Below are 114,410 nucleotides of genomic sequence, written 5' to 3'. Positions count from 1 at the left end.
GACGTCCTCCGTGTACGGCGTGTCGGGGATATGCTGCTCGAACAGCGCGCCGATATCGCCGCGCGTCTTGTGGATCGCCGGCATCACGATATGCGAGGGCCCCTCGCCGGCCAGCTGGACGATGTATTCGCCCATATCGGATTCGAGGCTGCGGATGCCGCGATCGGCCAGGTAATGGTTCAGCGCGATTTCCTCGCTGGCCATCGACTTGCCCTTGATCACGCTGCGGGCCCCATGGCGCTGCGCAATGCCCGCGATGATGGCGTTGGCCTCGTCGGGCGTCTGCGCCCAGTGGACCTGCACGCCGGCTTCGGTCAGCTTCGCTTCCAGTTGCTCCAGCAGCTCGGGCAGATGCGCCAGCGCGTGCTGGCGCACCGCCTCGCCCAGATCGCGCAGCGCCTGCAGTTCGTCGCCGTCGGGAAACTGGATTGCGCGCTTGTTCTGCAGGAAGTCCATCGCGCCGCGAAAGCTGCTGCGCAGCTTGGCATCGTCGAGCGCGGCGCGTGCCCGCGCCTTGAAATCGGCCGCCGGCACGAAATGCATCGGGCTCGCGCTCATGCGGATTCTCCTGCTGCGCGGGGCGACGAGGCATTCGCCTCGCCGCCACGCTCGACGATGAACACCCACAGCCGGCGCGGTCCATGCGCGCCGTAGGCCAGCGTCTGCTGGATGTCGGAAGTCTTGGACGGACCGGAGATCAGCACGAGATTGGTCGGCATGCCGGCCTGCCAGCGTTCGGCGCGCATGGCGGCGTGCAGGTCGGCGTGCAACGTATCGGTGTAAACGAGCGCCACATGCAGCGGCGGGACCAGCGAGACGGTGCGCGGGGCGTGTGCATCCGGGACGATCACCAGCGTGCCGGTGCCGGCGATGCCTGAGCGCGCCACCGTGAAGCCGGCGTCGACGGTGTCGAACAGCTCTTGCTTCCAGTCCTCGATCGGACGCTGGTAGCCGACGGCTTCGACGGTCGAAGGCAGACAGCCGGCCAAGGCGGCGCCCTCGGCGCCTTCCGGATCGAACAGCAGACGGCGCACACCCGCGGCCGCCAGGCGTTCGGCGAGCAGCGCGGGCCAGGCCGCCTCGTCGGTGCGCCACACTTCGGCGTGCGCGGCCTGCAAGGCGTTGTGCATCTGCTCGGCGAGGGTGGTGGAGTCGGCTGCCGGCTGCATTGCCCGGCGACCGTCGAAATGCACATCGATGCGCCGGCTCAGCGTTGGCGCCGTCACGTGCTCGTTGGCAGCGGGGGCGGCGGCGCGCAGCCGTTCGAGAATGCGCGTGCGGGCGTTGTCGGCGATCATCGCTGCTTCTCCGTGGCGGCGAGACGGCGCCACAGGAACGTGGCCATGTGTTCGACCTTGAGTCCGAGCGCCTGCCGGCGCGCCGCGTGGCCGATATTGAGCAGGCAGCCGCAATCGGCCGAGACCAGCGTGTCGCAGCCGGTGGCACAGGCGGAGGCGACCTTGTCCTGCACCATTGCGCCGGAGATGTCCGGATGCTTGAGCGAGAAGGTGCCGCCGAACCCGCAGCACTCGGATTCGCGCTCGTGTTCCACCCTGGTAACACCGGGCAGCGCGTCGATCAGTTCGACGCCGTGAACGCGCGTGCCCATCTCGCGGCGGGCCGCGCACGAGGTATGCAGCACGACGGTTTCAGGCTTCGCGGACGCCGGCGCCGGGGCGTCGGGAAAACGAACCTTCAAGACGCGCAGCAGGAATTCGCTCAGTTCGAACACGCGCTCGGACAGCGCCTGCGCCTTGGCGGCAGCCTCGGCATCGTCCTCGAACAGCTTGGGCCAGTGATGGCGCATCATGCCGGCGCAGGAGCCGGACGGCACCACGATCGGCCAGGGCTCGGCGAACAGATCGAGCTGCGCGCGCGCGACGGCGCGGGCCTGCTCGGGGTTGCCGCTGCTGTAGGCCGGCTGGCCACAGCAGCTCTGCCCGCGCGGGAAATGCACGGTAAGCCCTTCGCGTTCCAGCAGGCGGACGGCGTCCAGGCCGGCTTGCGGCACGAACAGGTCGACCAGGCAGGTCGCGAACAGGTACACCTCGGCGGGCGCCGTGGGGTATTGCCTCGGATTCATGTCTCGCTCCGGAGTTGGCCCGCCTGCAATGGCGGACTCGGTGGCATGCGCGTGCTGTCGGCACTCGATTCGCGCTCGGTGGGCGCTCGGTGGGCGCTCGGTTGGCGGCATAATTCCCGCTCCGGCGGCAAGGTTCAAATTGGTTGGACCAGTTCGTGGGGCGGCATGGCGAAGGGAGAAGACGATGGCGGCAGGCATGCGCGAGCGCGGCCGGGTAGAAGAGGTGATGCGCAAGGTCGAGACCGCGCTGCTGGACGGCACCTGGCCGGCCGGCACGCGCCTGCCGGCCGAGCGCGTTCTGGCCGAGACCTACGGCGTGGCCCGCAATACGGTGCGGGAGGCGACCCAGCGGCTCGCCGCCCGCGGCCTGCTGCAGAGCCGGCGCGGCGCCGGCGTGTTCGTCACCGAGCAGCTGCGCAGCGGCATCGCGTCGCCGTGGCGCCAGCTGGTGGCCGATCATCCGGCCCTGCGCGAGGACATCCTGGAATTTCGCCGCGTGCTCGAGGGCGCCACCGCCTATTTCGCCGCGCTACGTGCGGACACGCAGGACCTGCGGCGGATCCGCGCCTTGTTGGACCAGTTGGAGCGCGCCCGGAGCCAGAACGACAAGCTCGCCGAAGCCGACGCCGACGCGCAACTGCACGAGGCGATCGCGCTGGCCTCGCACAACACGATGTTCCTGCACCTGCATACCAGCGTGATCGGCATGCTGCGCGAGCACATCACGACCAATGGCACCGGCCTGCGCGAGCAGGACATCGAGGCCTCCCAGCAATTGCTGCTGCAGCACCGGACGCTGTGCGCGGCGATCCTGGCGCGGCGTCCCGAAGAGGCCCGCACGGCGATGCAGGCGCATATCGACTACGTGCGTAGTCGGGCAGAGTAGCAGCTGCCCGGCCGGGATGATGTCCGGCTGCGCTGCGGTGCCGGCCCGCAGAAACGGGTACGCCCCCGCGATCCGCTGCCGAGACGCGCCGCGAAAAGCGAGGACAAAAGCCTGTTCAGCCGGGTATCCGCTGCCAACCAGCGCCTCGCCGCCGTGGCAGCGATGGTACGCAGAAACGGGTACGCCCCAACGTCCGAGCTGGCCCACAACGACCGCCTTTCCGCTTGTGCCAGGTTTGCGCGCTATATTCCGGACCAGAGGCCTGGCTGCCGTGCCGAGCCGCGCGGTAGCCAGGCCACCGCTCCATGCCGGAGGACTAGATGGCGTTTACTGAGACGATCGGCGCGCGGCGCTACACGTTCGCGGACCTGAAAACCCTGCTGGCCAAGGCCAGTCCGGCGCGCTCCGGCGACCAGCTGGCCGGTCTCGCAGCCGACACCGAGGAAGAACGGATGGCCGCGCGGATGGCGCTGGCCGACCTGCCGCTGTCGCGCTTCCTGAACGAGGCGCTGATTCCGTACGAAAGCGACGAGGTCACGCGCCTGATCGTCGATCGCCACGACGCCGACGCCTTCGCCGAGATCGCCGCGCTGACGGTCGGCGAATTCCGCAACTGGCTGCTGCTGCATGAAACCGACGGCGCGGTGCTGGCGCGCGTGGCGCCGGGCATCACCCCCGAGATGGCAGCCGCGGTCAGCAAGCTGATGCGCAATCAGGACCTGATCGCGGTGGCGCGCAAATGTCGGGTGGTCACGCGCTTTCGCGACACGATCGGGCTGCCGGGCCGGCTGTCGGTGCGTCTGCAGCCAAACCATCCCACCGACGACCCAAAGGGCATCGCTGCCTCGATCATCGATGGCCTGTTCTACGGCTGCGGCGATGCCACCATCGGCATCAATCCGGCCGGGGACAACCTCGCGTCGATCGTGGCCCTGCTGCGGCTGATCGACGAACTGCGCGAGCGGCACGACGTGCCGACGCAGTCGTGCGTGCTGACCCATGTCACCAATACGCTGCGCGCGATCGAGCAGGGCGCGCCGGTCGACCTGGTGTTCCAGTCGATCGCCGGCAGCGAGCAGGCCAACGCCAGTTTCGGCATCGATCTGGCGTTGCTGGCCGAAGCCCGCGCCGCGGCGCTGTCGCTGGGCCGCGGCGCGGTCGGCGACAACCTGATGTATTTCGAGACCGGGCAGGGCAGCGCGCTGTCGGCCAACGCCCACCACGGCGTCGACCAGCAGACGATGGAGGCGCGCGCCTATGCGGTCGCGCGCGCGTTCTCGCCGCTGCTGGTCAATACCGTGGTCGGCTTTATCGGGCCGGAGTACCTGTACGACGGCAAGCAGATCGTGCGCGCAGGACTCGAGGACCATTTCTGCGGCAAGCTGCTCGGCGTGCCGATGGGCTGCGACATCTGCTACACGAACCACGCCGAGGCGGATCAGGACGATATGGACACGCTGCTGACGCTGTTCGGCGTGGCCGGCGTCAATTTCATCATGGGCGTGCCGGGCGCGGACGACATCATGCTGAACTACCAGAGCACTGCGTTCCACGATGCGTTGTACCTGCGCGAGACGCTGGGTCTGAAGCCGGCGCCCGAGTTCGAGGCATGGCTGCAGCGCACCGGCATCTTCGGCGGTGACGGCAGGCTGGTCGAGCCGGCCGAGCGGCAGCCCTTGCTGCAGCTGGCGCACGATCTGTAAGCGATTCGGGCCCCTCCAGGCCCTTTCATGCCCTTTCAGGCCAAACCAGGCTGATTGAGGAGCGTTCGATGCCTTCGACCCTCGCGCCACCGAATCCGTGGCAACGGCTGCGCCAGTTCACCTCCGCCCGCATCGCGCTCGGACGCGCCGGGCATAGCCAACCCACCGATGCGGTGCTCGCCTTCGGCCTCGCCCATGCGCAGGCGCGCGACGCGGTGCACCAGCCGCTGTCGTGCGAGGCCGTCAAGGCAGCACTGGACCAGGCCGGTTTTGCGAACCTGCCGGTGCATAGCGCCGCGGCGGATCGCGCGCAGTATCTGCGCCGTCCCGATCTCGGCCGCCGTCTCGACGAGGACAGCCGCGAGCGACTGCGCCAGACCGCGGCGGATCCATGCGACGTCGCCTTCGTGATCGCCGATGGGCTGTCGGCGCAGGCAGCGCAGCGCCACGCCGTGCCGGTGCTGCTGGCGGTCCGCGACCGCTTGCGCGACTGGCGGATCGGCCCGGTGGCGATCGCACAGCAATCACGCGTGGCCCTCGGCGACGAGATCGGCGAGCTGCTGCGCGCGCGGCAGGTGGTGATGCTGATCGGCGAGCGCCCCGGCCTCAGTTCGCCCGACAGCCTCGGCATCTATCTGACCTACGACCCGCACCCCGGGCGCACCGACGCGCAGCGCAACTGCATCTCGAACGTGCGGCCCCAGGGGCTGTCGTACCGGCAGGCAGCGGATCGGCTGGCCTGGCTGCTGCGCGGCGCCGTCGCGCTTGGCTGCAGCGGCGTGCGATTGAAGGAGGACAGCGGCGAGCTCGGTCCAGGGGCGGCCGCCGCGCTCAAGTCACCGGCGCCGGATTGAACAGCACAAGGGAGTTCTGCAGCTTCCACTGCTCGGCATACGACTTCCGGCCGCTGGCCACGTCGAGCATCGTGTGGAACAGCTGCCAGCCCACCTCTTCGATGGTGGCTTCGCCAGTCGCGATCTTGCCGGCGTCGATGTCCATCAGGTCGTGCCAGCGGCGCGCGAGGTCGCTGCGCGTGGCGACCTTGATCACCGGGACTTCGGCCAGTCCGTACGGCGTGCCGCGGCCCGTGGTGAACACATGCAGGTTGATGCCGGCCGCCAGTTGCAGCGTGCCGCAGATAAAGTCGCTGGCCGGCGTCGCCGCGTAGAGCAGGCCCTTTTGCGTCGCCTTCTCGCCGGGGGCCACCACGCCGTGGATCGGGCCGGTGCCCGACTTGACGATCGAGCCCATCGCCTTCTCGACGATGTTCGACAGGCCGCCCATCTTGTTGCCCGGCGCAGTGTTGGCGCTGCGGTCGACACTGCCCTTGCGCAGGTAATTGTCGTACCACGCCATCTGCTCGATCATCGCCTGCGCGACCTCGGGCGTTGCCGCGCGCGCGGTCAGCTGGTCGATGCCGTCGCGCACCTCGGTGACCTCGGAGAACATCACGGTGGCGCCGGCGCGCACCAGCAGGTCGGTGGCAAAGCCCACGGCGGGGTTTGCCGTGACGCCCGAGAACGCATCGCTGCCGCCGCACTGCACGCCGACGACCAGTTCCGACGCCGGGCACGTCTCGCGCCGGCGCGCGTTCAGGCGTTGCAGATGACGCTCGGCCGTCTCCAGGATCGAATCGATCATCGAGCCGAAGCCGACATGGCGCTCGTCCTGCAGGCACACCACGTCGGGCGCACCGCCCTCGACCTGCAGCGGGATCGTGCCCGACTCGATCAGCCGCGTCGGCTGCAGCTTCTCGCAGCCCAGGCTGACGATCATCACTTCGCCGCCGAAGTTGGGATTGAGCGCGAGGTTGCGAATCGTGCGGATCGGAATGATGGCATCGGGGGCGTCGATGGCGACGCCGCAGCCATAGCCGTGTTCGAGCGCCACCACATCGTCGACGTTCGGATAGCGCGGCAGCAGCTCGGCCTTGATCCGGCGCACGGCGAAGTCCACCACGCCGGCCACGCACTGCACCGTGGTCGTGATCGCCAGGATGTTGCGCGTGCCGACCGAGCCATCGGCGTTGCGGTAGCCCTGAAAGGTGTAGCCCTCCAGCGGCGGCAGCGCGGGCGGCACGCGGTTGGCGATCGGCAACGCGTCGAGCTCCGGCGCGGAAGGCATCCGCAGCACGCGCTCGTGGATCCAGCTGCCGCGCGGCAGGGCCTTGAGCGTGTAGCCGATGACGACGTTGTAGCGCCGCACCGGCGCGCCCTCGTCGAGATCGACCAGCGCGACCTTGTGGCCCTGCGGCACCTTCTCGACCAGCTGCAGCCCGCACGGGAAGACAGTGCCGGCCGGCAGTCCGCCGTCGTTGGCGACGATGGCGACGTTGTCCGCGTCGTGCATGCGGATATAGAGCGGTTGGCCGGCGCTGCGGCTCGCCGTTTGCATCATGAGCGTTTCTCCTGTGCCGCCGTCAGTCGGCGGTGATCTTTCCGGTTTCGATGACGCGCTTCCATCGGGCCGACTCGGCGGCCTGGAAGCGGGTGAACTGTTCGGGCGTGTTGCCGACGATCTCGAAGCCGACCTCGAGCAGCTTGTTCTTGACCGCGGGGTCGTTCAGGCCGGCGACGATGCCCTTGTGCAGCCGATCGCGAATGTCTGCGGGCAGCCCCTTGGGCGCCGCCACGGCCTGCCAGGAATACACGACCAGGTTCTTGATGCCGGCCTCCTCCATGGTCGGCACCGCCGGCAGCACCGGCGAGCGCTGCGTGCTGGTGATCGCCAGCGCGCGGATCTTGCCGGCCTTGACGTGGGGCATCGCGGTGTTGATGTTCATGAAGGTCGCATCGATCTGGCCGCCGATCAGGTCGTTCAGCGCCGGTGCGCCGCCCTTGTACGGGACATGCGTGCCGCTGGTGCCGGTCTGCTGCCAGAACAGCTCGGCGGTCAGATGGTCGCTGGTGCCGTTGCCCGCCGAGGCGAACGTCAGCTTGCCGGGGTTGGCCTTCAGATAGGCCACCACCTCCTGCAGCGTCTGGAAGCGCGAGTTCGCCGGCACGGCCAGGATGTTGGGGGCTTGCACCGCCACCGAGATGTAGTCGAAATCGCGCCCGGGATCGTACGGCGTGTTCTTGATCAGATGCGGCGCGATGACCAGCGGGCCCAGCGACGACACCAGCAACGTATAGCCGTCCGCCGCCGCGCGCTTGACGAAGCTGGCGCCGATCGCGCCGGCCGCGCCAGGCTTGTTCTCCACGACGAAACTGGCGCCGGTCTGCTCCTGCAGCTTGGCGCCGACGATCCGGGCAATCACGTCGGTCGAACCGCCGGCGGGGAAAGGCACCACCATCGTGACCGGCTTGTCGGGCCAGGCGGCGTGGGCGGACAAGGTGGTGGCAAGGCCGAGGGCCAGCGTGGCGATCAGGCGTTTCATAGGGTCTCCTTGAGGTTTGGTCTTGGCTTGTCGTGCACGGCCGGTCTTGGCGCAGGCCTGTCTCTTGTCGTCGACGGCTGCCTACGGGCGCTCGCCGAATTCCATTTGCGCGCGGGTCCAGGCCCGCGCCTGCCCGCTGATCGATACGCCCAGGCCCGGCCGCGTCGGCACCACGATGCGGCCATCGCGGATCTCCAGCCGCTCGTTGAACAGCGGCTCGAGCCAGTCGAAATGCTCGACCCAGGGCTCGCGCGGATACGCCGCGGCCAAGTGGATATGCAGCTCCATCGCGAAATGCGGGGCCAACATCAGCCCGGCATGCTCGGCCAGCGCGGCGACCTTCAGGAAGGGCGTGATGCCGCCCACGCGCGGCGCGTCGGGCATCAGATAGTCGGCGGCGCGGTGCTGGATCAGGTCCCAATGCTCGGCAGCGCTCGTCAGCATCTCGCCGGTGGCGATCGGCGTATCGAACTGCGCGGCCAGCGCCGCGTGGCCCTCGTGGTCGTAGGCGTCCAGCGGTTCCTCGATCCAGACCAGGTTGAACGGCTCCAGCGTCCGGCACATGCGCTGCGCGGTCGGGCGGTCCCACTGCTGGTTGGCATCGACCATCAGCGGCACGGCGTCGCCAAGGTGCTTGCGCACGGCGCTGACGCGTTCGAGATCGCGTGTGCCGTCCGGCTGGCCGACCTTGAGCTTGATGCCGCCGATGCCGCGCTCGACCGAGGCTGCGGCGTTGATCAGCAGCTGGTCCAGCGGCGTATGCAGGAAGCCGCCCGAGGTGTTGTAGCAGCGCACGGCATCGCGCTGCGCGCCGAGCAGCTTGGCCAGCGACAGGCCCGCGCGGCGCGCCTTCAGATCCCATAGCGCGACGTCGAAGGCGCCGATCGCCTGCGTCGCGATGCCGCTGCGGCCGACCGACGCGCCGGCCCAGCACAGCCTGTCCCACAGCCGCGCGATATCGCTGGGGTCTTCGCCCAGCAGCGTCGGCGCGAGTTCGCAGGCGTGGGCGTACTGCCCCGGACCGCCGGCGCGCTTCGAATAGCTGAAACCCAGGCCCTCGCGCCCGTCCGCAGTGGCGATCTCGGCAAACAGGATCGCGACCTCGGTCATCGGCTTCTGCCGGCCGGTCAGCACCTTGGCGTCGCTGATCGGGGTGGCCAGCGGCAGATAGCAGCTGGACAGGCGGATCCACGCGATGCGGTCGGCGGCAAGGGGCATGGGGAGAGTCTCCGTTTTTATGTGGTCCCGGCCGCGCTCGGCGGCGTGGCTGCGTTTGCGGGCGGCGCGGTATGACAACGTTGTCATTTCAGCGCCAAAGGAAGCCCGTTACAATGTCGGATGCCTTGCGTCGGGCACTTTCGACGCGGCGTGACACGAACGGGCACGTATTGGCGAAATGCTAACGTTGTCATATTGTCGCTGTCAACGCGGTTCGGCACGCAGGCTGCTCATGATTTTCCCTGAGTCTCCTTTGCCAGGCCGCGTGCCCGTCGACCATTACCCGACGCCAATCCCGCAGTTCCGAAACTGAACCTCCAAACGTGGCCACCACCAAAGCGCAGAACAAGTCCGTCACCCTGCATGACGTCGCCCGCCAGGCGGGGGTATCGCTGATTACGGCTTCCCGTGCGCTGAGCAATCCGGGCATGGTGTCGGCCAAGACCATCGCGCGCGTGCAGCAGGCGGCCGAGGCGGTCGGCTATATCCCGAACCTGATCGCGGGAGGCCTGAAGTCGCGGCGCAGCCTGATGGTGGCCGCGGTCGTGCCCGACATCGGCGTGACGCAGTTCCTGCCGACGATCAAGGCGTTGACCGAGACGCTCGAGGCCGCCGGCTATCACCTGATCCTCGGTCAGAGCAGCTACGACGATTCGCGTGAAGAGGCGCTGCTCAACGCGATGATCGGACGGCGCCCGGACGGCATCGTGGTCACCGGGCTGATCCAGTCCGAGGCGGCGCGCGAGCGCCTGCGGCAGTCCGGCATTCCGGTGGTGGAGACGTGGGAACTCAGCGACCGGCCGGTCGACATGGCGGTCGGCTTCTCGCACATCAAGGTCGGCAGCGCAGTGGCCGGCTATTTCCTTGCCAAGGGCTGGCAGCGCGTGGGCATCGCCACCGGCGATGACCGCCGGGCGCGGATCCGCTCGGAGGCCTTCGTGTCGACTTTCGGCCGGGCGGTGCCGACCGCTGTCGTGCCGGCGCCCAGCAATCTTCCGTTGGGACGGCGCGCATTGGCCGAGCTGCTGGAGAAGGAACCGCGGCTGCAGGCGATCTGCTGCAGTTCGGATCAGCTGGCGCAGGGCGTGCTGGTCGAAGCGCAGGCGCGCGGGCTGCGTGTGCCCGAGGATCTGGCGGTCTGCGGCTTCGGCGATGCGGAGGCGTCCGCGCATATGGCGCCGTCGCTGACCACGGTCCAGGTCGATGCCGCCCATATCGGCGAGATCGCGGCGCGGCTGATCCTGGACAAGTGCAAGGGCTTGCCGGTGGAGCCGCGCATCGTCGATGTCGGCTTTCGCGTGATCGAGCGCGCGTCGACGGGCGGGCCGAACTGAGTTACGCCATCACGGCCAGACGCGGCCAGATGGCCTGCAATTCCCCCTTCAGGAACGTCAGCAGGCAGCGCGTGGCCATGGTCTGGTAGCGGTTCGGCAAGGTCAGCATAAACAGCCGGCTGCCGAACACGCTGATGCGGTAGTCGCGCAATACCGGACTCAACAGGCCGGCGGCGAGCTCCCGTCCGATCGCGTAGAGCGGAAAGATGCCGATGCCGAGGTCGCCCAGCACGGCCTCCTTCAGGAAGGCAAAGTTCTCGGAGCTCAGCGTCGGTTCCAGCGCGACCTGCTCGCGTTCGTCCTCGCCGGCGCGTGTGCCGAAGGCCTTCAGCTTCTGCCCCACCGGCGACGCGCAGACGATTGCATGGCGCTGCAGGTCCGCGAGCGATTGCGGGGCGCGATGCGCGGCCAGATAGGCCGGCGAAGCGCACACCACCCAGTCGACCACGCCGATTTCGGTGGCCACCACCGAATCGGGCGGCGTCGAGATGATCCGCAGCGCGACCTCGACGTCCTCCGAGACCAGGTTGTGGATGCGGTTGTCGAACACCACATCGAGCGTGATGTCCGGATAGCGGTGCTTGAACTGCACCAGCAGCGGCGACAGCAGCGCGTGGCCGAGCCCGGTCGGCACCGACAGCCGCACATGGCCCTGCAGCGTCTTGCCCATATTGCTGATCAGCGCGTCGGCGGCGGCGACCTCGGCCAGGATGTTGCGGCCATGTTCGTAGAGGCCGGCGCCGACCGGGGTCGGCTCGACATGCCGCGTGGTCCGGCGCAACAGTTGCACGCCCAGCTCCTCTTCCAGCGCCTTGAGCCGGTAGCTGACATTGGCCCGCGTCATCTTCAGCTTGCGTGCGGCGGCGGACAGGTTGCCGGCGTCGACGATATCGACGAACAGGCGCAGGGCGTTCAGGTCCATCATGGCGAAATGGGCGGGAAAGGCTCGGACGAGGCGCCGGGAAGGCGGTGGTGTCGGCGGATTGTCAAATATGGCTGCCCATTCTGTCCAAGCTGGCGTGGATTGTCAAAATTCGGCGGCGGCGTACCATGACGCCAATCCGCCCGCATTGCAGAGTCGGCCGGTCCCTGCCCAGGGCCGCTGCCGGCCAGGGCTGCCACCCTTCCTTCACGCATTCACCGCATTACCGCATTCCCACGGAGATCGCCATGACCCTGGACACCGAATCGTTTTCGCTGCTGCGCGCCTCGGTGCAGCGTTTCATCGAAGAGCGCCTGAAGCCCGCCGAGGACATCCTCGAGGAAACCGACGACGTGCCGGCCGACATCGTGGCCGACATGAAGGAGATGGGCCTGTTCGGCATCTCGATTCCGGAAAATTACGGCGGCATCGGTCTGTCGATGTCGCAGGAGTGCGATGTCGTCTACGACCTCGGCCATACCGCGCTGGCCTTCCGCTCGGTGTTCGGCACCAACGTCGGCATCGGCTCGCAGGGCATCCTGATGGATGGCACCGAGGAGCAGAAGCAGAACTATCTGCCGCGCATCGCCAGCGGCGAGCTGATCATCTCGTTCGCGCTGACCGAGCCGAACGCGGGCTCGGACGCGGCCTCGCTGCAGACCAAGGCCGAACTGGACGGCGATCACTATGTGATCAACGGCACCAAGCGCTTCATCACCAATGCGCCGCGCGCGGGCGCCTTCACGTTGATGGCGCGCACCGGCGGGCCGGGCGCGTCCGGCATTTCGGCCTTTATCGTGCCGGCCGATACGCCGGGGATCTCGCTGGGCAAGCCGGACAAGAAGATGGGCCAGCGCGGCACCAAGACCTGCGACGTGGTGCTCGAGAACGTGCGCGTGCCGGCTGCCAACATCATCGGCGGTGTGCCGGGCGTGGGTTTCAAGACCGCGATGAAGGTGCTCGACCGCGGCCGCCTGCATATCTCGGCGCTGGCCTGCGGCATGGCGCACCGCCTGCTGACCGATGCGGTGGCCTACGCCAAGGACCGCAAGCAGTTCGGCCGCCCGATCGGCGAATTCCAGCTGATCCAGGGCATGCTGGCCGACAGCCAGGCCGAACTCTACGCCGGCCTGTCGATGGTGCGCGATTGCGCGCAGCGCTACGACGCCAAGGAGCCGGGCAAGAGCGATCCCGAAGTCAGCATGCTGGCCTCGTGCGTCAAGATGTTCTGTACCGAGATGGTCGGCCGCGTCGCCGATCGCGCGGTGCAGATCCACGGCGGCGCCGGCTATATCGCCGAGTACAAGGCCGAACGCTTCTATCGCGACGTTCGCCTGCTGCGCCTGTACGAAGGCACCACGCAGATTCAGCAGATGATCATCGCCAAGCAGCTGCTGCGCGATTGAGGCGGTGTCGGGCGCGGAGGGTTCGAGCATGAAACAGCTTCAACGCGTCCGCCTTGCCGGCACGGCAGCCGGGGTCGCACACCCGGGTGCCGGCGCGCGCGGCTGGGCTCCGCATTTCGGATTGACGACGGACGAGCCGGCTCGTCCGCCATGCTTTCCCATCATCGCCGCATTGCGCGAGGCCTGCCCCGCGCCGCCGACTGCGCCGCTCGACGTGGGCGCGCTCGCGCTCCGCGCCGCGGCCATTCTGCGCCGGCGCGATCCGATCGTATCGGTCCAGGCGGCGGACCTCGGCGACATCGACGGCGTGTTGTACCGGACCGGCACCGGAGGCTGGTCGCTGCTGCACCAGGCCACGCTCGATCCGTGCGAGACGCGCTTCGTGCAGGCGTGGCTGCTGGCCTGCTACGCCATGGGGGAGCAGGCCGATACCGATGCCTTCGAATGCCGACGAGACAGTCTGTATTCGCTGGCCGATGACGACAGCCCGGCGGCGCTGGCCTACAGCTTCGCGGCCCGCCTGACGATGCCGGCGGCGGCCTGCGCTCTTGGCCTGACTCGCCATGTCGATGGCGACGTGCTGATCGCCTTCGCGGACCAACTGCAGGTTCCGCTGCTGCATGCCGCCCGGCGATGGCTGGCGCGTACCGCGCAGAAGGCCGTGCTGGTACTCGACGACGGCGGGACGGTGCGCGCCAGCTGGCTCAGTGAAACGGCGTGTTCCGCGGGCTGGCGGATCGATGCGGCAGCGGTTCCGGCCAGAGAGGGGCAGTGCGCGGTCGGATCGTCGAGCGATGTCATGCAGGCTGCCGTGGTACACGAACGCCGCGTGGCGATGTCGGACTGGTTTGCGCGGGCGCCGGCCGGCGGCCAGCTGATCGAAGCGTCGTTGGGAACGGTCGGTAGCGGACGGTGTCGATTCGGCCTGACCCTGTTGCAGTTGCCGCGCGATGCGGTCTGCCCGCAACCGCGTGCGATATGGCCGCAATATCGGGCCAGTGCCGGCGCGTAACGCGCAGACGCCCGTAGCTCGGCAACGCAGCGGATCACGGATCAGCGGATCAGCGCACCAGTACCCTGCGGTCCGAGGCGCCTCGGGTCACGCTGCTGCGGGCCGCCCCATTGCGCGGCGCCAGCCGCTCCAGCTGGCGTTGCATCCGGGTCAGATAGCTGATCATCATGCCGCGCTCTTCGAGGCTCAGCGGCGACACCCACACCGACTGCAGCGCCTTGATCGCCTGACCCAGCTTGTCCATGCGCTGGCTGGCGCTCGAGCGGATCACCGGAATCGGCCCGGCCGCATGGTGGCTCGGCTGCGCTTCCAGCCATCCCTGGTCCGACAGGCTGCGGACCATCGCCTCGAATTCTTCGGCCTGGAGCCACGGCAATGCACAAGCCGCCGTGATGCGATCCGGTTCGGCGTGCTGCCGGTGGGCCAGGTGTTGCAGCAGATGCCATTCCGTCGTCGATATGCCGGATTGCGACAGAACGTGGTCAAGGGCCGAATGCCAACCGGCCAGATTCTCTTGCAGACAGCGCAGCAGCGGTTCCTTGGCGTCGTACAGGTTGGCTGACATGGTGTCGCGAGTCTCCTGTTGTGTTCTTGCCTGATGTCTTCCGCTCGCTGGACTGGCGTGACGCGTGCGGCCAGCCCTGCCTTGCGATCGGGGGCACCATCGTGCGTTGCCCGGATACCGCCTTCTTTCGGAAATCTGACGAAAGTGTTTGGTGGATGTTCGGGTAAAGCGATGGTTTTGGGAGTTCCCCGCTACTGCGACACGGCGTCGCAGCGGCGCGCCTCACGGGCGCGCGCCTTGCTTGCCGGCCTCACTGCCAGAACGCATCGACCTCGCGCAGCAGATGGCCGGCCAGAATGTAGTCGCCCAGGCGACTGGCGCGCGCTTCCAGCTCATGCAGCTCCTGGTCGGGAATGGCGCCGAGATCGAACAGGCAATAAAGATTGCGCTGACGGAAGGTGGTCTTGGCTTTGGCGAGCCCTTCGACCAGGGCCTCGTGCGAGCGCACGGCGATGCTTTCCTGGCCGCGATACTGGACGCGGATGCCGCGTTTTTCCCCCAGCCGGCCCAGTTCGACGGCGTCCTGCCAACCCGTTTCGTAGTCCAGCTCCAGCGCCAGAACCTCACGGGCGGCCAGCAGACGCAGGGCCTCGTTTTTGCTGCCGGCTCGTGCGATTGACATGCTTACCTCTCGTGGCGATCAGAGACTGTACAAATATACAGTCCTTGGGGGCACCCGGCAAGCGGAAGGTGCCCCCAAATCGGTGCCGCGACGCGACGGGCGGGCGGCCCGACCGATCATCGCTCACGCCGCCTCGCGCCCGCTTCGGGCCATCTCCCGCACGAACGCCTGCATCGACCTCGGCGGACGTCCCAGGATCGCCTGCAGTACCAGCGTATTGGCGCGCAGCCCGTGGGCGGCGTAGTGTTCGTGGATCTTGCGCAGCAGGTCCCATTGCGCCGCGGTGTAGTTCAGCGGCAGCCGCGCCTTCCATCGATCGAAGTCCAGTTCGCCGGCGTCGATCGTGCGCCCCAGCGCGTCGCTCATCATCGCGGCGATCTGCCTGCGCGTGAGCCCGGCCTCGCCGGCCAGTTCGAAGCAGCCATATGCCAGCCGATCGGTAGTCAGCGCCATCGCCGCGACCTCGGCCACATCGCGATAGTCGACGCGGGCCACCGGCACTTCCGCCGGGTAGGGCTCGGCCAGGACGCCGTCGAGCAGCACGCGCACCCATCCCCCCAGCAGGTTCTGATAGAAGTTGGCTGGCTGCAGCACGGTGAATTGCAGGCCCGAATCGAACAGCGCCTGCTCGACCGGAATCTTGCTGGCATGGTTGGCCAGCGATATGTCGGTCGGCTGGATCACCGATGAAAAGACAAAGCGCCGCACGCCGGCCCGTCGCGCCGCATCGACCATGTTGATGCCCAGTTGCGACTCGTCCGGGGCGAATGCCGGCCCGATGTAGAAGACGCCGTCGACGCCGTCGAGCGCGGCGGCCAGCGTCTCCGGGGAGCGCAGGTCGGCGACCGCGACCTCGTCGGCGCCGTTGGCCAGCGCCAGCGCGGAGCGCTGCGCGTCGCGTACCAGTCCGCGTACGGTCACGCCTCTGTCGCGCAACGCCTGCGGCACCAGGCCGGCGAAGCGCCCGGCGGCGCCGACGACCAGCACCCGGCCCGCGGCCGCGCTGTCGGAAGATTGAGGGGAATGCGTAGTTGTGGCGATGGGTGTCACGATGCGGTTCCTCATTCGTGGTGGATGATCCGGACACGATAGAGAATCCCGAATTCGCTGAGAATACGAGCGGCCAATGATTCTCCATTCCACAAACTGAGAGAATGGAGCGCCGATCGATAGCGAACGACAGCGAACGACATCGAACGACATCGAACGACAGCGATGAACAACCCATGGACCGCCTACCCGACATCCTGACCTTCCTCGCCATCGCCGAGCAGGGCAGCCTGAGCAAGGCCGCCCGGCATCTGGGCCGCTCGCTGCAAGCGGTCAGCCGTTCGCTGGCGCTGCTCGAGCGCAGCCTGGGCGTGCAACTGGTGCAGCGAACCACCCGCACGTGCCAGCTGACCGAGGCCGGCGAGGCATTCCGGCAGCGCGTCGCGCCGGCAATGGCCGAACTGAACGAGGCCTGGGATACCGCCTCGAGCCTCAGCGCGTCGGCATCGGGCACGTTGCGGATCAGCGCGCCGGTGCTGTTCGCGCCGGCGTATATCGTGCCGGTGGTCGCGCGCTACATGGAGCGGCACCCGAACGTGGAAGTGGAACTGGTGGTCAGCGACGCCTTCATGGATCTGCGCGCGCAAGGACTGGACCTGGCAGTTCGGATCGGCGAGGTCACCGACGACAACCTGAAGGCGCGTCGCCTGGCGATGCTGCGGCGCGTGGCGTTCTGCTCGCGCCGCTATGTCGCGCGGCACGGCGTGCCGACGCATCCGCGCGAACTGGCCGCGCATCGCTGCGTGGTGCGCAGCGGCGAGGGCAACGACGCACGCTGGCCCTTCCTGGTCGATGGAAAGCTGCGTCGTTTTCCGGTCGCCGGCCGATTGCGGGCAGGCAGCACGGCGGCAGTCAACGAGGCCGTGGCGCTGGGCCTGGGCATCGGCTTCGGACCCCGATGGCAGGTGCAGCCGCTGCTCGATCAGCGGCGCCTTGTCACTGTGCTCGACGACTTCGAGGCCGCGCCGATCCCGGTGCAGGCGGTATGGCCCGCGGCCCGCGCGATTCCGGCCAAGACGCGGGCCTTTATCGATCTGCTGGCGGAGCATCTGGGCGGCTTGTCCTTGTAACGACCGAGGACGCCGCCGCCCAGCGCCCTACTTGGCGAACACCTGGCTCATGTCGCCGAAGGCCTTGAATTCGAGCGCATTGCCGGACGGGTCGAGGAAGAACATCGTCGCCTGTTCGCCCACCTGGCCCTTGAATCGCACGTGCGGCTCGATCACGAACTTGACGTTGGCCGCACGCAGCTTGTCGGCCAGCGCCTCCCATTGCTCCATCGACAGGATTGCGCCGAAATGGCGCACCGGCACGTCGTCGCCATCGACCGCGCTGGTCGAGCGATGCCCGGTTTCTTCGGGCGCCAGGTGCGCCACCACCTGATGGCCGTAGAAATTGAAATCGACCCAGCTGTCGGAACTGCGGCCCTCGGGGCAGCCCAGCAGCTCGCCGTAGAAGCGCCGTGCCTCGGCCAGATCGTGCACGGGGAACGCCAGGTGGAACAGGGGAATGGATGGCATGTGTGGGGCCTTTCTGTTCTGAAGAGGAAGCGCCGGGATCCGGCGTGGTATGGTCCGGAAAATTCTACTCAGCACAAGACGCGATATGAAGCGAATCATTTTTACGCTGAGTATCGAAAACTTCGATGACCGTTGCGCCATGATCCGCTACTTCCGCACCTTCCTCGTCGCCGCCGAGACCGCTTCGTTTTCCGCTGCCGCGGCGCGGCTGTCGCTGACCCAGTCGGCGGTCAGCACGCAGATCCGGCGGCTGGAAGAGGACCTGGGCTGCGCGCTGTTCGATCGCACCGGCAAGTCCGTGACGCTCAGCGAGCAGGGGCGCAAGCTGCTGCCGGAGGCGGTTCGTTTCGTCGAGCTTTACGAGTCGATGAAAGGCCAGGCGCACGCCGCCCCGGCGCTGACACCGATCGACCTGGGTGCGGTATCGACGGTGCAATCGACCCTGTTGCCGAAGGCGATGCAGCGTTTCCGCGCCGATTACCCGAAGACCCACGTCAATATCGTGCCCGGCATGTCGACGCAATTGCTGACCCAGGTCGACGCGCGCGAACTCGAGGTCGCGGTGATGATCAAGCCGCGCCTCGGCATTCCGGCCGAACTCAAATGGATGCCCCTGCTGAGCGAGCCCTTCGTCGCAATCGCGCCGCGCGGCGCGCCCCGCGAGCTCAAGGCGATGCTCGGCGCGCTGCCCTTTATCCGCTACAACCGGCATTCGGCCGGCGGGCATCTGGTCGACCGCTATCTGAAGCGCCATCGGCTGCGCGTCGACGAAGGCATGGAGCTCGACGAGCCCGCGGTGATTCTGCAGATGGTCGAGCAGGGGCTGGGCTGCGCGATCGTGCCGGCCGATCTGCTGCCGCTGGCGCAATGCCCCAACGTGCAGGCGGAGCCGTTGCCGGGACGGCCGATTCATCGCGAGGTCGGCGTGCTCGCGCGGCCTTCGGCGCTGTCGCGCGCGCCCATCGCGGCGCTGATCGAGGCCTTCGTCATCGCGGCGCGCCAGTGGCGGGGGCGGCGGACCAAGGCCCGCTGAAACGACCGCGCCGCCCTGGCGCATGTCCCGATCAGGCCGGACTCGCATGTCCGAATCCGGCTGGTCGTGCCGCCGGAAAGCGGTAGCATGCAGCCATGGAACTCGATCCCGACACCTGCTACCGCGCCGTGGTCTCGCACGACCGCCGCTTCGACGGGCGCTTTTTCGTCGCCGTGTCGTCGACTGGCATCTACTGTCGGCCGGTCTGCGCGGTGCGCACGCCCAAGCGCGAAAACTGCAGTTTCTTCGCCACCGCGGCGGCGGCCGAGAAGCACGGCTATCGGCCCTGTCTGCGCTGCCGGCCCGAGCTGGCGCCCGGCCATGGGATCGCAGACCTGTCGGGCCGGCTCGCGCAGGCGGCGGCAACGCTGATCGACGAGGGCTTTCTGGCCGATGCCGGCGTGCCGGAGCTCGCCGCGCGCATCGGCGTCACCGAGCGGCACCTGCGGCGGCTGTTCACCGCGCAGTTCGGCGTCTCGCTGGTCGACTACGCCCAGACGCAGCGTCTGCTGCTGGCCAAGCGGCTGCTGACCGATACCGCGCTGCCCGTCACCGAGGTGGCGCTCGCGGCCGGCTTTGGCAGCGTTCGGCGCTTCAACGACGTGCTGAAGACCCGCTACGGCCTGGCGCCGACCGCGATGCGCAAGCGCGCCGCCGGCATGCCGGCCGACCGGCTGGTGTTCGAACTCGGCTACCGGCCGCCGCTGGCATGGCCGGCGCTGATGCAGTTTCTGGGCGCCCGCGCGGTGCAAGGCGTCGAGCAGATCTGGCCCGATGCGCAGGGCGGCGAATATGGGCGGACCATCGCCATCGAGGTGGGCGGACGGCTGCACAGCGGCTGGCTACGGCTGGCCCTGGCGCCGCAGCGGCACGTGCTGCGCGTGACGCTGTCCGGTTCGTTGGCGCACGCCATTCCGCAGGTGCTCGGCAAGGTCAGGCGTCTGTGCGATCTGGGTTGCCGGCCCGATGTGGTCGACCGCCATCTGGGCGCGTTGGCGGCCGACATGCCGGGCATGCGCTTGCCGGGAACGGTCGACGGCTTCGAGATCGCGGTGCGCGCGGTGCTCGGCCAGGTGGTCTCGCTCGCTCAGGCCAGGGCCATGCTGCATCGGCTGGTGCAGGCATATGGCGTGCCGCTGGCCGTGCCGATGGACGCGTTGCGCGCCTGTTTTCCAAACGCCGCCACGCTGGCCGCTGTGCCTGTGGCGGAACTCAATGCGCTGGGCGTGCCGATGGCCAAGGCGCGCGCGATCCATGCGATCGCCACGGCCGTTGTCGAGGGCAGGGTGTCGCTGGAGCCGGGCGTGGAGCCAGCGCAGACCGTCGCGGCCCTGTGCGCCATCGACGGGGTGGGCGACTGGACCGCGCAATACATCGCGATGCGGGCGCTGGGCTGGCCCGATGCCTTCCCGGCCAGCGACTATGCGCTGCGCAAGGTGCTCGGCATCGCGCGCAACGGCGAGATGCTGCGTCACGCGGCCCAATGGGCGCCGTGGCGCGCCTACGCGGCGATGCATCTGTGGCGTCAATATCAGGACATGCAGGACCGCCGCGAGCGCGAACGTGCCGCGGCGCGCGCAGTGCCCGTGGACGCTGGCGGACCCACCGGCGAGCAAGCCGTGTCGCCCCGCCCCCGCCGGACGCGCCGCGCTCAACTACAGGAGCAGCCAACATGATTCACTATCGTTCGATGTCCGGCCCGCTCGGTGACGTGCTGCTGCGCGCCGAAAGCGGCTATTTGACCGGCGTGTTCTTCGCCGGCCAGAAATACCATCCGGCCGGTCCGTTCGACACCACGGCCTTTGATGCGCGCGATGCGCGATTGCTGGCGCAGGCGGAGCAAGAACTGACCGAGTACTTCGCAGGCGCGCGGCAGCGTTTCACCGTGCCGCTGCGCCTGGCGGGCAGCGCCTTCCAGCAGCAGGTCTGGCAGGCGCTGTGCGAGATCCCGTTCGGCGAGACCGTCAGCTATGGCCAGCTGGCCCTGGGTCTCGGCCTGCCGCCCGGTCATGCGCGCGCGGTCGGCAGCGCCGTGGGCCGCAATCCGATTTCCGTGATCGTGCCATGCCATCGCGTGCTTGGCGCCAAGGGCGCGCTGACGGGCTATGCCGGCGGTACCGACCGCAAGCAGGCGCTGCTGCGGCTGGAAGGCACGGCGGCGGCGCCGCACCTGCCGCTGTTGCGCGACGCGCTGGCGGCCGCCGCATAACGGCAGCCCGGTAACGGCAGCCACATCGCGCTACCCGCGCCGCACCCATAACGCTCCCGCCGACATGCCACGGCTGTTCGTTGCCCTGGAAACCCCGCGCGCGCTGGCGGACTCGCTGCTGGCGACGCTGCCGCGCGAGCGCGGAATCCGCCCGACGCCGGCCGCGCAGGTTCACCTGACGCTGCGCTTCGTTGGCGAGGTGGATGAGGACCAGGCCGCCGCGATCGACGACGTGCTGGCCACGATCGCCGCTGTTGCGGTCCCGGTGCAAGTCGCCGGCGCCGGCCGCTTCGGCCGGCGCGGCGGCATCCTGTGGGCCGGCGTCGCGCCCGCCGAACCGCTGCTGGCCCTGCATGGCGCGATCGATCTGGCACTGCGCGATGCCGGCATCGAGCCCGAGGCGCGTCCCTTCCATCCGCACTTGACGCTGGCGCGCTGCGCACCGCATGCGCCCGAGCCGCTGCTGCGCGAATGGGTCGCCGCGCAACGGGAATTGTCCTGCCCGCCCTATCTGGCGCAGCGCTTCGTGCTGTTCGAGAGCCGCCTGCAGCGGCAGGGCGCCGAGCATCGCTGCCGGCGGGCCTTTGCCTTGCGCCCGGCGGACCCGGACAACCCCACCTAAGTCGGGCTCAAGTTTTGCGCCGGGGATGCCGATTCTGTACTAGAGTCCCATCGCCCGCATTGTTGGATCCCCGCACCCGCCCGCGTGATTTCATGAGTTCCCACCAGTCCATCGACCAGTCCGAGGCCGCCGTCGCGTCCGAAGCCGCATCCGACGCCGCATCCGATGCCGCATCGGACGAGCAGTACCGCCTGACCCATGCCTCGCAGATCGGCACGGTGCTGCGCGATCTGGCCTGGCAGAAATGCACGCTGAACGTGCGTTCCGGCCGTGGCCGCGAAACCGTTTCCTCGGTGCTGCACGTCGATCCGGGCAGCCGGACCTTCATCTTCGACTGGTGCCGGACCGACGAGGAAGCGCGCGCGGTGCTGGAAGCGGAAGAGAACGCGATCTCGGCTTCGCTGCGTGGCGTGCCGGTGAACTTCACCATCGGCCGGCCCGAGCCCATGCAATATCAGGGCGGCCCTGCGTTCAAGGCTCCGTTCCCGGACAAGCTCTATCACTTCCAGCGGCGCCGGCATTTCCGCGCGCGCACGCTGGTGACCCGGGGCTATGGCTGCGAAGGGCGGCTCGACGACGGTACCGTGGTCAAGCTCGATATTTCGGATCTGTCGCTATCGGGGGTGGGCCTGCGCTCGCGCACGGTCGGCGATACGCAGCTGCCGGTGGGCACGCGCATCGCGCGCGCGCGGCTCGACTTCCGCGAGCTGGGCAAGCTCGATCTGGATCTGCAGGTGGTGGGGCATTGGCTGGTGGGTCGCGACGACAGCGCAATTCACCATTTCGGCTGCGCCTTCGTCAATCCGGATGGGCGGCTGGAAAATACGCTGCAGCGGCTGGTATTCGCGCTGGAATTGGCCCATCGCGGCTAATCGAAAAAGAAGGCGCGGCGGCCGCGTCGCGCTTTGTCTTTATTGCGGCTTGCTCTGCGCCACCATCGTGAGTGCCAGCATCACATCGCCGGACAGACGGCCACCGTTCGAGGGCATGCCGGCGTCTTCCAGGATCGCCCACAAATTCTCGGAGCCGGCTGCAATTCGCTGACGCAGTTCGGCGAGATAGGCCTGTTCGGCGGGCATCAGAGGTCTCTCTGCCATGCGCATATCCGCGACGATTGCGCCAAGCGAGATGTCATCGAAAGTCATATTGGTGTTGCGGTAGTCTCTTTTTTGGCAAGAGTCTTTCAGGTTCGGACTTGTTGGACGGTGATTTTAGCAATGTATATCGCAACGCGATGCATTGAATACCGCGACTTTTTTCCGTCCAATTCCGAGGAGTGATGGCGGCGACGCGCCTCGCGCTTTAAAGCCTCACGATTGTGAGCATTGCGACATGATTGGCTTCAAACAAGCGGCGCAAATACTTGCGCTGCATGTCGATTGTCGTTGTGGCGAGGCGACAGCCGCACGCGGCTTGATTGACGCCGCGCGCGATAGACCCCGAGTCATCACGCCGCAATCAGTCTGCTCATTTCCATTGCCGCCTCGCGCATGCGGGGCAGCATGCGCGCAAGCATCTCCGCTTCGCCGACCTGCGTGGGCCGCACGCTGACGCTGATGCCCGCCACGACCTCGCCCGATTCGGCGTGCACCGGCACCGCGAGCGCGCGCAGGTCGAGCTCCAGTTCTTCGTCGACCACGACATAGCCCAACGCGCGGGCCTGCTCGAAGCAGGCCTCCAGTTCGGTGCGCGAGACCTTGGTCTGCAGCGTGCGCGGGCGCAGCTCGGCACGCTCGAAGTACGCGTCGCGCGCCGGCTCGTCCAGATGCGCCAGCAGCATGCGGCCGATCGACGTGCAGAAGGCCGGCAGGCGGCTGCCCATGCCCAGCGCGTGCGACAGCATGCGGCGCACCTCGCAGCGCGCCAGATACAGGATGTCGGTGTCTTCGAGGATCGCCAGCGCCGAGGTCTCGCCCACCGCGGCGCTGAGCCGGTCCAGGATCGGCTGTGCCTGCGCGACCAGCGCGGTCGACGAGAAGTACGCGTGGCCGAGATGGAGCACACGCGGGCGCAAGGCGAAGCGGCCATCCTCCTGGCTGACGTAGCCGAGCCGCTGCAAGGTATAGAGGCAGCGCCGCACCGAGGCGCGCGACAGCTGCGTGCGCTGTGCGATCTGAGAAATGGTCAGGGGCCGCTTGCGCTCGGAGAAGGCTTCGAGCACGTGCAGGCCCCGGGCCAGCGACAACATGAAATTCGGGTCGCCCGCGTACTGGTCCAGCTGATCGGGACGCGTCGGCGCGGTTCGCAGCGGAGCGGCATCGGCGCGCGCGGCATCGGGCGCAGCAGGAGCAGCAGGGGCAGCAGGGGCGGAAGTCGCGGAAGCGGCGGTGGAACGGGTGGCGTCCATACGGAAAGAGGCCCGGAACACGGGCGGCAGCGATCGTTCGATAATCGCGCATCATAACCGGCGGCGCGGCGCCGAGGGGAAATCCACCGCCGGTGCCGCCGTTCGACGCCCGTGCTATTCGGCCAGCGCTGCCAGGATCTGCGCGTGCAGGCGGCGATCGCCGCAGGCCACCACGCGGCCGCCATGTTGGGGATCGTCGCCGGTCCAGCTCGTGACGATGCCGCCCGCGCCCTCGACGATCGGGATCAGCGCCTGCACGTCGTAGGGCTGCAGACCCGCCTCGACGACCGCATCGACATGGCCCGCGGCGACCATGCAATAGGCGTAGCAGTCGCCGCCATAGCGCAGCAGCCGCGCACGGTCGGCCACGCAGCGGAACGCCTTCCATTCGGGCTCGTCGCCGAACATCTCGGGCGTGGTGCACATCAGCTTGGCTTCGGACAGGCTGGCACAGGGCCGCGTGCGCAGCGGCGTCTTGCCGAGCCAGGCGGCGTCGCAGGTGCCGACGAAACGCTCGCCGGTGAACGGCTGGTCCATCACGCCGAGCACGGGCCGATCGCCGTCGTTCAGCGCGATCAGCGTGCCCCACAGCGGCAGGCCGGTGATGAAGGCGCGCGTGCCGTCGATCGGATCGAGCACCCAGGTCAGCGGCGAGCTGCCCTCGATGCGGTCATGCTCTTCGCCATGAATGCCATGGTCGGGATAGGTGGCCGCGATCAGCTCGCGCATCGCGGTCTCGGCGGCCTGGTCGGCGGCGGTGACCGGGTCGAAGCGCCGGCCGCCCTTGTCCTGCACCTCGGCGTGGGTGCGGAACAGCGGCAGGCTTTTCGCCGCGGCCGCATCGGCCAGGCGGTGGGCGAAGTCCAGATATTCGTTCAGGCGTTCGGCGGGCAGCGGCATGGCGATGGCGTAAGGGGAGGGTGAGAAGGAGGGACCGATGCAGCGATGGTACGTCGGTCCCGCCACGCATGCCAGCCGGCGAGCGTCGTCCGCTGCCGCCTACCGCCGGTTCGGCGCGACGATGCCGAAACGCTCCATCTGCCGATAGACCGTCGCGCGCGAGATGCCGCAGGCCGCGGCCACCTCGGTCACGTTCCAATGGTGCGCCTGCAGCGCGGCAAGCAACTGGCGCGCCTTCGGATCGTCGGGCATCGGCTGGCCGCCCGCGTCGGGCGCGGCCAGCGCACGTAGCGGGCTTGCCGAGCCGGCGTCCGTGACCTCCGGCGGCAGATCGCCGAGGTCGATATGGCCGCCGTCGCTCATCGCCAGCGCGAAGCGCAGCACATTGCGCAGCTGACGCACGTTGCCGGGCCAGTCGTAGACCAGCATCGCGCGCCATGCCTCGCTGGAGAACGTCGCGTCGATCTGCAGCTGGGCCGCCTCCTCGTGGCAGATGCGCTCGATCAGATAGGCCTTGTCCTGCCGCTCGCGCAAGGTCGGCAGATACAGCGTGGCGCCGCACAGCCGGTAATACAGGTCCTCGCGAAAGCGCCCTTCGGCGATCAGCTGCCGCAGGTCGCGGTGCGAGGCCGCGATCACGCGCAGATCGACCGCGACCGGGCGTTGTGCGCCGAGCGGCGTGACCTCGCGCTCCGACAGCACGCGCAGCAGCCGGCTTTGCAGATGCAGCGGCATGTCGCCGATCTCGTCGAGAAACAGCGTGCCGCCGTCGCTCTGCGCGATCAGGCCGCGCATGCCCTTGCCGCGCGCGCCGGTGAACGTGCCCGCGGTATAGCCGAACAGCTCGCTCTCGATCAGCGTCTCGGGAATGGCGGCGCAATTGACTGCGATAAACGCATGCTCGCGCCGGTTGCTGCTCTGATGCAGCGCCTTGGCCAGAACTTCCTTGCCGGTGCCGGTCTCGCCGTGGATCAGCACATTGAGCGGCTTGTTGGCGAGGCGTCTTGCCTGCGTGATCAGCCGCTGCATCTGCGCATCGTCGGCACCGAGCGCGTCGAGCGCGGCGGTGTCGCCCGGCTCGGGCGCCGCCGGCGTGGGGAGCCGTTGCGGCATCACGCGCGGCGCAATCGCGCTGGCGTAGTACACCTCGTCGCCATGCGTGCGCAGCGTGGCGCGATCGGACGACATGCCGGCGCGCGCGATTCGCCACAGGTCGCTCATGCTCTCGCGGAACAGCATCGTCAGCGGGCGTCCGATCACGGTGCCATGGTCGGCCGCGCGCAGCGCGCGGCGGGCGCCGCTGTTGATGCCGCAGACGATGCCGTCGGCATCGAAGGCCACCATGATTTCGCCGCTGACGTCGACCAGCGACCAGGTCGCGCCCAGCCGCAGGATCCAGCGGTCGCGGAAATAGCGCAGGAAATTGGCGTCCTCGATCATCTGCGCATACATCGCCGTCATCTGCAGCGCCAGATGCTGGCTCTCGCGCGGGCCGGGCGAGGTCAGCGCCGACACGTCGAGCACGCCCAGAAAGCCGCCGGTGGGGTCGAACAGCGGCGCGCTGTTGCAGGTCAGGCTGATGTGCGAGACATCGAAGTGATCGGTCTGATGGCAGGTGACCGCATGCTGCTCGACGATGCAGGTGCCCACCGCGCAGGTGCCGGCCTGGCGCTCGCTCCAGTCCGCGCCGAGATAAAGGCCGGAGCTCTTGAGCTCGCGATCCCACTGGTCGTTGCCGATGAAGTCGACCGCGATGCCGTGCGCATCGGTCAGCAGCAGCACGTAGCCGAGCGATGACATGCGCTTGTACAGCTGCTCCATGCCGGTGCGTGCCACGCCCAGGAAGTCCTCGATCTGGTCCTTGTGCTCGCGCAGCCGTCCGGCTTCCACGATATGCGCGGGCATGCGCCGGCCGGGGTCCATGCCGTATTCGTTCACGCAACGGATCCACGAGCGCTCGATCTCGCTTTGCGGCGGCCGGTCGGGATCGGCCTGGCTGGCGAGCATCAGCACCTGCTCGACATGCGCGTGCCGATGCGCGGCTTGCTTGGCACTGATCACAGGGTCTCCTTCGCTACGCCTTGCCGTGAGGACGGGCGACGCTTGTGCGCTGTTGGGTTCGTGGTGTTATCCAATATAGACGGGGCGGCGGGAAAGGACGTGGGCACGGCGTGCGCTCCTGCCCTCTCCCCCGACCCTGGCCCGCACGGGGAGACGGGAGCCTTCTTCGCAGCGAGACGGCGGAAACGCCTCCCCAGGCGCGACGACCTTACACCAGCCCCGCGTCGGACTTCAATCCCGACAAGCCCGGGCTCATACCTCGCCCTTGCGCAGGGCCCCCGCCAGGTATTCGGCCTGGCGGATCGCCAGCGCCACGATGGTCAGCGTCGGGTTGGCGGCAGAGCTCGAGGTGAACTGGCTGCCGTCCGAGATGAACAGGTTCTTGACGTCGTGCGCCTGGCCCCAGCGATTGACCACGCCGTCGCGGGCGTTGGCGCTCATCCGGTTGGTGCCCATATTGTGACTGGCAGGATACGCGGGCATGTCGATGACCCGCGTCGCGCCGACCGCCTCCGACAGCTTGCGGAACTGCTGCAGCCCGTGCGCCGCGATGGCCTCGTCGTTGCGGTGGTAGGTCTTGGTCACGATCGGGATCGGCAGGCCGTACTGGTCCTTCTCGGTGGGATGCAGCGTGATGGTGTTCTGCTCGCGCGCCATGTCCTCGCCGCAGACCCAGATCGCCGTCATGTGGTCGTACTGCTCGAGTGCCGAGGTCACGTCGCGACCCCAGCCGCCGGGCTTCATGAAGGCCGCCGTATAGGGCAGGCCCAGCGCCAGCCCTTCCAGATAGTAGCCGCCATTGAAGCCGCGCTTCGTATTGAGCGCGACCTCGTCGGCCACCACCGCGCCGATATCGAACCCGCGGTACATATAGACCGGCTTGCGGTGGATCGCCACCGCCGCCGCGGTCGCATGGTTCATGTAGTTGCGGCCCACCTGTCCGGATGAGTTCGCCAGCCCGTTGGGGAACAGGCTGGACGCGGAATTCAGCAGCAGCCGCGGCGATTCGATCGAATTGCCGGCGACGCAAACCACACGCGCCTTCTGCAGATGCTTGCGCCCCTTGCTGTCGGCATACAGCACGCCGTTGACCTTGCCGGACTTGTCGTGCTGGATCTGCAGCACCATGCTCTCCGGTCGCAGCTCGACGCGGCCGGTCGCGATGGCCTTGGGAATCTCGGTGTAGAGCGCCGACCATTTCGCGCCGATCTTGCAGCCCTGCATGCAGAAGCCCGCCTGCTGGCACGCGGGGCGGCCGTCGTACGGCGTGGAATTGGACGCTACCGGCCGCACGATCTTGCGATAGCCGATCTTGCGGGCGCCGGCCGCCACCACCTTGTACTGGTTGCTCTCGGGCATCGGCGGCTGGCCGCTGGCCGCGCTGCCGGTCACGCCCATCTTCTTCTCGGCCTTGTCGTAGTAGGGCGCCAGTTCCTCGTAGGTGATCGGCCAGTCCAGCACGTTGGCGCCTTCGACCTGGCCGTAGATCTGCCGCGTGCGGAAGTCGTGCGGCTGGAAGCGCAGCGCGACGCCGGACCAGTGGATGGTCGAGCCGCCGACCGCCTTGACGATCCACGCGGGCAGGTTCGGATAAGTCTTGGTGTGGTGCCAGCCGCCGGCCGAGATCCGCTTGTCGAGCCACGAGATCTTGCGGAACATCGCCCATTCGTCGTTCTCGAAGTCGGCCTGCGTGTAGTGCTTGCCGGCCTCGAGGATCACGATCTTGCCGATGCCCTGCTGCGCCAGTTCGTTGGCCAGCGTGGCGCCGCCCGCGCCGGAGCCGATGATGACGACCGCGTCGCGGTCGTTCAGGTCGATCCGAGTTGCCATGTTTGTCTCCAGTGTTGTATCGGCGCCCTTTATCGCGCCGTCTACCGTGCTCTCTACCGTGCTGTCTGTGCAGCGCTGTGCAGTCCCTGCGATGCGGTGCGGCTCAGATCCAGTCGATGTCGTTGAAACCGCGGTTGGCGTAGCCGCCCTTCTCCCAGGACGAGCCCTCATAGCCGAGCAGCGGCCAGACCGCCTTGTTGTCGTAGAGGCTGGTCACCATCTCGCCGCGTACCTTCTCGAAGAAGGGCGTGGTCTCGATGGCCTTGAGCAGCGCCACGCGGTCGGCCTCGTCCTGCAGCTGGGCATAGGGTTTGCCATGCTTTCGCTGCGCGGCCGCGTCGAGTTCGCGCACGCCTTGCTGCAGCAGCGTGCGCACGGCCTTGTCCTTGGCGGCGGCCCGGTCCAGCGGCGCGATGGCCTGCACGTAGTAGCGGTCGGCGAAGCGGTCGTGCGGAAAGATGTCGCGCGCCATCGCCAGCAGCGTGCGCGCGGTCGGTGTGCCGAGCGCCTTCAGGTCGGTGACCAGCGCCTCGCGGGCCGGCCTGGCCAACGCGCCGGGCGAAACCACGGCGACGCCGATGGCGGCCAGGCCCGTGCCGCGCAGGAACCCGCGCCGGGTCACCGGCTGGGTCTTGGCCACGATGCGCATGCCGGCCGCGGGCGCGGCGGCATCCGCTTGCTGGATGTCGTCTTGCATTTGTCGTCTCCTTCGGGGATATCGGTATCGTTGTCTTTGCGACGTTCGGCCGCATCCGGCAGCGTGCGGTCGCGTGGCTGCCGCTAGCCGGGCGGCGCCGCGGCCCCGTGCGGCCGCATGGCGTGTCGGGCAGACGCGCCCGGCATGGCCTCGTGGTCGTTGGCCGCCACGCTGCCGAGCACGTCGGTCAGCATGTGGTGCAGGCGATCGGCCAGCACCTCCGCGATCACCGGCGCACCCAGCTCGGTCTCGCACGAGGTGGTGCAATCGGCGAGCGCCTCGCCGAGGCCGGCCGGCTGCCCGAGCGCTTCGCACAACAGGCGCCAGTCGGGCGGCGCGATCAGCGTGCCCGAGGTCAGCAGCACGCCGGTGCGCCGGCGCAGCTGCGCGAGGCCGACGATCTTGCGCGAGTCGACCACGACCTCCCAGGGCGACAGACCGCCATAGCAGGCCCAGGTCAGCGCGGCATCGGCCTGGTGGCTGCGGGCCTGCTCGGGCGGCAGCGCGAACGCGGCGATGCCCATGTCGCGCAGCAGGCCGGCATGCAGCACCCCGAGCCAGCGGTAGCTGCCGATCGGCCCGCCCGACAGCAGCGCGTGGTCCGGCGGCAGCACGATCGAGGCGGACAGCATCCACGGCCCGGTCAGCACGGCACCGCCGCCCGAACCGCGCACGACCGCGCGATCGGCCAGCGCGGTGCGCTCGTGCAGCGCCCGCTGCGAGCAGCCGAACACCACACCGGGCGCGCGATAGGTCCACAGCCGCAGGCGCGGCTCGGTGACCGGTTCGGCCAGCTGCCGCGCGTTCCAAGCCTGCTCGGCGTGCGGCGTCGCGGTGACGAGGGTCGGGGCAAGCGCGGCCATCACAGATCTTCCGCGGATTCGAGGCGCCGCTTCAGGTCGCCGAGAAACGCCGCGGCCGGGTAGCCGTCGACGGCGCGATGGTCGAACACCAGATGCAGGCCCATCATCGGCGCGATGCTGATCCAGTCGTCCTTGACCACCGCGCGGCGGATCACGCGCGTGACGCCGAGAATCGCGGCCTGCGGCGCATGCAGGATCGGCGTGAAGCGCTCCACCTCGGTCATGCCCAGATTGCTGATGGTGAAGGTGCCGCGCTGGTAGGCGCCCGCGCCGAGCGTGCCGTTGCGCGCGCCTTCGGCCAGCGTGCGGGCCTCGCGGGCGATCTTCTCGACCGATTTGCGGTCGACCTCGCGCAGCACCGGCACCACCAGTCCATCGTCCAGACTGACCGCCAGGCCGATGTTGACGTCGGGCATCAGCTCGATTTCCTTGTCGGAGACGCGCGCGTTCAGCCGGGGATGCGCTCGCAGCGTCAGCGCCGCGGCGCGCAGCAGATAGGCGGTCAGCGTGACCTTGACGCTGTCGCCGAGCTCGGCCTGCAGCTTCGTGCGCCGCGCTTCGACGGCACTGACATCGACTTCGAGCGAATGCGCGACGCGCGGGATCTGCCAGCCGGCCGTCATGCCGCGCGCGATCGCGCCGCGCATGCCGGTCAGCGGAATGGTCTGCCGCGCGTCGGTGGCCGCTGCGGCGCCGTTGTCCGCTGCCAGCGTCAGTGAGGCTTCGGCCATGATCTACTCCTCGATGCGCGCCAGCACGGCGCCGCGCGCGAAGGTGTCCTGCGACTGCACCAGGATCTCGGCGATGCGGCCGGCCACCGGCGCGACGATCTCGTGCGTGGTTTTCACCAGCTCGGCGACTACCAGCGTCTGCCCTTCGGCGACGCTGTCGCCGACATTGACCTGCCAGTCCTGCAACAGGGCCTCGGTGCCTTCCTCGACATCGGCCCACACGTCATCTGCCATCGTTACGTCGGTCATGCTGCTTCTCTCTTCGGTTCTCGCTTCAGTTCGGGGGTGTGTTGCATCAGCGTGCGGACGCTGGCGGCGATCGTGTCCACTTGCGGGATCACGAAGTTCTCGAGGGGACGGCTGAAGGGAATCGGCACGTCGGGCACGGCCAGGCGCCGCACCGGCGCCTTCATCCGCAGCGTGTCCAGATGCTCGGCCACGATCGCGGCGATCTCGCCGGACAGGCCGTAGCTCAGATAGTCCTCGTCGGCGATCAGCAGGCGGCCGGTCCTGGCCACCGACTCGAGCACGGTCTGCTTGTCCAGCGGCACCAGCGTGCGCAGGTCGATCACCTCGACGTCGATGCCTTCCTCCGCCAGCCGCTCGGCGGCCAGCACGGATTTCTGCACCATCTGGCTCAGCGTGACGATGGTCACGTCGCGGCCTTGGCGCACCACGCGCGCCTTGCCGAACGGAATCGTGTAGGCGTCGGTGGGGACTGCCGTGGTGCTGCCTTCGAAGTACGACATCCACGACAGGCCCATGATGCCCTTGTGGTAGCAGAACACCACCGGGTTGTCGTCGCGGATCGCCTCGATCATCAGGCCCTTGGCGTCGTAGGCGTTGGATGGCACCACCACCTTCATGCCGGGCATATGCGCGAAGGTGCTGTACAGGCATTGCGAATGCTGCGCGGCGTCGTTGTAGCCGCCGCCGATGCCGGTCATCACCACGGCCGGCAGCTTGACGCGGCCGCCCGACATGTATGTGTTCTTGGCCAGATGGTTGTAGATCTGGTCGAAGCAGACGCCGAAGAAGTCGACGAACATCAGCTCGGCGATCGGGCGCAGCCCTTCGGCGGCGGCGCCGATGGCCGCGCCCATGAACGCCGTCTCCGAGATCGGCGTGTCCATGATCCGCTCGGGGCCGAAGCGGTCCAGCAGCCCCGTAGTGGCGCTGAAAATGCCGCCGTACTTGCCGATGTCCTCGCCCATCACGAAGACGTTGGGGTCGCGCTCCATCTCCTGGCCGATGGCCTCGGCGATGGCCTGCGCCATGGTGAGCTTGCGGGCGGGCTGCGATGCCGCGGCGGATGGGTTGGTGTCGTTGGGTTGCATCTGGTTGTCTCCTGTCATTGCGGGCAGCATGCGGATTGCGTGCGATTGCGTGCGATTGCGTGCGGTCGGCGCCGTCACTGGCACCATCACGCGAACACGTGCTGCAGCGCTTCCTCGGGGGCGGGGTAGGGGCTTTCGCGGCCGAATGCATAGGCGGCGTCGACGCGCGCGACGATCTGCCGGCGCAGCGCGGCATCCGCCTCGTCGTCGAGCAGGCCCCGTTCGCGCAGCTGCTTTCCCAGCCGGTCGATCGGATCGTTCTGGCGCAGCGTCTGCGCCTCGTTTTTCGGCCGGTAAGTTTCGGGATCGCCCTGGAAGTGGCCCAGATAGCGGTCGGTCTTGACCTCGATCAGCGTGGGGCCTTCGCCGCGCCGCGCCCGCGCGACCGCGACGCCGGCCGCGCGAAACACTGCGACCGCATCGTTGGTATCCACCAGTACGCCCGGCATCCCGTAGCCGGCGGCGCGGACCGCATTGCTGTCGACCGACGTCGAAGCCGACTTCTCGACCGAGATGCCATATTTGTTGTCCTCGCAGACGAACAGCACCGGCAGCTTCCACAGCGCCGCCAGATTCAGCGCCTCATGGAAGGCGCCCTGGTTGGCCGCGCCTTCACCGAAGAAGGCGATCGCGACCCAGTCCTTGCCCAGCTTGCGCGCGGCCAGCGCAGCGCCGCAGGCTTGCGGCGCGCCCGCGCCGACGATGCCGCTGCACGAGAATTTGGTTTCGGGGTGGAACAGATGCATGTGGCCGCCCTTGCCGCGGCCCAGGCCGGTGACCTTGCCGAACATCTCGGCGGTCATCTCGTTCAGCGGCACGCCCTTGGCGATCGCGAAGTGGTGCGGGCGGTGAGCGCCGACCACGGTGTCCTCGCTGCGCAGATGCGCGCAGACGCCCACCGCCACCGGTTCCTGGCCGGCGGCCAGGTGCATTTCGCCGGGCACCGGGCCGGCACCGATATCGAAGGCCAGACCCTTCTGGATCTTCGGCGGCAGCTTGCCCTCGAGATACACCTTCGCCATCGTCTCCTCGTAATGGCGAATCTCGACCATCTTTTCGTACATCCACAGCAACTGGTCCGTGGTCGGTTCCATCGTCGTGTCTCCTGTTTCTTTCGCTTGGCGTGACGCCCGTGTCCGCGTGGGGAAGCGCGGATGCGGCGGGCGCCGCGGCTGCGATGTCATTGCAAGCGCGATGCCAGTGCGGGGAAACAGGGGAATGGCGGTGGGCCGCCCGGGCCGGGCGGAACGCTGAAAAGCCTTGCATGGCGCGGCTTTGCGGCGGATCGGGGAGGTTGAAGCAGGGGCCGTGCGGGGCGCTCGGAGGCTATGCGATGGCGCCCGGTGCGTCGCGACGCCGTCGCGGCATGCGACAGGTGTCGCGTCCGCAATGCGACAGGTGTCGCAGGCAGAGAAGCGGCAGGAGGCGGCGGAAGGCGGAGGGTCTAGCCCTGCAGCGTGCGTATCGCCGTGCGCAGCGGCATCGCGATCTCGGCCGCGCGCGGTTCCACGCGGTGGATCGGCCCGGCGACCGACACGCCGTAGACCACACCGCCCAGTGTGACCGGCACGGCGACGGCGCCCAGGTCGGCCAACGACTCGCCGAAATTCTGCGCCCAGCCGCGTTCACGCGAGGTTTCGAGCTCGGCTTCCAGCGCTTGCCGCGAGCGCAGCGTGCGTGGGGTCAGCGGCGCGAACGAGGCGCGCGCCAGCAGCGCGTCACGGTCGGCGGCGGGCAGCGCGGAAAGGATCGCACGCCCGATGGAGTTGGTATGGGCCTGCCGCAGTTCGCCCGCGGTGGCGATGTAGCGCACCGGATTGCTCGACTCGACGACATCGAGATAGACCACGCGGCCGTCGTCCTGCAGCTTGCCGAAGATCACGGTCTCGCCGGTCTCGTCGCGCAGCGATTCGAGCACCGGCTGCACCCGCTCGAGCAGCGGGTCGTTGGCGGCGATCCGTTGCGCGATCGCCAGCAGCCGGCCGGTCGGGTAGTAGCCCTGGCGCCGTCCGGTCTCGTACAGATAGCCCAGCGCCGCCAGCGTGCGGATCAGGCCGAGGCAGCTCGACATCGGCGCGCCCAGCAGTTTGGCCAGCTCGGTCAGCGTCAGCGAGCGGCCTTCCCGGGCGTAGATTTCCATGATCTCGACCACGCGCAGCGCGGTCTTGACGTTCGCGCTCGCGGCTTTGTCGGCGGCCTTCTCGGCGGCCTTCTCTGCGGGTTCCGGGGCGGGCTCCACGGCGGTCATCTGCTTGTTCCTGTCGGCCTGTTGATCGGAGGCTTGCTGCGCAAGGCCGACAGTGTAAGGCCTTGGCTGGCCGGGCCGCGCTGGGTGTCGACGCTAGGCCGGATCGTTTGCCGCATCCGCTGCGGCATCCATGCCGCGCTTGGGCAGCGGCTCCGGCCAGTGCCGGAAATTGCCGGGCGTGCGCGAGAAGCGGGTCGGGATGCCGACCGCACGCAGCTCGCCCTCGGTTGGGTGCGCGTACTCGAACACCATGCCGGTCGCGCGCAGGTGCGGGTCGTCGAGCACGCTGTCGAACCGGGGCACCTCGCTGTGCGGAATGTCCGCATCGCGCAGCAGGTCCAGCCATTCGGCCGTGGTCCTGGTCAGCACGATGTCGGCCAGCGTTTCGTACAACGCGTCGATATGGGCGCTGCGGCCCGCGGGCGTGGCATAGCGCGGATCGGCCGCCAGCTCGGGGCGCCCTGCCACCGCGAAGAAGCGGGCCCACTGTGCGCTGGTGTACGGCAGCAGCGCCAGATAGCCGTCTGCGGTCCGGTAGGGTTTGCGGTGGGGCGACATCACCCGCCCGTAGCCGGCGTCGCCCAGCGGCGGCACGAAGGTGCGGCCGGCCAGCTGTTCTACCGCGAGGAAGGACACCAGCGTCTCGAACATCGGCACCTCGATCGCCTGGCCCTGGCCGGAGCGCTCCCGTTCATAGAGCGCCATCGGAATCGCGTAGGCGACCGTCAGGCCGGCGACCTTGTCGGCGAGGATCGTGTTGACGTAGCGCGGGCCCTGGTCGCCGTTGGCCCCCTGGAACTGCGCCAGGCCGCTGCGCGCCTGGATGATGTCGTCGAATGCCGGCTGCCCCGCGTACGGGCCGTCCTCGGCATAGCCATAGGCGCCGCAATAAATCAGGCGCGGATGGTCTTCGCGCAGCGACGCGTAGTCCAGGCCGAGCTTGCGCAGCGAGGCGGGGCGAACGTTGGAGACGAACACGTCCGCCTCGGCGATCAGGCGCTTGAGCGCCGCCAGGTCGTCCGCGCGCTTCAGGTCCAGCACGACGAAGCGCTTGTTGCGGTTCAGGTTCAGGAAGGCCGCACCCATGGTCGGATGACGCGTCGGCTCGGCATGGCGGAAGACGTCGCCTTCCGGCGATTCGACCTTGATGACCTGCGCGCCCATGTCGCCCAGGATCTGCGTGGCGTACGGCCCCATGCCGACCGAGGTCATGTCGACCACGCGCACGCCGGCCAGCGGACCGGTGGCGGCGGTGGCGGCAGTCTCAGGCGCGTTCCATGGCGAATTGGTCATGCCGTGATCCATCGCGTGAAATCCTCCGGCGTTCAGTACGATTTCGGCAGACCGAGCACACGCTCGGCGATGAAGCACTGGATCAGCTGCGGGCTGACCGGCGCGATGCGCGGGATATACGATTCGCGCAGCAGGCGCTCGACGCGGTACTCGCGCGAATAGCCCATGCCGCCGAGCGTCAGGATCGCCGTCTGGCAGGCGTTGTGTCCCGCTTCGGCGGCCAGGTATTTCGCCGTGTTGGCTTCGGCGCCGCAGGGCAGGCCCGCGTCGTAGCGCGCCGCCGCCTTCATCACCATCAGATTCGCCGCTTCCAGCTGCATCCACGCCTGCGCCAGCGGGTGCTGCACGCCCTGGTTGGCGCCGATGGGCCGGCCGAACACCACGCGATCCTTCGCGTATTGCGTGGCGATCGCCAATGCCGCGCGGCCGAGGCCGACTGCCTCGGCAGCGATCAGGATGCGCTCGGGATTCAGCCCGTGCAGGATGTACTCGAAGCCTCGACCTTCCTCGCCGATCAGGTCTTCCTGCGGCACGAACAGCTCGTCGATGAACAGCATGTTGGAGTCGACGGCGGCGCGGCCCATCTTGTCGATCTCGCGTACCTCGATGCGGCTGCGGTCCAGCGCGGTGTAGAACAGCGACAGGCCCTCGGTCGGCTTGCCGACCGATTCCAGCGTCTGCGTGCGCGCCAGCAGCAGCATGCGGTCCGCAACCTGTGCGGTCGAGATCCATATTTTGCGGCCGCTGACCAGATAGCCGCCGTCGACCTTGCGCGCGAACGTCTTCAGCCGCGTGGTGTCGAGCCCCGCATCGGGCTCGGTGACGGCAAAGCACGCCTTCTCGCGGCCCGCGATCAGCGCCGGCAGAAAACGCGCCTGCTGCTCGGGCGAGCCGAACACGACGACCGGATTCAGGCCGAACACGTTCATATGGACCGCCGACGCGCCGCTCATGCCGGCACCCGACTCGGAGATCGCCTGCATCACCAGCGCCGCTTCGAGGATGCCGAGGCCGGCGCCGCCCAGGGCTTCCGGCATCGCCACGCCGAGCCATCCGCCCTCGCACATCGCCTGGTGGAAATCGTGCGGGAAGGTGTGGTCGCGGTCGAGCCGGTCCCAATATTCCATGTCGAAGCGGGAGCAGACCGTACGTACCGCTTCGACAATGGCGGTCTGCTGGTCCGAGAGTTCGAAATTCACGTCGCTGTCCTCGTGTTGCGGGGTGGTGTGCAGATGCGGTGGCGTTCGGCCGAGCCTGCCTGCCGGTCATTCGGGCTGGATGCCCGCGTCCTTGACCAGCTTCGACCATTTGCGCAGCTCCGCCGTGACGAAGTTGCCGAGTTCGGCCGGCGTACTGCCGAAGGGCTCGAAGCCGAAGGCGTAGTACTGCGCGGCGTGCTGCTTGTTGGAGACGATCGCCACCAGTTCGCGATTGAGCCGCTCGACCACGGGCGCGGGCGTGCCGGCCGGCGCAAACACGCCGTTCCACGACGTGATATCGAAGCCCTTGAGCTCCGGCACGCTGGCCAGCGGCGGCACGTCGGGCAGCAGTTCGCTGCGCTGCGCCGTGGTCACGCCGAGCGCGCGCAGCTTGCCGGCCTTGACGTTGGCGATGCCGGCAGCGAAATCGACGAACATCAGCTGGATCTGGCCGCCGATCACGTCGGTCATTGCCGGCGGCGTGCTCTTGTAGGGGACGTGCAGCATATTGAGGCCCGCCATGCGCGCCAGCGTCGCGCCGGCGACGATGCCGGTGCTGTTGCCGCTGCCATAGGACAGACCCGGATGCGACTTCGCGTAGGCGATGAACTCCGGCAGCGTCTTGACCGGCAGCGAGGGGCTGACGACCAGCATGAACGGCAGGTTGCCCATGCGCGCGACCGGAGTGAAGTCCTTGACCGGGTCGTAGCGCAGCTGCTTCATCAGCGACGGATTGGCCGAATGCGTGGTGTTGGTCGTCATGAACAGCGTGTAGCCGTCCGGCGCGGCCTTGGCCACGTATTCGGCCGCGATGGTGCCGTTGGCCCCCGGCTTGTTTTCGACCAGCACCGACTGGCCCAGCGATTCGCCGAGGTATTTCGCCGTCAGGCGCGCGACGGCATCGGTGCCGCTGCCGGCGGCGAACGGCACAACCAGCCTGATGGGCCTGGAGGGATACGTGTCGGCAAGCGCTGCGGGCGCGGCCAATGTCAGCGTCAGTCCCAAGGCCGCCGCAGTGCCGCCCAATAGTCGGCCCAAGCCCTGCCTGGTCAGCATGTTCATGGTTTGTCTCCTCGTTTTGGTGGGATGGCCCGACTGGCGCGGGCTCAGGGTTGGCGCGGCTCAGTCGGGCCGCACCACGCGCTCCGGCGATTCCTCGTACGGCGGCGAATAGATGACCAGTACCTTGACCGGTTCGTCGCTGACCACCGTGAATACATGCATCTGGTCGGCGGGAAAGAAGCAGCAGTCGCCCGGACCGAGTTCGCGCTGCTGTCCGCCGACTTCCGCCAGGGCGCGGCCCTCGAGCATGTAGCAGACCTGCTCGATGCCCGGATGCGCGTGCGGCAGCGCGCCCTTGCCCTTCTCGATGGTGCCGTGCACCACCTCCAGATGACGCGCGCCGACCGTTTCCGGGCCGATCAGCCGGCGGTTCAGGGTGCCGACGTGGTTGGCGGGGTGATAGCCGGGCACGTCGTCCAGCGATACGAAATAGGTCGGGCGGTCTGACAAGGTAGCCTCGGGATGACGGTGAAATTCAGAATGATGAATGACAGTTTATATTCGTGAATTAAGCGGTCAAGCGATTTGTGCCCGGTTTCGGGTTTACGCCGAGACACCGACCGCGATCGGCGAAGCCCGACGCGCCGGCCAGCCGGTAGGCAGGCGGCGTCCAGCGGACACGTCGGGGAACGGGGAAGGCGAAGGGGGAGAGAAAGGAAGGCAGACAGCGGCGGGCGGCCTTGCTGCGGCCGCCCGCCGCCCTCTGGACGGCGTTATGCCGAGGTAGAGGGATTGGCGCCGGAGACGGCGCCTTGCTCGACCATGGCCAGCAGCATCTGCAGCTTCGGCAGTTCCACCGGCTTGACGATATGGAAGTGAAAGCCCGCGGCCCTGGTCTCGGCCCGGTCGCTTGGCTGACCGAAACCCGTCATCGCGGCGAACACGGTGCCGGCCCAGCCGGACATGCTCTTCAATCCGCGCAGCAGCGCGAAGCCATCGACCACCGGCATCGCGATATCGATCAGCGCCAGCTGCGGCACAAAGCTGTCGGCGATCTCGATGGCACCCTCGGCGTCGTAGGCGATATGCACGTCATGCCCCATCGCCTGCAGCAGCATGCCGAGGCTGTCGGCCGAATCGCGATTGTCGTCGACCACCATCACCCGCAGCGCGCCGGCCGGCGCGGGTACCGCTGCGTCGCGCTTCTCGTCCGCGGCATCCAGACCAAGCGGCAGCCGGATCGTAAATGTGGCGCCCATGCCTTCGCCCGGGCTGCTGGCGCGGATCGAGCCGCCATGCAGTTCCACCAGCGACCGGCACAGCGACAGGCCGATGCCCAGGCCTCCATCGTCGGACACCTTGCCGTGCTTGTGCTGGACGAACAGGTCGAAGATGGTCTCGATCTCGCTGGCCGGAATGCCGATGCCCTCGTCAATGACGCGCAGCTCCACCGCCTGATACTGCCGGTCGCATTCGATCGCAATGCGGCCGCCCGGCGGAGAAAACTTCGAGGCGTTCAGCAACAGGTTCTGCAGCACCTGGATCAGACGGATCGGATCGGCCCGCATCGCGATCGAGCTGGGCACCTGCACATCGAGCCGCTGCCGCCGACGCTCCAGCGCCGGCTTGGCGGCCTCCGCCGCGCGCGAGACGATGTCGCCGAGCTCCACCCGGCTGTATTGCAGCTCGACCTTGCCCGAGGTGATGCGGCCCATGTCGAGCAGATCGTCGACCAGGCGCGTCATATGGGACAGCTGCCGGTCCAGCACGCTCTGGCACTGGCGCAGCGTCGCGCTGTCGCGCGGCGCCCGCTGGTCGCCCGAGCCCAGCGTCTCCAGCCGCATCAGATTGACCGCATTGCGCATCGGCGCGAGCGGATTGCGCAGTTCGTGCGACAGCGTCGCGAGGAACTCGCTCATGCGGCGGCTGGACTGCTCCAGTTCTTCCAGCCGCTTGCGTTCGGTCATGTCGCGCGTGACCTTGGCGAAGCCCTGCAGCACGTTCTGCTCGTCGAACATCGCCGTGATGATGACGTTGGCCCAGAACAGCGTGCCGTCCTTGCGCACGCGCCAGCCTTCGTCTTCGAAACGGCCATCCTGCGCAGCCCGGCCGAGCTCGTATTGCGGCCACCCCCGCGCCACGGCATCGGGCGTATAGAAGACCGAGAAATGCTTGCCGATGATCTCGTGGGCGGCGTAGCCCTTGATTTTCGCCACGCCGCGATTCCAGCTGGTGATATTGCCGGACACGTCGAGCGTGAAGATCGCGTAGTCCTGAATGGCTTCGACCAGGGCCCGGTATTTGGCTTCCAGCTGCTTGGGCGCATTGTCCACGTCGGCTGAAGATTCCGTACCGGGCGCCGGTTCGCTGGGGTAATTCATGTTGCGCTCCGGAGCTGGGATGACGCAAAGGATACCGCCAGCGGGAAGGTGGGGCGAGAAAAAACCGCGGGCGGCACGAGACCGCCTGCGGCGGCTTGCCGGCGCATCGACCGCGCCGGCAAGGAAGCGATGGCCCCTGTCGACCGTCAGGCTGCCCGCGCGGCGGACCGGCCGGCGTGCGCGTCGGCGCTCTCCCGATAGAGGCTGGAAGCCCGCTGCACCAGGGCGCTCAGGCTCGGCGTCATCGGCTTGAGCTCCATCCGCTCGGCGGCCAGCGCGCACGCCAGGTTGGCCCTGCCACCGCGCAATGCCGCCTCGATCAGCGTCAGGTTCAGGATGTCGCGCTGCGCGTGGCTGCCGCCGAAGCGATGCGCGATCAGCCGGACCGGCATCAGCAGTTCGATCGCATGGTCGTAGTCGCAGGCCTCGAAGGCGTACAGCGCCTCGATCACAGGCAGGCCGACCTCGCGCGTCATCGCCGCGTTGGTGCCCGATCCTGCCGCCGCCCGCCGCATGTTCGCCATCAGCCGGGTGAAAGACGCCGGGCGGTCGTCGCCGAGGAAGGCGATGCCCGCGTGCACGTCGTTGAAGGCGTACGTCCCTTCCGCGCCGCGCGCCTCGCAGGTATCGGCCAGTTCGGCCCAGCGCGCCCCCACGTCGATACCGCGCAGCTGCAGCCGCCACAGCATCGCGGTGGCGTCGACCACGTCGAGCGCCACCGCGGAACGCGTGGCGCGGATGCGCTCGTCGTACAGCGCCAGCACCTGGTCGGCATGGCCGAGCTCGAGGTGGAACAGCGCCAGATGCCACCAGTTGTGGACGGCCATCATGTTGTCGGTGGCCCAATCCTCGGTGCGCGACTGCAGCCAGCCGATGCCCTGGTCCGGCCGGCCCTGCATCTCCATCACGTGCGCGACCGCATGGATTGCCCACGGATCGCGCGGATCGAGCTCCAGCGCGAAGCGCCCGCGTTCCTCGGCCTGTTCGTACAGATGGGTCTCCTCCAGGCCAAAGGCATGCATGCCCAGCACATGGCTGAAGCCCGGCACACGCGCGTTCCAGTTCGGCAGCACCTGCGCGATGCGATCGCGCAGCATGCTCGACTGGCCGAGCAGGAAGTCGGTGATATGCGCGACCTGCAACGCCAGCGCATCGCGCGGGTAATCGATCACGATGTCGCCATACATTTGGTTCGCGCGGGCGAATTCGCCGTCGAGCCAGGCGCGGGCGGCGGCGATGTGCCGGCGCTCGCGCTCGTTGGCGATGCCGTGCAGCGCCTCGGCCGCCTCGACGGTCTGGCGCAGCAGCGGCGCCACCGTGCCATCGCCCGCGGTGATCAGCAGTCCCGCGCGTAGTGCGTGCCCCATCACGAACTCGGGGTCTTCTGCCAGGGTCTCGTCGATCATCGTCAGCGGATCGCCGTAGTAGCCCTGCAACAGTTCGAGGGCGGATTCGAAGCGCTCCATCGAACGGCTATTGCCCGACGAAACCTGCAGGTGCCGGGAATCGGTGTGTGCCATGGAAGTCATCCTTGTTTCTAATGCGCAAATCCAGCAGCCCGGTGGTCTTGTCGCTGTCTGCGCCGCATCATGCGGCCGGCGGGCGTCGCGGCTGGCCTCGCCATTGGAGAATCTTCGAAGCGGGGCAGTGGCGAGAGTAGGGGGCCGGCGTGATATGGCCGTGCACGCCGCCGTGAAAGAAGCGTGAAAGTTCTGCGGCAGCAGTACCGCGCTGCGTCAATCCGTGGCCTATAAAAGAGCTTTCAGGGCAGCTTCGCAAGCCGATGCCGCCGCGCGTGCCTCAGACATCGGCAACCGCAAGGACACCAAGCGATGGCGGCGGTCCGTCTCGAGCTGTTCGGCGGCTTCACGCTGAGTTCGCCGGACGGCACTCCCATCCCACTCTCCGCGCGCAAGGCACGCGCGGCGCTGGCCTATCTTGCGCTTGCCGACGGGAGGCCTCAGCCGCGCGACAAGCTGGCGGCGCTGCTCTGGCCCGACAGCCATGCCGAACAGGCCCGCACCAGCCTGCGCCAGGCGCTCAGCGCGGTGCGCCGCGCGGTGGAGGGCTATCCGGTGGTGCTGGCCGATGCGGACAGGGTCGCGCTGTGCGGCGTCGCGGTCGACGTGGTGGCCTTCGAGGATCATCTGCGCGCCGCCACCCCGGACGCGCTGGAGGCCGCGGTAGCGCTGTATCGCGGCGATCTGCTCGAGGGCTTCGATGCCGCCGCGCCAGCCTTCGATCAATGGCTGGCGGTCGAGCGCGAACGGTTGCGCGGCCTGGCGCTGCGAGCGCTGGCACGGCTGCTCGATTGGCACGAGCAGGCTGGGGAGCTGGACCGTGCGGTCGCCTGCGCCACGCGGCTGCTGACGCTCGATGCCCTGCAGGAGTCGGTGCACCGGGCGCTGATGCGGCTGTACGACAGACAGGGCCGGCAGGCGCTGGCGCTGAAGCAATACCGTCTGTGCCGCATGGCGCTGCAACGCGAACTGGGCGTGTCGCCCGAAGCGGAAACCGAGGCGCTGCATCAGGCCATCCTGCGTGCGCGGCGGCAGACGGCTGCCTCCCCACCGTCGGCGCCTGTGCCTGCGTCTACGCCTTCGGTGCGTGACGCGCCGGTCGAAACGATGTCGATCACCGCTTCGGAGCCGAGCGCGCCCAGCCCGACCACGCCGCTGGCGAGCAGCGCACCGGAACCGCGCCATGCCGTGGTCGTGGTCGCCAGCGTCGACGATATCGGCGCCCATGCCGCCGGGCTCGACGCCGAGCAGATCCACGGTCTGCTGATGCGCTGGCGCGAACGTGCGCGTACGCTGGCGGCGGCTTGCGGGGGCACCGTGACGGACGAGATCGGCGCGCGTCTGACCGTGGTGTTCGGCGTGCCGGTGGCGCACGGCAACGACGCCGAGCGCGCCATGCACGTCGCTGTCGGCCTGCACGACAGCGTGCGCGGCCTGTGCCAGCAGTGTGCGCCGCCACCCGCGGTGCGCGTCGGCGTCGCCAGCGGGCAGGTGCTGTTCGCCGCCGGGCCGCTGACGGCGACCGCGACAACGGTGGCAGCGGCCGCAACGGTGGGCAGCGGCATGACGCTGACCGGTCCGCCCGTCAACGTCGCCGCGCGCGTGATGGAACACGCCGAGGCTGGCGAAACCGTGGTGTCGAACCGCGTCTTCCTCGCTTTGCCAGGGCGGCTGGAGGTCGAGCATCTGACCGATATGTCGATGCCCGGCATTGCCGAGCCGATACCGCTATGGCGCGTCCGCCGGTTCCTGGATCCCGCCGAAACCGCGCCGCAGCACGCCTTCGTAGGGCGGCAGGCCGAACTGGTGCAACTGGCTGGCGTTACCGGCGATTGCCTGCGCTCCGCACAGGGCCGCGTGGTGGTGATCCGCGGCGAGGCCGGCATCGGCAAGAGCCGGCTCGCCGATCGCTTTGTCGCGCTGGCGCGCGAGCACGGCATGGAGGCGTTGCGCGCGCTCGTGCTCGATTTCGGCGTCAGCACGTCGGGGGATCCGCTGCGCGTGCTGGTGCGCGGACTGTTCGGCATCGAAGCGGGCGCCGGCGTCGATGCGCGTGCGGCCGTGATTGCCGAAGCGGTGGCCAGCGGCCGCGTCGACGATGACGACGTGCCGTTCGCCTTCGACCTGCTCGACGTACCGCAACCGGAGGCGCAGGCGGCGGCGCTGGCCGCGATGGATGCCGGCGCGCGCCAGCGCGGCGTGCAACGCTTCCTGCTGACCCAGGTGGCCCGCCGCAGCACCCTGAAACCGCTGCTGATCGTCGTTGAGGACGTGCACTGGGCCGAGCGCGCGCTGCTCGATTGCCTCGCCCGGCTCGCGGCCGCTACGCGGACCTGCCGGCTGGTGCTCGCGATGACCGTGCGGCCCGAGCAGGATACGCTCGACAGCGCATGGCGCGCAGCCGCGGGCAGCGCGTCGCTGACGACGATCGACCTGGGGCCGCTGAACGATGCGGAGGCACGCGAGCTGGCCATGCGGTATCGCCATGTCGACGAGCAGCTGGCCGATTCGTGCATCCGTCGCGCCGACGGCAATCCGCTCTTTCTCGATCAGCTGCTGCGCAACGCGGACCCCGGCACCGATGCCGACGCGCTGCCCGGCACGCTGCAGAGCATCGTGCTGGCGCGCATGGATCGATTGCCGGAGTCACATCGGCAGGCGCTGCAGGCCGCGGCCGTGCTGGGGCAGCGCTTTTCGCCCGCGGCGTTGCGCCAGCTGCTTGGCACGGCGGACGATCCCTGCGATGCGCTGGTGCGTCAGGCGATGTTGCGGCCAGAGGGCGAGGACTACCTGTTCATGCATGCGCTGATTCATCAGGCGGTCTACGCGTCGCTGCTCAAATCCCGCCGGCTCGCGCTGCATCGGCGCGCCGCCGACTGGTATCGCAGCCGCGATCTGACGCTGCATGCCGAGCATCTTGACGCCGCCTCCGATGCCGATGCACCGGCGGCCTACGAAGCGGCGGCGCGGCACGAGGCGAGCCATTTCCGCAACGAGCGCGCGCTGCGTCTGGTCGAACGGGCGCTGCAGATCGTCGGCGATGGTGCCAGAAAGCAGTCGCTGGCCTGCCTGCGCGGCGAACTGACGCTGAACCTGGGGCAGCCGGCCGAAGCGTTGAAGGCCTTCGAACACGCGGTCGCGCTGGCCGACGACCATAGCCAGCGCGCGCACGCGTGGTTCGGCGTGGCGTCGGCCCTGCGGTTGCTGGACCGCTACGAGCGCGCGCTGATCGCCTTGCAACATGCCGAGCGCGGCGCGGCGGCGGTCGGCGACGCCGACATGCTGGCGCAGATCGAATCGCTGCGCGGCAATATCCATTTTCCGATGGGCGACCTCGACGCCTGCCTGGCCGCGCATCAACGCGCGCTGCAGCATGCCGGCACGGCGGGATCGGCGCTGGGCGAGGCGCGCGCGCTCGGCGGCCTGGGGGATGCCTATTACCAGCAGGGGCGGATGGTTACCGCCCGGGTCCACTTCGTTCGCTGCGTGGAACTGGCTCGCGCGCGTGGGTTCGTGCGCATCGAAGGCGCGAATCTGCCGATGGTCGGCGCGGTCGACATCTTCTGCCTGGCGCTGTCGTCCGCGGTGGCGCGGTGCGAGGAGGCACTGCGCATCGCGCGCCGCATCGGCGATGCCCGCATCGAACTGCTGGCCTACGACGTGATGGCATCCACCGAGCAGCTGACCGGCGAATGGCCCAAGTCCCAGGCCCATGCCGAGCGGGCGCTGGCGCTGTCCCGCCGACTGGGTGCACGCCGTTTCGAAGCCGAACTGGCGGGACGGCGCGCGCTGGCCATCGGCAATCAAGGCCATCCGGAAGCCGCGGAGCAATTGCTGGACGAAGCGCTGGCGCTGAGCCGCGACACCGGCATGCGGTACTCCGGCCCGATGATCCTCGGCTTTCTTGCCCGCACCACGCGGGATCCGGACAAGCAGCGGCGCGCCCTGGTCCAGGGCGAGGCGATCCTCGCGCAGAGCTGCGTCAGCCATTGCCATCTTGACCTCTACGAGGCGGCGATCGAGGTCTCGCTGCGCAATGGCCGCTGGGACGAAGCCGATCGCTATGCCGATGCGCTGCAGGCTTATACGCGGCAGGAGCCCTTTCCCTGGGCCCAGTTCCAGATCCGCCGCGCGCGGGCCCTGGCGGCGCTGGGCCGCAGCCGACGCCGGGTCGCCGAGACTCGACTGCAGGCGGAGCTGATGGCGCTGCGCAAGGAGGCGGCCGGCGCCGGCATGCTGGCGGCCCTGGCGGGCATCGAAGCCGCGCTGCGGCAGGTTGGCGCGCTGCACTAGCTGTCTGGCGCGGCCACGTCGTCGCTTGCGCCATGCGCAGCGACCGAAACAGAAACCTGCCAGCGATTTCCAATAGCGCAACTGTTTTGCCGGCCGGCACTATCCGACCAGCACCAGCGCTACACCCCCCGGTGCACCCCCGCCACGGTCTGGCGGACTCCATCCCACTTCGTCAGGAGCAATCATGGCTGGCAATCAGACTGTCGCTTCGTCTGCCATCGTCGACTCGAGGCCGCCGCCCCAACCTGTCGGCGACGCGCCGAAAGATCATGGGACGATGGCCATGCAGGCGGGCGGATGCTCGGCTCGCGTGCAATATGTTCGCGCCACGGACCTCCCTGCGAGCCACCCGCCAGGCGACGGACATATCGGTCCCTGGGAAAAGATCCTGTCCTTCTTCGGTATCCGAAAGCCCGCACCGGTTCACGATCGGCCGCACATTCCCGATCGGCCGCACATTCCCGATCGGCGGCCCGGTCCAGACCAGGCGCTGCCCGAGCATCGAGTTGAGGCAGTGCCCGTCGAGTACACCCCCCCACCTCCGGCCGAAACGAAGCCCGCGACCCCCTTTCCGATTCTGAAGCTTCCGTTCGAGTTGCTGTGCGAGGTGATCGCGCGAGTGCCTGCGGCTGACCGCCATTTCTTCCGCGGTAACACCACCTTGGGAACGACGTGCAAAGCCTTCCATGCCGCCATCAATGCGGTGTCAAAGATGGAACCGCATCGCGCGGACGACGCAATAGCGCGGCGCATATCGGGAATGATGTGGGGCAGTCAGATTCCACCGACGATCGAGGAGCTTGCCAAGGCGAAGCCATCGGTCCGCGAATGGGCGCTGCAAGCCGTGATGATCATGGCCACCGGAATGTCCGTAACGGGCAGGCGAGACACGATGATGTTGGTGCTTCAGCGTGCGAGGAAACAATCTGCGTCGTGGGAGTTGGAGTTGATGCGCCACCTCGCACGCTGGTTGCCAGATACGGACAGCGAGTTGTTGACTCTGCTGACCGAGCGGGTACTACGGCACGATGCGAAGAGCGATGACGAACATCTGGCCAAGGCGCGGGTTCTCGCACAACTTGCGCAACGAATCAGTCCTAACGATCTTCCCGGGACAGTGCGCCGATGGGAGTCGATATACAAGGCCGTCTCGGATCATCCTCGTCATGAAGACGTCCTGACGGTGCGCGGGTTGAGAGCCGCATTCGATCATCTCACCAGCGACACGTTCAACTGCAAGTTCAGTGTCGAGTCCGAGGGGACGCTGCTGTGCAAATTGATTTGGCTTTACCGCGCTGTGGACAGCCTGCGATCGAAGGAATACATGGCGGCCTGTACAGAGGGCGAACTCGCCTTGCGGCGACCCCCGGAGCCATTACCCGGCACGGTGAAGAAGCCGGATCCACTGCGGGCCTATAGCAGCATCATGACTCGCCCCATACCGAGAATCGATCGCCTGCCATCCCACATCATGTAGCAGCGCAACGTTGCAACAATCGAAGAATTGCTGCATCCGGAGGAGACAATGCGAATTGGTGCCGCCCGTCCAGACACTCAGTTGTTTGAGAATATGCTGCCCGACTCGAACGTCGGGCCGGCGAACAAGAATGCCGAAGACGATGCGCATTTTGGCGGTATGGCTCTATCCGGAGAGGCTATCGCGCCCATGTCCCAACATGAGGCAGAGAGTCAGCCCGATCCGAGTACATTGGAGCGGTCGGAAAGCGACCCCCTGATTCGTCCTCCCCTCATTGGCGAGCAGAACAAGGTTCCGGCTGCTCGCCCGGATCACAACGCGCATCCCGCTGCGCCGCCGAATCCTCGCTCCACCCAGGCCGCTACGTGGCCTCCCCCATATCTCTCTCACGCAAAGCTGTCCGAGGCAAAGGGCTGGCATTTGCTCAATGAAGTGACATATGGGCTATGGAGCGCTGCAACAGTGAGCCGGGAGGCCATGCACATCGCCGCGGCTTCAAAGGAAGAGGTGAAGACGTTCTCCGTCAGTTCGTATCTCCCTGTGGCAAATGAAGGCGCCCTGGTAGGCGGTGCGTTCTCACTGATCGAGGCCATTGGGACGGCTCACCTCGTGTGCAAGGCGGGGCGAAAGAAGTCGGAACTGGACCAGGCACTGAGCAAACATGCCGCCGGACGACGCCGCTTTGTCGACGGCGATCCGGAAATCGCAAATCTGCTTGGTGAGAGACACGCGCTCTTGACGTTGCTGCAGACGTGGCCTCGCGATGAGGAAACGAAGTTGCTCCCGGAGTGGCAACGGGATGCTGCGGATCCACCGTTGAACCTTCAGAGAACCCAGGATGACCTGAAGGGGGTGGAAGAAAAGCTGCTGAGGCTGGCGCTGGACCTTGCAGCAGACTTCGAGCACTACGTTCGCTACGAGCAGGCCGCCAATCAGCTCGTGGAGGCAGCCGACAACCTTCACGCCATGGGCGTCGCCGCTGCACGTGACAGCGTCGTGCAGTTGGGCGGGGCCGCATGCAACGCGACGGAGGCCGCGGTAAAGCTCGGCGCGCAAGGCGTCGATGTCGCGGCTACCGGTGTCGCCAGCGGTGCGTTCGGCATTGCAATGGGCGCATTGCACATGGGTGCGGCGGCGGTTGGATGGTACCAATCGGAGCGGACGCTGGCAGACCTGGCAGCGGTCCGTAGCCAAAGAGCGGATTTGCGGACCGTCGATGGACGAGAGCAGCAAGTCATGGGGGCAGCGGAACGGCACCGGCAATGGTTGAGGAATCAGGCGGCCAAGACTGAATCGGCTGCGGTGCGGCAATCGCACGCCGCCAGCGCAGCCGCATCGGTAGCGGAGTCCGCGGACGATGTCGCCAACGCAAAACGCCTGATCGGGATCGTGATGCATCACCAGGACAAGGCCTTTGAGGCCATCGAGGCAACTGAACTCAAGAAGAAATCCCGCGCTAACTTCCGCATGGGATACGGCGCGGCATCGATGGCAGTAGGCGCTGGTTTCGTTGTGCTGGCCACGACCGGCACCGGGGGCCTCTTCCTGACGGTATTGGCGGGCGCTGCCTTGGCGCTGGGCACCTTCTGGCTCGTCTCCGGCGTCGTTCGGTTTGTCAGGGATCGCATCGAGGCACATCGGGAAGCGAAACGCGACAAGCGATTGAAGGACGCGGCGCAGCGCATTCTGCAGCAGCAACGGGAACCCACCCTTGAGGAGATGCGAAGCAATCGGTTTGTTGCCATCGATGCCATGCTCAGATCGTTGCTCGACGGCGATCGCCCGATCACCCGGTGCGCATTGACCGAAGTCCTGGTTTCACTGGGAATGGATGCGAACCTGCTCGAAGCCATCAGGTTGCGTTCGACCGTTCGGCTGGATCCGACCTATGCGAAGGACAAGGAAGACATCACGCAAAAGCTCCGTTGTTTCGCATCCGAGGCGAAGACAGAGGCGCTGAAGGCCGCCATGGAAGGCATGGCGTTGCGCAGCGATGAAGCCATGCTCAAACCGTTGCGGCAATTGTTTCAGGAATTCATCGAAGGAAAGACGGCGATGCGTCAGCAGTACGAGCGCCGCACCGGAGTGTTGACGTTCCTGCGAGAGAAACTTGGCGATGTCCTGGGGCAAACGTTCGGTTTCGGCAGGAGCACTCAACCAGAACCGGCGGAGACCGCCTTCGCAGAAGCGAACGCGCCGCGCGCAGAGGGTCCGGAGGCGACCATCATGCCAATGGCCGGAGTGGGGCCATGACTTGCGGTCGGGTGCAAACGGGGTGCCCCGTTTGCTTCAGCCCTGGCAGGTCTTCAACATGCGCGCCGCGTGCGCATTTCCAGCTGCCGTAGCGTAAGCCAGTGCGGTCCGCCCGGAGTGGTCGCGCAGTTCCCAGTCGGCGCCGGCGCCGAGCAGCACGGCGAGAATTTCGATATGACCGTTGGCCGCCGCATGCATCAAGGCCGTGGCGCCGCGAATGTCCCGCGAATCCACCGAAGCGCCGTGGTGAAGCAGCGCTTGCGCGGTGTCGCGGTGCCTGCTGCGACCCCTCAGCAGGTCCTGGCACCGCTCGCTGACGGTCGAAGGCGCGCCGAATTCGGCAATCGGACCGATACGATCGATCCGCATCCTCCCAACCCGTTCCTGCGGCGACAATCCCGCGGATAGCGCCGCCGCATGCAGGGCGACGAAGGCCAGGGCGGAGCGCCCTTCGCCATCCTTGGCGTCGACCGCGGCGCCATGGCGTAGCAACACCTCGACCGTGGCGCGGTGACCTGCCACGGCGGCGAACATCAGCGCCGTCCGGCCCAGGGCATTGCGGGTATCGACGGCCGCGCCGGCATTGAGCAGCCTGTCGACGATGCCGTCGTGCCCGCCAACGGCCGCGGCCATCAGCGCGGTGTCTCCGCACTGGCTCGGCACCTCGGTGGCCGCCGAAGCGGCGAGCAGCCGCTCGACCACGGCGACGTGGCCGTGGAAGGCGGCGAGCATCAAGGCGGTGTCGCCGCTGTCCGCCGCGCCCAGATTCAGCTGCCGCATGCCGTGCTCGTCGGCGTGCAGCAGCAGCATGTCGACGACGCCCTCGTGGCCCTGTTCGGCGGCGACCATCAGTGCTGTCTTGCCGCCCTGCACTGCAAGATCCAGCGGCATCTCACAGGCCAGTAGCGCTTTGACTCGTGCGCGGTCTCCGTGAGTCACCGCCTTGGCCATGTTGACGAGATAGGCCCGATACCAGCCGTCATGCCGTTGCAGGTTGGCGATGACTGGTTCCATGCCGCGTGTTGGCTGCCGTTGCACACCCAGCCCGCGCTCGTAGGCATAGCCGCCATCCGCATCCGGTACGAACGCGGCGAGCCAGCTGCCGCCGTCGCCGTTCCGGTCGGCATGCGCCAGCAGCCAGTTCAGGCGGGCGGGCTCGGCGTCCCGCTGGCCGAAGGCAATGTGCAGGGCGGTTTCTCCCCGCATATTGCGCGCGTCGAGGCGGGCGCCCTGTTCGAGCAGGCAGGCGAGGATGGCGACCGGCGCCCCGGAGCGGATGGCGAAATGCAGCGGCGGATCGCCATGGGAATCGCACAGGCGCAGCGCATCGGGCGTGGCGGCGACGGCTTGCCGGATCAGCGCGAGCTTGCCGCTACGGATGGCAGCGTGCGGGGTAGGGATGACGCGCCCGTCCGTGCCGGGGGCCCAGCTTCCCTGAAACGGCGGCGCCTTCAGCGTGCGGGAGGGTCCAGGCGATGCGGAAAATTGCGGCGATTCGGATGATTGCGGCGATTCGGATGATTGCGGCGATTCGGATGATTGCGGCGACGCACCCGCCGCCGGCCGTCCGCCGTGTCCGTTGGCATTCGCGTTGGGGGGGAAGGGTTCGAATGGGTCGCGATGCATGCGGCGTCCTCCATCGGGACTGGCTCGCCGTCCGCCGCATGGATAGGGCGGGAACGGTGGCGGGCTGGGGGAACGCCAGCCTACGTACCGTGCTGCGCGATTTCTTACGGAAATGTGTCGGTAGTTCAATCTTTCGCAACAACAGCGTCGGTACTGTTGCAGGAAAGCAGCGAACTGCGAATGGGGTGCCGGGTTGCGTGCGACCGCAGGCGAGGGGGGGCAAGGGCGAGCCCGGGGGCGCGCGAGAGAACAAGGGGCGAGGCCGGCGGTGGCCTCGCCCTGTTTGGGCGGCTTGCGCGGATGTCAGGTTCTGCGCCGCACCAGCCCGTAGATGACCAGCAGCACGATTGCGCCGATCACCGAAGCGATCCAGCCGGCCGGCTCCCCGGGGCGATACCAGCCGAGCGCCTGGCCGACATATCCGGCGATCAGCGAGCCGCCTATGCCAAGCAATATGGTCAAGATCCAACCCATCTTGTCGTCGCCAGGCTTGATGGCCCTGGCGATCAGCCCGACGATCAGGCCAACGATCACCGTACCGAGGAATGACAGCATACGCATCTCCCAGTTGCGAGCGGCCGGGGGGTCCGAGCCGCTTCGGCGCCATCTTGCCACGGCTTCGGGCGCAGGGCGAGCGGTCCGGGGCATCCGACATTCAGAGTTTTTGAAACGATCGACCAGTCCAGGACCGGCCGCAGTGGCCGCAGTGCTGGCAAACTTCGCCCATATCGCGAATCATCGCGCCATCGATCATTCATCGGGAGACCGCCGTGGGCGAATTGCAGGTCCTGCTGGAACAGCACGGACTGACGCTGGTATTTCTGAACGTCCTTATCGAGCAGGCGGGCCTGCCAGTACCCGCGTACCCGCTGTTGCTGGTCGCCGGCGCGCTCGGCATGCGGGAGACCGGCCCGTCGATCGGCGCGGTTCTGGGCGCCGTGGTGGTAGCCTGCCTGATTGCCGATTCGCTTTGGTACTTCGCCGGCCGGCGTCTCGGCCAACCGATGCTGCGCACCATCTGCAAGGTATCGCTGTCGCAGGACAGCTGCATCCGGCAGACGCAATCGCTCTATCTGCGGCTGGGACCGCGCTCGCTGATCTTCTCCAAGCTGTTGCCGGGCGCCGGTGCGCTGTCGACCGCGATGGCGGGCATGACTGCCACGCCGTTCACGGTCTTCCTGTTCTACGACGCGATCGGCGCCGTGGTCTGGGCCGGCGGGGCGCTGATGATCGGCGCGGCGTTCAGCGATGCGATCGACGCCGTGCTCGACGCTTTCGGTACCTATGGCCATCTGGCGCTGATGCTGGCGCTTCTGGCGCTCGCGCTCTTTATCGTCTGGCGTTGGTGGAAGCGGGTGCGGCTGCTGCGCCGCACCCGGCGGATCCCGCGCATGAGCGTGATCGAGCTGGAGGCGCGGCGCCAGGACGGCCGCCTGCCACTGGTGCTGGACGTGCGCGCACCAGGCAGCGCGGCGCTCGAGCGCATCCCCGGCGCGCTGGTGGTGGACCCGGAGGCGCCGCTGGACGTACTCGCCGAACATCCTCCTGCCGTCGAGATCGTGGTCTATTGCGCCTGCCCCAACGAACTGTCCGCCGCGATGCTGGCCGAGCGCCTGCGCGCGGCCGGCTACGCCAATACCTGGGCACTGACGGGCGGCATCGACGCATGGAAGCAACTGCACGGGGAGCGGGCGGCAGCCGCTTAGCCGAGCACGGCACCGGGTCGATGGGGCGGGAGACCCTTCCGACAACGAGGGAAGAGAACGGCTATAGTTGCCGTTCCAATCGATCGCCGCCCCGGCAGGCGCCGTGGCGGCGCCGGGATGTGTCGATGTCTCGATGTGCCAACGTGCCATCGATCGCCACGCCCGGCCACAAACCGTTCCCGCATCGTCTTCCCGCATGACCGCTTCCACCACTGCCTACTCCCTGCTCGACCTTTCGCCGATTCCCGAGGGAAGCGACGCCGCCCAATCGATGCGCAATTCGCTGGACCTGGCCCAGCACGCCGAACGCTGGGGCTATCGCCGCTTCTGGCTGGCCGAGCACCACAATATGCCGGGCATCGCCAGCGCCGCCACGGCGGTGCTGATCGGCTACGTCGCCAATGGCACCTCGACCATCCGGGTCGGCTCGGGCGGCATCATGCTGCCCAACCATTCGCCGCTGGTGGTAGCCGAGCAGTTCGGCACGCTGGCCTCGTTGTTTCCGGGTCGTATCGATCTCGGGCTCGGCCGTGCCCCGGGCACCGATCAACTGACCGCGCGTGCCTTGCGCCGCAGCGCGACCCACGATACGGCCGACACTTTCCCGCAGGACGTCGAGGAGCTGCAGGCCTATTTCGACGAACCGCGTCCCGGCCAACGGCTGCGCGCGGTGCCGGGCGCAGGCCTGAAGGTGCCGCTGTGGCTGCTGGGCTCGAGCCTGTTCAGCGCGCAGCTGGCCGCATCGATGGGCCTGCCGTTCGCCTTCGCCTCGCATTTCGCGCCGGGCTTCATGCGCCAGGCGGTGGATCTGTACCGGCAGACGTTCCGGCCTTCGGAGGCGCTGTCCAGGCCGTACGTGATGCTCGGCCTGAACGTGTTCGCGGCCGACACCGAGGCCGAGGCGACCCGTCTGTTCAGTTCGCTGCAGCAGCAGTTCCTGGCGCTGGTACGCGGCACGCCCGGACGCATCCGTCCGCCGGTCGACGATATCGAATCGATGTGGACCGAGACCGAGGCTGCCCATATCCGCCGCTCGCTGTCCTGTTCGGTGGTCGGCGACCTCGATACGGTTCGCGAGGGCATGCAGCGCTTCGTCGACGATCTGCGTCCGGACGAGCTGATGCTGACGGCGCAGATCTACGATCACCAGGCCCGGCTGCGTTCGTTCGAACTGGCCGCGCAGGCCGCGCAGCAACTGCGGTCGGTGAGCGGCGCGCAGACGCTGTAGCGCCGCATACTTGCCACCGGCGCCGCCGCCGCCGCCGACGCCCTGCTGCGGCTTTTGCCACGGCTCATGCCGCCGCGGTGGTGACCCCGGTGGCCGTGCCGCTCGGCGCCTGCCGATGACGGCGCACGTTCTCGATCAATTCGCGCCGCGCCGCGTCCAGCCATGCGGTGCGATGCCTGACCGGGTCCCTCGGCGACAGCGTCGCCGCACTGATTTCGCCGAGGAAGTAGCGCACCATGCTGCCGGCGCGCGCCGGCACCGGCATCATGCCAAGCAGCTGGCCCGGGGCGATGACGCCGGTGTCGGCGGCGTGGCGCAGGCCTGCCCAGGCGGTACGGCCGAGCGCGAGATAGAGGGCATCGTTGCGGACGCGTGCCAGCCGCTCGAGGAATTGGGTCTCGAACGCACGGCGCAGCATGGGAACGGCGGGCAGCGCTTCGAGCGTGCCGTCGAAGGCGAGTCCCCGCCGCATCGTCGCCTGTGGCAGCAAGGCCATCGGTTGCAACAGGTGGAAGCCGTCTTCCCACAGGACCGTCGCGCGTTCGACGCCGACAAGCGAGGGGATGTCGAAATGATCGAGCATGCGGATCAGGTTCGGCCGTACCAACGGCCCGCCGAGTTCGATCTGGCGCTTGTTTTCCAGCTGGACGATGCGGCCAGGTGCGTGCGCGCGCAGCAATGCCTCGGTCAGTTCGGCGGCGAGCCGCACGTGCATATGTCCCGGGGTCGTGCTGACCAGCACGAGCCGCGCAGTGGCATTGACGTGTTCGAACGGCACGTAGCTCATAACGTAGGTGCCGTCGTTGTCGACGACGATGGGATGCGCGATCACGGCATTGGCGCCGCCTTGCCGGATGCGCCCGCAGTAATCTTCGATGTAGCTGCTCAAGTTGCCCCCGTTCCACAGCGACGTATTGTTCTGCCTGCTTGTCGGCGGTTGCCGATATCCGTCGGTTGCTTGCATGGTAAGCGCCGGAACGGGGCAGGCAAAGTCGCGGCGCGACGTTTCGGGCGCGGTGCAGTGCGCCATTGGTGGGGCAGCGAACAGATGGCGTCAACCGCGCCTGAGGAAGCCCTGGGCGGGGCGCGCCGTCGGGCGACAAGCGCCGTTCAACCGCCGGTGCAGGCGAGCGTGGCCGGTCCGGCCTGCGGGTCCATCGCCACGATGGTCGGTGCCAGACCGCGCAGCAGCTTGACCGACAAGGCGCTGGTGAAGTTGTAGCGCGCCGCATGCGGGCCGCGTACATGCAACGTGACAGTGCCGAAGTAGCGCTCGCCGATCGTGAAGACGAAGGTCGCCGAGCGGCTGACCGCGCGCGACGCGATCACGTAGCCGCCGCGGCCGAACACCATGTGCCGATGATCGCCGGTGCCGGTCTTGCCGCCGAGCGCCATGCCGCGCTCCGCAGGAAAGACGCCTTGCGCCGAGCGCGCGGTACCGCCCTCGACCACATCCAGCAACGAGCGCCGCGCCAGCTCCGCGACGTCCTCCGGCAGCAGGCGCTTCAGCTGCCCCGGTCGCAGTACGAAGCGGGTTTCGTAGGGCGTGCCGGTGGCAAAGTCGAGCCAGCGCACGGTCTCGGTGTACGGCTGCACGCCGCCGCTGAGCAGGATGCCGGCCAGTTCCGACAGCGCCGCGGGACGATCGCCCGAGGCGCCGACCGCGGTGCCATAGGAAGGCGTCAGCGTGTCGAAGGGATAGCCCAGCCGGCGCCAGCGCTCGCCGATCCGTTCGAAGGCATCGCGCTCGAGCAGAATGCGGATGCGGTTATCCTGCCCGGCCTTGCTGCGCGTGCGGAACAGCCAGGTGTAGACCTCCTGGCGCACGTCGGCGCTGGCTTCCAGCACCTGTTTCAGATCGGCCTCGGAGTGGTCGTCCAGATAGTCGATCAACCACAGTTCGAGCGGGTGAATGCGCGACAGGTAGCCCCGGTCGTTCAGCGAGAATTTGTCCTTGCCGTACTTGTCGTAGAGCGCGAACACATCCTCGTCGTCCAGCCTGGTGCCGAGCTTGGCGCGCAGATGGCGCGCGAAGGTGGCCTCGTCCATGGTCGGATCCGCGCTGCGCAGCGCCACCGCGACGCGCACCGCGATCGGCTTGACCCGTTGCAGCAGCAGCGCGATGCGGGCCTCCTTGTCGAGCGCCTGGTACTTGCGATAGAAGCCGGTCAGGAACTGGCTGCCTTCTTCGTCGGCAAAGCGCACCAGCCATTTGCGGCGACCGGGGGCATCGCGATCGGCCAGCAGCTCGCTGGCATCGGGATGCGCACGGTGGACCTCGTAGCGGACGATGTCGCGCATCATGCGGATGAACACCAGATTGACCGAGTGCTGGAAGGCACGACGCACCGTCATGTTCTGCACGCTGGCCGAGCGCTCGAAGTTGGTGAAGGTCTGCAGCCCGCCGCCGGTGAAGAACGCTTCGCCGGCGCCCCCGGCGTACTTGCGTTCGAGCGCGGCCTCGAGCATGGTGCGGCGATCGCTGCCCGGGTTCTTCAGCAGCCAGTCGATCGACCAGCGCGTCAATCCGTCCTGCGGCGGGACCGGGACGCTCTGCAGCTCGGCGCGCGTCATGCCGGCGTAGCGGTCGTGCAGTTCGGCGATGAGCTCCAGATAGGTCACCAGCGTGCGCAGCTTGGCGGTCGACCCGAGATTGAGCCGGGCGCCGCTGTTGAGGTCGAACGGCTGATCGATATTGTCGGCCTGCACGCGCAGATAGCTGGCATTGCCGACCCGCTCGAACAGCGTGAAGCTGGCCGCGAGCTTCGATGGATCGTCATGGTCCCGCAGCATGTTGTGGCCATAGAGCCCGAGCTCGCGCGCTCCCTCCTTGTCGCGCAGCTTCATCAGCGTTGCGGTGATCTGGCGCTGCGCTTCGGTGTTGATGGTGCTGGCGACCGTCAGGTCGAGCCGGTCCAGATCGTAGCGGCTGGAGACGCCAAGCAAGCGCGACAGATCCGCGCGTACCTGGTTGATGGCCTTGCGCGTGACGAAGGGATCCGCGGGCGGCAGCGAGGGGACCGGCGCCTTGTCGAGCCGCGCCGCGAGCGCGGCGTCGCGCAGCCGGGGCGTGATTACCCCGGCGCCGGCGAGCAGGCGCAGATAGCTGTCGGTCAGCGGCTCCAGGTTGGTGTCGTAGCGGCGCAGGTGATACGAGGGGCGGCGCTGCGCGATGATCAGCGACAGCGCCTGCTTGAAGACCTGCGCCTCGCGCGGCGTCGGCGGCCTGAGCTCGATCTCGTGCAACATCCGGTTGGCTTCGTCGAAGTCCTCGCCGTACCAGTAGTACATGCCGTCGCCGATGCCGTGGATCTCGCCGCGGCCATTGCGCGCCGACAGCGGTACGGTATTGAGGTAGTCGACCACGATGCGTTCGCGCGCCCGCACGGTATCGCGGCCTTCGAGATAGGCGCGGACCGAGGCCGAGCCCATCTGTCGCAGTTTCTCCGAGATCGACGACGTGCGTCCCTGCGGCGAGTGGCGGTATTTCTCGATCTGCGTGGCGAGCGTGCTCCCGCCCGGCGTGTCGCGCTCGCGGTCGACGATGGAGATCAGCTGATCGACCCCGGCGCGCGACAGCCGCCGCCAGTCGAGCGCCGGATTGCGGGTCGGATATTCGGGATTGAGCAGCCCCTGGTTCTCGACGAACAGCAGCGAGTTGGCCAATACCGGCGGCACCTCGCGGTAGTCCTGGTATTGCCGCTCGGGGAAGCGCTGCACCGACACGCTGCGATCGTTGCAATCGAGCAGCGCCAGCCCGGCACGGGTCTTCTCGCGATAGGGCGTGTACAGGCCGAGATCGAGATATTCGAGCATCGCCTCGGACATCCGGGCCTGATGCTCGCGCACGAAGCCGCGCGCTTCGAGCAGCTCGGTGTAGTGCGGAATGCGGGCATAGCCGAGCCGCATATCGTAGGGCCCGGCATCGGGGAAGCGGATGCGGTCGCTGGCGCCGGGCGCGATGGTGTAGGTCAGACGCTGACCCCAGTCGTGAAAATAGCGCGCCTGCCACCGCGAGGTGCGAACCTCGTCGGCGATCAGATGAGCGGCGAAATAGCAGGCGCCGCCAACCAGGACCAGCAGGACAACGATAGGCCAGACACGACGCGACACAGTTCGCTTCCGGTGCTATTGGTGGTCGATCGAAGCGTCATTGCGCACTACGGGCCGCGCGCCTCCGACCTCTAGTATTGGCGCTAGCCGGCGTTTGCACAGGGCTGCCGACAGAAATTTTTCTGGCCGGGTTCTCGAGGTCAGCGAACGCGCCCGGGGGATCGGCTCGCAGGGCCAAGTATGCCTTGACCGTCGCTCGCCGAGAAGGGAGCGGGCCCGAGCGGGTCGGAGCGGGTCCGAACGGAACTGTGCGGGCCGGCGAGCGCCAGGATCAAGACCGGGAGGAGGGGCGGCCTGCCTGGCGCCTGGCCTCCGGCGCAACGCCCAGTCGCCGCGCCAGCCGGTGAAAGTTGCTGCGATCCATGCCGGCCTCGCGCGCGGCGGCCGCATAGGCGCCGCCGTGCCTGGCCAGCGCGGCTTCGATCCAGCGCCGCTGGAATGCGTCGGTGGCCTCGCGCAGGGTCCCGCTTCCCGGGTGCGGGCCGGCATCGGGAGTGCCTGCCGGCTGTGGCTGCAAGGTCCGATGGGCCAGGCTTGGGTCCGCCTGCGCCGGCGGCCGGCCGTGATGGTCGACGTCCTCGTTGCCATGCGCCAGCCGGCTGGTGCCGCTGTCCAGCCCGAGGTGGCGCGGCTCGATCGCAATCCAGCGCGCCCCTCGGCGGGATTCGGCCAGCGCGCGCAGGGCCGCCCGGCTGATCAGATGTTCGAGCTCGCGGACATTGCCGGGCCAGGAATACGCCGTCAGCGCCAGCGTGGCGTCGGGCGACAGCCGCAGGTTGCGCGCACCGAGCCGGTGCTGGTTTTCCTCGAGGAAGCCGCCCGCCAGCGCCAGCACGTCGCGGCCGCGTTCGCGCAGCGGCGGCACGCGCAGCGGATAGACCGACAGCCGGTGGTACAGGTCTGCCCGAAAGCGTCCCTCGGCCACCGCCTTGCCGAGGTCGCGGTTGGTGGCCGCCAGCACGCGCACGTCGACGCGCAGCAGCCGGTCGCTGCCGGGCCGCTGCACCTCCCCGCTCTGCAGCACGCGCAGCAGCTTGGCCTGCACCGGCAACGGCAGTTCGCCGACCTCATCGAGAAACAGCGTGCCGCCGTCAGCCAACTCGAACTTGCCGACGCGATCCTGCACCGCGCCGGTGAAGGCGCCGCGCTTGTGGCCGAACAGCTCGCTGTCGGCCAGCGTCTCCGGCAGCGCCGCGCAGTTGATCTGTACCAGCGGCCGGTCGCGCCGGGCGGAGCGGTCGTGCAGCCGCTGCGCGACCAGCTCCTTGCCGACGCCGGTCTCGCCAAGAATCAGCACGCTCAGGTCCGAGCCGGCCACCGTGTCGATTTCCTGCTTGAGCCGCTTCATCGCCACGCTCTTGCCCAGCAGGTCGCGCGGCTGGCCACGGACCTGCAGGGCGCGGCTCATTTCGCGCTCGCGCGCGGCCCGTTCGGCCAGCGTCCGGATCGTCTCGTCGGCCTCGATGCCGGATTCGAGCATCGTTACCACGGCCTGCATCTGGCCCGCGGAAATGTCGGCGAACGCGCCTGGCCGCAGCGCGTCCAGCGTGACCAGGCCCCACAGCCGGCCGCCGCAATGCAGCGGCGCGCCCATGCAGTCGTGGATCGGCAGGATGTCGGGCTGACCCTCGATCAGACCGTCGTACGGATCCGGCAGGCCGCAATCCGCGGCGAAACGCACGCCGTCCTCGCTGTCGAGCAGTTGCGCCAGACGCGGGTGGGCCGACACCGGGAAGCGGCGCCCCAGCGCATCGTCGCTCAGGCCGTGCACGGCGACCGGCACCAGCACCTCGCCTTGCAGCTTGAGCAAGGCAGCCGCATCGCAAGCGACGATGCCGCGCGCGGCCGCCAGCAACTGACGGAAACGTCCTTCGTCGGCCATCGTCGGGAAATCGGAATTTGTGGTCATATGGACACCAGTGTAGTCCTTTGGACCACGGAACGATCGTGGTCATTCAGACAACTGGCCGACATGGTGCCATGGAAATCAAGGGCTTGCGCCGGTAGTCGCGCTGGCACGCCGCTTGATATGACTTCGATACCCATCGACGTCCATCAGAGGAGCGTTTCCATGCTGTCCCCGAATACCATCGCGCTGGTCAAGGCCACGGTGCCCGTGCTGAAGCAGCACGGCGAAGCGATCACCCAGCACTTCTATCGGCTGTTGCTGACCCGGCATCCGGAGCTGAAGGCGTTCTTCAACGAAGCCCACCAGGTCCAAGGCACGCAGGCACGCGCCCTGGCCGGCGCGGTGCTGGCCCTCGCCAGCCATATCGACCAGCTCGACGCGCTGGCCGGCGCGTTGCCGCGCATCGTGCAGAAGCACGCCGCGCTGGGTGTCCAGCCCGAGCATTACCCGATCGTCGGCGGCTGCCTGTTGCAGGCCATCCGCGACGTGCTGGGCGAAGCGGCGACCGACGACATCGTCGGCGCCTGGGGCGAGGCCTATGGCGTGCTGGCAAAGATCCTGATCGATGCCGAGGAGGCGGTCTATCGCGACAATGCCGCCCAGCCAGGCGGCTGGCGCGGCACGCGCGGCCTGCGCATCGCCCGCAAGGTGCAGGAGAGCGAGATCATCACCTCGTTCTACCTGGAACCGGCCGATGGCGGCACGTTGCCGGCCTTCCGGCCCGGCCAGTACCTGACGCTGCTGTTGACCATCGACGGTGCGCCGACCCGTCGCCATTACTCGCTGTCGGATGCCCCCGGCAAGCCGTGGTACCGGATCAGCGTCAAGCGCGAGCCGGGCGGCCGCGCGTCGAACTGGCTGCACGACCACGCCGCCGTGGGCGATGTGCTGCAGGCGCTGCAGCCTTGCGGCGACTTCGTGCTGGAGCAGGCGGCCAACGACCGGCCGCTGTTGCTGGTGACCGGCGGGGTCGGCATCACGCCGGCGATCAGCATGCTCGAGGCGGCGGCGCCGGCCGGCCGGCAGGTCCATTTCATCCATGCCGCGCGGCACGGCGGCGTGCATGCCTTCCGCAAGCGGGTCGACGTCATCGCCAGCAACCATGCCAATGTGAGCGTTTGCTACGTCTACGACACGCCGCGCGAAGGGGACGCGCCCCACGCTGTCGGCTTCGTCACGCGCGAACTGCTGGCGAGCCGACTGCCGGCCGATCGCGACGTCGACCTCTACCTGCTGGGACCCAAGCCCTTCATGCGCTCGGTCTATGCCGACGGGCGCGCGCTGGGCATCCCGCCGGAACGGCTGCGCTTCGAATTCTTCGGGCCGCTGGAAGACCTGCAGGCGGCTTGAGCGCCGTGAAGTGGAACGAGCCGGCGGTCGGCAGCGCTACTGCCCGGCCTCCGGCATGCCGATCGCCGTGGTTTCGATGACCTGCTGTTGATCGCCCTGGCGGATTTCCGTGCGCAACACGAAGGCTTCGCTGGGGCAGTACCAGTCGGTCACCGTCATGTTGTAGGGGTCGGGCCGTTCGACATCGTCGCCGATATGGACCTCGCCGAGCGAGGCCTGCTTGTCATACCGGATGGGCAGGCATTCGCGGCGGCCCAGCGGCGTGTCGATCTGTTGCCTGCGGCCGACCCGCCGTTCGCTGATGTGGATCGACGCGCGGGGCACGCGGATGGTCGTCACCGCTTCTCCCGAATGCAGGCTGTTGATCTGCAGGCTGGCGCTCGAGTGCAGCGATTCGCCGGGCAGTATGCCGCCCTCGCGGATCTCGTGGCCGGCATAGGACAACAGTCCGGTGCCTTCGAACGAGGCCTCGCCGAACAGCCGGGCATAGCGCGCCTGCGCATTGATGGTGGCGTGCTGGCTGCTGATCCGGCCGTTGGCCGAACCCGTATCGCGGACCAGCGTCAGCCGGTGCATCTGATCCATGACCACCGGCGGGCCCATCATCGCCGCCAGCGCGGACTTCGAGTGGATGTCGAGCCAGGCCGCGCAGCCGCCCGGCACGGGGCCGGGATGGCGCACCGTCATGGTGATCGACATTGGCATCTGGCCGTCGGCCTCGAGTTGCGCGCGGGCACCGCCGCGGAACCAGGGCGCCTGGCAGACGGGAGGGGCGCTGGCGGTCTCGGCGGGCGTCCGAGCAGCGGACGGGGAAGCGTACGGGGCAGCGGACGGGGCAGCGGACGGTGCGGAGGCGTCCGGCGGGGCGGCGGACTGCGCGTGCGAACTCAGGCCCCAGACCGCGGCCAGGATGGCGGGCAGATGCCGCGGCCAGCCGCGTTGCCAGTGGATGCCGCGTCGGTCAGCCAGCGCGGCTGTTGTCATCTCCGCCCCCTCGTTCATGCCGCCACATTATGCAGACGGGGGGGCGGGATTGCCTATGCGGGCCGATCCCGACGGAAGACGGCCAGGCGCGGGCCCAGGTCAGGCGTGCGCGGGCTCGGTCAGCGGCGAGGGCACCAGTCCGGGGAGGGCGCCATGGCGCGCGGCGCGCCGCAGCTGCTGCAGGCGTGCCTGCAGGCGCGGATCGGGCTGCGTCGGCGGGTACATGCCATTGGGGCAGGCCACGCCCAGCAGGTCCAGCGCCTGCTTGAAGTCGTCCAGCGTCAGCCCCTTGGCCGGGTCCAGTGCGATCAGCCGGGGCTGCAGCGACGCGTCGACGGAAGCGGCATCGGCGGTCAGCACCACGTAGTTCTGCGGAGTCGGGCGCGTCGCGGCGAGGTAGGCCGCGACTTCCGCGCCGAAGCCGCCAGCGGCGGCCGGCGCGAAGGCCTCCACCTGCAGGTCCAGCTGTTGCACCAGCGCTGCACGGGCGCTCGCGCCCCAGGCATGCGGCATCACCACGCGGGCGCCGGCGAGGCCGAACAGCCGCCGTACGAAGCCCAGTGCGACCGGATCGAACAGGCGCAGTTCGCGCACCGTGCCGGTCTCCGGTTTGCCGCCGAGCCGTGCGGCGGAGCGCTCGGAGAACAGCACCCCGGGCACGTCGAGCATGATCAATCGTTCAGACATGAAATTCCTCTGCATCCATCGGAGCGGTAGGGGAGCGTTCAGGTTACGACGCACGATCGGGCCTGCGGCCGGCCTCGGCGGCGACAACATGAAACAGTTCTGTAACTTGTGGTTCGGTGACGTAAAAACCGCCTGTCAGTGCCGACTTTTGTTTCCCGGCGACACAATTCCGGCGGCTTGCGACCCTGCCGATCATGCCCGCTCGTGGTGCACGATCCTGCATCCCACAACGCGCCAGGCGCCGTTTCGGACGACGAATTCGGGTTCTCCCTAGGTGGGGAGATAACGATCGGTTGCGGTATGGTTACGCCTTTTTCCAGGGGGGCGGTTTTGCCTCGACCCCGGGGCACCTCGACCGTCGACATGACGGGCACCATCTCGCCCGAACCCGACTCGGAGATTCGCCATGAACGAAATTGTCGATGCCGTCAACGGCATCATCTGGAGCTCGGCACTGATCTATCTGTGCCTGGGCGTCGGTCTGTATTTCTCCATTCGCACTCGATTCGCCCAGGTGCGCCACTTCTTCGGCATGATCCGCCTGATGCTGGACGGCAAGTCCTCGGCGCAGGGCGTCAGCTCCTTCCAGGCCCTGGCGATGTCGTTGTCGGGACGGGTCGGCACCGGCAATATCGCTGGCGTGGCGACCGCCATTACCTTCGGCGGTCCGGGCGCGGTGTTCTGGATGTGGGTGATGGCCTTCCTCGGCGCCAGCACGGCGTTCGTGGAATCGACGCTGGCGCAGATCTACAAGGAAGAGGTGGACGGCCAGTATCGCGGCGGCCCGGCTTACTACATCGAGAAAGGACTGGGCACCAAGTGGTACGCCTGGATTTTCGCGCTGGCGACGATCCTGGCCTGCGGCGTGCTGATGCCCGGCGTGCAGTCGAACAGCATCGCGGCCGGCATGGCCAATTCGTTCGGCGTCGAGCCGGCGGTAACCGGCGCGGTGCTGGTGATCCTGCTGGGCCTGATCATCCTCGGCGGCGTCAAGCGTATCGCCAAGTTCGCCGAGATCGTGGTGCCGTTCATGGCGCTGGGCTACATCCTGGTGGCCTGCGTGATCATCGCGCTCAATATCGGCAAGCTGCCCGAAGTCATCAGCCTGATCCTGCGTAGCGCCTTCGGCCTGGAGTCGGCCTTCGGCGCGGTGCTCGGTCTGGCGATCCAGTGGGGCGTCAAGCGCGGCGTCTACTCGAACGAAGCCGGTCAGGGTACCGGCCCGCATCCGTCGGCGGCAGCCGAGGTGTCGCATCCGGCCAAGCAAGGTCTGGTGCAGGCATTCTCGATCTATGTCGACACGCTGTTCGTCTGCTCGGCGACGGCCTTCATGATCCTGATCACCGGCGCCTACAACGTGGTCGGTCCCGCCAAGGAAGCCCTGCACTCTGGCCTGGCCGGTGTGGAAGCAGGTCCGGGCTTCACCCAGCATGCGGTCGAAAGCGTGCTGCCGGGCTTCGGCGCCGCCTTCGTCGCGATCGCGCTATTCTTCTTCGCGTTCACGACCATCGTCGCCTACTACTACATCGCCGAAACCAACGTCGCGTACATCAACCGCAAGATTCACCGCCCGTGGATGGTGTTTCTGCTGAAGATCGCGATCCTGGCCGCCACGCTTTACGGCTGCGTGCGCACCGCGACGCTGGCCTGGGCGCTGGGCGATATCGGCGTCGGCCTGATGGCGTGGCTCAACATCGTGGCGATCGTGATCCTGCAGAAGCCCGCGCTGAAGGCGCTGCGCGACTACGAGGCGCAGAAGCGGCAGGGCCTTGATCCGAATTTCGTGCCCGGCCCGCTGGGCATCGATAACGCGGTCTTCTGGGAGCAGCGCGCAGCCGGTGCCAAGCAGCGCCGCCCGGGCGACGATCAGGATGGCGGCGAACCCGCCGTGTCGCCGGTCATCGCGGCGCCGCGCTCCGCCGAATAAGACGGATCCTCCAGCCGTGCGCCGTCGGCTAACCCGCCGACGGCCGCGGCAGCATCAAATCCTGGCGGGCGGCAAAGTCGAACAGTTCCCTGTCGTTGCTGGCCCCCAATTTCTGCATCGCGCAGTTCTTCTGCCGACTGATCGTCTTGACGCTGCGGCTTAGCGCCGTGGCGATCTGCGTCACCGACTTGCCGCTCAGATAGAGCCGCAGCACTTCCGTTTCCCGCACCGACAGACTGCCGATGCCGGCGCGCTCCTCCGGACAGGGGTAGCGCGCACTCGATTCGGCCAGGATGCGCGCCGCCGATTTGCCGATATAGGTCTGGCCGCGCTCGACCTGGACGAGGGTATGGACCAGCTCGTCGAGCGGCGAATCCTTCAGCAGGATGCCCTGCACCGGTACTTCGACGATCGCCCGCAGGATCAGCGGGTTGGTCATCATCGTCAGCACCACGACGCGCATCTGGGGATGCTGCCGGCGCATCTGGCCGAGCATCCGCAATCCATCCTTGGCCTGGCCGCCGGGCATATGGTAGTCGGTGACTACGACGTCGGGCGTACACGTTGCGATGGCGCGAAACAGTGCCTCGGGCGTCGTCACGTCGGCGCAGACCTGCCAGCCGGCGTGCCCCTGCAGAACGCTGCGGATCGCCAGGGAAATCGCGGGATGGTCGTCCGCGACTACGATGTTCAGTGCCATGCCATTGCTCCTCCGCCCGCTTGCCGAGCAGCATCGCAATGTGCGGCTGGTGCCAGGGGCGTGCGGTCCATCGGAAAAGAAGCGCCGCCCGGCAAATGCCGTGCGGCGCAAAGCGCGTCAAATCTGTATCGGGAAGCCGGTGACACGATGGAGGAACGGACACAACAACAAAGCGGCCCGACACAGCGACAGCGCGCATGCCCACCCCCAGACCAAAAACGGGAAATAGTCGGAAAGCGCTGCAATGCCCGGCCAGATTAGCGGGCAAGGGCGGGCAGGAGGATAAGAGGAGTCTCAAAACGCGATCCGGGACGAGGGCTGGTGCGCACTCACGCGAGGCGAGCGGCCTGGCTCAGCGCGACAGCGTTCTGGCCCACCGCGCCAGCGCCGGCACCAGTTGCGCCATCGCCGCCGCCACGGCGCCGGCATCGCCGTCGCGGCACGCCGCCTCCAGGGCCTCGCAGCCCGCCGCGACGGCATCGGCCGATACCATCCGCGCGGCGCCCTTGATCCGGTGCGCGAGCGCGTGTGCGGCCTGCCAGTCGGCGCGCGCCACTGCGACGCGCAGGGCGGCCAGGTCCGCCGTGTTGCCGGCCAGCAAGGCAGCCCGTACCGCCGCGTCCGGGGCAAGCGCGATGGGCTCCGCGGCGAATGCCGTCGAAGGACATCGGCCAGCCGGGGGCTCGCCCAGCCAGTGTTGCAATGCGCGCCCGAGCGTGTCGAGATCGATCGGCTTGAACAGGCAATCGTCCATGCCGGCCGCCAGCGCCTGCTCGCGGTTATGCGGCCGCGCGTCGGCGCTGTAGCCGAGCACCGGCACGCGCGGCCGTGCCAGCGCCCGCTCCTGCGCGCGCAGCTTGCGCGCCAGCGTGAAGCCGTCCATGCCGGGCATATTGCAGTCGAGAATCACCAGATCGAAGGCGGGATCCGACGCCGCACACCGCACCAGCGCGTCGTGCGCATCGCCGGTACCGACCGCCTCCACGCCCAGATGCCGCAACTGGCGCGCCAGCAGCATCCTGCCTGCCGGATGGTCGTCGACGATCAGCGCGCAATAGCCCTTGTGCAGCGGCGCGACGGCGGGCCGGCGCGCGGCCGTCTGATGGCTGGTGCTCCGCAGCGCGCGTCCGGCGCAGGCCTCCGCCGGCAGCGTCAGCGTCAGCAGCGCGGTGGTGCCGTGGCCCGGCCGGCTGATCAGTTCGAGGTCGCCGCCCATCTGGCGGGCAAGCTGCCGCGAGATCGACAGGCCAAGGCCGGTGCCGCTGGTCGCGCCGGCTTCGGCCGCCCGGTAGAAGGGCTCGAACAGTCGCGGCATCTGATCCGCGGCGATGCCCGGTCCGCGGTCGCGCACCACGATGCGTACGGTTTCCCGATTGGCGTCCTCGCCCCCGCTCTCCAGCTTCACCGTGATGTCGCCATGTCCGCTGAACTTGATCGCATTGCTCAGCAGATTGCCGACGACCTGCCGCAGCCGTTGCGGATCGGCCCGATGGCGCCGCGCCTGCAGCGGCCCGAGCTGCAGCCGGATGCGCAGACCGCGCGAGGCCGCCAGTGGCCGAAACGCATGGACCCATTGCCGCAGCAGCGTATCGAGCTGGACCGGCTCGGGCCGGATTTCCATCCGGCCGGCCTCGAGCCTGGCCATGTCCAGCAGATCGCCAACCAGCGCCACCAGCGATTTGGCGCAGTCGTGCGCCGTGTCGATGTAGTGGCGCGCCTCGCCATGGATGGCGGTCTTGTGCTTGAGCAGGTCGAGGATGCCGATCACCGCGTGCATCGGCGTACGGATTTCATGGCAGATCGTGGCGAGCAGGCTTAGTCGATCTGCTCCGGGCGATGTGCCAGCCGATGCGCCGGCCGCTGTGGCGGCCGATATGCCAGCCGATGTGCCAACCGATGCGGAAGGACGGGGCAAGGCAGTGCGGTGGGCAGCGTCCGCCGAAGGCCGCAGGCGGGCGGCGCTGCGCCGGCTTGCGGCGCGCGTGCCGCCGAGGCGCCGGTGCAGCGTGCTGGCGGCGCGCGCGATACGCCGGCCGTGTCGATGCAGGGCGACGGCGCACGCGCCCATTGCCGTCATCCAAAGCATGGTGCCGAGCGAGCAGGTCAGCAGCCAGGGCCGACGTCCGTGGGACGCCGGCTCCGGCGCCGGCACCGCCGCCCGCGGCCCGGCCGGCGTCGGTTCCGACGACGCCCAGTCGGCCTGCAGCGCGTCCCAGTGCATGGGCGGGATGGCAGCCAGCGCCTTGTTCAGGATCATGCGCAGCTGTGGCGCCGCGGGCGAGACGCCGAAGCCGATTGCGGCCGGCGGCGGCCCCAACTGGCCGGCCACGCGCAGGCGTGGCGCAAAGGCGCGCCGGACCATGTAGCGCGCGCATGTCAGCGTGTCGACGGCGGCGTCCGCCTGGCCATGCGCGACCATGCGGTAGGCCTCGGTATTGGAGCTGGTGCGGATGATGGTCGCGTTGGGCACTTGCGCGAGCCGCTCCGCCAGGCCGCGGCTGCCGCGGCGCACGGCAATGCGCATGCCGGTCAGCCCGCTGGCATCGCGAATCGCGCCGTTGGCGGCGTGGGTGATGATGACCCAGGGCGTGATCAGATAGGGCAGCGACGGTTGCAACCGCTGCGCCCTGCGTCCGGCTTCGCGTATCGCCCCGGCATCCGCCGCCGCGGACGAATCGGTCGCCAACGCGGGGACCAGCAGCACCGAGCCGTTGTGCAGGGCCGCTTCGCGTGCTGCGGCGTCTTGCTGCCAGACCGGTTCGAAGCGCAAGCCGGTGATACGTCCGACCTGCTCCAGGGCCTGTACGGCGATACCGGCGGCATGTCCGCCGGTGCCGACGAAGACCATCGGCCCGCCGATCGGGGACGCGCTGTAGCGCACCACCGGATGCGCGGCCAGCCAGCGCCGTTCGGCCCCGGTCAGCGTGTCGGCGAGCAGCTCGCGCACGGCTGCGGTATCGTCGCGTCCCGTGTGGGTGCGGCCAAGCTGGGCCGCGACCAGCGCCGCCCACAGCAGGCAGCCGCACGACATCAGACCGCACAGCCTGCGTTCAGAGCGCTGCATCGGCCGGCCGGCGCATCGTCGCCGCCATGCACGTCGTGCGATTGGCAAGATGGGATGACATCGAGGCGACCTCCGCGCAGACACAGTGAAGCGGAGGAATCTAGCCAATGCGCCATGCTGCGACTATCGCAGTTCGACGCGGACGGTGTTCTATCGGACGCGTTGCCCGCAATCCGATGCCGCGGTCAATCCTGTTCGCAGCGGCCGGGCGCGATCGAAATTTCGCCGACCGGCCGGTCGCCGATGCCGGTGTAGCGGAACACCAGCGCGATGCCGAGGCGGCCCAGCACCGGCACATCCGGATTGCGGCAGATGCCGCGCACCAGAGCCGGTGTGGCGCTGGCCATGAAGGCCGCGGTGCCCTCGCGGGAGGCGTCGAAGCGGACCAGGTTCAGATGGAAGATCACGCGCTTGCCGCGTTCGCCGCGGCAGCCGTCCAGGCGCGTGGCGGTATCGAGCAGGATCGGGCCGGAACGCGTCAGCTCCTGGCAGGCGCTGCCGAGCGCCACGTCGGTACTGCTTCCGGTACCGGTGAGCCGCGTGACGCCATTCATGCCGGTCGGCCGGCCATCGGCCACGCCGACCAGCAGCCGGGCCAGCGCCGACATGCTCGATGGCGCCGTGGTCGACGCGGCGGCGTTGCCGTGCTGGGCCACCGCGGGCCACGATGCGCAGGCGATCAGCGCGGCGGCGCGCCACGGGTGGGGCAACGAATTCAAAAGCGAGTTCCGCATGAGATACCGGTATCGAGGTCGCCTCGAACGGCGGCTGCGGGCGGGCTGCCCGTTTGCCATGGCGAAACCATAGCGAGCCGATTGCCGGTGTGCTGTCAGTCACTGTCCTACATTGGTAAGCCAAATGCGTTGATTTCCATGTGCTATGCTGCAACGCAGCAAAAATGAACCGGGAGCGTTCGCACGCTTCCCCAATCCGCGCATGGCAAGAAGCTTGATGGGAAATTGGCGGCATCCGTGGCGGCAGCTCGGCACGTTGCCCCAGCAGTCGGCGCGTCACCTTGGCAGCTGGCTCGATCGCCTGGACCGTCGGGGCTCTGCAGCGCCTGCGGCCCGCACGCGGGTACCGCCGCCAGTGGCGCTGCCCGCGGGCCCGTTGCCGGGCCAGTGGTCGCAGCGGCGCCTGAAGCTGCCGGCAATGGCCGGCGAACTGGTATCGCAGCTCAGCTACTGGCTCTATGAGCCCTCGCGCCGGCACACCGGGCCGCTGCCGCTGGTGGTGATGCTGCATGGCTGCCGGCAGACCGCCGAAGACTTCGCCGCCGGCACGCGCATGAACGCGCTGGCCGAGCGCGAGGGTTTCCTGGTCGCCTACGCCGAACAGCCGCTGCGCCGGCAATTGCAGCGCTGCTGGCAATGGTTCGACCTCGCCGCCAGCGAAGGCGCGCGCGAAGCCCAGGCGATCGCCGCGCTGATCGATGCGCTGGCACTGCGGCGCGATATCTGCCCCGAGCGGGTCTATCTGGCGGGTTTGTCGGCGGGCGCCGCGATGGCGGCCGTGGTGGCCTTGCGCTATCCGGACAAGATCGCCGCGGTCGGCCTGCATTCCGGTGTGGTGGTCGGTGCCGCCGATTCGGCGCGGGCCGGTCTGCGGGCGATGCAGCAGGGCTCGCGTGCCGAGCCTGCTGCCTTGCTCGATGCAGCCGGTGTCGCGCTGGCGGGCAAGCCGATGCCGGCGCTGATCCTGCACGGCATGGACGACGAGGTGGTGCACCCGGTCAATGCGCGCCTGCTGGCGCGGCAGTTTCTGGCCTACAACCGCTTGCCGGACCGCGTCGAGGGCGGGCGGCGCAACGGTGAGCCGGCGCGCGGGGCGGCCGCTCCGACCGGGCATGAGCGCGGCGGCGCGCATGGTGAAGGCGATTCGCCCGACATGCCCGCCGGCCACTACCTCGAGTCCCGCTTCGGCTACGCGCGCCGCGATCTCGTGCAGCTATGCGAAGTGGCCGGGCTGGGCCATGCCTGGAGCGGCGGCGATCCTGCCTATCGCTATCACAGCGACACCGGGCCGGCGGCCAGCATGCTGATGTGGGAGTTCTTCCGCGAGCATCGCCGCTGACGCGCCGGCCCGGACGGGCAAAAGGCGGGGCACAGGGCCCCACTTCCTCGCAGCCTGGTTACAGTTTCGTGGACTTGCGCGCGAACAGCGCGGTCACCATGCCCAGCGCGCACAGCGCGACGACATAGTGGGCCGGAGCCAGCGGATCGTTCTTGAGCATCAGCGTCACCGCCATCGGCGTCAGCCCGCCGAAGATCGCATACGACAGGTTGTACGAGAACGACAGGCCCGAGAAGCGGACATGCGCCGGGAAGGCGTTGACCAGCACGAACGGCACCGCGCCGATGGTCCCCACCGCGAAGCCGGCCAGCGCATAGAGCGGCAGCAGCAGGTCGGGGCGGTGATGGATCACCGTGTAGAACAGGTAGCTGCTGACGGCCAGGAACAGGCCGCCGAAGAACAGCGTGCGGCGGGCGCCGATGCGGTCGGCCAGCGCGCCGGCCACCACGCAGCCGATCGACAGGCACAGCGTCGCCACGCTGTTGGCAACCAGCGCCGTGCGCGCGTCGAAGCCGTAGAGCTTCTGCAGGAAGGTCGGCGTCATCAGGATCACGACCACGATGCCGGCCGACAGCATCCACGTCAGCAGCATCGACACCGCCACCGCGCCGCGGTGATCGCGCACCACCGCCTTCAGCGGCATTTCCGCGGCCAGCGCCTTCTTGCGCTGCAGTTCGGCAAACACCGGCGTTTCATGCAGCCAGCGGCGCAGATACATCGACGCGATGCCGAACACGCCGCCGAGCAGGAACGGCACGCGCCAGCCCCAGTCGGTCAGCTGCTCCGGCGTGAAGATCGTATTGATGCCGGTCGCGACCAGCGAGCCCAGCAGGATGCCGGCGGTCAGGCCGGCCGTCAGCGTGCCGCAGGCATAGCCGACGTGGCGGCTGGGCACGTGTTCCGAGACGAAGACCCAGGCGCCCGGCACCTCGCCGCCGACCGCCGCGCCCTGCAGCACGCGCAGCAGCAGCAGCGCGACCGGCGCCAGCAGGCCGATCGCATGGTACGTCGGCAGCAGGCCCATCAGCAGCGTGGGCACCGACATCAACAGGATCGACAGCGTGAACATCTTCTTGCGCCCGAGCAGGTCGCCGAAGTGCGCCATGATGATGCCGCCCAGCGGACGGGCCAGATAGCCGGCCGCGAAGATGCCGAAGGTCTGCAGCTGGCGCAGCCAGTCCGGAATCGAGGGCGGGAAGAACAGCTGCCCGATCACGGTGGCGAAGAAGACGAAGATGATGAAGTCGTAGAACTCGAGGGCGCCGCCGAGGGCGGCGAGGGACAGGGTCTTGTAATCCTGGCCGGTCAGCGGGCGCGCGGCGCGCTCGAGCGACGCGCCGCCGGCGCCAACAGTACTGCTGGTGGTGGACATTGAGGAAACTCGCATGGAAGAGATCGCATGCGAAGCGCGCTAACACGGGTAAGTGTGAGGGTACGGCCGGCGGGTACAGCGCGGGAGAGAGGCAGAGCCAGAGGCGGGTGAGCCTCGGGCATGCGACGGAACGCTTCGCAAAGGCGAAACGATACCAGATCGGACAGGCCCCCGCCGACGCGCCGGTCGCAATAATCCCCCGCGCACTGTCATGAAGCATTACCATAATGCCCAAAAAAGTGGGATCCAGAGCACAACTGGACCCAGGACGTGCATCGGGAGGGCGAAGCCGCGATGACGGCAAGGCGAAACCGCCGGGCGCGTGCGGCTTTGGGGGTCAATTTCTTCGGGACGACATGGCATTCAAGATTTCGATGCAGGCCGCCACCGCGACGCCGCGCCGGCGTACGGGCCTGCGCGTGGCGGGCGGCATTGCGGCGGCAGTGGCGATTTTCGGTCTGGCCGGGTACTTTGGCGGACCGCCGCTGATCCGCTCGCTGGCGGCGAGCCAGGCCAGCGAGGCGCTGGGGCGCAAGGTGACGATCGGCGCCGCGCAGGTGCGGCCGTTTTCGCTGGCCGCGACAGTCGGCGATATCACGATCTTCGAGCCGGACGGCACCACGCCGATGCTGACGCTGGGTTCGGCCGATATCGACGCGTCGATCGCGTCGCTGTGGCGGCTCGCCCCGGTGGTCGACGCCGTGCATATCGATCGGCTCGCCGTGCACGTGGTGCGCGAAGCCGATGGCCGGCTGAGCTTCGACGATATTCGCGACCGGCTGGCCGCCAGGCCCAAGAGCCCGGACGACGGCGAACCGGCCCGCTTCTCGATCAACAACATCGCGCTGACCGGCAGCTCGCTGCGGTTCGAAGACAAGATGCTCGGCGAGACCCAGAAGGTCGACCATCTGACCGTCACGCTGCCGTTCCTGTCCAATCTGCCGCACGACGTCAATATCGTCACGCAGCCGAGCATCAGCGCCCATATCAACGGCTCGCCGCTGGCAGTCAGCGGCACCATGCTGCCGTTTGCCGATGCGCGCGAAGCGAAGCTGAACCTCGATCTGGATGGGCTGGATCTGGTGCGTTTCATGCCGTTCGCGCCGCGGCTGACCGATGCCGAAGTCAAGGCAGGCAAGCTCGATACGCGGCTGGTGGTGAGCTTTCGCCAGCAGCAGGACCAGCAGCAGATCGAGGTGTCCGGCACCGCGTCTCTGCGCGAGGCCGATATCCGCAAGCGCGATGGCACGCCGCTGCTGCAGGCCGGCAAGCTGACGGTCGATATCGCGCGGCTGGCGCCGGCCGACAGTCTGATCCATCTGCGCGGCGTGACGCTGGACGGTCTGGACGCGCGTGCGCTGCGGCGCGCCGATGGCACGCTGGATCTGGCCACGGCTTTCCTGCCGCGGGCAACGCCAGCGGCAACGGCAGCGGCGAAACCGGCCGCCCCGGCGGCAGCCGCATCGGCCCCGGCAGCCGCGTCGGCCGCGGCAACCGCATCCGCTACCCCATCCGCTTCGGTCCCGCTGGCTTCCGCCTCCGCACCGGCCGCCTCGGCCCCGGTTGCAGCACAGGCGGCACAGCGCCCCAGCGACGCCAGGCCGTGGCGCTACACCATCGACCGCATCGCGTTGAAGCAGGCCCGCGTGACGCTGCGCGACGAGGCGGCCTTCTCGGGCCCCGGCACGCTGGCGCTCGGGCCGATCGACGTACAGGTCGATGGCTTGTCCGGCGACAGCGACAAGCCGGCCAGGCTCGACGCCACGCTGGCGGTTGCCGACGGGCAAACCATCGCGCATCAGGGCGCGCTGTCGCTGCGTGACGGCACGCTGGCCGGCACGCTGCGAACCAACGGCCTGCAGCCGCAGACCTTCGCCGCCTGGTTCCCGGCCGAACTGCGGGTCCAGTTGGGACAATCCGCGCTCGACGCCGAGCTGAACTACCGGATGTCGTGGGCGGCCCCCGTGTTTGCGCTGTCGCTGGAGAATTCGCGCGTGACCATGAGCGGCGTCCATGTGGCCTTGCGCGACCCCGCCACGACGCCGCGCGTTGCCGCCGCACCGTCCGACGAGGCCGGCGCCAGGCGTCGCGAGCAACGCGCCCGCCAGCGCGGCGATCTGGTCGGCGACAAGCTGCCCCTGCTGACCGCAGACAAGCTGACGCTCGACGGCTTGAGCTTCGATCTGGCCGCGCAGTCGCTGAAGGTGGGGCAGGTCGGCATCGCCAACCCGCAAATTGCCGCGGTGCGCGACCATCGCGGCGAACTGGTCGAGACCTCGCGCATCTGGGTGGCGCAGTCGCGCGCCGCCAGCGCGAAACGCGCGCAGCCCGCGCCGCGCACCAACGCTGGGGCAGCGGCCCCCGCCAAGCCCTGGCAGGTCGAGGTCGGCAGTGTTGCGATCGACGGCGGCAAGCTGCGGCTGACCGACTATCAGCCGGCGGGGGCCAACGGCAACCGCCCGGTGGTGCACCAGCTGCGCGGCATCGACGTCAAGACCGGCGCCGTGCGCTGGCCGCTCGCCGCCGCGCCGATTGCGCTGAAGGTCAAGGCCGAATCCGGCCGTCGCGGCGTGCTGACGCTGGACGGCGCCGTGCAGCCGACGCTGCCGGCGCTGCAGATGCGCGTCGACGCGAAGCAGCTGGATCTGACGCCGTTCCAGCCTTATCTCGCCGATCGCTTCAACGCCGCGCTGCGCGCGGGCAACGCCACCGTCAACGGCAAGCTCGCCGTCTCGGTGCCGAGCGGCAAGCCGGTGGCGGCGACCTTCGCCGGCACCGCGCAGCTGAGCAATGTGCGCACCGTCGATCGCCTGAACGGCGAGGACTTCATCCGCTGGCGCTCGCTGGGGCTCAGCGGCATCGACTTCCACATGGACGACAGCAAGGGGCCGTTGCGGCTGGCGCTGGGCCAGATCGCGCTGAACGACTTCTATGCACGCGTGATCCTGAACGCGAACGGCCGGCTGAATCTGCAGGACGTGGTTTCCGGCGGCGCGCAGCAGGGCCAGCCTGCACCGACCACCAGCCTGACGCAGGCCAATGCCGCGCCGGCACCGGCCAGCGGCCCTGCCGCGCAGTCCGCTCCGGCGACGGTCGCCAGCGCCTCGGCGCCGGCGGCGGCTTCGGCCAAGGGCACCGCGGCCGGTCCGCAGATCCGCATCGGCGGCGTCAAGATCGACAAGGGCAACATCAACTTCTCCGACTTCTTCGTCAAGCCGAACTACACGGCCAACCTGACCGGCATGCACGGCGCGATCTCGAAGGTGTCGACCGGCGATCCGACGCCGGCGGACCTGGTGCTCGAGGGCCGGCTCGACGACGATGCGCCGGTGACGATCAGCGGCAAGCTCAACCCGCTCGGCGAGCAGCTCTATCTCGATATCGCGGCCAAGGCTGCGGGCGTCGAGCTGACGCGGCTGACACCCTATGCGACCAAGTACGCGGGCTATCCGATCACCAAGGGCAAGATGACGGTCGACGTCGCCTACAAGATCGAGAACGGCCATCTGAACGCCAGCAACCATCTGTTCCTGGATCAGCTGACCTTCGGCGACAAGGTCGACAGCCCCACCGCGACCAAGCTGCCGGTGCTGCTTGCGGTCTCGCTGCTGAAGGACCGCAATGGCGTGATCGATGTCAACCTGCCGGTATCGGGCTCGCTGTCGGACCCCGAATTCAGCATCGGCGGCGTGATCATGCGCGTGATCGTCAATCTGCTGACCAAGGCCATCACCTCGCCGTTCTCGCTGATCGCCTCGGCCTTCGGCGGGGGCGACGAACTGGGCTACGTCGAGTTCGCGCCGGGTTCGGCCAATCTGACCGAGGCAGGGCGCAAGAAGGTCGAGACGCTGGGCAAGGCGCTGAACGATCGGCCGGGGCTGCGGCTCGAGATCACCGGCCGCATCGATCCGGCCACCGACGCCGCGGGCGCGCGCCGGGCCTGGCTGGACGAGCTGGTGGCAGAGCAGAAGGTGCGCGAACTGCGGCAATCGGCGCGCGAGCAGCGTGCGGCCGACGACGAGGACGACGAGCAGGGCGCCAAGGTGACGGTCAGCCCGCAGGAGTATCCGAAGTACCTCGAGGCGGTCTACAAGCGCTCGTCGATCAAGAAGCCGCGCAATCTGATCGGCATGGCGAAGTCGCTGCCCACCGCCGAGATGGAGGCGCTGCTGCTGCAGAACGCGCCTGTCACCGAGGGCGGCTTGCGGCAACTGGCCGAGCGTCGCGCGCTGACGGTCAAGCAGGCGCTCGAACGCGAGGGCAAGGTGCCCGAAGCGCGCCTGTTCCTGACGGCGCCGAAGCTCGATACCGAGGGCATCAAGGACAAGGGCTCGCCGAACCGCGTCGACTTCACGATCCGGCAGTAGCAGCGCCGGATCGCCGGTGCACCAGCCGCACGTCGCGAATCACCATGCGGTCGCGCGGCAGGGCCGGCAGGCGGGCGAAGTCCAGCGTCAGGTCCTGCTGCGGCACCGTGTAGCGCAGCCCGCGCAGCAGGAACTGCACCGCCTGCTTCATCAGTGCCACGGTAATGCCCTCGCCGGGACAGCGATGATGGTCGGCTGCCTGCGCGCCGCCCTGCGGAATGAAGTCGAACGGCGTCGGCGCACGGGCGAGGAAGCGCTCCGGTGCGAAGGATTCGGGGTCGTCCCAGCTGCGCGGATCGCGGTTGGTGCCGTACAGGTCCAGCATCACGCGCCGGCCGCGGGGAAAGCGATAGCCCTTCCATTCGAAGTCTTCGCGCACCCGCGCCACCACCGCCGGGAAGAACGGATACCAGCGGCGCACCTCCTGCACGAAGGCGTCGAGATAGGCCGGATCGCCTTGCTGCAGGCGCTCGCGGCATTGCGGATGCAGGTGCAGGGCGTGCGCGACGAACACGATGAAGACGGACACCGCCACGGTCGGGCGCAGCAGGTTCGCCAGTTCCACGGCGGCGATGCGCGGCGGCATCAGCTGGCCGTCCGCATCGTGGTGCCAGGCCACGGTGTGCATCGGCGTGTGTTCGAGAATCTCGATCTGGCCTGCCCGGGCCTGGTCGATCAGCCGCGACAGCCACGCCTCGACGCGGTCGCGCGCGCGCCGGGAGCGGAAATGCCCCAGCCCGGGTGCCGCGGCCTGATCGAACAACGCGGTCAACTGCTGGCAGCGGGGCGCGACCTCATGTTCGCGCAACGGCACGCTGGCCCAGCTGCATACCGCGCGGGTCAGCAGCGGATGCAGTGCGTCGTAGAGCGCGATCGGCTGGCCATCGGACCAGGCCCGGGCGGACAACAGCCATTGCTGCGCGACTGCGTCGCACAACGGCGCGATGCGCTCGGGCGCCGTCGCGTGCATGAACAGGGCCTTGCGCATCCGGTGCGCGTCGCCGTCGAGTGTCTGCACGCCGCCCTTGCCGAACAGCGTCGCGCGCAGCGGCTCGGGCGCGGCACCGCCACGCTGGAACCGGCGCGGGTCGTAGAACAGCGCGGCCGCCTCGGGTCCGGTCATGCACAGGGTCCGACGCAGCAGCAGGCGGGTTTCGAAGACATCGGTTTGCAGGGCGCGGCAACGTTTGGCGATGAAGCGATAGGGGTCGGCAAGCAAGGCCAGGCTATGGTCCCCGGGCGCGTCGCGTGGAATGGCGGGCATCGGCGGTGCTCGGATCGGAAGCGTAGTCGCCGATCCGCTGCAACCTGCATGCCAGCGGGCCGCGCCGGCCCACGCGGTCAGGCGAAGCCGCGTTCGCCCCGCCTCCGTGCGAGACCGCCTTCGTGGCGCCGCAGCGAAAACGCGTATGATTCGCTCCGGATTGAATAAAGGAGTTTGTTTTGCAGCAGGAAGCCGTCGCCTACAAGACCTGGGTGTGTCTGATTTGCGGTTGGGTCTATGACGAGGAGCAGGGCTGGCCGGAAGACGGCATCGCGCCCGGCACGCGCTGGGAAGACATTCCCGAGGATTGGCGCTGCCCGGAATGCGATGTGGCGAAGGCCGACTTCGCGATGATCGAGATCTGACGCGGCGCGTCGGCGACCGACGCGCGCGGTACTCGATAACGCGCCGCAAGGCGCTTTGCTAGCCGTGGTGCAGCTGCCCGTGCGGCCGGTTTTGCGCCCGGTTGTGCGGGGTCGGCATGGCGCGCTGCCGCATCTGCCGGCAGCGGCGCCAGCGCATCCGCGCGGGCCGCATGCTGCGCCACAGCGCGCGTCCGACCGTCACGCCCAGCGCCGCAGCGAGCAGGATGGCGATCCAGAACAGGGACATGTCAGCCTCCCCGCCGGTCGCGATGCATCGCACCGGCAAGTACCGAGTCGGCTGCGGACCGGCTCGGGCTCGTGTCCAGCTGGTCCGCTAGATCAGCAGCGGGATTGCCTCGAGTACGGCCAGGCCCAGCAGCGCGCCGGCGATCGCGCCGAGCGTGCGGCAACTGATCTGCAGTGGCCGCGCTGCAACGGGCACCATGCCCATCACGATAATTCCAACCAGCGCCATCGGAATCAGGAACACGAGGTCGTGCATGTCCAGGGTCGGCATGGCGGTCTCCTTTCCTCTCTCTCTCTGTGGGTAATGCTGTTATGCCTGCAGTATAGGCAGCGGGGCGCACTATCCAAGCCCTTTGCCGCTCGGGGTTGACCCGAGGGCTGCGCGCCTTCGCGCCGATCGCCGTCGCGTGTCCTATGCTGTCCAAATGAACGGGACTCGGTCTCGTCACAGCATACGGAGGTGGCAATGGAACTTCACATGCATTCGCACCACTACGTGCGCCGCGTGCCTGACTGGAGCGCGGCCGCGGTATCCGGCCTGGCTGCCGGCGCATTGCTGCTGGTGCTCGAGCTGTTCTGGTCGACCATGGTCGCGGGCACCAATCCGTGGCCTACCACGCGCATGATCGCGGCCATCGTCATGGGGCCCGACGTGCTGCAAAGCGGCATGTTCAGCCTGGCCACGGTTACCGCCGCACTGGTGATCCACTTCGTGCTGGGCGCCGTGCTCGGCATGATCCTGGCAGCGATCATGGCACCGTTCCAGCTCGATTCCAGCCTCGGCATGGCGCTGCTGGTGGGCGCGGTGTTCGGCCTGGTGATCTACCTGATCAACTTCTATGGCATGACGCGCTTCTTCCCGTGGTTTGCCGATGCGCGCGGCTGGCACACGTTGTTCGGCAACATCGTGTTCGGCATGTGCGCGGCAGCTGCGTACTGGAAGCTGGAGAGCAAGGACGTCACGCACTGAGGCGCGACGGCGAACGCACGGCGGTCGGGGCTCGGCTCCGCCCGCCTTTTTTTCATGCGCTCCGCCATGCGCGGTCATGCGCTTGTGCGTCGCGTCACGGGCGGCTCGGACCATCGCCTTGAATCGACCTGATCGGATGCACTAGTCTTATCCTACCTGCGTGACTTGGGCAGCCCTCGTGCCGGCGGCACACAAGGAGGGGTCGATATGGCGCTCGCCATCGCACTCGTGGTCATGGTTGTCGCTTCGGTGCTCTTCCACTTCCTGAGCCCGTGGTGGGCGACGCCGCTCGCGTCCAACTGGAAACAGATGGACGACACGCTGACCATCACGATCGTCATCACCGGCGCCTTCTTCATCGGCATCAATCTGTTCATCGGCTACATGCTATGGCGCTATCGCCATCGCGACGGCAGCCGCGCGGCCTACGAGCCGGTCAATCACAAGCTCGAACTCTGGCTGATCGGCGGCACCACGCTGGGCATCATGGCGCTGCTGGCGCCGGGCCTGTTCGTCTACGCCGACTACGTGCGTCCGCCACGCGACGCAATGCTGGTCGAAGTGGTGGGACAGCAGTGGTCCTGGGGCTTCCGGTTTCCCGGGCCGGACACGCAATTCGGCACCAGCGATCCGCGCTTCGTCGGCCCCGGCAATCCCCTCGGACTCAATCCCGACGATCCCAACGGACAGGACGACATCGTCGTCGCCGGCCCCGAACTGCATCTGCCGCTGGGCCGGCCCGTCAAGATCCTGGCACGCTCCAAGGACGTGCTGCACGACTTCTACGTGCCGGAATTCCGCGCCCGCATGAACATGGTGCCCGGCATGGTCACCTCGTTCTGGCTCACGCCGACGCGCGCCGGCACCTTCGACGTGCTGTGCGCGCAGCTGTGCGGCGTGGGCCATCACAACATGCGCGGCAAGGTGGTGGTGGACGAGCCCGCCGCCTTTACCGCCTGGCTGCAGAAGCAGCAGACTTTCGTCGCGATGCGCGCCGGACAGCCCGCCGCCGCAGCCACGGTACCGGCCCAGCCGCTCGGCACACGCGGCCCCGGACCCGCAGCGGCCGATCTCGCCGAACAGGGCCGGGCGCTGGCGCAGAGCAAGGGCTGCATCGCCTGCCACAGCGTGGACGGCTCGCCCAGCGTCGGCCCGACCTGGAAGGGCCTGTACGGACATACGTCGACCTTCGCGGACGGCAGCAGCGCCAAGGTCGACGACGACTATCTGCGAACCGAGATCCGCGAACCGCAGCAGCGCGTGGTCAAGGGCTTCGCGCCGATCATGCCGAAGATGCCGCTCACCGACGACGAGGTCAATGCGCTGATTGCCTTCATTCGCGCCAATGCCGGGCCCCCGCGCGAGGCGGCGGGCAAGTAGCGCAACCACAGCGCAACGACAGCACGACCGCAGCGCGACTGCAGCGCGACGGCAGCGCAACCTCGGCGCGCCGCAGGGCAAACGAGTACAGAGGGCAGCGACGCGTCCGGAGCCGGACGCGGCCTGCCACGACAGGTCACCGACCGCAGGAGAGATCACCATGGCCTACGCCGACGATGCCGTCCACCACGGGCCCACCAGCTTCTGGACGCGATACGTTTGGAGCCAGGACCACAAGGTGATTGCGGTGCAGTACACGATCGTCGCCATCGTGGTGGGGCTGGTCGGCGTCGTGCTGTCGAACCTGATGCGGATGCAGCTGGGCTTCCCCGGCCGCTTCGAATTCATCGACGCCAACGCCTATTACCAGTACGTCACCATGCACGGCATGATCATGGTGATCTATCTGCTGACCGCACTGTTTCTGGGCGGCTTCGGCAATTACCTGATCCCGCTGATGGTCGGCGCGCGCGACATGGTATTCCCCTTCCTCAACATGCTGAGCTTCTGGGTCTACCTGCTGTCGGTGATCGTGCTGCTGGCCAGCTTCTTCGTGCCGGGCGGACCGACCGGCGCCGGCTGGACGCTGTATCCGCCGCAGGCGATCCTGCCCGGCACGCCCGGCTACGACTGGGGCATCATCCTGATGCTGGTGTCGCTGCTGATCTTCATCGTCGCGGCGACCATGGGCGGGCTGAACTACGTCACGACGGTGCTGCAGGCGCGCACCGAAGGCATGACGCTGATGCGGATGCCGCTGGCGGTCTGGGGCATCTTCATGGCCACCATCCTCGCGCTGCTGGCCTTTCCGGCGCTGTTCGTCTCCGGTGTGATGATGCTGCTCGACAAGACCATCGGCACCAGCTTCTTCATGCCGTCGATGGTGTCGATGGGGCAGCAGCTCGACTACAAGGGCGGCAGTCCGCTGCTGTTCCAGCACCTGTTCTGGTTCTTCGGCCATCCCGAGGTCTATATCGTCGCGCTGCCGGCATTCGGCATCGTCTCGGACCTGATCAGCGTCCACGCGCGCAAAAGCATCTTCGGCTATCGGACCATGGTGTGGGCGATCCTGGCGATCGGCGTGCTGTCGGTGGTGGTATGGGCCCACCATATGTTCGTCAGCGGCATGAATCCGTACTTCGGCTTCTTCTTCGCCACCACCACGCTGATCATCGCGATTCCGACCGCAATCAAGGTCTACAACTGGGTGCTGACGCTGTGGCGCGGCGATATCCACTTCTCGGTGCCGATGCTGTTTGCGATCGGCTTCATCAGCACCTTCCTGATCGGCGGGCTGACGGGACTCTTTCTCGGCAACGTCAGCGTCGACATCCCGCTGTCGAACACGTACTTCGTGGTCGCGCACTTCCATATGGTGATGGGCGTGTCGCCGATCCTGGTGGTATTCGGCGGCCTTTACCACTGGTATCCGAAGGTCACCGGGCGCATGCTGAACGACACGCTGGGGCGTTTGCACTTCTGGGTGACTTTCGTCGGCACCTACGCGATCTTCTTCCCGATGCACTATCTCGGCATCCTGGGCATGCCGCGCCGCTACTACGCCTTCGAGAACTACGCGTTCATCCCGGAATCGGCACATGTGCTGAACGCCTATATCTCGGTGGCGGCCTTCGTGGTCGCCGCCGCGCAGCTGCTGTTCGTATTCAATCTGATCTGGAGCGCGCGCCGCGGCGAGCCGGCCGGCGCCAACCCGTGGCGCGCCGCTTCGCTCGAATGGCAGACGCCCCATACGCCGCCGGAACACGGCAACTGGGGCCCGCATCTGCCGGTGGTGTATCGCTGGGCCTACGCCTATAGCGTGCCCGGTGCGCGCGCGGACTTCATCGCGCAGAACGCGCCGCCCGAAGCGGGCGGCGCCGAACCCGAACCGCAAGCGAGCCAGGGAGCTGTCGCATGAATACCGGAGCACTGTACCGAGTCACGCGCGGCGACGACGGTCCGGCCCCGCGCGGCGGCGACGCGATGCGTCAGCGCGCTTCCGGCTCGACGCCGGCCAGCGTCGCGCTGTGGGTCTTCATGGGCGTGGTCACGTCGCTGTTCTCGCTGTTCATCGTCGCCTTCGGGCTGCGCATGGACTCGATCGACTGGCATCGGATCGCGCTGCCGTGGCAGGTGTGGCTGTCCACCGGGTTGCTGATCGCGGGCAGCGTGGCGATGTGGCTTGCGTCGCGTGCCGCGCAGGCCGGTGAGCCGGCGCAGGCCAGGCGGGCGCTGGCGTTGGGCGGCATCGGCGCGCTCGGCTTCGTCGCCAGCCAGCTGTGGGCCTGGCAGGCGCTGGGCGCGGCCGACATCCTGCCGGCCAATAATCCGGCCGGCAGCTTCTTCTACATGCTGACCGGGATGCACGGCCTGCACATGGTCGGCGGCCTGGTGGCATGGTTCGCCGCCCGGCAAGGCATCCGCGCTACCGCGCGGCCCGGTGCCGCCTTGCGCGTGCGGCTGCTGGCGCGCTACTGGCACTTCATGCTGGCGGTATGGCTGGTCCTGCTGGCCGCGCTCGGCTGGCTGACTCCGGAAATCGTGCGCTACATCTGCGGCACCGACTGACCGCGAGATCCGCGCGGGCAGGCAAGCGAAGGAGGCAATATGGCGACCCAACTGCATCCCGGCGATGGCGTGGCCGATTCCGTGGCACATGCTGCGGCGCACACCGCGGCCCCCGTGCACGGCGGCTGGCGCGGCATGCTGGCCGACTGGGGTTCGGACCGGCATGCCTTCCAGGTGTCGTGGGGCAAGGCCATGATGTGGATCTTCCTGTTGTCCGACACCTTCGTCTTCAGCTGCTTCCTGATCAGCTACATGACGGTGCGAATGACAACCACGGTGCCGTGGCCTAATCCCAGCGAGGTGTTCGCCCTGACCATCGCCGGCGAATCGATCCCGCTGATCCTGATCGCGATCATGACCTTCGTGCTGATCACCAGCAGCGGCACCATGGCGATGGCCGTCAACTTCGCCTATCGGCGCGACCGTGCCCGCTGCGCGACGCTGATGCTCGCGACCGCGGCGCTGGGCGCGACCTTCGTCGGCATGCAGGCATTCGAATGGACCAAGCTGATCGAAGAGGGCGTGCGTCCCTGGGGCAATCCGATGGGCGCGGCGCAATTCGGCTCGTCCTTCTTCATGATCACCGGTTTCCACGGCCTGCACGTGTCGTGCGGCGTGATCTATCTGCTGGTCGTCGCGATTCGCGTGCTGCGCGGCCGCTACGAGCGCACCGGCAACTACCAGATCGTCGAGATCGCCGGCCTGTACTGGCACTTCGTCGACCTGGTGTGGGTGTTCATCTTCGCTTTCTTCTACCTCTGGTGAGGTCCGCCATGTCCGAGCCCATCCTGCACGATTCGCCGATGCCGTCGCACGGCAGCGCGCCGGCCGCCGACCAGGGGCACGGCGCCACCGGCCAGGCCCATCCGATCGGCCTTTATCTGAGGATATGGGGACTGCTGTTCGTGCTGTCGGCCATGTCGTACGCGGTCGACTACTTCCATCTCGAGGGCGCGCTGCGCTGGACGCTGATCCTGATCTTCATGATGGCCAAGGCCGGCCTGATCGTCGCCGTGTTCATGCATATGGCGTGGGAGCGGCTGGCGCTGGTCTACGCGATCCTGCTGCCGCCGCTTTGCCTGCTGGTGCTGGTGTGGTTGATGGCGGTGGAGGCGGACTACACGTATCTGTTGCGGGGAGAGTTCTTCCGCTAGCCGCGCATTGCCACACGCACCCGCTCAAACCGTTTCCGCCTCCCCCGCCGGCTTCAACGCATCCTCCGTCGGCGTCCCCATGCTGGTGTCCGGCGCCTGGCCTACCACCTCGCCTGCCGTCGGCGCGGCCGGCAGCATCTGGCTGGCGCGCCAGTTGCCGAAGCGGTAATAGGCCGCGGCCAGCGTGATCGACACTACCGAGCCCAGCGGGAAGCTCCACCACACCGCGTCCGCGCCCATCGTGCGGCCCAGCCACCAGGCGAACGGCAGGCGCACCACCCACATCGACACGAACAGCACCGCCAGCGGCGCCATGACCGCCCCCGTCGCGCGGACCGTGCCGAACAGCACGATGGTGAAGCCGAACAGGATGAACGACCACAGCACGATCGCGTTGATGTGTTGCGCGATCTCGATCGCGCCGCCGTCGTCCGGCAGGAACAGGCCCAGCGAATGCCGGTTGAACAGATAGACCAGCCCGACCAGCGCGCCGGTCATCGCCAGATTGAATGCCAGGCCCATGCCGGTGATGCGGGAAACACGATCCCAGCGGCCCGCGCCGACGTTCTGCGCGACCATCGACGAGACGCTGGCGCCGACGGCCAGCGCCGGCATCTGGACATAGGTCCATAGCTGCGAGGCCACGCCGTAGGCGGCCGCGGTCTGCGAGCCGTACTGGTTGACCAGCGCCATCATCACGATCGCGGACGAGGAGATCACCACCATCTGCAGCCCCATCGGCAACCCCTTGGCCACCAGCGAACGCAGGATGCCAAGGTCCGGCCGCAGATGGCGCAACTGGCTGCGATGCAGCGTCAGGAAATGCTTGCGGCGATAGAGCAGCCACATCATCGCGGCCAGGCTGACCAGCTGCGCGATCAGCGTCGCCAGCGCCGAGCCGGCGATGTCCATGCGCGGAATCGGCCCGAGACCGAAGATCAGCAGCGGGTTCAGCGCGATGTCGAGCACCACCGACAGCAGCATGAAATAGAACGGCGTGCGCGAGTCCCCGGCCCCGCGTAGCGTCATCATCACGAAGTTGTAGAAGTACATGAATGGCAGCGCGAGGAAGATGATCCGCAGATAGCGGATCGCCAGCGGCCGCGCATCCGGCGGCGTGCCCATCGCGCTCAGGATGTCCGGCGTGAACACGTAGCCCAGCGCCGCCGCAATGACCGACAGCAGCACGAAGAACGTGGTGCTGGTGCCGACCACGCGCCGGGCCTCATCGAGATCGCGCGCGCCGACGGCCTGCCCGATCATGATGGTGTTGGCCATGCTGATGCCGAACACCACGCCAAGCAGGAAGAACAGCACGATATTGGCGTTCGAGGTCGCGGTCAGCGCCGCCTCGCCAAGATAGTGGCCGACCCAGATCGAATTGATCGAGGCATTGAGCGATTGCAGGATGTTGCTGCCCAGCACGGGCAGCGAGAACAGGAACAGGGTGCGGCCGATGGGGCCGGTCACGAGTCTGGCGTCGGGCTTCATTGTTGTTGGTGGTGGCCGAAGGGGGCGCGGGAGCCGCGGAGCGAGTTCGTATAGTATTCCCGCTGGACCGAAACGGTAGTCGGCAAGAGACCGACATTGGCCGACCCCACTGACCCCCGCCCTCCCATGACCCAGCGCATCAGTTCGGCAAGCGCCGCCCCTGCATGGCTCAAGGCCGCGCCCGCGCTGTTCCTGCTGCTGTGGTCCAGCGGCTTCGTCTTCCTGAAGCTGGGTCTGGCCTACGCCGATCCCTTGACCTTCCTGGCGCTACGCTACGCCTGCGTGGTCGCACTGCTGATCCTGCCCTGGCTGTGGGTGCGGCCGACCTTGCCGTCGACGCCTGCGGCGTGGGGACATCTGGCGATGGTGGGCCTGCTGATGCAGGCCGGCTATTTCTCGTTCACGTATCTGAGCCTCAAATACGGGCTGTCCTCGGGTACGGTGGCCTTGATTACCTCGCAGCAGCCGATCCTCGTCGGCCTGCTCGCGCCCGCCATTGCCGGCGAACACGTCGGTAGGGTGCGCTGGATCGGCCTGCTGCTTGGAGCCGGCGGCGCCGCGATGGTGATTGTCGCCACCTCGTCGATCGATCTGTCGTCGCGGCTCGCGCTGGTGTTCGCCTTGCTGGCCTTGCTGGTGATGACAGCCGGCACGCTATGGGAAAAGCGCTTCGGCCGGGACACCCATCCGCTGACCGCCAATCTCGTGCAGTACTCCGTCGCCCTCGCTGTGACCGCACCGCTGGCGTGGTGGCTGGAGCCGATGCACGTGCAATGGACGCCGGCGTTGTTCGGCTCGCTGACCTATCTGGTGCTCGCCAATTCGATCGTCGCGATGACGCTGCTGCTCGCGATGGTCCGCCACGGCGAGGCCTCTCGCATATCGGCGCTGTTCTTTCTGGTGCCGCCGCTGACCGCGCTGATCGCCTGGGCCGTGCTCGGCGAAACCATCCCGCTGGCCGCGTGGCCGGGGATGGCGATCGCGGCGGCAGGGCTGTATCTGGTGATGCGCAGATCGGCTTAGCAACCCACTCATCCGCACGGAGGACGGTTTGTCCAACGGATCGATTCGTACCATTCTTCCGCTCGCTACCATCACCGCGGCCAGCATGCTGACCATGGATCTATACCTGCCCGCCGTGCCGACGATGCAGGCCGATCTCGGCATCACGGTGGCACAAGGGCAGCTGACCATCGCGATCTTCCTGCTTGGCCTGGCCGCTTCCCAATTGGTCTGGGGCGAGATGCTGCACCGGATCGGTCCGAGGCGGTGCGTGCAAACCGGCTTGCTGGCCCTGATCCTGACCAGCTTCGGCTGCGCGCTGGCGCCCGATCTGACGATGCTGCTGGGTCTTCGCCTGGTGCAGGGCATCGCGGCGGGGGCGGCGACGGTGGTGGTGCCGACGGTCGTGCGGGCGACGCTGCCCGAGCAGGACGGCGTGCGCGGCATCGCCGCGATCGCGATGATCGAAGCAATCGTGCCTGCGGCCGGCCCGGTGCTCGGTACCGCGCTGCTGCTGATCGCGGATTGGCGCACGACCTTCGCCATCATCGGCGTCATCGCGCTGGCGTCCGCCCCGTTCGCACTGCGAGCCACGCCCGTTGCCCTGCCGGCGGCGCAGGACGGCGGAAGGATCGGCTACCGCGCGCTGCTGCGCAACTGGCATTTCGTCGGTCTGGCGCTGGCCCATGCGTTGTCCTTCGGCGCGTTGATCGCCTTCGTCGCGAGCGCGCCGCAGGTGCTTCCGGCCTTCGCCAACACCGGCCAGAGCGGCTTTGCGCTGGCGCAGGTCTGTGGCGTGGCGGGCTTTATCGTGGCCGCCAGCCAGGCTGGCCGGATCAGCACCCGGCTGGGCCCGCGCCAGGCCATCCAGCTTGGCGCGCTGCTGCACGGGCTGCTGTGCACCGCGCTGCTGGCGGCATGGTGGGCCGACCGTCTTTCGTATCCGTGGCTGCTGGCGTTCTGGGCCGCTTTCTGCGCGGTGCTCGGCATCCGCGGTCCGACTGCGTTCAGCGAGGCGCTGTCGGTTCCGAACACCCAACTCGGACGCGCGTCGGCGCTGATGGTGCTGGCGTTGCTGGCGGCGGGCGCGTTGGCGACACAGGCCACGGCGCCGTTCCTGCCGAGCGGCCAGCTCGGCGCCGTGGCGCTGTCGATGACCCTGCTCTGTTGGGCAAGCTATGCGCTGGTCGTCCGGTATCCCGACAAGCAGACCAGCGTTCGGCCACAACACCGGACAGAACAGGAGCACGCCAATCCGTAAGGATGGCGTGCCCGGCTTCCCGCCCGGTGCCCGACAGCAAGCACGCTATGCCGACGGCACCTCGATCTCCAGTGCCACGCCATCGCGTCCCGGATCGGCGCCGCCTTCCAGCCGCCCGTCCACGACGCGCACGGCGTGCACCCAGCCGATCGTGTAGTTGTACGGGTTGCGGATCACCTGATAGCCGTCCTGCTCCAGCTCGCGGGTGATATAGCGCGGAATGCGGTTGCAGACGTCGATCGCGTTGCTGGTCGACGAGAAACGCGGCGCGGATACGGCGCTCTGCATCGGCATGTCGAAGTCGACCACATTGACGATGCTCTGCAGCACGCCCATTGCGATCTGCGTGCCGCCCGGCGCGCCGAGCACGATCTCCGGCTTGTCGTCCTTGAAGACGATGGTCGGGCACGACGAGGTGAAGCGGCGCTTGCCCGGCGCAATGCTGCCGGCGCGGCCGGGCCGCGGGTCGAACACGCCCATGCAGCCGTTGTACATGAAGCCCAGGCCCGGCGTGATCACGCCCGACGGCATCGCCAGCGAGTGCGTCAGCGAAACGCAATTGCCTTCGGCATCGACCACCGACAGATGCGTGGTGTCGCGCGGCACCGCGTGGCCCGGATTGACGCGCGACACTTCGACGCGTTGCCCCTCGCGAATGCGCTGTGCGACCTCGCGCGCGTAGTCCGGAGACAGCAGCCGGTCCAGCGGCACGTCGACGAAGGCCGGATCGCCGATAAAGCGGTCCTTGTCGCAGGTGGCCTGCTTCATCGCTTCGCAGACCACGCGAATGTAATCGGGGCTATTGTGCCGCAGCGCGCGCAGATCGAACTGCTCGAGGATCGCCAGCATCTGCAGCAGCATCGCGCCGCCGCCCGGCGGACGATTGGTGGTGACGCGGCGGTCGCGGTAGCCGCCGACCAGCGGCGCGGTGCGCACGACCTGGTAGCCCGCCAGGTCCTCACGCGACAGCAGCGCGCCGTGTTCGCGCATATCGGCAACGATCTGCTCGGCGATTTCGCCCAGATAGAACGCATCGACGCCGCCGGAGGCGATCCGTTCCAGCGTGTCGGCGTAGTCGCGGTTCTTCAGCGGGGTGCCGATCGTATGGGGCGAACCGTCGGGGCGGCAATACAGTTGCCGGCCGCTCTCGCTGAAGGCCAGGCGCTCGCGGTTGCTGGCGCGGCCCAGCGTCGCCTCGTCGATCCAGAAGGAATACATGCCGGGTCGGACGAAGTAGCCGTCGCGCGCCCACTGGATCGCCGGCTGCACCACCTCTTTCCATGGCAGTCTGCCGTGGCTGCGATGCAGCGCTTCGAGGCCGCGCAGCGTGCCCGGCGTGGCGATCGATTGATACCCGATATCGTTGAGGCGGTCCTTGATGAAGAAGCCGAAGCCGTCGCGCGCTTCGCCTTCGAGCAGGTCGGCCCACATGTCAGGCCGCGCGGCCGCCGGCGCGGTGGCATGGAAGTCGATGTATTCATGGGCGCCGCTGCCGGGCATATAGACCGCCGCGGTGCCGAAGCCCGCGATGCCGCACATCAGCGGGTCGACCACGGTTTGCGCCAGGGCACAGGCGACCGCGGCATCGGCCGCATTGCCGCCCGCGCGCAGGATCTCGATGCCGGACTCGGCCGCTTCCGGCTGCGGGCAGGACACCATTCCACTACGGGTCATTGCTTGTCTCGATAGGTTGGCGCCGGGATGCGTCCGCGGCCATGCCGATGGCGCAATCCAGCGCGGGATCGTGGTGAGGACGAGTTGCGGACTTACTTGGCGCTCAGGTCCAGATCGCCGATCGCGCCCTGCCACTTGGCGGTATCGCGCACGGTCAGTTCCATCAGCTGGTCCGACGGCCCGGGCATCGGCAGCACCTGCATCGACTTGAGCTTGTCGACCACGGCCGGCTCGGCCAGGAAGGTCTGCGTGGCGGCATGCAGGCGCGCGATCACGTTGGCCGGCGTGCCGGCCTTGGCGGCGATGCCGCTCCAGCCGATGTTCTCGAAGCCCTTCAGGCCCAGTTCGGCGGCGGTCGGCACATCCGGCAGCTCCGGCACGCGTTTCGATGCGAACAGCATCAGCGGCGTCAGCTTGCCGGCCTTGATCTGCGGCAACGCGGTGCTCAGCACCGGCGCCATCACCTGCGTCGCGCCGGAGACCGTCGACACCACGCCGTCCGGCTCGCCGCGATAGGGCACGTGCAGCAGCTTGATGCCTTGCTGCTTCTGCATCAGCTCGACCACCAGGTGAGTCGAATTGCCGTTGCCGGACGAGGCGAAGCTGATGCTGCCAGGCTTGGCCTTGGCGGCGTCGACCAGCTCGCGATAGTTGCGCAGGCCCGATTGCGGATTGGCGACCAGCACGAACGGCACGGTGGCCAGCATCGACACCGGCGCGAAATCGGATTCGGGCTTGTAGGCCAGCGGCGCGTAGACGAACTTGTTCAGCACCATCTGCGAGACGCCCGCCAGGAACAGCGTGCAGCCGTCCGCCGGCTGGCTCAGCACGTATTTGGCGGCGATGATGCCGCCGGCACCGGCGCGGTTCTCGACCACGATCGGCGTTTGCAGCGTCTTGCCGACGCGCTCGGCCCACATGCGGGCCAGCGTGTCCGTACTGCCACCGGCCTGCTGCGAGACGACCAGCCGGATCGGGCGCGACGACGCGCCGGGCTCACCGCAACCGTAGCTCGGTGCGGCCACGCCGAAGGCGAGCGCAAGGGGAACAGCGAAGTGGAAGAAGGCAGTTTTTCTCATAGGTGGTGGCAGTGTCCAGGTCCGTCGAATTCCAGGTCTGGCGCCTGGATGCCGGGAAATTATTGGGCCGAACCGCAAACGCACCTAGTGAATTGTTTCGAACCATCTATTAGTATTCGCTCATGGATCCTTCCGACCACAGCATCGCATGGGCGCGCCGTCTGCGGGTGCGGCACCTCGAGTCCTTCCTGATTCTTCACGATGCGGGCACGCTGTCGGCCGCCGCGACGCGGCTGCACATGACGCAGTCCGCGGTATCGCACTGGCTCAGCGAAATGGAGGACCTGGCCGGCGTGAGGCTCGCGATCCGCGGGCGCCGCCTGCAGCTGACGCCGGCGGGCGAGGCGGTGCGCCGGCTCGCCGTACGTGTGCTCGGCGAGGTATCGCGCGCGCACGACGAGCTGGGCGCGATCGCCAAGGGCGCGGTGGCGCGGCTGCATGTCGGCAGCGTGCTGGCCGGCGTCGCGCATCTGATTCCGTGGGCCATCGTCGCGTTCCAGCGCGCGCAGCCCAATGTGTCGATCCAGGTCACCGAAGGGGCGTTCAACACGCTGCTCGATCGCCTGGAGACACGCGAATTCGATCTGGTGGTCGGCTCCATCGATGCGCGCGCCTACGGTCCGCACCTGGCGCACGAGGTGCTGTTCGAGGACGCGATGGCGGTGGTGGTGGGCCCGCACCATCCGCTCGCGCAAGCCAGACGGCTGCGCTGGGAACAGCTGTTTTCGTATCCGTGGGCGATGCCGCAGCGCGAGACGCTGATGCGCACGCGGCTCGATACCGTGCTGCTCGAGCACGGCGCCGCCGGCCTGCGTCCGGCGGTCGAGACCGGTTCGATCGTCACCATGCAGGCGGTGCTGCGCGAGACCGACTATGTCGGCGTCTGTTCCGCAGCGATGGCCGAGCATCTGGCCTCGCTGGGGCTGCTGCATATCCTGCCGCTGGGCGACCGCGAATCGTTCGGCCCCGTCGGCGCGGTATGGCGCAAGGGCGGCGACGACGAGGTGCTGCACGCGTTCATGCGGGCCCTGCGCGAGGAAGCGGGGCGCATCCGTGCCGCCGAGGCGGGGGCGCTCGCCCGGTAGCGGCACGGACGCCGCGTTCACGGCCGTGCCGTGCCGCGCCGTGCGTGCCGTGCTGTACCGGTCCTCTCAGCGCGGGACGCGGATATTGTTCCGCACCTCGTCCACGCCCATGACTTCCTCGGCAATATCCTCGACGCGGTACTTGGCGCGCCGGTCCGATACGGTGCCGCTCAGCGTGACGATGCCCGAGCCGACTTCCACGGTGACCTCGGACACGTCGAGATCGCGCGCCTCGGCCAGGCGCTCGCAGACCTCGTCGCAGATGCGCTCGTCGGTGCGCCGGAAGCCCTTGGGCAACGTGCGGGGGCGCCGTGTGGCCGTACTGCTTCCCATGCCGCCGCCCGTGGCGCTCGTGCCGCGGTCGCCGAATTCGTTGAAGCCGACGCTGCCACCGCCGGAACCCATCGCCCCGCTGTCGCCGCGCCGATAGTGGTAGGCGTCACGCATGCCGCGCGAGCCGCCGTAGCCGCGGTTGCGCCAGGTTTCCGCGACCTCGCCGGTGCGGGGATCCTCGGGGAACCATTCCATGCCGCCGGTCACGGTGCCGCGTCCACGGCGGTCCTCGCCGGTGTCGCGCGGCTGCATCGGACGCGTATTGCCGTTGTCTCTGTTGCCGTTCATCTTGGTCTCCATCGATCAGGGACGTATCTGGCAATGGCCGCAAATTCCGTACCGCCGGCGCGCGGTGCGGGCGCGGGCGCGCGGCGCGGCCCGCACGGAGGCGGTGCAATCTTTGCCGGAATGCCTTGTAACCTTGTCAATCCATCGCGCCGGCCCGCCCGCTCAGAGCAGCTTGTCCGGCGTGATCGGCAGGTCGCGTATTCGTTTGCCGGTCGCGTGGAACACCGCATTGGCGATCGCCGCGCCGGCGCCGACGATGCCGATCTCGCCGATGCCCTTGGCGCCGAGCGCGTTGATATGCGGGTCGAACTCGTCCACGACCATGACCTCGACCTGGCCCACATCGGCGTTCACCGGCACGTGGTACTCGGCCAGGTTGCCGTTGGCAATGCGGCCGCTGCGCGGGTCGAGCAGGGATTCCTCGTGCAGCGCCAGGCCGATGCCCCACACCATGCCGCCCATCAGCTGGCTATGGCCGGTCTTGCGATTCAGCAGCCGGCCGACGCCGAAGCAGCCCAGCATCCGATGCACGCGCACCTCGCCGAGATCGGGGTCGACATGGACCTCGGCGAAGATGGCGCCGAACGAATGCATCGAATGGCGCTGCGCCTCGTCGCCGGGCTCGGCGGTGCGCGTCGCCTCGATCGGCTGCCCGCCGTTGCGCGCCATCACCGCTGCGACGGGCTCGCGGCAAGCCGGGTCGGATGACGACGACAGCCATCCGTCGGCAATCGTGACGTCCTGGGGCGGGGCACCGAACAACGGCGAGGCGCGGTCGGCCACGGCGCGGTCGATCAGCACCTGCCGCGCTGCCGTGGCGGCCGCCTGCACGGCCGGCGCCACGCTGGCGGCCGTTTGCGAGCCGCCGGCAATCGGCGCATCCGGGAACGCGGTGTCGCCCAGTTCGAAGCGGATCTGCCCGGCCGGCATCCCCAACGCCTGGGCTGCCACCTGCGTCATCACGGTATAGGTGCCGGTGCCCAGGTCGTGCGTCGCCGAGCGGATGCACGCGGTGCCATCCGCTTCGATCACGGCGGTGGCGGTGGCCGCCTGCCGCATTGCCGGGTAGGTCGCGGTCGCCACGCCCAGGCCGACCAACTTGCCGCCGGCGCGCATGCTGCGCGGCGCCGGGTTGCGCTGCCACCAGCCAAATCGTTCCGCGCCGACACGGAAGCACTGGCTCATCCGCCGGCTCGAGAACGGCAGATTCTGGCTCAGGTCGACATCGGTATCGTTGCGCAGCCGCAGTTCGACCGGATCGACCTTCAGCGCATGGGCCAGTTCGTCCAGCGCCGACTCGAGCGCGAAGCTGCCGCTGGCGTCGCCCGGCGCCCGCATGAAGGTCGGCGTGCCGATATGCAGCTTGACCAGCCGGTGGCTGGTATGGACGGTGGGGCAGCCATAGAGCAGGCGCGTCATCATCGCGGCCGGCTCGACCCAGTCCTCCAGGTACGAGGTCGCCGTCACCACGTCGTGGCGCAGGCCGACCAGCGTGCCGTCGGCCCGCGCGGCGGCCAGCACGCGCTGTTCGGTCGGCGGCCTTTCGCCGGCGAGGCCGAACAGCTGCGGGCGTTCGACGGCGAGCTTGACCGGGCGGCCGACCACGCGCGCAGCCATCGCGGCCAGCACCACGTGCGACCAGACCGAGCCCTTGCCGCCGAAGCCGCCGCCAACGAAGGGGCAGATCACGCGCACCTTGTCGGCCGGGATGCCGAAGGTCTTGGCCACGGCCTTGCGCACGCCGCCGACGTATTGCGTGGCGTCGTACAGCGTCAGCGTGTCGCCGTCCCACGCCGCGATGGTCGCGTGCGGCTCCATCGCGTTGTGGTGCTGCATCGGCGTGGTGTAGACCGCGTCGATCGTGGCCTGGGCCTCGCGCAGCGCGGCATCGAGGTCGCCGCGGGCGGTGTCGGCCGACTCGTTCTTGACCTTGCGCGGTTCGTAGGCGTGCGCCCTGGCCTCGGTGAAATCGAGCGTTGCCGGCTGCTGGCGGTAGGCGATCCGAAGATGGCGCGCGGCCTCGCGGGCCTGATCCAGCGTATCGGCCACCACCAGCGCGATCGGCTGGTTGTTGTAGCGCACGCTGGTGTCCTGCAACAGGCTCAGCACGCGTCCGGCCGGCATCTCGCCCGCCGCGGCCTTGCCGCCTTCGGGCAGCCTTGGCGCGTTGAACGGCGTCATCACGAGCCGGACGCCGGCCATCCGCTCGGCGGCGGCGGTGTCGATCGATGCGACCTCGCCGGCGGCGATGGTGCTGGTTACCAGCATCGCCTGCAGCACGTACGGCAGCCGGTGGTCGGCACTGTAAGGCGCGCGGCCGGTAACCTTCAGCACGCCGTCGACGCGGTCGAGGTGGGTAGCGTTCTGCGGCGTGGTCTCGTGCCCGTTCATCGCATGCCTCCCGCGATCGACAGCGCACGGATCACCGCGCGCTGCGCCAGTTCGACCTTGAACGCATTGCCAGCATACGGCCGCGCGCCGCCCATCGACAGCGCGGCGGCCTGGCGCAGCGCCGCTTCGTCGAGCGGACGACCGAGCAGCGAGTCCTCGGCCTGCTGCACGCGCCAGGGCTTGTGCGCGACGCCGCCCAGCACGATGCGCGCCGCCCGCACGATGCCGCCGTCCAGTTCCAGCGCGGCGGCCACCGATACCAGCGCGAACGCGTAGCTGGCGCGATCGCGCACCTTCAGGTAGTGGCAATGGCTGCCCCAGCGCGAGGGCGGCAATTCGACCGCGACGATCAACTCGCCGGGCCCGAGATTGGTGTCGCGCTCGGGCGTATCGCCGGGCAGGCGATGAAAGTCCTCCAGAGGGATGCGGCGTTCCCCTCCGGCGCCCTGCGCGATCACCGTGGCGTCCAGCGCCAGCAACGCCACGCACATATCGGACGGATGCGTCGCGATGCAATGCTCGCTTGCCCCGAGAATCGCATGCTGGCGCTGCACGCCGTCGCGCGCGGCGCAGCCCGAGCCGGGATCGCGCTTGTTGCAGGCACCGAAGCCGATGTCGTAGAAGTAGTGGCAGCGTGTGCGCTGCATCAGGTTGCCGCCGATCGTCGCCATATTGCGCAGCTGCGGCGATGCGCCGGCCAGCAGCGCGGCCTGCAGCAGCGGATAGTGCGTTCGTATCAGCGGATGATCGGCGGCATCGGCATTGCCGGCCATCGCGCCGATGCGGATACTGCCATCCGGCAGGGCGTCGATGCTGGCAAGCGGCAGCCGGCCGACATCGACCAGCCGCTGCGGCCGTTCGACGCCGGCCTTGATCAGATCGAGCAGATTGGTGCCCCCGGCGACGAAGCGGGCGCCGGGCTCGCTGCCCAACTGCACTGCCATGTCGATGGTGTCCGCGCGGTCGTAGTCGAACGGATGCATTGCCGCGGCTCCGGGTCAGCGCGCGTCGGTGTCCCGATCGCCGGCATCCTGCCGCGCGACCGTGCGGATCGCCGCGACGATATTCGGATAGGCGCCGCAGCGGCACAGATTGCCGCTCATGCGCTCGCGAATCTCGTCGTCGCTCAGCACCCGCGCTGGTGGCGCTGGCTGTCCTGGCGGCGTCACCGCGCTGGCGCGGCCCGCCTTTGCCTCCGCCAGCATCGCCACGGCCGAGCAAACCTGCCCCGGCGTGCAATAGCCGCATTGCAGCGCGTCGTGCGAGACGAAGGCGGCCTGCATCGGATGCAGCCGGTCGCCGTCGGCCAGTCCCTCGACGGTGACGATGTCGCGGTCTTGCTGCATCACGGCCAGCGTCAGGCAGGCATTGATGCGCCGGCCGTCGAGCAGGACCGTGCAGGCGCCGCACTGGCCGCGGTCGCAGCCCTTCTTGGTGCCGGTCAGGCCCAGCTGTTCGCGCAGCGCGTCGAGCAGCGTGGTGCGGGGCTCGACCGTCACCACATGCAGTGCGCCGTTGACGCGCAGTTCGATCGTGCGGGGCGGTGCGCCGACCGGGTCTGGGGCAGGGGTCGCCGGTGGGGCCAGCGCGCTGGCCGGTTCGGAATGCGTCAGGGACATGGGGAATCCGCTTCGACAGAGGTTGCCGCGCCATGCGGCGGCAATACCGTGTTCGAGCAAATTCGGTGCCCAACGGGGAAGGGTGCGGCGCGATGCGCCTGGACGGGCGCCGCGAGCGCCAGTGTCGGCGCCCGCGCGATGGAAGGCTTGTAAGAATTGCGCGTCGGGGAACGCGCGATGCCGTTCACCGGCAGCAGGTCGTCCCCGCCTGCGCACGGGGACGACCTGCTATCGCAGCATGGCCGTCATCACACCTGCGTGATGAATTTCGTCACCAGGTAGCCGTCGAAGGTCTCCATGCCGCCTTCGCTGCCGATGCCGGAGTCCTTGATGCCGCCGAACGGCGTCTCGGCCAGCGCCATGCCGAAATGGTTGATATTGACCATGCCGGCCTCGAGTCCGTTCGAGACCAGCGTCGCGGTCTTCAGCGAGTTGGTGAACACGTACGAGGCCAGGCCATAGGGCAGGCTGTTGGCGCGCCGCAGCGCTTCCTCGGCGTCCTTGAAGCGGGTCACCGGGGCCACCGGGCCGAACGGCTCGTCGACCATCAGCTTCGCGTCGTCCGGCAGGTCGGTGACCACCGTGGGCGCGAAGAAGTAGCCCTTGCTGCCGATGCGCGCGCCGCCGGCGACGACCTTGCCGCCGCGGTGGCTGGCGTCGTCGAGGAACTGCTCCATCGAGGCGATGCGGCGCTCATGCGCGAGCGGGCCCATCTGCGTGCCGTCTTCCAGGCCGTCGCCGACCTTGATCGAGCCCATCACCTCGGTGAAGCGGGCGAGGAACCGGTCGTAAGCCTTCTCCTGGACGTAGAAGCGGGTCGGCGACACGCACACCTGGCCGGCATTGCGGATCTTGAAGCGGGCCAGCATTTCGGCGGCCGGTTCGATATCGGCGTCGTCGAACACCAGCACCGGCGAATGGCCGCCCAGCTCCATCGTTACGCGCTTCATATGCGCGCCGGCCAGCGCCGCCAGCTGCTTGCCGACCGGCACCGAGCCGGTGAACGAGATCTTGCGCACGATCGGCGATTCGATCAGATAGGTCGAGATCTCGCTGGGCACGCCCCAGACGATGTTCAGCACGCCCGGCGGCAGGCCGGCGTCATGGAACAGCTGCGCGAGCGCGACCACCGCGCTCGGCGAGTCCTCGGGCCCCTTCAGGATCAGCGTGCAGCCCGCGCCGAGCGCCGACACGATCTTGCGGATCGCCTGGTTGAAGGGGAAGTTCCACGGCGTGAAGGCCGCGCAGACGCCGATCGGCTCGCGCACGACGATCTGGCGCACGTTCGGATTGCGCGGCGGAATCACGCGGCCGTAGATGCGCCGGCATTCCTCGGCGTGCCAGTCGGCGTGTTCGGCGCAGATCATCACCTCGGCGACCGCTTCGGCCAGCGGCTTGCCTTGATCCAGCGTGATATTGCGGCCGATCTCCTTGGCGCGTTCGCGGGTCAGCTCGCCGACGCGGCGCAGGATCTTCGCGCGCTCCAGCGGCGAGGTCTTCTTCCACCCGTCGAAGGCGCGCTGCGCCGCGGCCAGCGCCCGATCCAGATCCGCGGTGCTGGCGTGCGGCAGTTTGCCCAGCACCTCCTGCGTGGCGGGATTGATCACGTCCTGCTCGCGGCGCCCGCCGCCTTTGACGAACTCTCCATCGATATAAAGGGCGAGGTCCTGGTACATGGCTTCTCCTGTGTCCTGTGTCGTGTGTCGTGAGTTCCGGGTTCTGGGTTCGGGGTCTGGGTCCTGGGTCCGCTGTCGGGAACCGAAGCAGGCGCTGCGCGCTCGCCCCGGGTTCCGAACCCGTTAGCTTACCGCGTCGGCCGCCGCGGCGCGCGGCAGGCAACGTCCCCGCATTCGTCCGTGCCGTTGAGCCGTTCGATGGCGGTTCCTTTCAACGAGCCTACATCTCGCTTTCACATCGCTTTCAAATTGCATCACGTCATGATGCAAGCGTCGTTTCATTGCCGTGGTTAACCCTGAAACCAGACAACTGAAAGGGCGCTGAAAGCACGCTTCTCTAACGTTGCATCCGCTTTCGGCACAGCGCTGGTGCCGTGCGGCTTTGTATTTAACGAGGAGAATCATGTTGCGCATACGCAGCCAAAAGGACTTCGCCTCCGGCCTGATGTTCGTGCTGGTCGGCCTGGGCTTTTCCTTTGTCGCTCGCGGCTATTCGATGGGGACGGCCGCGAAGATGGGTCCCGGATATTTCCCCTTCCTGCTCGGCCTGGTGCTGGCCGGGCTCGGCGCGCTGGTGCTGCTGAGCTCGCTGTCGAGCAAGGGTGAGGAAGACCGGATGGAGCGCTGGGACATCAAGATCCTGCTGTGGATCCTGGGCTCGGTGGTGCTGTTCGGCCTGTTGCTCAAGCCGCTCGGCATGGTGCTGTCGGTCTTCGTGCTGGTGGTCGTGTCGTCGATGGCCAGCCATGAATTCAGCTGGAAGGGTGCGCTGCTCAACAGCGTGGTGCTGGTCCTGATCAGCCTGGGTGCCTTTGTCTACGGCATCAACCTGCAGATGCCGGTCTGGCCGGCGTTCATCACGGGCTAAGGAGCGCGCAGATGGAATTGCTTGAACATTTGACGCTCGGGTTTTCGACCGCGCTGTCGTTCCAGAACCTGGCCTACGCCTTCCTCGGCTGTCTGCTCGGCACGCTGATCGGCGTGCTGCCGGGCCTCGGCCCGCTCGCGACCATCGCGATGCTGCTGCCGATCACCTACACGCTGCCCCCGGTGGCCGCGCTGATCATGCTGGCCGGCATCTACTACGGCGCGCAGTACGGCGGTTCGACCACCGCGATCCTGGTCAACCTGCCGGGCGAATCGTCGTCGGTGGTGACCACCATCGACGGCTACCAGATGGCACGGCGCGGCCGCGCCGGCGTGGCGCTGGCCACCGCCGGCATCGGCTCGTTCTTCGCTGGCTGCGTGGCCACGCTGATCCTGGCGGCCTTTGCCGGTCCGCTGTCGGAACTGGCGTTCAAGTTCGGCCCCGCCGAGTACTTCTCGCTGATGGTGCTGGGCCTGATCGGCGCGGTGGTGCTGGCGTCGGGTTCGCTGGTCAAGGCGATCTCGATGATCGTGCTCGGTTTGCTGCTGGGCCTGGTCGGTACCGATGTGAACTCGGGCGCCGCGCGCTTCTCGTTCGACATCCCGGAGCTGACCGACGGCATCGACTTCGTCGCGCTGGCCATGGGCATGTTCGGCTTCGCCGAGATCATCGCCAACCTGGAGCAGAAGGAGAATCGCGAGACCTTTACCGATCGGGTGACCAACCTGTTCCCGACCAGGGACGACTTCAAGCGGATGATTCCGGCGGTGCTGCGCGGCACCGCGCTGGGCTCGGCGCTGGGCATCCTGCCTGGCGGCGGCGCCTCGCTGGCTTCGTTCGCGGCCTACACGCTGGAGAAGAAGTCGTCGAAGTACTCGCATGAGTTCGGCAAGGGCGCGATCGAAGGCGTGGCAGGTCCGGAGTCGGCCAACAACGCGGCGGCCCAGACCTCGTTCATTCCGCTGCTGACGCTTGGCATTCCGCCCAACGCGGTGATGGCGCTGATGGTCGGTGCGATGACGATCCACAACATCCAGCCGGGTCCGCAGGTGATGACCAGCAACCCGCAGCTGTTCTGGGGCCTGATCGCCTCGATGTGGATCGGCAACCTGATGCTGATCATCCTGAACCTGCCGCTGATCGGCATCTGGGTCAAGCTGCTGACCGTGCCGTATCGCTTCCTGTACCCGGCGATCCTGGTGTTCTGCGGCATCGGCGTCTACTCGGTCAACAACCAGACCTTCGACGTCTTCATGGCCGCGGGCTTCGGTGTGGTGGGCTACCTGTTCCTGAAGCTCAAGTGCGAACCGGCGCCGCTGCTGCTCGGCTTCGTGCTCGGACCGATGATGGAAGAGAACTTCCGCCGTACGCTGCTGCTCTCGCGTGGCGAGTTCTCGGTGTTCGTCACGCGGCCGCTGTCGATGGGCCTGCTGATCGCCGCGGCGGCACTGGTGGCGGTGGTGGCGCTGCCGTCGATCAAGGCCAAGCGCGAAATCGCCTTCCAGGAGGAGTAGAGAAAAACCGGGCCGGCCGGCCCTCGGAGCCTTTCCGAACGCCAGCCGGCCCGGTCGTTTTGCGCATGTCTATCGTTGCATGAAAAGACCAACCATCGATAGTCTCGTTTCCCGGCTCTATATCCTGAAGTTCGTGCAGTCCAGTCCGGCCACGGTGCTCGCTCTCGTCGAGCGGCTGCGCGAACATGGCATCGAGAAGAACATCCGCTCGCTGCGCCCCATCCTGCGCAGCCTGCTGATCGCCCGGGCGATCACCGCGGAACTGGTCGAAGGCAACGGCCGCGTCTACTCGATCACCGACAGTGGGCGCGAAGAGCTCGATGCCTACCTGTCCCATCTCGATGTGCTGCAAAACGAAATCGGCGGCGACCGTTGAGGCCGCCGCCGATTGTCGTTTGGGGCTAGCGATTCTTGCTTACCTCTCCCCCTGAGGGGAGAGGTAGCACCCAGGCCGGGTTCCCGGATTCCCGAACGACTTACTGATTGACCAGCTCGATTGCCGTCTGCGAGTCGTCGTTCGCCTTGGCGACCAGCACCTTGATGTTGTTCGGCACGGCCGAGGCAATACCGTCGACCGGGATCGGCATGATCAGCCAGTCGGCGTTGTTGTCGATGGTGATGGCACCCGAGCTGAAGATCACCTGCTTGGTGCCCGCCGTGGTGACGCGGATCTGATAGTTGTTGCCGCCGTCGAATTCGTTGGAGTCCCGCCCCGAGGCCGGCACCGCCGTCTTGTAGGCGACGTTGGCGAAGGTCGGGTTGACCGTATTCAGGTCCACCGAGGGCGCGGTCACATAGATATCGACGTTCTGCGCATTGAACGCCGCGTTCACGGCGCGCACCCGCGCCTTGGTCGACAGCAGGCCCTTCTCGTACGGATCGTCGATCACCAGCGTGTCGGCGCGGTCGTCGCCCGGCAGCGCCACGATCGTGTACTTGTGGCCGGTGGCCGCATCGACCTGCGCGCGGCCCACTTCGGTCTGCGTGCCCGCGGCGTTGAAGGTGAACAGGTGATTGCCGTCGTCGACATCCGAATAGCGGGCGACGAACTTGTACGGAATATTCTGCAGGGACGTCCGTGCGCCGTTCTGATAGACGTCGAGATTGAGTTGGGTCGGGATCGGAGGCACGGCGTGGATCACGCGTGTCTGTGGTTCGTTCAGGCCGAGGCGGTCGTCGATGCCATCGTCGCCGCCGCCGCATGCCGCCAGCATGGCGCTGGCCGCCACCATCAGTCCCAGTGCAATCCCGGATTTCGAGAACAGCTTCATGGATTTCCCCTTGCAGGTGAAATGAAAAGCGAACAAGTTACGGGGCCGACCGCGTAGTGCCACGGATGGCCAAGGGCTGGTGAATCCGTTGGCCTGCCTGGCCAACGCATTGCAGCAAGTCCTGGTGTGGTCGGGGTCCGGCCGCGTGCCGTGATGGAACGATAGTGGTGGCCCCGATGGGCCGAAACGCTGCGCTCTCCGATATAGCTGTCGGAGGAATCCGACAGCCGATTGGATCACTCCGCTGAGCCCAGGCCCAGCAAGGGCTGGCGGCTGCGTTCCGCACAGCGGAATCGAGGCGGTAAAAAAAGCCGGTTTGTCTATCGCCGTTTGCCATTGTTTTCACTGGCGAGGCCCCTCATCCTTCACCCCGCTTGATTTTTTCCAATATTTCGTCACACTTGCCGGGATAGCTGACCGAGCACGATGTCGACAATCACAAACGGGGCGGGGATAGTGGCCAGGTCGGAAGCGATGGCGGCTGGCGCGGTTCCGGCGGCGGACACCGATCCGTTGACCGGCGTAGCAAGCCGCCCATTCTTCTTGAGCAAGCTCGAAGCACGCCTGCAGAACGAGGCCGTGCCGCGCTGCGCATTGATCCTGCTCGGCATCGACGACTTCCGCGCCTTCAACGACATGCACGGTCATGGCGAAGGCGACCGGATCCTGCAGCAGATGGCCCGCCGGCTGCGCGACGCCTCGCCGCGCGATGCCGTGATCGGCCGCACCGGCGGCGACGAATTCGCGGTGCTGCTGCCCTCCATCTACGATCCCACCCTGGTGCGCCATGTCAGCGCGGCAATCCTGTCGCTGCTGTCCGAGCCGTACGAGTGCAATGGCCGCCGGCACTATGTGCTGGCGAGCCTGGGCGCCTGCGTGATGCCGGCCGGTGGGGACAACGCCTCCGATGCGCTGGCGTCGGCGAGCCTGGCGCTGGCACGGGCCAAACGCGACGGCGGCCGCACCATCCGCTTTTTCAAGCCGCAGATGCGCGCCGACGTGACGACCCGGCTATCGCTGGTGCAGGCCTTGCGCGAAGCCTATACGCAGCGGCAATTCGAGCTGCTGTACCAGCCGCAGGTCGATCTGCGCGATGGCCGCATCGTCGGGGCCGAGGCGCTGATGCGCTGGCGCCATCCGACGCAGGGCCTGCTGGCCCCGGCCGTCTTTATCGACGCGCTGGCCGCCAGCAGCGTCGCGGTGGACGTCGGCATGTGGCTGCTGCAGACGGCGTGCGCCCAGGCGCGTGCATGGTCGCTGCAGTTCGACGAGGCACCGCGCGTGGCGATCAACCTGTTTGCCGCGCAATTGGCGGAAAGCCGGCTGCTGACCGAAGTCCGGCACGTGCTGCGCGAGCTCGCCCTGGAGCCGCACCGGCTGGAACTGGAAATCACGGAGACCATCGCCCTGCAACAGGGCGACGAGGTATCGGGCCAGCTGCAGACGCTGCGCCGCGATGGCGTGACGCTGACCTGCGACGACTTTGGCACCGGCTACGCATCGTTGAGCTTCCTGAAGACCTTCCCGGTCGACCGCATCAAGATCGATCAGTCCTTCATCCGCAACGTGACCCAGGACCCGGTCGACGCGGCGATCGTCCGCTCGGTGATCAACGTCGGCGCGAGCCTGCAGATCGGCGTGATCGCCGAAGGGGTGGAGACGGTGGAGCAGCGCGATTTCCTGCTGGCGAACGGCTGTCACGAGGTCCAGGGCTATCTGTATGGCAAGCCGATGCCGGCGGACCAGCTGACCGACCGCTTGTACGAGCAGCAGCGGCTGGCCAGGGACTGAAAGACACAAAGGACCGGAAGGACCGGAAGGACCGAAGGTCCGAACGCCCCGAACGCCCCGAACGCTCCAGAGATCCTGACCGTGAAAACGACGATCCCCGCCGCAGCGGGGACCGCCAGGGAAGGGGCCCGTTGCGGGCCCTTTTCTTTTGCCGGCTGCGCGGATCGCGCCCTTACTTCGCCAGCTCCGACAGCCGCACCTGGCTGATCTTGCCGCCCTGGACCCAGCCGACCACGGTATCGGCCATCGAGCCGCCCTTGGCGTCGATGCCATCGATCTCGTTCGGGTTCAGCTCCTTCGGCAGCGTCTTCATCGCGTCGGGCATCTTGGCGCGGATCGCCGCTGCATCGGTGGTGGTGCCGGCCAGCTTCATCGCGTTGGCCAGCGTATGCACCATCGTGTAGTTCAGCGACATCTCGGTGGTCGCGTCCTTGCCCTCGTGCAGCTTCTTGTACTTGTTGTTGAAGGCCTGCGTGGCCGGCCGGCTGTCGCTGTTCAGCGGCAGCACGCCGATGGCGCCTTCGAGCATGCCCAGACCGTTGGTTACGCGCGCCATCTCGTCGAGCTTGGCCTGGTCCATCACGATGAAGCCGCCCTTGAAGCCCAATTCCCGTGCTTGCTTGACGACCAGCGCGGTAGGCTCCGACGGGCCGCCGACGAACAGCACGTCCGGCTTGTCGGCGATCACGCGCGACACACCGCTGTAGAAGTCGGTCGCCTTGGTATAGGACATCGGGTTGTTGGCCACCACCTTGCCGCCCGCCTTTTCCCAGGCCGGCACGAACGCCTGTACCCACGCCTTGGCGTAATCATGGTCGGCCGGCACCAGCGCGACGTTCTTGCCGAAGCGCTTCATCTGCGCCTTGACGAAGGGCTCGATATAGCCGGTGTACGCCGGCGGAATGCGGATGGTCAGCTTGTTGCCGGCATCGGTGATGCGCGGCACGCTCGAGTACGCCATCACCAGGAACTTCTCCTGCTCGTTGAAGGCCTGCAGCGCGAAGATGCCGCCCGAATGCGGCACGAAGACGGCCGGCGTCTTGTGCTGCTGCACCAGGCGGCGGGCGTTGATCGCCGATTCGGCCGGCGCGTACTTGTCGTCGAGCGCGACCACCTCGAACTTGACCTTCTTGCCGGCGACCTCGACGCCGCTGGCGTTCAGCTCGTCGACCGCCATCTGGATGCCCGACAGCACGTTCTTGCCGTACAGCGCGGCGCCGCCGGACAGCGGGCCGGTATAGCCGAGCTTGACCACGTCCTGCGCGAAGGCCGCGCCGGAGGCCAGCAGTGCGGCCAGCGCGGTGGCGGCCAGCGGCAACAGCTTGCGGCGGGGTTTGGTGGCGTTCTGCATGTTCCGTCTCCTTAAACGATGGAATTTGCCATCGGGTCGTGGCCCGGATGGTCTTGGTTGAATGCGGTTCGGTTTCGAATCAAATCGCTTGATCGGTGCGGCGTCATCCTCCGATATACGCGCGGCGCACGCCTTCGTCATTGAGCAGCGAATCGCGATCGCCTTCCATCACGATGCGTCCGCCCTCGATCACGTAGCCGCGATGGGCGATGCCCAGCGCCGCATAGGCGTTCTGTTCGGCCAGCAGCACGGTAGTGCCGGCGCGATTGATGCGCTGGATCACCTCGAACATCTGCTTGACCACCAGCGGGGCCAGCCCAAGCGACGGTTCGTCGAGCAGCAGCGCGCGCGGTCGGCCCATCAGCGCGCGGCCCAGCGCGACCATCTGCTGCTGACCGCCCGACAGCGAACCGGCCGGATCGTCCTTCTTTTGCTGCAGGATCGGGAACAGTTCGTAGACCTCCTCCAGCGAGCGCTTGATGCCGGCGCTGTCGCGGCGATGCACGTAGGCACCGAGCGTCAGGTTCTTCTGCACGCTCATTGCCGGAAACAGCTTGCGGCCCTCGGGACAGTGCACCAGCCCAGCCTGCACGATCTGCGACGGCTTCATGCCCGACAGCTCGCGGCCGTCGAAGCGCATGCTACCGCCACTGGTCCGGTGGATGCCGCTCATGGCGAGGAAGATCGAGCTCTTGCCGGCGCCGTTCGCGCCGAGCAGCACCACCAGTTCGCCGGCCTTGGCGTGCAGCGTGATGTTGTCGAGCGCGCGGAAGCTGCCGTAGGAAAGCGATACGCGTTCAAGCTGCAACATGGTCGGCTCCCAGATAGGCTTCGATGACCTGCGGATTGCGCTGGATTTCCGCCGGCGTGCCCTCGGCGATCTTCTCGCCGTAGTTCAGCACCATGATCTTGTCGGCCAGCCGCATGATCATGTCCATCTTGTGTTCGATCAGGCAGACCGTCTTGCCGTGCCGGACCATCTTGCGGATCAGCTCGGCCAGGCCCACGGTCTCCTCGGGATTGACACCGCCCGCGGGCTCGTCGAGCAGCAGCAGCTCGGGGCCGGTGGCCAGCGCCAGCGCGAAGGCGACCCGCTTGCGCTCCTCCTGCGTGATGTCCGATGCCACTTCATGGGCGAGGTGCGACAGCCCGACGAAGTCCAGCGCCTCCTCGGCCTTGTCGCGGCACAGCCGCTCTTCTTCGCGCAACCGCCTGGTGTTGAACAGCACGTCGCGCAGGCCCGAGTGCGTGCGCAGCCGGTGGCCGACGATCAGGTTGTCGAGCACGGTGGCGCGATCGAACAGCGCGGTGGCCTGGAAGGTCCGCGCGATGCCCATCCGCGCGATGCGATCGGCCCGCATGCCGGCCACGTTGGTGCCCTTGAACAGCACCTCGCCGGAGCTCGGCGCGTGGGTGCCGGCGACGAGGTTGAAGAACGTCGTCTTGCCGGCGCCGTTGGGGCCGATGATCGCGTTGATATGGCCGGCCTCGAAGGTCACCGAGACGTCGTTGACCGCGGTCAGCCCGCCGAATTTCTTGGTCAGATTGCGGATCTCAAGCATGGTCGGCTCCGGCGGAGGCGGCAGAAGAGGGGGCCGGCGCAGCCTTGCCGTCGGCATCATCGGCGCCATGGCGGCGTGCCGGCTGGCGCTGCCCGCGGCGTGCGGCCGCGGCGCGGCGCGCCTGGCGCTTCAGGTACGACCCGACGATGCCGTCGGGCAGGAAGATGATCAGCAGGATCAGCACCGGGCCGAACACCAGCATGCGGTAGTCCTGCAGGAACTGCAGCGTCTGCGTGACCCAGGGCACCAGCAGCGCGCCCAGCAGCGGTCCGAGCAGCGTGCCGATGCCGCCGACCAGCATCGCCATCACCATGTCGAAGGTCAGGTCGGTACGCGCGATATCGGGGCCGAGGAAGCGCACGTGGCCCGCATACAGCGCGCCGGCGAAGCCGGCATAGGCGACCGACAGCACGAAGGACAGCACCTTGGTGCGCATCAGATCGATGCCCAGCGCCTCGGCCAGCGCGTCGCTGTTGCGCACCGCCATGAAGCTGCGGCCCAGCAGCGAGCTGACGATCCGATGCATCAGGAAGGCGCCGACCACCAGGAAGAACAGCACCAGGTAGTACTGCGCCTGCACGCTGTCGAAGCTGACCGGGCCGATCGCGGCGGGCACCGGAATGCCGATCAGGCCGACCGTGCCATGCGTCAGGCTTTCCCACTTCTCGATCAGCAGATAGATGATGTAGCCGATGCACAGCGTGAAGATCGAGAAGTAATGGCCCTTGAGCCGCAGCGATACCACGCCCACCACGTAGCCGATGATCATGCAGATCACACCGGACAGCACGAAGGCGGCCCAGAACGGCATCTGGTGATCGACGGTCAGAATGCCCAGCGTATAGGCGCCGATGGCCATGAAGCCCCCGTGCGCGAGATTGAGCTGGCCGGTGTAGCCGGTGATCAGGTTCAGGCCCAGCGTCGCGATCGCGTAGATGAAGGCCAGCGTCATCACCGTCAGGTAATAGCTGTTGGTCGTCAGCAGCGGAAACGCGATGGCCAGCGCCAGCAGCAACGCCCAGCCGGTCTTGCCTTGCAATGCGTTCATGTCGAGTGTTCTCCTACCTTTTGCGCTTCGATGCGGCGGCGGCCTCAGGCGGCCTTGCCGGCGAACAGGCCCTGCGGCCGGATCGACAGGATGATCACCAGCAGCACGAAGGCGATGATGTCCTTGTAGTCGGTCGACACGTAAAAGCCGCCGAAGCTCTCGGCCATGCCGATGATCAGACCGCCGAGAATCGCCCCGGGGATGCTGCCCATGCCGCCGAGGATGATGATCACGAAGGCCTTGGTGATGACCAGGTGCCCCATCGCCGGATAGACCAGGTTGATCGGCGCGTACAGCGTCGCCGCGATCGCGGCCAGCGCGCCGGAGATCGCGAACACCAGCAGCGTGACGCGCGTCGCGTCGATGCCGACCAGCGCCGCGCCTTCGCGGTTCTGCGCCATCGCGACGATGGTCGAGCCGGTCACGGTGCGGGTCAGGAACAGATGCAGCACCACCATCAGCGTGAAGGCGGCGGCGATGATCAGCAGCCGCTGCAGCGGCGCGGTCAGGCCGAACACCTCGACCAGCTGACCGTACGGCGTCGGCATGCGGTGGAAGTCGGCGCCCCACAGCGCCTGCGCGCCCGCTTCGAGAAACAGCAGGATGCCGATCGCCGCGATCATGTCGTGCAGCTCGGGGGCGTTGCGCAGAGGATGGAACACCAGCCGCTCGGCCAGCATCGACAGCAGCGCCACGGCCAGCGCCGCGCCCGCCATTGCCAGCCAGTAGTTCACGCCCAGCGACGTCATCATGTAATACGAGACGTAGGCGCCCGCCATGTAGAAGGCGCCGTGCGCGAAGTTGGGTACGTGCAGGATGCCGTAGACCAGCGTCAGGCCGAGCGCGACGAGGCTGTAGACCCCGCCGAGCGTCAGCCCGTTCAGAAACTGTTGGAAGAACATTGACACCGATTCACCTCATGCAAATCGAAACCGCAAACGGGGGCGCGCCTCGGCGAACCGATGCGCGTGGCAGGACAGCGCCGCAAAGCAAGCGGACTGCCGGTCAACGAATGTGGGGGTCAACTGCGCGGCTTGGCGCGCATCGGAAAGGGTTGCATGGCGGTCTCCTGAAACGGTTGAACCGGGCTGCAAAATGCCCAGCTTTCATACCGGTTATGCGTGTCGTGACTGGCTGCTGGAGTCCGTGGCGAAGTCTGTCGCCGCGTCTCCGCACGATCGTTCGTTTTCGTTGACTGTTGCATAGGGCTTGAGGCACAGTCAAGGAATACGGAATAGTCTTTCGCACAGCGAAATAGGGCTTTCCGGCCCGGCCGCGCAGCGGTTTTCGCCCTCGCCGCCGGTGGAAATTTCGCGCGGGTTTTCCCCTGTTTTTTGCCGCTGTCGCAGCTGTCGCCGCATGACTTCCTGCATGGACCGTCGAACATGAAGCGCACCGCCACCGTGATCCCCGTCGTCGCCGAGCCGCCCTCGCTGGTGCCGGCGAGCGCGTTGCGCGACGTCGACGAAGCGGGTCAGGGAAATCCCGCGGAAGCCGAGGACCGCAGCTTCGTCACGGCGCTCGCGCGCGGGCTCGATCTGCTGCGCGCCTTCGGGCCGCACGACGACTACCTTGGCAATGCGGAGCTGTCGCGCCGCACCGGCATTCCGCGCCCGACGGTGTCGCGGCTGACCTATACGCTGACGCGGCTCGGCTATCTGGTCTATGTCGAATCGCTGGAGAAGTACCGATTGGGGCAGGGCGCGATGGTGCTGGGCCATCGCTATCTGGCGACCTCGGGCATTCGCGAGGTCGCGCAGCCGCTGATGCAATCGCTCGCCTTCGCCACCGGCTGCACCGTTGCCCTGGCCACGCCGGATCGCCACGAGATGGTCTATCTGGAAGTGTGCCAACCGCGTGGCGCGCTGGTGATGCGGCTGACGCCGGGCTCGCGCCTGCCGATCGCGACGTCGGCGATCGGCCGCGCCTGGCTTGCGGGTTTGCCCGCGGCGCGGCGCGCCAGCATGCTCGTCGAACTGGAGCGCCACTATCAGACCCGCTGGCCGACGATCCGCGGCAAGCTGGACCGTGCGATGCGCGACTACGGGCGGCGCGGCTTCTGTGTCGCGCATGCCGAATGGGATCGCACCGTCAGCGGCGCCGCCGCGCCGGTCGTGCTGGAAGGCGGCACGGAGGTGCTGTCGATCAATATCGGCGGCGCGGCGTCGCGGCTCACGCCGGAGATCCTCGAAGCCAACCTGGGCCCGCGCGTGCGCCAGCTTGCCGAGGCGCTGCAAGGACGGCTGTGGCGCGTCCACGGCTGACGTGGCGTCGCCGTCGCCATCGGGACCATCACCAATATCCACGACATCTCGACCACCACAATCATCAGGACAAGGAGACAAGGATGGAGATCACCAACAAGACCGTCGTCGTCACGGGCGGTGCCACCGGCATCGGGCGGGCATTGGTACTGGCCTTCGCGAAGGCCGGCGCGCGCGGCATCGCGGTTGCCGATCTGGACGAGCGCGGCGCGCAGCAGGTCGCTCAGGAGGCGTCCGAACTGGCACCGTCGTGTCAGACCTTCGGCTGCCGCACCGACGTCGCCGATGCAGCCGCGGTGCAGGCACTGGCCGACGAGGCGACACGCCGTTTCGGTCAGGTCGACGTGTTCTGCTCGAACGCCGGCATCATCCTGCGCAAGGGGCTCGATGCCACGGCCGACGAATGGCAGCGGATCTGGGAGATCAACGTGATGGCCCATATCCACGCGGCCAATGCGGTGCTGCCGCAGATGCTCGAACGCGGCGAGGGCTATTTCGTCAATACGGTGTCGGCCGCGGGGTTGCTGTCGCAGATCGGCTCGGCACCGTACGCGGTGACCAAGCACGCGGCGATCGGCTTTGCCGAATGGCTGGAGATCACCTACGGCGATCGCGGCATCAAGGTCAGCTGCATCTGCCCGCAGGGCGTGCAGACGAAGATGCTGTTCGGCGAGAACGGCGAGCGCAAGGGCTTCCTGCAGGAAGGCTCGGTGACGCCGGAACACGTGGCCGCGGTGACGCTGGAAGGCATGCGCGACGAGCGTTTCCTGATCCTGCCGCATCCCGAGGTGCTCGAATACTACCGCCGCAAGGGACAGGACTACGACCGCTGGCTCAAGGGCATGCGGCGGCTGCAGGAGAAGGTCATGAGCGAGTTCGGCGGCATCGGCCGCTAAGGTTCTCGCCGGGGCTCGCCGTTAGCGGTCGATAGGGGCCACAGGAGTTCCGAAGAGTCCAAAGGGTCCAGAGAGTCCAAAGGGTCCAGAGAGTCCAAGGGTCGAACACAAAGGAGACAAGAATCATGCGAATTACCCCATTCACGGGCGCGCTGTCCGCGCTCGCCACGGTGCTGGCCACCGCGTTCGCCGCGCCGGTGGCGCAGGCGGAAACCTATCCGGCCCGGCCGATTCGGATCGTGGTCGGCTTCCCGACCGGCGGCGCGCCCGACACGCTGGCGCGCATCGTCTCGGAGAAGATTTCGCCGTCGTGGGGCCAGCCGGTGGTGGTCGACAACAAGCCCGGGGCGGGCGGCAATATCGGCGCGGAAACGGTGGCGCGTGCGCCGGGCGACGGCTATACGCTGGCGCTGGGCACAGTCGGCACGCATTCGATCAACGGCGCGGTCTACAGCAAGCTGCCGTATGACATGGTCAAGGACTTCACGCCGGTGATTCTGCTGGCGACGACGCCCAACGTGCTGGTGGTCCATCCGGGCGTGCCGGCCAAGACGACCGCCGAGCTGATCGCGCTGGCCAAGTCGAAACCGGGCGGGTTGACGTTCGGCACGCCGGGCATCGGCACCTCGCCCCATGTGGCCGGCGAACTGTTCAACACGGTGGCCGGAGTCAAGATCACGCACGTGCCCTACAAGGGCCGCGCCATGGCGATTCCCGACCTGCTCGGCGGGCATATCACGATGATGTTCGACAATCTGCCGTCGGCGCTGCCGGTGATCAAGGAGGGCAAGCTGCGCGCGCTGGGCGTGACCAGCCTGAAGCGCTCGGCCTCCGCGCCCGATATTCCGACGCTGGCCGAGCAGGGCTTGAGCGGCTTCCAGGCCGACTCGTGGTTCGCGATCTTCGCGCCGGCCACGACGCCGAAGGACGTGGTGGCCAAGCTCAATACCGAGCTGAACCGGATCTTCACGCTGCCGGACGTGCAGGCCAAGCTGAAGACGCTGGGCCTGGACCCGGTGCTCGGCACGCCCGAGGCACTGGCCTCGTTCCAGAAGGCCGAGATCGCAAAATGGGCGAAGGTGGTGAAGGACTCGGGAACGACGCCGCAGTAATTGGCGGGCGGCCTGCGCGAAGACGCGCTGACGCGACGGCGGTCTCCCCTCTCCCGCGTGCGGGAGAGGGGCGGGGGAGAGGGCAATGGGCGCTTCAACCAGCGACATCGCATCCTGCATCGCCGCGTGCCCTCTCCCCCAACCCCTCTCCCGCCAGCGGGAGAGGGGAGCAAGTCCACGCTACTCCTCCAGCGCAGTCGTACCCCGTTCTGCCAGCCGATCCGGCTCGCCCCGCAGTCGCGCCAGACTGACCGCCGCGCCTACCGCCGCCACGCAGGCAGCAACGCCCAGCGCCGTGCGCGACGCCGACGTTCCCACCAGCGCAAACAGCAACGCCACCACCGCGGTCCCCGTGGTCTGCCCAAGCAGCCGCGTGGTCGCCTGCGCGCCGCTGGCGCCGCCGCTTCGATGTGGCGGAGTGGCGCCGATCATTGCGCGGTTGTTGGGCGACTGGAACAGACCGAAGCCGAGCCCGCACATCGCCATGCGCCACAGCACGTCGAGACTGTTGCTGCCGTGATCGAGCATCGCCAGCAGGACCAATCCGGTGCACAACAGCGCGAGCCCGAGCCCGGCCAGCACGCTGGCCGAAAAACGATCGGACAGCCGGCCCGACAGCGGCGCCATCACCGCCACCATCAGCGGCCACGGCGTGATCAACAGCCCCGTCTCCTGCAGCGAGCGGCCCAGCTGATATTCGAGATAGAAGGGCAGCGCGACGAAGGCCAGCATCTGCGCCATGAACGAGCAGAACGACGTGCCCACCGCCAGCGTGAAGGCGCGGCTCGCAAACAGGTCCACCGGCACCAGCGGCGCAGCCTTGCCGCGCTCCATTCGTGCGAGCCACCAGCCCAGCAGCACGGCCGCGATCAGCCCCGCCACCGCGGTCTGGCGCAGGCTGTCATGGCCCAGGCCATCGACGCCAAGCACGAACAAGCCGATCACCACCGCCGACAACAGCGCGCTGGGATAGTCGAACGCGCGCGGCTGCGGCGGCGTGACCGGCAACGCCCAGCGGCTCAGGCTCAGCGCGATGACCGCCACCGGCACGTTGATCGCAAACAGCCATTGCCAGCTGGCGAACGACAACAGCAGCGCGCCGACCGATGGTCCGATGCCGGTCGTGATGCCGACCACCAGCGCATTGAGCCCGATGCCGCGGCCGAGCTTGGTGGGCGGATAGATGTAGCGCACCAGCGCGGTATTGACGCTCATGATGCCGGCGCCGCCGATCCCCTGCAGCACGCGCGCGGCCACCAGCATCGGCAGATTGACCGACAGCGCGCACAGCAGCGAGCCGACCAGGAAGGTGGCGAGGCCGATGCGATAGACGCGCTTGTAGCCGAGGATGTCGCCGAGCGATGACAGCGGCAGCAGGCAGACGGTGACCGTCAGTTGATAGGCGTTGACGACCCAGATCGTGTGGCCCGGGTCGGTGCCGAGCTGGCGGGATATCGATGGCAGCGCGATATTGGCGATCGAGCCGTCCAGCACGGCCATGATCAGCCCGCAAAACACGGTGATGATCGCCCACTGGCGTTGCGGATAGGGAAGACCTTGGTCTGAATGCATCGACGGTACGGCGGGAAGGCGAGGATGACGGCTGGCCGGCCCGGTGCGATCGCGCATCCAGTACGGCGCGGCGAGCGGACCGATGGGCCGGCCCGATGCTGGCGCCGGGCGGCGACATTATCGGCGCACCGCTGCGCGCTCGCAAATCGCCGCGTTGTGGTATATCGCGCGCGTCAGAGGGTAGAGGCCCGGGGCAGGGGCCGGGGCCTCTAC

At 67.9% G+C, this 114,410-nt stretch carries 96 protein-coding genes (1 of these 96 running past the window's edge); 38 read left to right on the top strand and 58 right to left on the bottom strand.

Annotation, left to right across the window (positions count from 1 at the left end; translation table 11 throughout):
* The 3 genes in view from HTY53_RS09235 to HTY53_RS09225 are tightly spaced (each overlapping or abutting the next) and all read right to left on the bottom strand, a layout consistent with a single transcriptional unit that may run on beyond the window.
* Positions 1–558, bottom strand: the beginning of a protein-coding gene (locus HTY53_RS09235; RefSeq protein WP_174106192.1) for a LutB/LldF family L-lactate oxidation iron-sulfur protein. Its footprint begins 888 nt before the window's first position; the window shows 558 of its 1,446 coding nt (coding positions 1–558); the start codon lies at positions 556–558; the stop codon falls past the left edge of the window.
* Positions 555–1,298, bottom strand: a complete 744-nt coding sequence (locus HTY53_RS09230; protein WP_174106191.1) for a LutC/YkgG family protein — start codon at positions 1,296–1,298, stop codon at positions 555–557. The genes HTY53_RS09235 and HTY53_RS09230 overlap by 4 nt, the downstream gene beginning before the upstream one ends.
* On the bottom strand, positions 1,295–2,083 hold the full coding sequence (locus HTY53_RS09225) for a (Fe-S)-binding protein (protein WP_174106190.1): 789 nt from the start codon (positions 2,081–2,083) through the stop codon (positions 1,295–1,297). The genes HTY53_RS09230 and HTY53_RS09225 overlap by 4 nt, the downstream gene beginning before the upstream one ends.
* A 184-nt stretch (positions 2,084–2,267) precedes the next feature.
* Here HTY53_RS09225 and HTY53_RS09220 point away from each other — a divergent pair, with 184 nt between their 5' ends.
* The 3 genes from HTY53_RS09220 to eutC all read left to right on the top strand — a co-directional run bounded on the left by HTY53_RS09220 (position 2,268) and on the right by eutC (position 5,526).
* Positions 2,268–2,969, top strand: coding sequence for a FadR/GntR family transcriptional regulator (locus tag HTY53_RS09220; protein WP_174106189.1), 702 nt, complete (start codon positions 2,268–2,270; stop codon positions 2,967–2,969).
* A 320-nt stretch (positions 2,970–3,289) separates the two neighbouring features.
* A complete protein-coding gene (locus HTY53_RS09215; RefSeq protein WP_174106188.1) occupies positions 3,290–4,672 on the top strand; it encodes an ethanolamine ammonia-lyase subunit EutB in 1,383 nt (460 codons plus the stop codon).
* A gap of 68 nt (positions 4,673–4,740) precedes the next feature.
* A complete protein-coding gene (eutC, locus tag HTY53_RS09210) occupies positions 4,741–5,526 on the top strand; it encodes an ethanolamine ammonia-lyase subunit EutC (protein WP_174106187.1) in 786 nt (261 codons plus the stop codon).
* Here eutC and garD read toward each other — a convergent pair.
* The 3 genes from garD to HTY53_RS09195 all read right to left on the bottom strand — a co-directional run bounded on the left by garD (position 5,504) and on the right by HTY53_RS09195 (position 9,269).
* Positions 5,504–7,066, bottom strand: a complete 1,563-nt coding sequence (gene garD / locus HTY53_RS09205; protein WP_174106290.1) for a galactarate dehydratase — start codon at positions 7,064–7,066, stop codon at positions 5,504–5,506. The genes eutC and garD overlap by 23 nt on opposite strands.
* A gap of 25 nt (positions 7,067–7,091) precedes the next feature.
* The gene (locus HTY53_RS09200) at positions 7,092–8,051 is read right to left on the bottom strand and encodes a Bug family tripartite tricarboxylate transporter substrate binding protein (protein WP_174106186.1); all 960 of its coding nucleotides are present in this window, start codon (positions 8,049–8,051) and stop codon (positions 7,092–7,094) included.
* 81 nt (positions 8,052–8,132) lie between these two features.
* Complete coding sequence (locus HTY53_RS09195) at positions 8,133–9,269, bottom strand: L-talarate/galactarate dehydratase (RefSeq protein ID WP_174106185.1); 1,137 nt, start codon at positions 9,267–9,269, stop codon at positions 8,133–8,135.
* A gap of 323 nt (positions 9,270–9,592) precedes the next feature.
* On the opposite strand from HTY53_RS09195, the gene HTY53_RS09190 reads away from it, so the two are divergent.
* On the top strand, positions 9,593–10,603 hold the full coding sequence (locus HTY53_RS09190) for a LacI family DNA-binding transcriptional regulator (RefSeq protein ID WP_174106184.1): 1,011 nt from the start codon (positions 9,593–9,595) through the stop codon (positions 10,601–10,603).
* 1 nt (position 10,604) lies between these two features.
* Here HTY53_RS09190 and HTY53_RS09185 read toward each other — a convergent pair whose 3' ends face one another.
* The gene (locus HTY53_RS09185; RefSeq protein ID WP_174106289.1) at positions 10,605–11,525 is read right to left on the bottom strand and encodes a LysR family transcriptional regulator; all 921 of its coding nucleotides are present in this window, start codon (positions 11,523–11,525) and stop codon (positions 10,605–10,607) included.
* Between the two features lie 248 nt (positions 11,526–11,773).
* Here HTY53_RS09185 and HTY53_RS09180 point away from each other — a divergent pair, with 248 nt between their 5' ends.
* A complete protein-coding gene (locus HTY53_RS09180) occupies positions 11,774–12,931 on the top strand; it encodes an acyl-CoA dehydrogenase family protein (RefSeq protein ID WP_149318473.1) in 1,158 nt (385 codons plus the stop codon).
* A 28-nt stretch (positions 12,932–12,959) separates the two neighbouring features.
* The gene (locus HTY53_RS09175) at positions 12,960–13,943 is read left to right on the top strand and encodes a hypothetical protein (protein WP_174106183.1); all 984 of its coding nucleotides are present in this window, start codon (positions 12,960–12,962) and stop codon (positions 13,941–13,943) included.
* A 49-nt stretch (positions 13,944–13,992) separates the two neighbouring features.
* On the opposite strand, the gene HTY53_RS09170 is transcribed toward HTY53_RS09175, so the two are convergent.
* The 3 genes from HTY53_RS09170 to HTY53_RS09160 all read right to left on the bottom strand — a co-directional run bounded on the left by HTY53_RS09170 (position 13,993) and on the right by HTY53_RS09160 (position 16,180).
* Positions 13,993–14,508: a hypothetical protein gene (locus HTY53_RS09170; RefSeq protein WP_174106182.1), complete on the bottom strand. Its 516-nt coding sequence runs from the start codon at positions 14,506–14,508 to the stop codon at positions 13,993–13,995.
* A 250-nt stretch (positions 14,509–14,758) separates the two neighbouring features.
* Positions 14,759–15,130 carry a PHA-granule associated protein 4 gene (locus HTY53_RS09165; RefSeq protein ID WP_174106181.1) on the bottom strand — a complete coding sequence of 124 codons (372 nt, stop codon included), beginning with the start codon at positions 15,128–15,130 and terminating at the stop codon, positions 14,759–14,761.
* Between the two features lie 123 nt (positions 15,131–15,253).
* The gene (locus tag HTY53_RS09160) at positions 15,254–16,180 is read right to left on the bottom strand and encodes an NmrA/HSCARG family protein (RefSeq protein ID WP_368040953.1); all 927 of its coding nucleotides are present in this window, start codon (positions 16,178–16,180) and stop codon (positions 15,254–15,256) included.
* Between the two features lie 176 nt (positions 16,181–16,356).
* Here HTY53_RS09160 and HTY53_RS09155 point away from each other — a divergent pair, with 176 nt between their 5' ends.
* Entirely contained in the window at positions 16,357–17,250 is an 894-nt protein-coding gene (locus tag HTY53_RS09155; RefSeq protein ID WP_174106179.1) for a LysR family transcriptional regulator, read from the top strand.
* Positions 17,251–17,277: 27 nt separating this feature from the next.
* On the opposite strand, the gene HTY53_RS09150 is transcribed toward HTY53_RS09155, so the two are convergent.
* The gene (locus HTY53_RS09150) at positions 17,278–17,700 is read right to left on the bottom strand and encodes a VOC family protein (protein ID WP_174106178.1); all 423 of its coding nucleotides are present in this window, start codon (positions 17,698–17,700) and stop codon (positions 17,278–17,280) included.
* A 139-nt stretch (positions 17,701–17,839) separates the two neighbouring features.
* Here HTY53_RS09150 and HTY53_RS09145 point away from each other — a divergent pair, with 139 nt between their 5' ends.
* The 5 genes from HTY53_RS09145 to HTY53_RS09125 all read left to right on the top strand — a co-directional run bounded on the left by HTY53_RS09145 (position 17,840) and on the right by HTY53_RS09125 (position 22,436).
* A complete protein-coding gene (locus HTY53_RS09145) occupies positions 17,840–18,733 on the top strand; it encodes a LysR family transcriptional regulator (RefSeq protein ID WP_174106288.1) in 894 nt (297 codons plus the stop codon).
* Between the two features lie 95 nt (positions 18,734–18,828).
* Positions 18,829–20,409, top strand: a complete 1,581-nt coding sequence (locus HTY53_RS09140; protein WP_174106177.1) for a DNA-3-methyladenine glycosylase 2 family protein — start codon at positions 18,829–18,831, stop codon at positions 20,407–20,409.
* Complete coding sequence (locus HTY53_RS09135; protein ID WP_174106176.1) at positions 20,406–20,942, top strand: methylated-DNA--[protein]-cysteine S-methyltransferase; 537 nt, start codon at positions 20,406–20,408, stop codon at positions 20,940–20,942. The genes HTY53_RS09140 and HTY53_RS09135 overlap by 4 nt, the downstream gene beginning before the upstream one ends.
* A gap of 64 nt (positions 20,943–21,006) precedes the next feature.
* Complete coding sequence (gene thpR / locus HTY53_RS09130; protein ID WP_174106175.1) at positions 21,007–21,564, top strand: RNA 2',3'-cyclic phosphodiesterase; 558 nt, start codon at positions 21,007–21,009, stop codon at positions 21,562–21,564.
* Between the two features lie 92 nt (positions 21,565–21,656).
* Positions 21,657–22,436: a flagellar brake protein gene (locus HTY53_RS09125; protein ID WP_174106174.1), complete on the top strand. Its 780-nt coding sequence runs from the start codon at positions 21,657–21,659 to the stop codon at positions 22,434–22,436.
* Between the two features lie 39 nt (positions 22,437–22,475).
* On the opposite strand, the gene HTY53_RS09120 is transcribed toward HTY53_RS09125, so the two are convergent.
* The 18 genes from HTY53_RS09120 to HTY53_RS09035 all read right to left on the bottom strand — a co-directional run bounded on the left by HTY53_RS09120 (position 22,476) and on the right by HTY53_RS09035 (position 41,973).
* The gene (locus HTY53_RS09120) at positions 22,476–22,709 is read right to left on the bottom strand and encodes a hypothetical protein (RefSeq protein ID WP_006576881.1); all 234 of its coding nucleotides are present in this window, start codon (positions 22,707–22,709) and stop codon (positions 22,476–22,478) included.
* 302 nt (positions 22,710–23,011) lie between these two features.
* Positions 23,012–23,911 carry an IclR family transcriptional regulator domain-containing protein gene (locus tag HTY53_RS09115; protein WP_238511469.1) on the bottom strand — a complete coding sequence of 300 codons (900 nt, stop codon included), beginning with the start codon at positions 23,909–23,911 and terminating at the stop codon, positions 23,012–23,014.
* Positions 23,912–24,025: 114 nt separating this feature from the next.
* Positions 24,026–24,811, bottom strand: a complete 786-nt coding sequence (hisN, locus tag HTY53_RS09110) for a histidinol-phosphatase (protein WP_174106173.1) — start codon at positions 24,809–24,811, stop codon at positions 24,026–24,028.
* Between the two features lie 99 nt (positions 24,812–24,910).
* Positions 24,911–26,872, bottom strand: coding sequence for a sigma-54-dependent Fis family transcriptional regulator (locus tag HTY53_RS09105; RefSeq protein WP_174106172.1), 1,962 nt, complete (start codon positions 26,870–26,872; stop codon positions 24,911–24,913).
* A gap of 252 nt (positions 26,873–27,124) precedes the next feature.
* On the bottom strand, positions 27,125–28,702 hold the full coding sequence (locus tag HTY53_RS09100; protein WP_174106171.1) for a GMC family oxidoreductase: 1,578 nt from the start codon (positions 28,700–28,702) through the stop codon (positions 27,125–27,127).
* A gap of 103 nt (positions 28,703–28,805) precedes the next feature.
* Positions 28,806–29,399, bottom strand: a complete 594-nt coding sequence (locus HTY53_RS09095; RefSeq protein WP_217435555.1) for a gluconate 2-dehydrogenase subunit 3 family protein — start codon at positions 29,397–29,399, stop codon at positions 28,806–28,808.
* An 83-nt stretch (positions 29,400–29,482) separates the two neighbouring features.
* Positions 29,483–30,262 carry a lipoate--protein ligase family protein gene (locus tag HTY53_RS09090; RefSeq protein ID WP_217435554.1) on the bottom strand — a complete coding sequence of 260 codons (780 nt, stop codon included), beginning with the start codon at positions 30,260–30,262 and terminating at the stop codon, positions 29,483–29,485.
* Complete coding sequence (locus tag HTY53_RS09085) at positions 30,262–30,993, bottom strand: 2-oxo acid dehydrogenase subunit E2 (RefSeq protein WP_174106170.1); 732 nt, start codon at positions 30,991–30,993, stop codon at positions 30,262–30,264. The genes HTY53_RS09090 and HTY53_RS09085 overlap by 1 nt, the downstream gene beginning before the upstream one ends.
* 3 nt (positions 30,994–30,996) lie before the next feature.
* Entirely contained in the window at positions 30,997–31,242 is a 246-nt protein-coding gene (locus tag HTY53_RS09080; RefSeq protein ID WP_006578478.1) for a lipoyl domain-containing protein, read from the bottom strand.
* The gene (locus HTY53_RS09075; protein ID WP_174106169.1) at positions 31,239–32,330 is read right to left on the bottom strand and encodes an alpha-ketoacid dehydrogenase subunit beta; all 1,092 of its coding nucleotides are present in this window, start codon (positions 32,328–32,330) and stop codon (positions 31,239–31,241) included. Before HTY53_RS09075 ends, HTY53_RS09080 begins: the two co-directional genes overlap by 4 nt.
* 86 nt (positions 32,331–32,416) lie before the next feature.
* Positions 32,417–33,424 (bottom strand): thiamine pyrophosphate-dependent dehydrogenase E1 component subunit alpha, encoded by a 1,008-nt coding sequence (locus HTY53_RS09070; RefSeq protein ID WP_174106168.1) that lies wholly within the window; start codon positions 33,422–33,424, stop codon positions 32,417–32,419.
* Positions 33,425–33,774: 350 nt separating this feature from the next.
* On the bottom strand, positions 33,775–34,578 hold the full coding sequence (locus tag HTY53_RS09065; protein WP_174106167.1) for an IclR family transcriptional regulator: 804 nt from the start codon (positions 34,576–34,578) through the stop codon (positions 33,775–33,777).
* Between the two features lie 93 nt (positions 34,579–34,671).
* A complete protein-coding gene (locus HTY53_RS09060) occupies positions 34,672–35,871 on the bottom strand; it encodes a CaiB/BaiF CoA transferase family protein (protein ID WP_174106166.1) in 1,200 nt (399 codons plus the stop codon).
* A gap of 32 nt (positions 35,872–35,903) precedes the next feature.
* Positions 35,904–37,070 (bottom strand): acyl-CoA dehydrogenase family protein, encoded by a 1,167-nt coding sequence (locus HTY53_RS09055; RefSeq protein WP_174106165.1) that lies wholly within the window; start codon positions 37,068–37,070, stop codon positions 35,904–35,906.
* 66 nt (positions 37,071–37,136) lie between these two features.
* Positions 37,137–38,126: a Bug family tripartite tricarboxylate transporter substrate binding protein gene (locus tag HTY53_RS09050; protein ID WP_254599884.1), complete on the bottom strand. Its 990-nt coding sequence runs from the start codon at positions 38,124–38,126 to the stop codon at positions 37,137–37,139.
* Positions 38,127–38,192: 66 nt separating this feature from the next.
* A complete protein-coding gene (locus tag HTY53_RS09045; RefSeq protein ID WP_174106164.1) occupies positions 38,193–38,582 on the bottom strand; it encodes a cupin domain-containing protein in 390 nt (129 codons plus the stop codon).
* Positions 38,583–38,845: 263 nt separating this feature from the next.
* Entirely contained in the window at positions 38,846–40,453 is a 1,608-nt protein-coding gene (locus HTY53_RS09040) for a hybrid sensor histidine kinase/response regulator (RefSeq protein WP_174106163.1), read from the bottom strand.
* Positions 40,454–40,599: 146 nt separating this feature from the next.
* A complete protein-coding gene (locus tag HTY53_RS09035) occupies positions 40,600–41,973 on the bottom strand; it encodes a tetratricopeptide repeat protein (protein ID WP_174106162.1) in 1,374 nt (457 codons plus the stop codon).
* Between the two features lie 312 nt (positions 41,974–42,285).
* On the opposite strand from HTY53_RS09035, the gene HTY53_RS09030 reads away from it, so the two are divergent.
* The 3 genes from HTY53_RS09030 to HTY53_RS09020 all read left to right on the top strand — a co-directional run bounded on the left by HTY53_RS09030 (position 42,286) and on the right by HTY53_RS09020 (position 49,996).
* Positions 42,286–46,266, top strand: coding sequence for a BTAD domain-containing putative transcriptional regulator (locus HTY53_RS09030; RefSeq protein WP_174106161.1), 3,981 nt, complete (start codon positions 42,286–42,288; stop codon positions 46,264–46,266).
* A gap of 184 nt (positions 46,267–46,450) precedes the next feature.
* Entirely contained in the window at positions 46,451–47,743 is a 1,293-nt protein-coding gene (locus tag HTY53_RS09025) for an F-box protein (RefSeq protein WP_174106160.1), read from the top strand.
* Between the two features lie 48 nt (positions 47,744–47,791).
* Positions 47,792–49,996 (top strand): hypothetical protein, encoded by a 2,205-nt coding sequence (locus HTY53_RS09020; protein ID WP_174106159.1) that lies wholly within the window; start codon positions 47,792–47,794, stop codon positions 49,994–49,996.
* Between the two features lie 36 nt (positions 49,997–50,032).
* Here HTY53_RS09020 and HTY53_RS09015 read toward each other — a convergent pair whose 3' ends face one another.
* Positions 50,033–51,622 carry an ankyrin repeat domain-containing protein gene (locus HTY53_RS09015; RefSeq protein WP_174106158.1) on the bottom strand — a complete coding sequence of 530 codons (1,590 nt, stop codon included), beginning with the start codon at positions 51,620–51,622 and terminating at the stop codon, positions 50,033–50,035.
* Positions 51,623–51,925: 303 nt separating this feature from the next.
* Positions 51,926–52,177, bottom strand: coding sequence for a GlsB/YeaQ/YmgE family stress response membrane protein (locus HTY53_RS09010; RefSeq protein ID WP_174106157.1), 252 nt, complete (start codon positions 52,175–52,177; stop codon positions 51,926–51,928).
* Between the two features lie 215 nt (positions 52,178–52,392).
* On the opposite strand from HTY53_RS09010, the gene HTY53_RS09005 reads away from it, so the two are divergent.
* Positions 52,393–53,328 carry a DedA family protein/thiosulfate sulfurtransferase GlpE gene (locus tag HTY53_RS09005; protein ID WP_174106156.1) on the top strand — a complete coding sequence of 312 codons (936 nt, stop codon included), beginning with the start codon at positions 52,393–52,395 and terminating at the stop codon, positions 53,326–53,328.
* Positions 53,329–53,524: 196 nt separating this feature from the next.
* The gene (locus HTY53_RS09000) at positions 53,525–54,556 is read left to right on the top strand and encodes an LLM class flavin-dependent oxidoreductase (protein ID WP_174106155.1); all 1,032 of its coding nucleotides are present in this window, start codon (positions 53,525–53,527) and stop codon (positions 54,554–54,556) included.
* A gap of 64 nt (positions 54,557–54,620) precedes the next feature.
* Here the strand turns inward: HTY53_RS09000 and HTY53_RS08995 are convergent, their stop codons facing one another.
* From HTY53_RS08995 to norR, 3 genes are all read right to left on the bottom strand, one after another.
* Entirely contained in the window at positions 54,621–55,445 is an 825-nt protein-coding gene (locus tag HTY53_RS08995) for a hypothetical protein (RefSeq protein WP_174106154.1), read from the bottom strand.
* A gap of 221 nt (positions 55,446–55,666) precedes the next feature.
* Positions 55,667–58,669, bottom strand: a complete 3,003-nt coding sequence (locus tag HTY53_RS08990) for a transglycosylase domain-containing protein (protein WP_174106153.1) — start codon at positions 58,667–58,669, stop codon at positions 55,667–55,669.
* A gap of 271 nt (positions 58,670–58,940) precedes the next feature.
* Positions 58,941–60,578, bottom strand: coding sequence for a nitric oxide reductase transcriptional regulator NorR (norR, locus tag HTY53_RS08985; protein ID WP_174106152.1), 1,638 nt, complete (start codon positions 60,576–60,578; stop codon positions 58,941–58,943).
* 162 nt (positions 60,579–60,740) lie between these two features.
* Between norR and hmpA the strand changes: the two genes are divergently transcribed.
* Complete coding sequence (hmpA, locus tag HTY53_RS08980; RefSeq protein WP_174106151.1) at positions 60,741–61,928, top strand: NO-inducible flavohemoprotein; 1,188 nt, start codon at positions 60,741–60,743, stop codon at positions 61,926–61,928.
* Between the two features lie 36 nt (positions 61,929–61,964).
* On the opposite strand, the gene HTY53_RS08975 is transcribed toward hmpA, so the two are convergent.
* Both HTY53_RS08975 and HTY53_RS08970 read right to left on the bottom strand, forming a co-directional pair.
* Positions 61,965–62,912, bottom strand: coding sequence for a hypothetical protein (locus HTY53_RS08975; protein ID WP_254599877.1), 948 nt, complete (start codon positions 62,910–62,912; stop codon positions 61,965–61,967).
* A 99-nt stretch (positions 62,913–63,011) separates the two neighbouring features.
* A complete protein-coding gene (locus HTY53_RS08970; protein ID WP_254599876.1) occupies positions 63,012–63,599 on the bottom strand; it encodes an HAD domain-containing protein in 588 nt (195 codons plus the stop codon).
* A gap of 406 nt (positions 63,600–64,005) precedes the next feature.
* Between HTY53_RS08970 and HTY53_RS08965 the strand changes: the two genes are divergently transcribed.
* Positions 64,006–65,526, top strand: a complete 1,521-nt coding sequence (locus HTY53_RS08965; RefSeq protein ID WP_174106150.1) for an alanine/glycine:cation symporter family protein — start codon at positions 64,006–64,008, stop codon at positions 65,524–65,526.
* Between the two features lie 28 nt (positions 65,527–65,554).
* Here HTY53_RS08965 and HTY53_RS08960 read toward each other — a convergent pair whose 3' ends face one another.
* From HTY53_RS08960 to HTY53_RS08950, 3 genes are all read right to left on the bottom strand, one after another.
* Positions 65,555–66,226 (bottom strand): response regulator, encoded by a 672-nt coding sequence (locus HTY53_RS08960; protein WP_174106149.1) that lies wholly within the window; start codon positions 66,224–66,226, stop codon positions 65,555–65,557.
* 352 nt (positions 66,227–66,578) lie between these two features.
* Positions 66,579–69,290 (bottom strand): ATP-binding protein, encoded by a 2,712-nt coding sequence (locus tag HTY53_RS08955; RefSeq protein ID WP_174106148.1) that lies wholly within the window; start codon positions 69,288–69,290, stop codon positions 66,579–66,581.
* A 185-nt stretch (positions 69,291–69,475) separates the two neighbouring features.
* Positions 69,476–70,009 carry a hypothetical protein gene (locus tag HTY53_RS08950; RefSeq protein ID WP_174106147.1) on the bottom strand — a complete coding sequence of 178 codons (534 nt, stop codon included), beginning with the start codon at positions 70,007–70,009 and terminating at the stop codon, positions 69,476–69,478.
* Positions 70,010–70,226: 217 nt separating this feature from the next.
* Here HTY53_RS08950 and HTY53_RS08945 point away from each other — a divergent pair, with 217 nt between their 5' ends.
* The gene (locus HTY53_RS08945; protein WP_174106146.1) at positions 70,227–71,363 is read left to right on the top strand and encodes an extracellular catalytic domain type 1 short-chain-length polyhydroxyalkanoate depolymerase; all 1,137 of its coding nucleotides are present in this window, start codon (positions 70,227–70,229) and stop codon (positions 71,361–71,363) included.
* A gap of 58 nt (positions 71,364–71,421) precedes the next feature.
* On the opposite strand, the gene HTY53_RS08940 is transcribed toward HTY53_RS08945, so the two are convergent.
* Positions 71,422–72,735, bottom strand: a complete 1,314-nt coding sequence (locus tag HTY53_RS08940) for an MFS transporter (protein WP_174106145.1) — start codon at positions 72,733–72,735, stop codon at positions 71,422–71,424.
* Between the two features lie 356 nt (positions 72,736–73,091).
* On the opposite strand from HTY53_RS08940, the gene HTY53_RS08935 reads away from it, so the two are divergent.
* Positions 73,092–77,102 carry a DUF748 domain-containing protein gene (locus HTY53_RS08935; protein ID WP_174106144.1) on the top strand — a complete coding sequence of 1,337 codons (4,011 nt, stop codon included), beginning with the start codon at positions 73,092–73,094 and terminating at the stop codon, positions 77,100–77,102.
* Here HTY53_RS08935 and HTY53_RS08930 read toward each other — a convergent pair.
* On the bottom strand, positions 77,086–78,366 hold the full coding sequence (locus tag HTY53_RS08930; RefSeq protein ID WP_174106143.1) for a cytochrome P450: 1,281 nt from the start codon (positions 78,364–78,366) through the stop codon (positions 77,086–77,088). The two genes, HTY53_RS08935 and HTY53_RS08930, sit on opposite strands and share 17 nt — an antisense overlap.
* 179 nt (positions 78,367–78,545) lie before the next feature.
* Here HTY53_RS08930 and HTY53_RS08925 point away from each other — a divergent pair, with 179 nt between their 5' ends.
* Positions 78,546–78,731, top strand: a complete 186-nt coding sequence (locus HTY53_RS08925) for a rubredoxin (RefSeq protein WP_174106142.1) — start codon at positions 78,546–78,548, stop codon at positions 78,729–78,731.
* Positions 78,732–78,789: 58 nt separating this feature from the next.
* On the opposite strand, the gene HTY53_RS08920 is transcribed toward HTY53_RS08925, so the two are convergent.
* Positions 78,790–78,978 (bottom strand): hypothetical protein, encoded by a 189-nt coding sequence (locus HTY53_RS08920; RefSeq protein ID WP_174106141.1) that lies wholly within the window; start codon positions 78,976–78,978, stop codon positions 78,790–78,792.
* An 87-nt stretch (positions 78,979–79,065) separates the two neighbouring features.
* Positions 79,066–79,248: a hypothetical protein gene (locus tag HTY53_RS08915; protein ID WP_006578697.1), complete on the bottom strand. Its 183-nt coding sequence runs from the start codon at positions 79,246–79,248 to the stop codon at positions 79,066–79,068.
* 195 nt (positions 79,249–79,443) lie between these two features.
* Here HTY53_RS08915 and HTY53_RS08910 point away from each other — a divergent pair, with 195 nt between their 5' ends.
* The 6 genes from HTY53_RS08910 to HTY53_RS08885 all read left to right on the top strand — a co-directional run bounded on the left by HTY53_RS08910 (position 79,444) and on the right by HTY53_RS08885 (position 85,049).
* The gene (locus tag HTY53_RS08910) at positions 79,444–79,947 is read left to right on the top strand and encodes a hypothetical protein (RefSeq protein WP_174106140.1); all 504 of its coding nucleotides are present in this window, start codon (positions 79,444–79,446) and stop codon (positions 79,945–79,947) included.
* Between the two features lie 207 nt (positions 79,948–80,154).
* Positions 80,155–81,327: a cytochrome c oxidase subunit II gene (locus HTY53_RS08905; RefSeq protein ID WP_174106139.1), complete on the top strand. Its 1,173-nt coding sequence runs from the start codon at positions 80,155–80,157 to the stop codon at positions 81,325–81,327.
* 160 nt (positions 81,328–81,487) lie between these two features.
* A complete protein-coding gene (ctaD, locus tag HTY53_RS08900) occupies positions 81,488–83,245 on the top strand; it encodes a cytochrome c oxidase subunit I (protein ID WP_174106138.1) in 1,758 nt (585 codons plus the stop codon).
* A complete protein-coding gene (locus HTY53_RS08895) occupies positions 83,242–83,895 on the top strand; it encodes a cytochrome c oxidase subunit 3 (protein ID WP_174106137.1) in 654 nt (217 codons plus the stop codon). The genes ctaD and HTY53_RS08895 overlap by 4 nt, the downstream gene beginning before the upstream one ends.
* Positions 83,896–83,934: 39 nt before the next feature.
* Complete coding sequence (locus tag HTY53_RS08890) at positions 83,935–84,660, top strand: heme-copper oxidase subunit III family protein (RefSeq protein WP_217435553.1); 726 nt, start codon at positions 83,935–83,937, stop codon at positions 84,658–84,660.
* Positions 84,661–84,668: 8 nt separating this feature from the next.
* A complete protein-coding gene (locus HTY53_RS08885) occupies positions 84,669–85,049 on the top strand; it encodes a cytochrome C oxidase subunit IV family protein (protein ID WP_438820938.1) in 381 nt (126 codons plus the stop codon).
* 24 nt (positions 85,050–85,073) lie between these two features.
* On the opposite strand, the gene HTY53_RS08880 is transcribed toward HTY53_RS08885, so the two are convergent.
* Entirely contained in the window at positions 85,074–86,540 is a 1,467-nt protein-coding gene (locus HTY53_RS08880) for an MATE family efflux transporter (RefSeq protein WP_174106136.1), read from the bottom strand.
* A gap of 126 nt (positions 86,541–86,666) precedes the next feature.
* Between HTY53_RS08880 and HTY53_RS08875 the strand changes: the two genes are divergently transcribed.
* Together HTY53_RS08875 and HTY53_RS08870 are read left to right on the top strand one after the other, a co-directional pair.
* Positions 86,667–87,563, top strand: a complete 897-nt coding sequence (locus tag HTY53_RS08875) for a DMT family transporter (protein WP_174106135.1) — start codon at positions 86,667–86,669, stop codon at positions 87,561–87,563.
* A gap of 28 nt (positions 87,564–87,591) precedes the next feature.
* Positions 87,592–88,803 (top strand): MFS transporter, encoded by a 1,212-nt coding sequence (locus HTY53_RS08870; RefSeq protein ID WP_174106134.1) that lies wholly within the window; start codon positions 87,592–87,594, stop codon positions 88,801–88,803.
* A 45-nt stretch (positions 88,804–88,848) separates the two neighbouring features.
* Here HTY53_RS08870 and ggt read toward each other — a convergent pair whose 3' ends face one another.
* Entirely contained in the window at positions 88,849–90,477 is a 1,629-nt protein-coding gene (gene ggt, locus HTY53_RS08865; RefSeq protein ID WP_174106133.1) for a gamma-glutamyltransferase, read from the bottom strand.
* Positions 90,478–90,569: 92 nt separating this feature from the next.
* Positions 90,570–91,556, bottom strand: coding sequence for a Bug family tripartite tricarboxylate transporter substrate binding protein (locus HTY53_RS08860; RefSeq protein ID WP_023264195.1), 987 nt, complete (start codon positions 91,554–91,556; stop codon positions 90,570–90,572).
* 122 nt (positions 91,557–91,678) lie between these two features.
* Between HTY53_RS08860 and HTY53_RS08855 the strand changes: the two genes are divergently transcribed.
* Positions 91,679–92,641, top strand: a complete 963-nt coding sequence (locus HTY53_RS08855; RefSeq protein WP_174106132.1) for a LysR family transcriptional regulator — start codon at positions 91,679–91,681, stop codon at positions 92,639–92,641.
* A gap of 66 nt (positions 92,642–92,707) precedes the next feature.
* Here the strand turns inward: HTY53_RS08855 and HTY53_RS08850 are convergent, their stop codons facing one another.
* The 5 genes from HTY53_RS08850 to HTY53_RS08830 form a co-directional block, all read right to left on the bottom strand.
* On the bottom strand, positions 92,708–93,262 hold the full coding sequence (locus tag HTY53_RS08850; protein ID WP_254599875.1) for a BON domain-containing protein: 555 nt from the start codon (positions 93,260–93,262) through the stop codon (positions 92,708–92,710).
* Positions 93,263–93,424: 162 nt separating this feature from the next.
* Positions 93,425–95,653: a xanthine dehydrogenase family protein molybdopterin-binding subunit gene (locus HTY53_RS08845; RefSeq protein ID WP_174106130.1), complete on the bottom strand. Its 2,229-nt coding sequence runs from the start codon at positions 95,651–95,653 to the stop codon at positions 93,425–93,427.
* Positions 95,650–96,636, bottom strand: a complete 987-nt coding sequence (locus tag HTY53_RS08840) for an FAD binding domain-containing protein (RefSeq protein ID WP_174106129.1) — start codon at positions 96,634–96,636, stop codon at positions 95,650–95,652. The genes HTY53_RS08845 and HTY53_RS08840 overlap by 4 nt, the downstream gene beginning before the upstream one ends.
* A gap of 15 nt (positions 96,637–96,651) precedes the next feature.
* Complete coding sequence (locus tag HTY53_RS08835; protein WP_174106128.1) at positions 96,652–97,272, bottom strand: (2Fe-2S)-binding protein; 621 nt, start codon at positions 97,270–97,272, stop codon at positions 96,652–96,654.
* Positions 97,273–97,520: 248 nt separating this feature from the next.
* Positions 97,521–98,948 (bottom strand): NAD-dependent succinate-semialdehyde dehydrogenase, encoded by a 1,428-nt coding sequence (locus HTY53_RS08830; RefSeq protein ID WP_174106127.1) that lies wholly within the window; start codon positions 98,946–98,948, stop codon positions 97,521–97,523.
* A gap of 406 nt (positions 98,949–99,354) precedes the next feature.
* Between HTY53_RS08830 and HTY53_RS08825 the strand changes: the two genes are divergently transcribed.
* From HTY53_RS08825 to HTY53_RS08815, 3 genes are all read left to right on the top strand, one after another.
* Entirely contained in the window at positions 99,355–99,816 is a 462-nt protein-coding gene (locus HTY53_RS08825; RefSeq protein ID WP_174106280.1) for a tripartite tricarboxylate transporter TctB family protein, read from the top strand.
* 11 nt (positions 99,817–99,827) lie between these two features.
* Entirely contained in the window at positions 99,828–101,330 is a 1,503-nt protein-coding gene (locus HTY53_RS08820; protein ID WP_174106126.1) for a tripartite tricarboxylate transporter permease, read from the top strand.
* A 79-nt stretch (positions 101,331–101,409) separates the two neighbouring features.
* On the top strand, positions 101,410–101,706 hold the full coding sequence (locus HTY53_RS08815; protein WP_023264200.1) for a helix-turn-helix transcriptional regulator: 297 nt from the start codon (positions 101,410–101,412) through the stop codon (positions 101,704–101,706).
* A gap of 100 nt (positions 101,707–101,806) precedes the next feature.
* Here HTY53_RS08815 and HTY53_RS08810 read toward each other — a convergent pair whose 3' ends face one another.
* Positions 101,807–102,601: a DUF4397 domain-containing protein gene (locus HTY53_RS08810; RefSeq protein WP_174106125.1), complete on the bottom strand. Its 795-nt coding sequence runs from the start codon at positions 102,599–102,601 to the stop codon at positions 101,807–101,809.
* A 453-nt stretch (positions 102,602–103,054) separates the two neighbouring features.
* Between HTY53_RS08810 and HTY53_RS08805 the strand changes: the two genes are divergently transcribed.
* Positions 103,055–104,392: a putative bifunctional diguanylate cyclase/phosphodiesterase gene (locus HTY53_RS08805; protein ID WP_174106279.1), complete on the top strand. Its 1,338-nt coding sequence runs from the start codon at positions 103,055–103,057 to the stop codon at positions 104,390–104,392.
* A 172-nt stretch (positions 104,393–104,564) separates the two neighbouring features.
* Here the strand turns inward: HTY53_RS08805 and HTY53_RS08800 are convergent, their stop codons facing one another.
* The 5 genes from HTY53_RS08800 to HTY53_RS08780 all read right to left on the bottom strand — a co-directional run bounded on the left by HTY53_RS08800 (position 104,565) and on the right by HTY53_RS08780 (position 109,261).
* Positions 104,565–105,743, bottom strand: a complete 1,179-nt coding sequence (locus HTY53_RS08800) for an ABC transporter substrate-binding protein (protein ID WP_174106124.1) — start codon at positions 105,741–105,743, stop codon at positions 104,565–104,567.
* A gap of 103 nt (positions 105,744–105,846) precedes the next feature.
* Complete coding sequence (locus HTY53_RS08795) at positions 105,847–106,554, bottom strand: ABC transporter ATP-binding protein (protein ID WP_174106123.1); 708 nt, start codon at positions 106,552–106,554, stop codon at positions 105,847–105,849.
* Positions 106,541–107,305, bottom strand: a complete 765-nt coding sequence (locus HTY53_RS08790) for an ABC transporter ATP-binding protein (protein WP_174106122.1) — start codon at positions 107,303–107,305, stop codon at positions 106,541–106,543. Before HTY53_RS08790 ends, HTY53_RS08795 begins: the two co-directional genes overlap by 14 nt.
* Positions 107,298–108,353: a branched-chain amino acid ABC transporter permease gene (locus HTY53_RS08785; protein ID WP_174106121.1), complete on the bottom strand. Its 1,056-nt coding sequence runs from the start codon at positions 108,351–108,353 to the stop codon at positions 107,298–107,300. The genes HTY53_RS08790 and HTY53_RS08785 overlap by 8 nt, the downstream gene beginning before the upstream one ends.
* 44 nt (positions 108,354–108,397) lie before the next feature.
* The gene (locus HTY53_RS08780; protein ID WP_174106120.1) at positions 108,398–109,261 is read right to left on the bottom strand and encodes a branched-chain amino acid ABC transporter permease; all 864 of its coding nucleotides are present in this window, start codon (positions 109,259–109,261) and stop codon (positions 108,398–108,400) included.
* Between the two features lie 477 nt (positions 109,262–109,738).
* Between HTY53_RS08780 and HTY53_RS08775 the strand changes: the two genes are divergently transcribed.
* The 3 genes from HTY53_RS08775 to HTY53_RS08765 all read left to right on the top strand — a co-directional run bounded on the left by HTY53_RS08775 (position 109,739) and on the right by HTY53_RS08765 (position 112,625).
* Positions 109,739–110,617: an IclR family transcriptional regulator gene (locus HTY53_RS08775; protein WP_174106119.1), complete on the top strand. Its 879-nt coding sequence runs from the start codon at positions 109,739–109,741 to the stop codon at positions 110,615–110,617.
* A gap of 83 nt (positions 110,618–110,700) precedes the next feature.
* The gene (locus HTY53_RS08770; RefSeq protein ID WP_174106118.1) at positions 110,701–111,513 is read left to right on the top strand and encodes an SDR family NAD(P)-dependent oxidoreductase; all 813 of its coding nucleotides are present in this window, start codon (positions 110,701–110,703) and stop codon (positions 111,511–111,513) included.
* 125 nt (positions 111,514–111,638) lie between these two features.
* A complete protein-coding gene (locus HTY53_RS08765) occupies positions 111,639–112,625 on the top strand; it encodes a Bug family tripartite tricarboxylate transporter substrate binding protein (RefSeq protein WP_174106117.1) in 987 nt (328 codons plus the stop codon).
* Between the two features lie 180 nt (positions 112,626–112,805).
* Here the strand turns inward: HTY53_RS08765 and HTY53_RS08760 are convergent, their stop codons facing one another.
* Positions 112,806–114,197 carry an MFS transporter gene (locus HTY53_RS08760; protein WP_174106116.1) on the bottom strand — a complete coding sequence of 464 codons (1,392 nt, stop codon included), beginning with the start codon at positions 114,195–114,197 and terminating at the stop codon, positions 112,806–112,808.
* Between the last annotated feature and the right edge of the window lie 213 nt (positions 114,198–114,410).

Source organism: Cupriavidus gilardii, from assembly GCF_013314895.1.
Lineage (GTDB): Bacteria > Pseudomonadota > Gammaproteobacteria > Burkholderiales > Burkholderiaceae > Cupriavidus > Cupriavidus gilardii_C.
This window is presented reverse-complemented; position numbering and strand designations above follow the sequence as displayed.

Excerpts from the sequence above, each read along its gene's own strand:
- HTY53_RS09015 (WP_174106158.1), bottom strand. The coding sequence starts at position 51,622 with ATGCATCGCGACCCATTCGAACCCTTCCCCCCCAACGCGAATGCCAAC.
- HTY53_RS09080 (WP_006578478.1), bottom strand. The coding sequence starts at position 31,242 with ATGACCGACGTAACGATGGCAGATGACGTGTGGGCCGATGTCGAGGAA.
- norR (WP_174106152.1), bottom strand. The coding sequence starts at position 60,578 with ATGACCACAAATTCCGATTTCCCGACGATGGCCGACGAAGGACGTTTC.
- HTY53_RS08905 (WP_174106139.1), top strand. The coding sequence starts at position 80,155 with ATGGCGCTCGCCATCGCACTCGTGGTCATGGTTGTCGCTTCGGTGCTC.
- HTY53_RS09030 (WP_174106161.1), top strand. The coding sequence starts at position 42,286 with ATGGCGGCGGTCCGTCTCGAGCTGTTCGGCGGCTTCACGCTGAGTTCG.
- hmpA (WP_174106151.1), top strand. The coding sequence starts at position 60,741 with ATGCTGTCCCCGAATACCATCGCGCTGGTCAAGGCCACGGTGCCCGTG.
- HTY53_RS08765 (WP_174106117.1), top strand. The coding sequence starts at position 111,639 with ATGCGAATTACCCCATTCACGGGCGCGCTGTCCGCGCTCGCCACGGTG.
- HTY53_RS08795 (WP_174106123.1), bottom strand. The coding sequence starts at position 106,554 with ATGTTGCAGCTTGAACGCGTATCGCTTTCCTACGGCAGCTTCCGCGCG.
- HTY53_RS08835 (WP_174106128.1), bottom strand. The coding sequence starts at position 97,272 with ATGTCCCTGACGCATTCCGAACCGGCCAGCGCGCTGGCCCCACCGGCG.
- HTY53_RS09090 (WP_217435554.1), bottom strand. The coding sequence starts at position 30,262 with ATGGCCGCGCTTGCCCCGACCCTCGTCACCGCGACGCCGCACGCCGAG.
- HTY53_RS09225 (WP_174106190.1), bottom strand. The coding sequence starts at position 2,083 with ATGAATCCGAGGCAATACCCCACGGCGCCCGCCGAGGTGTACCTGTTC.
- HTY53_RS09180 (WP_149318473.1), top strand. The coding sequence starts at position 11,774 with ATGACCCTGGACACCGAATCGTTTTCGCTGCTGCGCGCCTCGGTGCAG.
- HTY53_RS08940 (WP_174106145.1), bottom strand. The coding sequence starts at position 72,735 with ATGTCCACCACCAGCAGTACTGTTGGCGCCGGCGGCGCGTCGCTCGAG.
- HTY53_RS09060 (WP_174106166.1), bottom strand. The coding sequence starts at position 35,871 with ATGACCAATTCGCCATGGAACGCGCCTGAGACTGCCGCCACCGCCGCC.
- HTY53_RS09165 (WP_174106181.1), bottom strand. The coding sequence starts at position 15,130 with ATGTCAATCGCACGAGCCGGCAGCAAAAACGAGGCCCTGCGTCTGCTG.
- HTY53_RS08790 (WP_174106122.1), bottom strand. The coding sequence starts at position 107,305 with ATGCTTGAGATCCGCAATCTGACCAAGAAATTCGGCGGGCTGACCGCG.
- thpR (WP_174106175.1), top strand. The coding sequence starts at position 21,007 with ATGCCACGGCTGTTCGTTGCCCTGGAAACCCCGCGCGCGCTGGCGGAC.
- HTY53_RS09050 (WP_254599884.1), bottom strand. The coding sequence starts at position 38,126 with ATGCTGACCAGGCAGGGCTTGGGCCGACTATTGGGCGGCACTGCGGCG.
- HTY53_RS09150 (WP_174106178.1), bottom strand. The coding sequence starts at position 17,700 with ATGCCATCCATTCCCCTGTTCCACCTGGCGTTCCCCGTGCACGATCTG.
- HTY53_RS08960 (WP_174106149.1), bottom strand. The coding sequence starts at position 66,226 with ATGGCACTGAACATCGTAGTCGCGGACGACCATCCCGCGATTTCCCTG.
- HTY53_RS08815 (WP_023264200.1), top strand. The coding sequence starts at position 101,410 with ATGAAAAGACCAACCATCGATAGTCTCGTTTCCCGGCTCTATATCCTG.
- HTY53_RS09115 (WP_238511469.1), bottom strand. The coding sequence starts at position 23,911 with ATGGACGCCACCCGTTCCACCGCCGCTTCCGCGACTTCCGCCCCTGCT.
- HTY53_RS08975 (WP_254599877.1), bottom strand. The coding sequence starts at position 62,912 with ATGACAACAGCCGCGCTGGCTGACCGACGCGGCATCCACTGGCAACGC.
- HTY53_RS08965 (WP_174106150.1), top strand. The coding sequence starts at position 64,006 with ATGAACGAAATTGTCGATGCCGTCAACGGCATCATCTGGAGCTCGGCA.
- HTY53_RS08855 (WP_174106132.1), top strand. The coding sequence starts at position 91,679 with ATGGATCCTTCCGACCACAGCATCGCATGGGCGCGCCGTCTGCGGGTG.
- HTY53_RS09010 (WP_174106157.1), bottom strand. The coding sequence starts at position 52,177 with ATGCTGTCATTCCTCGGTACGGTGATCGTTGGCCTGATCGTCGGGCTG.
- HTY53_RS09095 (WP_217435555.1), bottom strand. The coding sequence starts at position 29,399 with ATGCAAGACGACATCCAGCAAGCGGATGCCGCCGCGCCCGCGGCCGGC.
- HTY53_RS08845 (WP_174106130.1), bottom strand. The coding sequence starts at position 95,653 with ATGAACGGGCACGAGACCACGCCGCAGAACGCTACCCACCTCGACCGC.
- HTY53_RS09020 (WP_174106159.1), top strand. The coding sequence starts at position 47,792 with ATGCGAATTGGTGCCGCCCGTCCAGACACTCAGTTGTTTGAGAATATG.
- HTY53_RS09075 (WP_174106169.1), bottom strand. The coding sequence starts at position 32,330 with ATGCAACCCAACGACACCAACCCATCCGCCGCGGCATCGCAGCCCGCC.
- HTY53_RS08945 (WP_174106146.1), top strand. The coding sequence starts at position 70,227 with ATGGCAAGAAGCTTGATGGGAAATTGGCGGCATCCGTGGCGGCAGCTC.
- HTY53_RS08760 (WP_174106116.1), bottom strand. The coding sequence starts at position 114,197 with ATGCATTCAGACCAAGGTCTTCCCTATCCGCAACGCCAGTGGGCGATC.
- HTY53_RS08880 (WP_174106136.1), bottom strand. The coding sequence starts at position 86,540 with ATGAAGCCCGACGCCAGACTCGTGACCGGCCCCATCGGCCGCACCCTG.
- HTY53_RS09230 (WP_174106191.1), bottom strand. The coding sequence starts at position 1,298 with ATGATCGCCGACAACGCCCGCACGCGCATTCTCGAACGGCTGCGCGCC.
- HTY53_RS08890 (WP_217435553.1), top strand. The coding sequence starts at position 83,935 with ATGGCGACCCAACTGCATCCCGGCGATGGCGTGGCCGATTCCGTGGCA.
- HTY53_RS08810 (WP_174106125.1), bottom strand. The coding sequence starts at position 102,601 with ATGAAGCTGTTCTCGAAATCCGGGATTGCACTGGGACTGATGGTGGCG.
- HTY53_RS09215 (WP_174106188.1), top strand. The coding sequence starts at position 3,290 with ATGGCGTTTACTGAGACGATCGGCGCGCGGCGCTACACGTTCGCGGAC.
- HTY53_RS09040 (WP_174106163.1), bottom strand. The coding sequence starts at position 40,453 with ATGAATTACCCCAGCGAACCGGCGCCCGGTACGGAATCTTCAGCCGAC.
- HTY53_RS08885 (WP_438820938.1), top strand. The coding sequence starts at position 84,669 with ATGTCCGAGCCCATCCTGCACGATTCGCCGATGCCGTCGCACGGCAGC.
- HTY53_RS09135 (WP_174106176.1), top strand. The coding sequence starts at position 20,406 with ATGATTCACTATCGTTCGATGTCCGGCCCGCTCGGTGACGTGCTGCTG.
- HTY53_RS08860 (WP_023264195.1), bottom strand. The coding sequence starts at position 91,556 with ATGAGAAAAACTGCCTTCTTCCACTTCGCTGTTCCCCTTGCGCTCGCC.
- HTY53_RS09195 (WP_174106185.1), bottom strand. The coding sequence starts at position 9,269 with ATGCCCCTTGCCGCCGACCGCATCGCGTGGATCCGCCTGTCCAGCTGC.
- HTY53_RS09085 (WP_174106170.1), bottom strand. The coding sequence starts at position 30,993 with ATGGCCGAAGCCTCACTGACGCTGGCAGCGGACAACGGCGCCGCAGCG.
- ggt (WP_174106133.1), bottom strand. The coding sequence starts at position 90,477 with ATGACCCGTAGTGGAATGGTGTCCTGCCCGCAGCCGGAAGCGGCCGAG.
- HTY53_RS09155 (WP_174106179.1), top strand. The coding sequence starts at position 16,357 with ATGGACCGCCTACCCGACATCCTGACCTTCCTCGCCATCGCCGAGCAG.
- HTY53_RS08915 (WP_006578697.1), bottom strand. The coding sequence starts at position 79,248 with ATGCCGACCCTGGACATGCACGACCTCGTGTTCCTGATTCCGATGGCG.
- HTY53_RS09170 (WP_174106182.1), bottom strand. The coding sequence starts at position 14,508 with ATGTCAGCCAACCTGTACGACGCCAAGGAACCGCTGCTGCGCTGTCTG.
- HTY53_RS08840 (WP_174106129.1), bottom strand. The coding sequence starts at position 96,636 with ATGCATCCGTTCGACTACGACCGCGCGGACACCATCGACATGGCAGTG.
- HTY53_RS09140 (WP_174106177.1), top strand. The coding sequence starts at position 18,829 with ATGGAACTCGATCCCGACACCTGCTACCGCGCCGTGGTCTCGCACGAC.
- HTY53_RS09175 (WP_174106183.1), top strand. The coding sequence starts at position 12,960 with ATGAAACAGCTTCAACGCGTCCGCCTTGCCGGCACGGCAGCCGGGGTC.
- HTY53_RS08930 (WP_174106143.1), bottom strand. The coding sequence starts at position 78,366 with ATGCCCGCCATTCCACGCGACGCGCCCGGGGACCATAGCCTGGCCTTG.
- ctaD (WP_174106138.1), top strand. The coding sequence starts at position 81,488 with ATGGCCTACGCCGACGATGCCGTCCACCACGGGCCCACCAGCTTCTGG.
- HTY53_RS09070 (WP_174106168.1), bottom strand. The coding sequence starts at position 33,424 with ATGGAACCGACCACGGACCAGTTGCTGTGGATGTACGAAAAGATGGTC.
- eutC (WP_174106187.1), top strand. The coding sequence starts at position 4,741 with ATGCCTTCGACCCTCGCGCCACCGAATCCGTGGCAACGGCTGCGCCAG.
- HTY53_RS09125 (WP_174106174.1), top strand. The coding sequence starts at position 21,657 with ATGAGTTCCCACCAGTCCATCGACCAGTCCGAGGCCGCCGTCGCGTCC.
- garD (WP_174106290.1), bottom strand. The coding sequence starts at position 7,066 with ATGCAAACGGCGAGCCGCAGCGCCGGCCAACCGCTCTATATCCGCATG.
- HTY53_RS09065 (WP_174106167.1), bottom strand. The coding sequence starts at position 34,578 with ATGACCGCCGTGGAGCCCGCCCCGGAACCCGCAGAGAAGGCCGCCGAG.
- HTY53_RS08970 (WP_254599876.1), bottom strand. The coding sequence starts at position 63,599 with ATGTCTGAACGATTGATCATGCTCGACGTGCCCGGGGTGCTGTTCTCC.
- HTY53_RS09000 (WP_174106155.1), top strand. The coding sequence starts at position 53,525 with ATGACCGCTTCCACCACTGCCTACTCCCTGCTCGACCTTTCGCCGATT.
- HTY53_RS09200 (WP_174106186.1), bottom strand. The coding sequence starts at position 8,051 with ATGAAACGCCTGATCGCCACGCTGGCCCTCGGCCTTGCCACCACCTTG.
- HTY53_RS09120 (WP_006576881.1), bottom strand. The coding sequence starts at position 22,709 with ATGACTTTCGATGACATCTCGCTTGGCGCAATCGTCGCGGATATGCGC.
- HTY53_RS09145 (WP_174106288.1), top strand. The coding sequence starts at position 17,840 with ATGATCCGCTACTTCCGCACCTTCCTCGTCGCCGCCGAGACCGCTTCG.
- HTY53_RS08830 (WP_174106127.1), bottom strand. The coding sequence starts at position 98,948 with ATGTACCAGGACCTCGCCCTTTATATCGATGGAGAGTTCGTCAAAGGC.
- HTY53_RS09025 (WP_174106160.1), top strand. The coding sequence starts at position 46,451 with ATGGCTGGCAATCAGACTGTCGCTTCGTCTGCCATCGTCGACTCGAGG.
- HTY53_RS08910 (WP_174106140.1), top strand. The coding sequence starts at position 79,444 with ATGGAACTTCACATGCATTCGCACCACTACGTGCGCCGCGTGCCTGAC.
- HTY53_RS09220 (WP_174106189.1), top strand. The coding sequence starts at position 2,268 with ATGGCGGCAGGCATGCGCGAGCGCGGCCGGGTAGAAGAGGTGATGCGC.
- HTY53_RS09035 (WP_174106162.1), bottom strand. The coding sequence starts at position 41,973 with ATGGCACACACCGATTCCCGGCACCTGCAGGTTTCGTCGGGCAATAGC.
- HTY53_RS08895 (WP_174106137.1), top strand. The coding sequence starts at position 83,242 with ATGAATACCGGAGCACTGTACCGAGTCACGCGCGGCGACGACGGTCCG.
- hisN (WP_174106173.1), bottom strand. The coding sequence starts at position 24,811 with ATGCCGCTGCCCGCCGAACGCCTGAACGAATATCTGGACTTCGCCCAC.
- HTY53_RS08875 (WP_174106135.1), top strand. The coding sequence starts at position 86,667 with ATGACCCAGCGCATCAGTTCGGCAAGCGCCGCCCCTGCATGGCTCAAG.
- HTY53_RS09100 (WP_174106171.1), bottom strand. The coding sequence starts at position 28,702 with ATGGCAACTCGGATCGACCTGAACGACCGCGACGCGGTCGTCATCATC.
- HTY53_RS08785 (WP_174106121.1), bottom strand. The coding sequence starts at position 108,353 with ATGAACGCATTGCAAGGCAAGACCGGCTGGGCGTTGCTGCTGGCGCTG.
- HTY53_RS08935 (WP_174106144.1), top strand. The coding sequence starts at position 73,092 with ATGGCATTCAAGATTTCGATGCAGGCCGCCACCGCGACGCCGCGCCGG.
- HTY53_RS08770 (WP_174106118.1), top strand. The coding sequence starts at position 110,701 with ATGGAGATCACCAACAAGACCGTCGTCGTCACGGGCGGTGCCACCGGC.
- HTY53_RS08800 (WP_174106124.1), bottom strand. The coding sequence starts at position 105,743 with ATGCAGAACGCCACCAAACCCCGCCGCAAGCTGTTGCCGCTGGCCGCC.
- HTY53_RS09185 (WP_174106289.1), bottom strand. The coding sequence starts at position 11,525 with ATGGACCTGAACGCCCTGCGCCTGTTCGTCGATATCGTCGACGCCGGC.
- HTY53_RS08820 (WP_174106126.1), top strand. The coding sequence starts at position 99,828 with ATGGAATTGCTTGAACATTTGACGCTCGGGTTTTCGACCGCGCTGTCG.
- HTY53_RS08955 (WP_174106148.1), bottom strand. The coding sequence starts at position 69,290 with ATGCAGCGCTCTGAACGCAGGCTGTGCGGTCTGATGTCGTGCGGCTGC.
- HTY53_RS08775 (WP_174106119.1), top strand. The coding sequence starts at position 109,739 with ATGAAGCGCACCGCCACCGTGATCCCCGTCGTCGCCGAGCCGCCCTCG.
- HTY53_RS08920 (WP_174106141.1), bottom strand. The coding sequence starts at position 78,978 with ATGTCCCTGTTCTGGATCGCCATCCTGCTCGCTGCGGCGCTGGGCGTG.
- HTY53_RS08850 (WP_254599875.1), bottom strand. The coding sequence starts at position 93,262 with ATGAACGGCAACAGAGACAACGGCAATACGCGTCCGATGCAGCCGCGC.